We start from the raw sequence: 110,232 nt of genomic DNA, 5'->3' as shown, positions 1-110,232 counted from the left end.
CGCGAGCCCCTGAATGGAAGAACTCAACCGCAGCCTGTTCCTGGCCATCAATGCCAGCGCCGAGGCATCGCTGCCGATGCGTGAACTGGCGATTTTTCTCGCCCAGTGGGTGGTCCTTTGTGTCCCGCTGCTGCTCCTGGTGCTCTGGGTCTTTGGCGAGCGCCGGCAGAAAATGATCGTCCTGCTGGCGACCTCGAGCATCGTGGTCGCCCTGGCCTGCAACCTGGTGATCCGTGGCCTGTGGTTTCATCCGCGGCCCTTCATGCTGGAGTTGGGGCAGAATTTCCTCGCCCATGCGCCTGGAGCCTCTTTCCCCAGCGACCACGCCAGCGGCATGTTCGCCATGGCTTTTGCCCTGATCCTGGCGTCCTTGCGCAAGACCGGGCTGGTCATGTTGGCCTTGGCCGTGCTGGTGAGCTGGGCGCGGGTCTACCTGGGCGTGCATTTCCCCTTCGATATTCTTGGCGGTTGCCTGGTGGGTTTGTTCAGCGCATGGCTGGTACGCCTGGGCCTGGCCTGGCGACAGCTGGATCAGCGTCTGCTGGATGTACTGGAGTTTGTGTATCAGCGACTGCTGGCGGCGGGACGCCGGGGTTCCTGAAACCACGGCGCCCAGCCCCAGGCTCAATGCCCGTGGCTGCGGCCGACGTGGGATGGCTCGGCCTCGCTGGGGGCCACCGAGCCGCTGACTTCCAGGCGCTGGAGGATGCCGCAGTGATCCAGGTCCGGCCCTTCGCTGCAGCGCTGGCGCAGGTCCAGCAGTTGTTCCTGGAGCACCAGTAGCCCGTCGATGCGCGCCTTGACGTGATGGATGTGCTCGTCGATCAGGGCGTTGACGCTGGCGCACTGGCCTTCGGGGCTGTCCCGCAGGTTGAGCAGGCTGCGGATTTCCTCGAGGGTCATGTCCAGGCTGCGGCAGTTGCGGATAAAGGTCAGGCGCTCGGTGTGGGCCTGGGTGTAGAGGCGGTAGTTGCCTTCGCTGCGGGCCGGTTCCGGCAGCAGTCCTTCGCGCTCGTAGTAACGGATGGTCTCGACCTGACAGTCGGTGAGTTTCGCCAGTTCGCCAATCTTCATTGCCGTCGTCTCCGAATGGGTGCTTGACCCTATAGTGGCTACAGGGTGTTCACTTGGCAACAAGCACCTTTATACGGACGCGACCCCTATGAGCGACTCCATTCACAACCCGCGCAAACCCGACGCCCAGCACGCCCATGCTGATCACGATCACGATCACGATCACGATCACGATCACGATCACAGCCATGCCCCTGCCTCTGCGGGCAAGCTGCAGCCGGTCAAGGCGCATGATCACGCCACCCACGGTGCCTCCTGCTGCGGTTCTGCCGGCCCGGCGCCGTCCAAGGTCACCCTGAGCGAAACACCGACTGCCGGCGCGCGTCTGAGCAGCTTCCGCATTGAAGCCATGGATTGCCCCACCGAGCAGACCCTGATCCAGAACAAGCTGGGCAAGCTGGCGGGGGTTCAGGCGCTGGAGTTCAACCTGATGAACCGCGTGCTGGGGGTGACCCACGACCTGTCGAGCACGACGCCGATCATCGAAGCGATCAAATCCCTGGGCATGCACGCCGAGCCTCTGCAGCAGGACGGCGCCGAAGTCGCGCCTGCCGCAGCGCCGGTGAAGAAAGCCTGGTGGCCGCTGGCCCTGTCCGGTATCGGCGCGCTGGCCGCCGAAGTCATTCACTTCACCAATGCCGCCCCCGACTGGGTCGTGGCGCTGGTGGCCCTGGTGTCGATCCTCAGTGGCGGCCTGGGCACCTACAAGAAGGGCTGGATCGCCCTGAAGAACCGCAACCTGAATATCAATGCGCTGATGAGCATTGCCGTGACCGGTGCCGTGCTGATCGGCCAATGGCCGGAAGCGGCGATGGTGATGTTCCTGTTCACCGTGGCCGAGTTGATCGAGGCCCGCTCCCTGGACCGGGCGCGCAACGCCATCAGCGGCCTGATGCAGATGACCCCGGAACAGGTCACGGTGCAGCAGGCGGACGGCAGCTGGAGCGAACTGGAGGCGAAAAACGTCGAACTGGGCGCCCGCGTGCGAGTTCGCCCGGGAGAGCGCATCGGTCTGGACGGCGAGGTCGTGTCCGGCAGCTCCACCATCGACCAGGCGCCAATCACCGGTGAAAGCCTGCCGGTGGAAAAGACCGTGGGCGACAAGGTGTTCGCCGGCACCATCAACCAGGCCGGTTCCCTGGAATATCGCGTGACCGCCGCCGCCAACAACTCGACCCTGGCACGGATCATCCACGCCGTGGAGCAGGCTCAGGGCGCTCGGGCGCCGACTCAGCGCTTCGTCGATACCTTCTCGAAAATCTACACCCCGGCGGTATTCGCCTTTGCCCTGGCCGTGGCGCTGATTCCGCCGCTGTTCATGGGGGGCGTCTGGTTCGACTGGATCTACCGCGCCCTGGTGTTGCTGGTGGTGGCTTGTCCCTGTGCCCTGGTGATCTCCACCCCGGTGAGCATCGTCAGCGGCCTGGCGGCTGCGGCCCGCAAGGGCATCCTGGTCAAGGGCGGGGTCTACCTGGAGGGCGGTTACAAGCTCGACTACCTGGCCCTGGACAAGACCGGCACCATCACCCACGGCAAACCGGTACAGACCGATTTCCTGTCCCTGGACCCGTTGGCGCAGGACACGGCCCCGGCCCTGGCCGCGAGCCTGGCGGGACGTTCCGATCACCCGGTGTCCCTGGCCATTGCCCAGGCGGCTGTGGATAAACAGCTGGCCATGCACCCTGTGGATAACTTCGAAGCCCTGACCGGGCGCGGAGTGCGCGGCGAAATCAACGGTCAGCTGTATCACCTGGGCAACCACCGCCTGGTGGAAGAGCTGGGCCTGTGCTCCCCGGCCCTGGAGGAAAAACTCTTCGCCCTGGAGAAGCAGGGCAAGACCGTGGTCCTGTTGCTGGACAGCAATGGCCCCCTGGCGCTGTTCGCCGTGGCGGACACGGTCAAGGAATCCAGCCGCGAAGCCATCCAGCAGTTGCATGAGCTGGGGATCAAGACCCTGATGCTCACCGGCGACAACCCTCACACCGCCCAGGCCATTGCGGCCCAGGTGGGCATCGATCAGGCCCGGGGCGACCTGTTGCCCACCGACAAGCTGCAAGCTATCGAGGCGTTGTATGCCCAGGGGCATCGGGTGGGCATGGTGGGCGACGGCATCAACGACGCTCCGGCCCTGGCCCGGGCCGAGATAGGTTTCGCCATGGCCGCGGCGGGCACCGATACGGCCATTGAGACTGCGGATGTAGCGCTGATGGACGACGATCTGCGCAAGATTCCGGCTTTTATTCGCCTGTCGCGCCAGACCTCGGTGGTGCTCAAGCAAAATATCGCCCTGGCCCTGGTCATCAAGGCGATCTTTCTTGGGGTAACCTTTGCCGGGCTCGCCACCATGTGGATGGCGGTGTTTGCCGACATGGGCGTCAGCCTGCTGGTGGTATTCAACGGCCTGCGCCTGCTGCGCAAATAGGCCACCGTAGCGGCAAGCAACAAGCAACTGAGGGGAGAACCAGAGTGATGAACTCACACGCACCGGCTTCAGCTTGCGGCTTGCCGCTCAAAGCTTGCAGCTGCGGCAAGCCGCCATGCTGAGTGCCGAGCTGAAGGCTTTTTACATGGTCGCCCGCCTGGGCAGCATCACCCTGGCGGCGAAGAAGCTTGGCCTCAGTCAGCCGACGGTGACCACGCAGATCCGCAACCTGGAAAGCCAGTATTCGGTGGAGCTGTTCTACCGCGGCGGTCGGCGCCTGAGCCTCAGCGACGAAGGCACGCGCCTGCTGCCCATGGTCAAGGACCTGTTGCAGCAGGAGGCTGACATCGAGTTCTTCCTGCGCAACAGCGGGCAGGTGCAGGGCACATTGCGCATCGCTGCCACCGCGCCGTACTACATCCTCGATCTGGTGAAGACTTTCCGCGAGCGATTGCCCCAGGTCGAAGTGTCGGTGGAGATCGGCAACTCCCAGCAAGTCCTCGAAGCCCTGGAAGACTACCGGGTGGATGTGGCGGCCTCCTCGCAACTGCTGGAGGATGCGCGGCTGATCCGCCGGGTATTGGGCAGCGATCCGCTGGTGCTGGCGGTGCATCGCAACCACCCCCTGGCGGCGCTGGATCACGTGCCGCTCAATGCCCTGGCCGGGCACACCCTGTTGATGCGTGAGCCGGGCTCCACCACCCGCAGCCTTACTGAAACCTTGCTCAAGGATGCCCACGTCAGCTTTGGCCCGCTGCTGGAAATCGGCAGTCGCGAATCGATCCGCGAGGCGGTGCTGCGCAATATCGGCATCAGCATCATTGCCCGTCAGGAAGTGCCCCACGATCCGCAACTGCGGGTCCTGACCATCGAGCATGCCCCGCAGATCGTCGAGTACCTGTACTGCCTCAAGGAGCGCAAGAACGCGCGCCTGCCCGCGGCCTTCCTCGGCCTGGCCCAGGAAATGGCTCCCGCCTGAAAGACCTGCATCGGCGCAGCACCTGACTGACAGGTTGAACCAAAATCCCTGAATACCACTATCGGTCGTTTTTGCCTTACTGCCATATGGCCGACGCATTACAACTCTAGGATTTGCCTCATCTGCTAGATGAGGTCCGTCCATGAACCACTCCACTGCAACTGCCCTGAGCAACCCCGGCGCGCCGATGAAGGTGCGGGGTATCCAGAAGCGTTTTGGCGCCTTCACCGCCCTGGACAACGTGTCCCTGGACGTCGCGGCCGGCGAGCTGGTGTGCCTGCTGGGCCCGTCCGGCTGCGGCAAGACCACACTGCTGCGCTGCATCGCCGGCCTTGAGCGCCAGGACCAGGGCGAGTTGTACCTGGGGGATCGGGACGTTTCGCTGCTGGCGCCACAAGCCCGGGATTACGGCATCCTGTTCCAGTCCTACGCGCTGTTTCCCAATCTCACGGTGGAAGCCAACATCGCCTACGGCCTGGCCGGTAGCGGCCGTGAGGAAGTGCGCAAGCGTGTGGCACAGATGCTGGAACTGGTCGGGCTGACCGGCAGCGAGAAGAAATACCCCGGCCAGCTGTCTGGCGGCCAGCAGCAGCGCGTCGCCCTGGCCCGTGCCCTGGCGCCGTCACCGTCGCTGCTGCTGTTGGACGAACCGATGTCGGCCCTGGACGCCCGGGTCCGCGAGCACTTGTGCACCGAGCTGCGCCAGCTGCAACGGCGTCTGGGGATCACCACCCTGATGGTCACCCACAATCAGGACGAGGCCATGTTGATGGCCGACCGCATCGCCGTGATGAACAACGGCAAGGTCGAGCAGTACGCCACGCCCCAGGAAATCTACGATCGTCCGGCTACGCCCTTCGTCGCCGAGTTCGTCGGCCAGGGCAACTGGCTGCCTTTTAGCCGCAACAGCGACAGCCACGCCCAGGTCGGCGGGATGAATGTGCGCCTGGCCGACGATTCGGCCAAGGCCGCTTCGGGTCGCCTGTTCTGCCGTCCGGAAGCCATCAGCGTGAACCCGCCGGTGCATGAGGAAAACCTGTTTCCGGCCAAGGTCCGCGAGATCACCTTCCTCGGTAATCGCTGCCGCATGAGCTTCGAACTCAATGAGTTGCCGGGGCATGCACTGCTGGCCGAGCTGTCCCCGGAAGCCATGCCGCGCCTGGGCGCCCAGGACATCTGGGTGGCCTTACCGCCGCGCAGCCTCCAGGTGTTTGCCTAAGATGAGCGTGCCAATGTCCCTGCCGCTACCTGCCAAGCGGGCGCGCCAGGCTTCTCGTGCCGAGATCGGCGACCGTATCTTTGTCGTCGGCGGCAAGGTTCTGCTTCTGCTCCTGCTGGGTGTAGCGGTGCTGTTGCCCCTGTTGGCGATCTTCTGGCGCGGTTTCAGCGCCGAGGCCGGGCAGGGCGGTGGCTGGCTGGCGGCCCGTGAACTGGTGGCCAGCGACAACTTCCACTGGTTGCTGGGCAACAGCCTGAAAGTCTCCCTCAGCGTGGCCGCCATCGTGGTGCCCCTGGCTTATCTGTTCGCCTACGCGCTGCAACGCACGCTGATTCCCGGCAAGGGCTTGTGGCGTGGTCTTTCACTGTTGCCGCTGATGGCGCCGTCGATGCTGCCGGGCATTGCCCTGGTCTATCTGTTCGGCAACCAGGGGATGCTGCGTGGCCTGTTCGCCGAGAACATCTACGGCTTCTGGGGCATCGTCCTCGGCGAAGTCATCTACACCTTTCCCCATGCCCTGATGATCCTGCTCTCGGCCCTGTCCCTGGCGGATGCGCGGCTGTTCGATGCCGCATCGAGCATGGGCGCCAGTCCCGCCAAGGCCTTTCGCAGCATCACCTGGCCGGCCACCCGGCAAGCGGTGTTCGCCGCGTTCTGCCTGGTGTTCACCCTGACCATCACCGACTTCGGCGTGCCGGTGGTGGTGGGCGGCGACTATCAGGTATTGGCCCTGGAGGCCTACAAGGCGGTGGTGGGCCAGCAGCAGTTCGGCCGCGGCGCCTTGATCGGCATGGTGTTGCTGCTGCCGGCGTTGTTCAGCTTCGGCGTCGATGCCTGGTTGCGCCGTCGTCATGGCGACTCCATGAGCGGTCGTGCCCAGGTGTTCAAACCGGCGCCGTCGCGGCTGCGCGATGGTTGCTACCTGGCCATCGTGCTGCTGATCTGCGCGACCTTGCTGCTGGTGTTCGGCATGGCGGTGTATTCCTCCCTGGTGAAGTTCTGGCCCTACAACCTGTCGCTGTCGCTGAACCACTACCAGTTCAACGACACCGCCGGTGGCGGCTGGCTGGCCTACCGCAACAGCCTGACCATGGCCCTGTGCACAGCGTTGATCGGCAGTGTGGTGATCTTCACGGGGGCCTACCTGATGGAGAAAACCAGCGGCCAGCGTGGCCTGAACCTGGCGTTGCGCATGCTCAGCTTCGTGCCGATGGCGGTGCCCGGTTTGGTGCTGGGCCTGGGCTACGTGTTCTTCTTCAACCTCAACGGCAATCCGCTGCATGTGTTCTACGGCAGCATGGCCCTGCTGGTGGTGTGCACCATCGCCCACTACCTGACCACCGCGCAGATGACTGCCACCACCGCCCTGCGTCAGCTGGATGCCGAGTTTGAGGCCGCCGCGCTGTCGCTCAAGGCGCCGCTGTACCGGCACTACCTGCGGGTTACCGTACCGATCTGCCTGCCGGCGTTGCTGGACATCGTGCGCTACCTGTTCGTCTCGGCCATGACCACGGTGTCGGCAGCGATCTTTCTCTACAGCCCCGACACCATCCTCGCCGCCGTGGCCGTGCTGAACATGGACGACGCCGGCAATGTGGGCGGCGCTGCGGCGATGTCGACCCTGATCCTGTTCACCTCGGCCGGCGTCTCGCTGCTGCTGGCCGGGGCTTCCCGCGGGCTGTTGCGCCGCTCCCAGGCCTGGCGGCAAAGCGCCCCGGGCCACTGATTTCCTGCTCACTCACCCTCTGATCTGCACTCACTAAGGAACCGCACCATGTTCAAGCCCCTGGCTCTTGCCGCTGCCGTCCTCTCTGCTGTCAGCCTGAACGCCTTTGCTGCGAAAACCGAACTGACGGTCTACACGGCCCTTGAAGCCGAGCAATTGAAGTCCTACAAGCAAGCCTTCGAAAAGGCCAACCCGGACGTGGAGATCAAGTGGGTGCGTGATTCCACCGGGATCATCACCGCCAAGCTGCTGGCGGAAAAAGCCCGGCCACAAGCGGACGCGGTCTGGGGCCTGGCGGCGTCCAGCCTGGCGATCCTCGATCAGCAGGGCATGCTGCAAAGCTACGCGCCCAAGGACCTGGGCAAGATCGGCCCGAACTACCGCGACGCCGCCAACCCACCGGCCTGGGTCGGCATGGACGTGTGGGCCGCGACCATCTGTTTCAACACCGTGGAGGCCGAGAAGCAGGGCCTGACCAAGCCGGTGAGCTGGCAGGACCTGACCAAGCCCGAGTACAAGGGCAAGATCGTCATGCCCAACCCGGCGTCTTCGGGCACCGGCTTCCTTGACGTCAGCGCCTGGCTGCAGACCTTCGGCGAGAAACAGGGTTGGCAGTACATGGACAACCTGCACCAGAACATCGGCCAGTACGTCCACTCCGGTTCCAAGCCGTGCAAGCTGGCCGCCGCCGGCGAGTTCCCGATCGGCATTTCCTTCGAGTACCCGGCCGTGCAGCTCAAGCGCCAGGGCGCGCCGCTGGACATCATCCTGCCCAAGGAAGGCCTGGGCTGGGAAATCGAAGCCACGGCAGTGATCAAGGGCACCCCTCATGAAGAGGCGGCGAAGAAGCTCGCCGACTTCTCCGCCAGCCCCGAAGCCATGGAGCTGTACAAGGAAAACTTCGCTGTCCTGGCCCAGCCGGGTATCGCCAAGCCGCAGACCGAACTGCCAGCGGACTACGAGCAGCGCCTGATCAAGAATGACTTTGCCTGGGCCTCGAAGAACCGCGACCAGATCCTCGCCGAATGGCGCAAGCGCTATGACGGCAAGTCGGAAAAGGTTGCCAAGCAGTAACCGATCAATCGCTTTCGCCGGCCAGCCGCTTCTACCGGGTTTGTAGAAGCCGGCTCGCCGGCGAAGGCGCTTCCCACCAGGACACCACTCATGACCCATCACAGCGATCTACTGATCGTCGGCGCCGGCATTCTCGGCCTGTCCCACGCCTACGCGGCTGCCAAACGCGGTCTGCGGGTGCGAGTTTTCGAGCGCAGCGCCACACCCCTGGGGGCTTCGGTGCGCAACTTCGGCCAGGCCCTGGTCACCGGCCAGCCACCGGGCCGCATGCTGGAGCTGGCCCGTGCCAGCCGCGATATCTGGGCCGACTGGCAGCAACTGGCCGGCTTGCCACTCAAGCGCAACGGTTCTTACCTGTTCGCCCGCAACGAAGCCGAAGAGCAGTTGCTGGAGGCCTTCTGTGCCGGCCGCGCGCGCGAGCACGGCTACCGCGTCGAGCTGCTTCAGGGCGCGGCGCTGAATGATCTGTACGGCGGTCAATTCCGCCATCACCGGGCGGCGTTGCACGGTCTGGACGACCAGCAACTGTATTCCCGGGAAGCCATCCCGCTGTTGATCGACTACCTGCGTCGCGACCTGGGGGTGCAGTTCCACTTTTCGACCCTGGTGCGTGACATCGAGCCGGGGCAACTGCACAGCACCGCTGGCCGCTTCCACGCGCCACGCATCGTGCTGTGTTCGGGGCACGATTATCAGACCCTGCTGGCCGAGCAGATCGCCGCCTTGCAACCGCAGATCTGCCGCTTGCAGATGCTTCGCGCCCGGCCCCAGGTCAACCTGAACCTGCAACATGCGTTGCTCACCGGGCTCAGTTGCGTGCATTACGGCGCCTTTGCCGATCTGCCGGAAGCGGCCGCCGTACAGGCGCAGATCCTGCGTGAAGCGCCACACCTGCATGAGCACGGCATCCATTTGCTGATCAGCCCGACCCCTTATGGTGAGGTGATCATCGGCGATTCCCATGATTACGGCAGCGATCCGTCGCCTTTCAATGGCGAACAGGTGGATAACTGGTTGATCGAGCTGGCCGAGCAGACCCTGGGCTGCAAGGTCCAGGTGGTGGAGCGCTGGCAGGGCGTCTATGGTGCTCGCGGGCCCAGGCCGTTCTCCTTCCTGGAGGCGGCACCCGGGGTTCATGTGGCGCTGATGCACACCGGGGTCGGCATGAGCGTCGGTCCGGCCATGGCCGAGGGCAATATCGTCCGGGTACTGGAGGAGGCGTGATGAGTCGCCAGCAAGTGATTGACGAGGTTTTCGGCCTGTACGAGCGCTTTGGCGATGACGACTACATCGGCGAGCCGGTGTCGCAGATCGAGCATATGTCCCAGGCGGCGCAGTTGGCCCTGGCGGAAGGTTATGACGACGAAGTGGTGCTGGCGGCGTTCTTCCACGATATCGGGCACATCTGTCAGCAGGATGCCGAGAACATGGGCGGTTTTGGCGTGGTCAGCCATGAGCGCCTGGGGGCCGATTATCTGCGCCGGGCGGGCTTCAGCGAGCGCCTGGCACGACTGGTGGAATACCACGTCCAGGCCAAGCGTTACCTGACGTTCAAGGAGCCGGGGTACTACCAGCGGCTGAGCGAGGCCAGCCGACGCACCCTGGCGTATCAGGGTGGGGTGATGAGCGCGGCAGAGGCGGCGGCCTTTGAACTCGACCCGCTGTGTGCGTTGAGCTTGCGCATGCGTCACTGGGACGAGCAGGCTAAGGAAATGTGGGTGCCGGTGATGGACCTGCAGATCCTCAAGGACAAGGCCTTGGCGCTGCTTTGATCGTGGTTCAGGCTTGGTTTTTGTAGCCGCTGCCGCAGGCTGCGAACGGCTCCGCAGGAGGCGCCGCTTTTGGGAGTGTTGAAGGTCCTGCGGCCCTTGGCGCAGCCTCGCGGGCTCGGCAGCGGCTACAGCAGATGTTGAGCCAGGGCCTCGATCTGCTCCTGGCGCTCGGCCTGGCTCAGGCGCGCATGGGGATTGAGCGACGACCACTGCGGATGAGCCCGAGCCTTGCTCAAGGCTGGCGGCAACTTGCCCTCGCGCCAGCTCTTATCCTCCGGCGTGGCCAGGCGGATGCTGTCCATGGCCGCGTGCCCGCGCAGGTTCAGCGCCTGCACCAGCTGCCGCTGACGCAGGGCCAACAGCCGCAGCACGCTGTCGTCCACGGTCAATTCGCGCTGGCCCTTGAGCTTGCCCAGCAGGCGACTGCCATAACTGCGTGCGGTCTGCAGCGCGCCGCCGGCAATGGCCCCGGCCAACGCCGCGGCGCCCAGGGTCAAGCCGCCCACCAGCAGATCCACGCCGGCCCCGGCCGCCGCGCCCGCGGCGATCCCACCACCGACACGCACCCCCAGTTGCTTAAGGGTTTCCGGGTTGAACAGGTCGTCGCCCCAGCGCCCGCCCAGCAGCGGCAGATCGCTGGCCGAGGCGTCCTGAGGGCGAAAAGCGTAGAGCTTGAGCAGGGCTTCGACGCAGCGTTGTTCACGCTGGCGAATCGCCTGACGCAACTCGCTGATGGCTTGCTGTTCCTGCTGAGTGTCGCTGGCTACGCTGCGGCGGCAGGCGGCGCAGTCCACCAGCAGTTCGGCAATCAGCCGCGCCGCACTTTGCTGGCGCACCAGGCGTTGGGCCTGCTGGTCGTCGATCAGCCGTTGCAAGGCCGGGCGCGCATGCTCCAGCAGCAGGGACAGGCTTTCATACAGGCGCCGTTCGCCGTCTTCCGGTGGCGCCACGCTGTCGAACCGCACCAGGGCGTGCAGTCCCAGGCGGGCCAGGGCTTCGCGCCAATCGCCTTCACGCTGCTCGGCGCTGCTGACGAAGTTCAGCACCGGCAGCAGCGGCTTGCCGCAGCCGCTCAGCACTTCCAGCTCATCCCGGTACTTGGCCAGCACCGGTTCCCGGGCGTCGATCACATAGAGCCCGGCGTCCGAGGCCAGCAGCTGGCGCAGGACCTTGGCTTCCTGCTCGAAGCGTTGCCGAGCCTCGCTGCCGTCGAGAAAGCGTGCCAGCCGGGCCGGGCCGTCCAGGCGCTCGCCCGGGCGTTCCAGGCGCTCCAGATAGTCCAGTAGGGCGATGGCGTCTTCCAGGCCCGGGGTGTCGTAGAGCTCCAGCAGGGGCTGGCCATCCACCGACAGGCGGGCGCCCTCCACATGCCGGGTGGTGCTGGGGCGGTGGGAGACTTCGCCAAAGTCCACGTCCCGGGTCAGGGTGCGCAGCAGCGAGGTCTTGCCGACGTTGGTGTGGCCGACCACCGCCAGTTTCAGCGGCTTTTGGCGAGCATCAGTCATGACCGGTCTCCAGCCAGTTGAGGGGCGCGCAATCGGCGAACGGCAGCTCCAGCTGCTGCAGGGCGGTGTGCCAATCGCCCAGGCGGTCGGCATCCAGGGCCTGGCCGGGCGGAGCTTGCAGCAGCCAGACCCGGGTGGCCGTGGCGCTGCGGGCCAGTTCGGCGATCAGTCCCAGGCTGCCGCGATCCGGCGAGCGTCGCGGATCGCAGGCGATCACCAGGCGCGCCGGGGGGAAGCGGCTCATCTGTTCCAGCAGGCGGTTGCGCGACTCGCGGCTGTCGAGGATGCCGGCATTCTTGACGCTGTCCGGCAGTTGCGGTGGCCAGGGGCGCTGCTCGTCCAGCTCGATGGCCACCAGCAAGGCGCCGCTGCTGTCCTGGGCGCTGACGCCGCCTTCGACGCGATGCAGTTGCTCGGGTGCCGCATCGTTGACCCCAAGGCGTTCGCTGCTGGGCATCAGGCGTTCACGCAACTGGCTGTAGCCCGGCAGCTTGAGGTCCAGTTGCAGGCGGGCCAGACCGTGTTTCCAGCGCCAGCGGCAGAACAGCATCAGCACCAGGCGTGGCAGTACGCCGTAGATCACCACCAGCACCACCAGCCAGATGGCCCAGGATTGGCGGACCAGCTCGGTGTTGTAGACGTCCCGGGTGCTGGCCTGGATGCTCGCCAAGCTCGGCGCGCCAAAGCCCAGGCCACGGGGCAGGGCACTCAAGGTGTTGGTAATGGCCACGAAGGCATCGGCGCCCAGCAGGGTGCTTTCCCAGACAAAGCTGTAGCGGTGGGTGGTCAGCAGCAACAGCAGCATGACCACGGCGCTGAACAGGGCCAGGCACCACAGGCCGTTGACCAGGGCGCCCAGGGCCCAGCGATTGAGCTTGCGCCGCTGCAGCAACAGCAACAGGGCCGGTGGCAACTGCGCGGCTTTGGCGTCGCGGGAGAACTTTTCACTCAGCCATAGCCACAGCCGGCCCAGGCTGGCGCTGTGCTCGCCGGCGAACAGCAGACCGATCAGCCAGCTCAGCAGCAGGATCAGGTTCAGGCCCAGCAGGCTGCCCAGGGCCCAGAACACATTGACCGGTTGCTGGGTGTTGCCCAGGGCGCTGAAGGCCAGGCCGGCACCGCTGAGGACCGCCAATACTGCCAGCATCAGCAAGGCCAGGCGTGCGCCTTGCAGCCAGTGCAGCAAAGCGCTGTGCAGACCGTCGCGCTGGGCCAGCCACAGGGCACGGGTCTGGATGCGGGTCGCCAGGTCGCCGCCCTGGTTGCGGGCCAGGCGGTTGGCTTCCTGATCGTCCAGTGGCCCGGCGTGCTCCTCGCGCAGGCGCACGGTTTCGGTCAACCACAGTCGTTGCAGGGGAGTCAGTGCAGTCACGCGTCATTCCATCGCTTTAAAGTGCGCTGAGCATAACTGCTGCAGCGGCGGTCGGGTGAAGTTGCCAGGCTTGGGCCCTCTGGTATCCTCGCCGGCATGAAAAAATCTCTCCCTCTCAGCCTGATCGCGGCCCTCGGTGAAAACCGCGTGATCGGCGTCGACAACAGCATGCCCTGGCACTTGCCGGGGGATTTCAAATACTTCAAGGCCACGACCCTGGGCAAGCCGATCATCATGGGGCGCAAGACCTGGGACTCCCTGGGCCGGCCCTTGCCGGGGCGGTTGAATATCGTGGTCAGTCGTCAGACCGATCTGGTGCTCGAAGGTGCCGAGGTTTATCCGTCATTGGCGGCCGCGGTGGCCCGGGCCGAGGAGTGGGCCCTGGAGCAGGGGGCCGACGAGCTGATGCTGATAGGCGGCGCGCAGCTCTATAGCCAAGGCCTGGAGCAGGCCGATCGTCTGTATCTGACGCGGGTGGCCTTGAGCCCGGAAGGGGATGCCTGGTTTCCAGCATTCGATCTGGACCAATGGCAGTTGGTGTCGGATGTGCCGAATCCGCCGGAAGGGGACAAGCCGGCGTACCGCTTCGAGGTGTGGGAGAAGCGTTAAGCGCTTCGCCGGCAAGTCGTCCCTCGTCGGGGGTGGCTTGCCGGCGAAGAGGTCAATCAAGCCTGAGCCAGTTCCGCGTGCTCATCGGCGTCCAGCAACGCCTTGTCGGTTTGCTGCATCACTTGGCTGGTGATGGCGCCGGCGGTCATCGAACCGCTGACGTTCAACGCCGTGCGGCCCATGTCGATCAGCGGCTCCACGGAAATCAGCAACGCCACCAACGACACCGGCAAGCCCATGGCCGGTAGTACGATCAGTGCGGCGAAGGTCGCGCCGCCGCCTACGCCGGCCACGCCCGCGGAACTCAAGGTCACGATAGCCACCAGGGTGGCGATCCACAGCGGGTCCAGCGGGTTGATGCCCACGGTGGGGGCAACCATCACCGCCAGCATGGCCGGGTACAGGCCGGCGCAGCCGTTCTGGCCGATGGTGGCGCCGAACGAAGCGGCAAAGCTGGCGATGGACTGGGGAATGCCCAGGCGCCGGGTCTGGGCTTCGATGCTCAGGGGAATGCTCGCAGCGCTGGAGCGGCTAGTGAAGGCGAAGGTCAGCACCGGCCAGATCTTGCGGAAGAAGCGCAGCGGGTTGATCCCCGCCAGGGCCACCAGCAGGCCGTGGACCACGAACATCAGGCCCAGGCCGAGGTAGGACACCACCACGAAACTGCCGAGCTTGATGATGTCCTGCAGGTTGGAACCGGCCACCACCTTGGTCATCAGCGCCAGCACGCCGTACGGGGTCAGCTTCATCACCAGGCGCACCAGGCGCATCACCCAGGCTTGCAGGGTGTCGATGGCGTTGAGCACTTTCTGCCCTTTGTCGGCATCATCCTTGAGCAGCTGCAGCGCCGCGACACCGAGGAAGGCGGCGAAGATCACCACGCTGATGATCGAGGTCGGCTTGGCCCGGGCCAGGTCGGCGAAAGGGTTCTGCGGGATGAACGACAGCAGCAACTGCGGCACGTTGAGGTCGGCGACCTTGCCGGCGTAATCGCTCTGGATCACTTGCAGGCGGGCCATTTCCTGGGTGCCGGCCACCAGCCCTTCGGCCGTCAGGCCGAACAGGTTGGTCAGGCCGATGCCCACCAGCGCTGCGATGGCGGTGGTGAACAGCAGGGTGCCGATGGTCAGGAAGCTGATCTTGCCCAGGGACGAGGCGTTGTGCAGGCGGGCCACGGCGCTGAGGATCGAGGCGAACACCAGTGGGATCACGATCATCTGCAGCAACTGCACGTAGCCATTGCCCACCAGGTCGAACCAGCTGATGGAGGCCTTGAGCACCGGGTGGCCGGCGCCGTAGAGGCTGTGCAGGGCGATGCCGAAGACCACGCCCAGCACCAGGGCCAGCAGGACCTTCTTGGCCAGGCTCCAGGTGGTGTGGCGGGTTTGTGCCAGGCCCAGCAGCAGGGCCAGGAACACCAGCAGGTTGAGGATCAGCGGCAGATTCATTGGGGCTCCGATAAGACGTGTGTCAATCGCGGCTCAGGGCGATTGCGAACCGGCAAGCCTAACAGCTTGAAATCTATTGAATTAATAACGATATCGCATGGCAACTGTCGTTTTTGGAATAAGCGGCTGACGCTCAGGCGCATGTGGTTGGCGCTCTCGGGACGCAAGCGGTCGCGTAGAGACGGGAACTGTCACAGGGATTTGTTAGCGTCGAACCTTTCACTCAGGGAGAAACCGCAGATGAAGTTCGCGCCGAAATTTCTAGCCGTTGCACTCTGCCTGGGCCTTGCCGGCCAGGCCTTCGCTACCGAGTTGAAGCACTGGCCGCAGGAGCAGGCCAAGCAACTGGACGCGATGATCGCGGCCAACGCCAACAAGGGTAACTTCGCGGTGTTCGACATGGACAACACCAGTTACCGCTACGACCTGGAAGAGTCCCTGCTGCCCTTCATGGAAAACAAGGGGCTGATCACCCGCGAGAGCCTCGACCCGTCGCTGAAACTGATTCCGTTCAAGGACACCGCCGAGCACAAGGAAAGTCTGTTCAGCTACTACTACCGCCTGTGTGAAATCGACGACATGGTCTGCTACCCCTGGGTGGCGCAGGTGTTCTCCGGCTTCACCCTCAAGGAACTCAAGGGCTACGTCGACGAGCTGATGGCCTCCGGCAAGCCGGTGCCGAGCACCTATTACGACGGTGACGTGGTCAAGACCATCGAGGTCAACCCGCCCAAGGTCTTCACCGGGCAGACCGAGCTGTACAACAAACTGATGGAGAACGGCATCGAGGTCTATGTGATGACCGCCGCCTCCGAAGAGCTGGTGCGCATGGTCGCCTCCGATCCCAAGTACGGCTACAACGTCAAGCCGCAGAACGTGATTGGCGTGACCACCCTGCTCAAGGACCGCAAGACCGGCGCCCTGACCACCGCGCGCAAGCAGATCACCGACGGCAAGTACGACGAGAAAGCCAACCTTGGCCTGGAACTGACGCCTTACCTGTGGACCCCGGCCACCTGGATGGCGGGCAAGCATGCGGCGATCCTGACCTACATCGACGAGTGGAAGAAACCGGTGCTGGTAGGTGGCGACACCCCGACCAGCGACGGCTACATGCTGTTCCATGATGTGGACGTGGCCAAGGGCGGCATCCACCTGTGGATCAACCGCAAGGACAAGTACATGACCCAGCTCAACGGCATGATGGCCAAGCACGCCGCGGCCCAGGCCAAGGAAGGGCTGCCGGTGACGGCGGACAAGAACTGGGTAATCGTCAAGCCCGAAGACATCCAGTAATCCTGCCTCTACACCGCCCCTCTGTAGGAGCCGGCTTGCCGGCGAACAGGCCTTTGGGTCTGGCGCCGTCCTCGCGGACGCTTTCGCTGGCAAGCCAGCTCCTACGGTAAACCGATCCGCCAAGCCGCTTTCATCCGTAGGAGCCGGCTTGCCGGCGAAGAGGTCCTTGGATCTGGCATCGCCCTTGTGGACGCTTTCGCTGGCAAGCCAGCTCCTGCAAGGGGTGCCTGTCGTCCGGTGCGGAGCCGGCGTCCGCAATAGGCGGAGAATGTTTCAACTTGTGACTGCCAAACCCCCTCTGCCATAATCGCGCCCGTTTCCACTCCTCCTGCCTGCTCTCCCTGTGCCGGGTTTGTCCCCGTCTGCACGTAATGGACTACGTTGTGAGCTATCTCTCGATCGAATTCGGCCTCTGTTTCATCCTGTTCTTCATTCTTTATTGGGGGTTGGGCTTCAGCCTGCGCCTGCAGAACGGCCTGCTACTGGCCGCCAGCTACGCGATCCTCGCCAGCTTCAGCCTGAACTTCCTCTACATCCTGCTGGGCTATACGGCCCTGGTGTATCTGCTCGGCCTGTTGAGCCAGCGTTACCCCGGGCGGGGCTGGGTCAATGGCCTGATGTTGCTGCTGGTGCTCGGGGCCTTTTACCTGTTCAAGTACCAGGACTTCTTCACCAGTACAGTGCAGAACGCCTTCGCCCAGTTCGGTATGGAAGTGTCGTTGCCACTGCTGGAGGTGCTGTTGCCGGTGGGGCTGTCGTTCTATGCCTTCCACTCGGTCAGCTACCTGGTGTCGATCAACCGTCGAGAGCTGACGCCGGGTTCGCCCTTCGACCTGGCGCTGTACCTGGCGTTTTTCCCCAGCCTGATTGCCGGTCCGGTGAACCGGGCGATCCCCATGCTGGAACAGATCAACCCGCCGCAGTTGCGTCAGGTGCTGGAGCCGCAACGGGCCCTGGGCCTGATCGCCGTGGCGGTGGTCAAACTGTTCTTCCTCAGCTCGTGGCTGGCCAATGAATGGGTCGACCCGGTGTTCGACAGCCCGGTGGCCTTCTCGGCCGAGCAGATCCTGCGGGCGGTGTACGGCTATTCGTTCCTGATCTACTTCAACTTCAGCGGCTACACCGATCTGGTGACCGGTATCGCCCTGTTGCTGGGCTTCCGTCTGCCGTTGAACTTCAACTACCCCTATGCGGCGCGCAACCTCAAGGAGTTCTGGGGGCGCTGGCACATCAGCCTGTCGACCTTTATCCGTGACTACGTGTACATCCCGCTGGGGGGCAACCGGGGGCCGGTGTGGCGTGGCAACCTGAACATGCTGCTGGCGATGCTGATCTCTGGCCTGTGGCACGGCGCCAGCGCCAACTTCATTATCTGGGGCGCGCTGCACGGCGTTGGCCTGGCGCTGTACAAACTGTGCAGTCCGTTGCTGGCCCGGGGGCCGAGCTGGATCGGCTCGGACCTGATGGCTCGCCTGCTGACCTTCCACTACGTGGCCTTTGCCTGGATCTTCTTCCGCTGCGCGACCTTGTCCGACGCCATGGACATGCTCAGTGGCCTGGGCGGCCTGTCCTTCAGCGGGCTGGCCAGCAGCGCCTTGAGCCTGTTGGGCTGCCTGTTGTTCGTCGCCTTCTACCCACGGATCGTGGCGCTGCTGCAGCGCCTGTTCGCCGCCGCCACCGGCTTGCCATGGCTGTTGTATCCAGTGCCGCTGGGGCTGTTCATCTGCGTAGTCATCTTCGCCTCACCGTCGGGCGTGCCGGGGTTCATCTATGCCAGTTTCTAACCGTTCGCCCTTATCGGTCAGCCTCGGCAGCGCAGCCAAGGTGTTCTATGCCCTGGTGGTGACCAGCCTGTTACTGGTGTGGTTCAACCAGCAGTCGATCCGTCTCTACTGCCAGCAGAAGTACCACGATGACTGCGAGATCCCGGGGCTGTCGCAGAACCCGCAGTGGCGCTTTGGCGCACAGCTCAACCAGGCCCTGGAAAATGCCCGGGTGGCCTTTGTCGGCAGCTTTGCCGCAAGCGCCGACCTGAGCCTGGTGGCCCAGGCTGAAGCAGCCGCGGACGAAGAGCCTGCGCCGTTGCCGAAGGTCGCGGCTGCGCCGGCCCCCGAGCACCCGCCGCTGAGTGCTGCGCACGCGGCACCGACCCATACGGCCACCCAGGCTCCTGTCCCGCCCCCGGTGCATCCGCAGCCAGTGGCCGTGGCTCCCGTGGTCAGCCATCCGCCTCAGGTCGAGTCGGGACGCACGGCGCCGCTGATGGCCAGCCTGGCCACGGGGGATGAGGTGTTCTTCGTCGGTGATTCCTTGATGCAGGGCGTGGCGCCGCACATGGCCAACACCTTGCGCAAACGCTACAACGTCAAGAGCCTCAACCTCAGCAAGCAGAGCACTGGCCTTGCCTACCCGAGCTTCTTCAACTGGCCCAAGACCGTTGAGAGCACCTTGGCCAGCAACCCCAACATCCGCCTGATGGTGATCTTCCTCGGTCCCAACGATCCGTGGGACATGCCGGTGGTCAAGGGCAAACCGTTCCTGCGTTTCAAGACCCCGGACTGGGAAGCAGCCTATCGCCAGCGCATCGATTCGATCCTCGACACCGCCCAGGCCCACAATGTGCAAGTGATCTGGGTCGGTCCGCCGAACATGGAGAAGCCCAAGCTGTCTACGGCCATGGCTTACCTGAGCGACCTGTACAAGAGCCAGATCGAGCGCTATCAGCAGCATTTCGTCTCGGCCAACGAGATTCTCGGCTACCAGAACGACGAGTTTTCCTATTACCGCACCACCGGCGATGGCAAGAAGGTCAAGACCCGGGTCGACGACGGTATTCATTTCACCACCACTGGGCAGAAGCTGATCGCTGAGCGTGTGATCTCGCTGATCAACTTTCCCAGTCAACAATTGACGGAGCACTGATATGGGGCGACTGCAAGGCATTGCGCTGTTGCTGGGCATTACCTTGCTGAGCAGTTGCAGCCCGACCACCGAGGTCCAGGCCACTCCGGCCTCGGCCCTGGCCCGGTCCGGGAGCGGAACCAAGAAAGTCGTGACCACCGGCACCGACCCGAACCTGGCACTGCTGGCGCGCAAGTTCAGCACCTCCAACCGCACCCCCATCAACATCGTGCAACTGGGTGACTCCCATACCGCCGCCGACCTGTTCAGCGGCGAGATGCGCCGTCTGCTGCAAGCGCAGTACGGCGATGGCGGCATTGGTTTCGTGGCGGCCACACCGGTTCCCGGCACCCGCTATGAGCGAGTGATCCTCGGGGCTGCCAAGCGCCAGTGGTCCCTGGTATCGGCGCGCAACCAGCAGAGCAACCAGTTTCCCCTGGGCGGTTACCTGTCGCTGCCGATGACCCCGGGGGCGCGGGTGCATATCGCCGAGCGCCAGCCGAGCAACCAGCAGTACCGCATTTCCGCGCTGTACCAGGCGTCCAGCAACAGCACCCTGACTGCTCGGGACAACCTCAACAAAAGCAGCCGCATGCTGGCCGCCACCGGGGGCCAATGGCGCTTCAGCCCGCCGTTCAACAACCTGACCCTGCCGCTGGACTTTAACGTGGCCAACAACCAGGGCCTGGCCCTGGGCGGCTGGAACATCCTCGGGCAGAAGAGCGCCGGGGTGATCTACTCCTCCCTGGGCATCAATGGCGCGCGCCTGGACGTGCTGGACAAGTGGCAGCCCGGCTGGCTGGAAACCCTCAAGGCCCTGCGCCCAGACATGGTGGTGCTGGCCTATGGCACCAACGAAGCCTTCGATGACGATCTGGATCTGCAGCTGTACCGCAGCCAGTTGCAGGAAAAGGTCAGGCTGCTGCGCAAGAACCTGCCCAAGACCGTGATCCTGCTGGTGGGGCCGCCGGACTCCATCAAGCGCCGCAATGCCGGCAGCTGCGCGGCTTCCCAACCGCAACCGCTGCGGCAGATCGTGCAGATCCAGAAGGACGTGGCGAAGACCAGTCGCACGCTGTTCTGGGACTGGCAGGCGTTCATGGGCGGGGATTGCTCCATCAGCAAATGGCAGGGCAGCGACCTGGCGCGCAACGACCTGGTGCACCTGACCGCCGACGGCTATCGCAAGAGTGCCGATGGCCTGTACCGCTTCCTGCGCGGGCAGTTGGGCGAACGCATGCCCTGAGAACCCGGAACCGGCTCCTATGCTGGCGCCACCAGCACCCCGAATGCTGCTGTAGGAGCTGGCTTGCCAGCGAAGGCGCCCGCAAGGGCGATGCAAGGCCAAAAAAATGCCCCGCACTTGGCGGGGCATTTTCATTTGCGGGCGACGATCACAGGCCGTCGAGCATGGCCTTGTTGCGTACCGCGCCCTTGTCGGCGCTGGTGGCCAGCAGGGCGTAAGCCTTCAGCGCGGTGGTCACTTTACGTGGGCGAGCTTCCACTGGCTTCCAGCCTTTCTTGTCCTGTTCGACGCGGCGCGCCGCCAGTTCCTCATCGCTGACCAACAGGTTGATCGAGCGGTTGGGAATGTCGATCAGTACCTTGTCGCCGTCCTGCACCAGGCCGATGGCGCCGCCGGCTGCCGCTTCTGGCGAGGCGTGGCCGATGGACAGGCCCGAAGTGCCGCCGGAGAAGCGGCCGTCGGTGAGCAGGGCGCAGGCTTTGCCCAGACCCTTGGATTTCAGGTAGGAGGTCGGATAGAGCATTTCCTGCATGCCCGGGCCGCCTTTCGGACCTTCGTAACGAATGATCACGATGTCGCCTTCTTTCACTTCGTCGGCGAGGATGCCGCGCACGGCGCTGTCCTGGCTTTCGAAGATCTTGGCGTTGCCTTCGAACACGTGGATCGACTCGTCGACACCGGCGGTCTTCACCACGCAGCCGTCCAGGGCAATGTTGCCGTAGAGCACGGCCAGGCCACCTTCTTTGGAATAGGCGTGTTCGACGCTGCGGATGCAACCGTTTTCACGGTCGTCATCCAGGCTGTCCCAACGGGTCGACTGGCTGAAGGCGGTCTGGGTCGGGATGCCCGCCGGGCCGGCCTTGAAGAAGTGATGCACGGCTTCGTCGCTGGTCTGGGTGATGTCCCACTGGGCGATGCCCTCGGCCAGGGTCTTGCTGTGCACGGTGGGCAGGTCGGTGTGCAGCAGGCCGCCACGGGCCAGTTCGCCGAGGATGCTGAAGATGCCGCCGGCGCGGTGCACGTCTTCCATGTGGTACTTCTGGATGTTCGGCGCCACTTTGCACAGCTGCGGCACGTGGCGCGAGAGGCGATCGATGTCCCGCAGGTCGAAGTCGATCTCGGCTTCCTGCGCGGCGGCCAGCAGGTGCAGGATGGTGTTGGTGGAACCGCCCATGGCGATGTCCAGGGTCATGGCGTTCTCGAACGCCTTGAAGTTGGCGATGTTGCGCGGCAGCACCGACTCGTCGTTGTCGCCGTAGTAACGCTGGCACAGCTCGACGATGGTGCGCCCGGCCCGCAGGAACAACTCTTCGCGGTCGCTGTGGGTGGCCAGGGTCGAACCGTTGCCGGGCAGGGCCAGGCCCAGAGCTTCGGTCAGGCAGTTCATGGAGTTGGCGGTGAACATGCCGGAGCACGAACCGCAGGTCGGGCAGGCGCTGCGCTCGTACTCGGCAACCTTCTCGTCAGAAGCGCTGGAGTCGGCGGCGATGACCATGGCGTCCACCAGGTCCAGGCCGTGGCTGGCGAGCTTGGTCTTGCCGGCTTCCATCGGGCCGCCGGAGACGAAGATCACCGGGATGTTCAGGCGCAGGGCGGCCATCAGCATGCCGGGGGTGATCTTGTCGCAGTTGGAGATGCAGACGATGGCGTCGGCGCAGTGGGCGTTGACCATGTATTCCACGGAGTCGGCGATGATCTCGCGGCTCGGCAGGGAATACAGCATGCCGTCGTGGCCCATGGCGATGCCGTCGTCCACGGCGATGGTGTTGAATTCCTTGGCCACGCCACCGGCGCGTTCGATCTCACGGGCCACCAGCTGACCCAGGTCCTTCAGGTGCACGTGCCCCGGGACGAACTGGGTGAAGGAGTTGGCAATGGCGATGATCGGCTTCTTGAAGTCGTCATCTTTCATCCCCGTGGCGCGCCACAGGGCGCGAGCACCGGCCATATTGCGGCCGTGGGTGGATGTTTTCGAGCGGTAATCAGGCATGGAGCACTCCGGGCGGCTAATCAGGGAACAAATGGGGAGTGAGCTTCTATTGACCTCGGGAACACTCAGAAATGGCCGTGTGTCCGAAAGCTGCCGATGACGCCGCGGGATCGCCGCGCGCCTCAGCCTGAGCTCATAAACCCGCCGGGGGATGACTGGCGATGAATTCGCCGATTCTACACCGCTGGCGTCAGGAAGGAATGCCGTGGCCGCTCTGTGGCGTGCGATTGCCAGGATCTGAGAGGGAGGCTGCCCGCCTGGCTGCTCCTGGTTTAGACTCGCCGCCCCTCGATCACCTTCCAATGGAGCTGGAATGTCCGCGAACATGCGATCCCTGAGGTTCTACCTCGGCACGGGCCTGCTGCAAGGGCTGATGCTGATGTGGCTGGTGCTCTATAGCGACTGGCCCGGCAGCACCATGGCCGTGGTGGGCGCGGCCCTGCTGACGGGCGGCGGCTTCGTGCAACTGCTGGCCGGGCAGCGGCGCCAGTGGCGCACCTGGAAGGCCGCGCTGTTGCTGGCCTTTGCGGCGGCGGTCGTGGTGCAGGCCTGCAGTGAGTTGCCCTTTACCCGCGGGGTGATCTACAGCGTGGTGGCGTTCCTGCTGCTGATGACGCTATTCAGCGCCAGCTGGCTGCCGGGACGTGACGGTTTTAAACGACGGCTGTTGGGTGACGGAGCCTGGATGTTGGTGGCTCTTTGCGCTGCGTGGCTGGTGCAGGCGTTGTTCGATTTCTGGACCCGCGAGCACCATCTAGACCCCTTCAAGAGCGGGTTTTTGTCCTTGCGCTACTTCACTGGCCCGCCCTTGGCGTTTTCCTTCCTGCTGTACCTCAGGGATTTGTGCCGTCTGCGCGATCTTCAGACGCAAGCGCCCTGATAGCGACGATTGACCAGGCTGTTCAGGCCCAGGGCGGCAGCGCTCAGCAGCAGAATGACTACCGAGGTCTTGTTCGGGGTGGCGGGGAGTGGCCCATGGTGTGGTGCTCTCGGTCCTTGAGAAGCTGCCGAGAATCGAGTCGTGGCGGTGCAAAGTCAATCGAGGGCGATGGCCCTTCCCGCGCTGGGTGGGAAGGGCCGTCGGCCCGGGCTCAGCTGTTGGGCAGCAGGCGGCAGGTGATGCTCTTGATGTAGCGGGTTTCCGGGATGGCTGGGTGCACCGGGTGATCCGGGCCCTGGCCGCCGCGTTCCAGCAGTTGGATATTGCGGTCCAGGTGACGGGCGCTGGTCAACAGGATGTTCTGCAGGTCGTCCTCGGGCAGGTGCATCGAGCACGAGGCGCTGACCAGGATGCCGTCCTTGTTGAGCAGGCGCATGGCTTGCTCGTTCAGGCGGCGGTAGGCGCCTTCGCCGTTCTTCAGGTCTTTCTTGCGCTTGATGAAGGCGGGTGGGTCGGCAACGATCACGTCGAAGCGCTCTTCACTGGCTTTCAGTTCTTTCAGGGCTTCGAAGACGTCGCCTTCGATGCAGGTCATTTTCTCGGCGAAGCCGTTCAGCGCGGCGTTGCGCTCCACGCCATCGAGGGCGAAGGCCGAGGCATCGACGCAGAACACTTCACTGGCGCCGAACGCCGCGGCTTGCACACCCCAGCCGCCGATGTAGCTGTACAGGTCCAGCACGCGCTTGCCCTTGGCGTACGGCGCCAGGCGGGCGCGGTTCATGCGGTGGTCGTAGAACCAGCCGGTTTTCTGGCCCTGGATCACCGGGGCTTCGAACTTGACGCCGTTCTCCTCCAGGGCAACCCACTCCGGCACCAGGCCGAACACGGTTTCCACGTAGCGGTTCAGGCCTTCGGCGTCACGGGCGGCGGAATCGTTCTTGAACAGGATGCCGCTGGGCTTGAGCACCTGGGTCAGGGCGGCAATCACGTCGTCCTTGTGGGTTTCCATGGTCGCCGAGGCGATCTGTACCACCAGGATGTCACCGAAACGGTCGACCACCAGGCCCGGCAGCAGGTCGGAGTCGCCGTAGACCAGGCGGTAGAACGGCTTGTCGAACAGGCGCTCGCGCAGGGACAGGGCCACGTTCAGGCGGTGCACCAGCAGCGACTTGTCCAGGGCCAGCTTGGCGTCCCGGGACAGCAGGCGGGCGCAGATCAGGTTGTTCGGGCTCATGGCGACGACGCCCAGGGGCTTGCCGCCGGCGGCTTCCAGTACCGCCTGGTCGCCTGCCTTGAAGCCGTGCAGAGGGGTGGCGGCTACATCGATTTCGTTGCTGTAGACCCACAGGTGGCCGGCGCGCAGGCGGCGATCGGCGTTGGCTTTGAGGCGCAGGCTTGGCAGGGACATGACGTCGCTCCGGAAAAAAGGGCGCGATTATACCTTGCTGCGCAACTTCAGCGACGGCCAATGGACCTGCGGCTAAAGGCGCAGGGTAAAGTTCCTGTCCGTTCGCCCAACATTGGCTCGTTAGAGGTTAGAATCGCCGCCTCAGCCAGAGTGTGTACTTATGTCCCAAGAGCTATCAGCCGAACAGATTCAGCAGGCCCTGCAAGGCATCAGCGTGCCGCCTCAACCGCAAATCATGGTGGATTTGCAGATGGAGCAGTACATGCCCGACCCCGACCTGGAAGTGATTGCCAAGCTGATATCCCAGGACCCGGGCCTGTCCGGCGCGCTGCTGAAGATCGTCAATTCGCCGTATTACGGCTTGAGCAACAAGATTGCCTCGATCCAGCGCGCGGTGAATCTCTTGGGCAGCCGCTCGATCATCAACCTGATCAACGCGCAGTCGATCAAGGGCGAGATGAGCGATGAAACCATCGTCACCCTCAACCGCTTCTGGGACACCGCCCAGGATGTGGCCATGACCTGTCTGACCCTGGCCAAGCGCACCGGCTCTCAGGCGGTGGATGAAGCCTACGCCCTGGGGCTGTTCCACGACTGCGGCGTGCCGCTGATGCTCAAGCGTTTCCCCGACTACATGAGCGTGCTGGAAGAGGCCTATGGCAGTGCCGGGCCGGAGCAGCGGGTGGTGGATACGGAAAACCGTGCCTTCAACACCAACCACGCAGTGGTGGGGTACTACACCGCCAAGTCCTGGCGCTTGCCGGAGCATGTGACCAATGCCATCGCCAATCACCACAACGCCCTGGCGATCTTCAGCGACGAGTCCTCGCGCAACAGCCAGCTGAAGAACCTGCTGGCGATCCTGAAAATGGCCGAGCACATCTGTGCGTCCTACCGGGTGCTGGGCAACCAGGTGGAAGATCACGAGTGGAACAGCATCGGCCATCTGATTCTCGACTACGTCGGTCTGTCGGATTACGACTTCGAGAACCTCAAGGAAACCGTGCGCGAGCTGGGCGCACACTGATTGTTCATTTCGCAATGAGTGCCAGGGGCGGACATGCCTGAATTACCTGAAGTCGAAACCACCCGGCGCGGGATCGCACCGCACCTGGAAGGCCAGAAGGTCAGTCGGGTCATCGTCCGTGACCGGCGTTTGCGCTGGCCGATCCCCGAGGATCTGGATGTGCGCCTGTCCGGGCAGCGCATCGTCCAGGTGGATCGTCGGGCCAAGTACCTGCTGATCAATGCCGAGGTCGGCACCCTCATCAGTCATCTGGGCATGTCGGGCAATCTGCGCCTGGTGGAAATCGGCCTGCCGGCGGCCAAGCACGAACATGTGGATATCGAACTGGAATCGGGCCTGGCCCTGCGCTACACCGACCCGCGCCGGTTTGGCGCCATGCTCTGGAGCCTGGACCCGCTGAACCACGAGCTGCTGGCGCGCCTGGGGCCGGAGCCGCTGACCGACCTGTTCGATGGTGAGCGCCTGTTCCAGCTATCCCGGGGACGCTCCATGGCGGTCAAACCGTTCATCATGGACAACGCGGTGGTAGTGGGGGTGGGCAATATCTATGCGACCGAGGCACTGTTCGCCGCAGGCATCGATCCACGTCGTGAAGCCAAGGGCATTTCCCGGGCCCGCTATCTGCAACTGGCGATCGAGATCAAACGCATCCTGGCGGCGGCCATCGAGCGGGGCGGCACCACCTTGCGCGACTTTATCGGCGGCGACGGCCAGCCTGGGTACTTCCAGCAGGAACTGTTCGTCTACGGACGTGGCGGGGAGCACTGCAAGGTCTGCGGCACGGGGCTGCGGGAGATCAAGCTGGGCCAGCGGGCCAGCGTCTATTGCCCACGTTGCCAGCGCTGAGAAGCTGCGCCGGCAAGCCGGCTCCTACGAACGCCGTAGGAGCCGGTTTGCCGGCGAAAATGCCCTGAAGGGCCGCTGAATTCCTCAAGCCTTGCCGGTGATCTTCCGGTACTTGGCCATCAACTCTTCTTCGGTTTCCGGACGCGCCTCGTCCAGCGGAATGCAATCCACCGGGCATACCTGTTGGCATTGCGGCTCGTCGTAGTGGCCGACGCACTGGGTGCACAGGTTCGGATCAATGACGTAGATCTCCTCGCCTTGAGAGATGGCCGCGTTGGGGCACTCGGGTTCGCAGACGTCGCAGTTGATGCAATCGTCGGTGATGATCAGGGACATGGGGGACTCCGGCCTGGGCGGCAGGCCCGGGCATGTAAAAACGAATGCGCGCAATTGTGCCGTATTGACGCCCGCAGTGCACGCGGGCGCGATGGCTGACGCCTGGCAAGGGCCCCTCTGCGGGGCCGCACGGCTTATTTCTTGAAGCGCAGGGTCAGTGCATCGGCGACCGCCGGGTGCACGAACTTAGTGATATCGCCACCCAGGGCAGCAATTTCACGAACCAGCGTCGAGGAAATGAACGAGTAGCGCTCCGACGGCGTCAGGAACAGGCTTTCCACGTCCGGCGCCAGTTGACGGTTCATGTTGGCCAGCTGGAACTCGTATTCAAAGTCCGAAACCGCTCGCAGGCCCCGCAGAAAGACATTGGCGTTCTGCTCCTTGGCAAAGTGCGCCAGCAGGGTCGAGAAGCCGACGACTTCAACGTTGGGCAGGTGCTTGGTCACCTCTTGCGCCAGTTCCACGCGTTGTTCCAGGGGGAACAGCGGGTTTTTCTTGGGGCTGGCGGCAACGGCGATGATCACGTGGTCGAACAGCCGGGAGGCGCGCTCGACCAGATCGCCGTGGCCCTTGGTAATAGGGTCGAAGGTACCTGGGTACAACACTCGGTTCATCGCGTCGTCCTGGCGGGAATCCGTTGGGGAGTCGGATGGTATCGCAGCCTTCCCGGTCGGCCAAGTCGCCTTTTAGGGAAGAAAGCACTATAGACGACGAAAATACCCCGCTTTTTCACGCCGTTTTCAAGCGCTCCGCCAGGGCCGTGGCCAGTTGTGCGGTCAGGCCGTAGACCGACAGCTGTGGGTTGGCACCGATGCTGGTGGGAAACAGCGAACCGTCGTGGATCGACAGATTGCGCAATTGATGGTGACGCCCGAGGCTGTCGGCCACGGCGCTTTTCGGGTCTTCGCCCATGGCGCAGCCACCCATCACGTGGGCGCTGCCCAGGCGGGTGCGGTACAGCGCCAGGTCCAGGCCGTCGATCTGGGTGCGGACTTCATTCAGGGTCTTGGCGAAGCGGGCGTCGCTGTGCAGCGGCTTGACCGCCTTGGCGCCGCCGGCGAACTGGATCTCCGCCATGCTGTGGAAAGCCCGGCGCAGGCCGTCCCAGGCGTAGGGCGAGACCTGATAGTCGAGCACCGGGGTGCCGTCACCACGCAGCTCGACGTTGCCGCCGGTGCTATCGGGGTGGAAGCCGTCCCGCAGCAGGGCCAGCATGGCGTGGGTGTGGGGCAGTTGCTCCATGGACAACCCGCTCTGCGGCCCGAAACCGCCTAGCAGGGTACTGGCCAGGGCCGGTTGCAGGGGCGGTACTTCGAGTTTGTAGGACATTTTGCCGGTGGTGCCGTCCTGCCACTGGAAATGGTCGGAGTAGATCGATTGCGGCGCGCCGTAGAACGGGTTGATCACCTCGTCGAACTGGCCGGCGGAGAAGTTCACCAGGTGCAAGAAGGTGCGTTTGCCCAGGCGCGAATGCGGGTCCGGGGCATCGGAGCGCAGCAGCAGGGCGGGGCTGTTGATGCCGCCACCGGCCAGCACGTAATGCTTGGCCTTGACGGTGATGGTTCGTCCCGTGGGCGCCACGCAACGGGCATCCATGGCTACACATTGCAGGCTACTGACCTGGTCACCCTTGAGCAGCAGGCGATCGGCCCGGGCCAGGTACAGCAGCTCGCCGCCTTTCTCCAGGGTTGCCGGAATGGTGGTCACCAGCATCGATTGCTTGGCATTGGTGGGGCAGCCCAGGCCGCAATAGCCCAGGTTCCAGCAGCCGCGGACGTTGCGTGGAATCATGTGCCAGCTGTAGCCCAGGGCTTCGCAGCCCTTGCGGATCACGTCATTGTTGGCGTTGGGCGGCATGACCCAGGGCGCCACCCCCAGGCGCTGCTCCATTTTCTCGAACCAGGGCGCCATCTCCGCCGAGCTGTGGCCCACCACCCCGTGTTCCCTGGCCCAGTGTTCCAGGGTCGGGTCGGGAGTGCGGAAGCTCGATGTCCAGTTGATCAGGGTGGTGCCGCCCACGGCGCGGCCCTGGAGGATGGTGATGGCGCCGTCCTTGCTCATGCGCCCGATGCCTTCCTGATAGAGGCTGGTGTAGGCCTGGTCCTCCAGCATCTTGAAGTCGTCGCTGGTCTTGAGCGGGCCCTCCTCGATCAACAGCACCTTGTAGCCGGCGGCGCTGAGGATTTCGGCGGTGGTGCCGCCACCGGCGCCGCTGCCGATGATGGCGACATCGGCTTCCAGGGTCAGGTCCTGCTCCAGCTGCGAGCCGTTGTAGGTTTTCCAGCCACGGTTCAGGCCTTCGCGGAACAGATCAGGTACAGGCATATCGGACGCTCTCTTATTATTGAAGGCTCGGCGCGGATCCACTGTAGCCGCTGCTGAGCCTGCGAAGCTGCGAAAAGGCCCGCAGGGCCTTGCTTGACGATCCCCAGCCGCTGCCCCATCGCCCCACGAACCTAAGCGCTCGCGCGCAGCCTATGGCGGCGGCTACAAAAGCCGGTCAGACCTTCGGTGGCCCGGGATAACCGCAATGGGCCCAGGACTCAGGGCGGGTGTACCAGGCCATCATCACCAGTTGCAGCAACGAGGCATGGCCCATGCGCAGCAGGGCCAGGAAGCTGTTTTCCCAGCGGCTGAGGAAGTTGCGGATGGCCTCGGCGCTGGCGTTTTCCCAACTGCCCCAGATCCCCGTCAGCGGGCCGCGGGTGACCGCCATGCCCAGCACATCGAACAACTGCTGGGTGAGCTTGAACATTTCCGGCGATAGGTGATTGAGGGCGTTGTCCAGGTTGGCCAGGGTGCCGTCGATGGCGGCGGGCATCTTGTCCGCCGCCACGGCGCCTTCAAGCATCACCGGGATCAGCGCCCGCAAAAACGGCAGGTCATTGCTGCGCAGCATGGCGAAGCCGCTGGCGGGCGTGCTGGCGGAGCAACCGCTGAGGCTTGCGCCCAGTCCTGCGGTGGCCAGGAAGGCGCTGGCGCAAAGGCTGATTTTCAGCAATCCGCGCCGTGACAGCGCGGGTGTTTCAGACAGGCTAGGGGTCATTGTTGTTATTACCCGGCGATGTACTGGTTAACGAATGAACAGCTTCTGGATGAGTTTCTGGATCGATTTTCCATAAGGCGGGTAGATCAGGCGCGCCGCGTTGAAGCGCTGCTTGATGAACACTCCCTTGGCCTTGCTGAAGGTCAGGAAGCCTTCATGCCCGTGGTAGTGGCCCATGCCGGAAGGGCCGACACCACCAAACGGCAGGTCATCCTGTGCCACATGCAGCAGGGTGTCGTTGAGGCACACGCCGCCGGAGTGGGTTTCGTTGAGCACCCGCTGCTGTTCGGACTTGTCGTAGCCGAAGTAGTACAGGGCCAGGGGGCGCGGACGCTGGGTGATATAGGCGAGGGCCTGGTCCAGGGTCTTGTAGGGCACGATGGGCAGGATCGGACCGAAGATCTCGTCCTGCATCACGGTCATGTCGTCGGTGACATTCAAGAGCAGGCTATGGCCCAGGCGCCGCTCCTGGCTCTGTTCGAACAGCGGCACCAACAGCGCGCCCTTGCTGGTGGCGTCGCTCAGGTAGCCGTTGAGCCGGGTCAACTGGCGCTGGTTGATGATCGCGGTGTAGTCGGGGTTGTCCGCCAGGGTCGGGAAGAAACCACGCACCACCTGGCGATAGGCTTCGACAAAGGCTCCGATGCGCTCTTCCGGCACCAGCACGTAGTCCGGGGCGACGCAGGTCTGCCCGGCGTTCAGGGTCTTGCCGAAGGCGATACGTTCGGCGGCGTCCTTGAGGGGCACGGTGTGGGACACGATGGCCGGGGACTTGCCGCCCAGCTCCAGGGTCACCGGGGTCAGGTTTTCGGCCGCTGCGCGCATCACGTGCTTGCCGATGCTGGTGGCGCCGGTGAACAGCAGATGATCGAAACGCAGCTTGGAGAAGGCCATGCCCACTTCGGCTTCGCCCAGCACCACGCACACCAGATCCTCGGGGAACACCCGGGCCAGCAACTGTTTGAGCAACTGGCCGGTGGCCGGGGTGGATTCACTGAGCTTGAGCATCACCCGGTTGCCGGCGGCCAGGGCCCCCACCAACGGGCCCATGCACAGGTACAGCGGGTAGTTCCACGGCACGATGACGCCCACCACCCCCAGCGGCTGATAAACCACCTTGGCCGAGGCTGGCTGGAAGGCCAGGCCGACGGCGCGACGAGACGGCTTCATCCATTTTTTCAGGTGCTTGCTGGCGTAGTGAATGCCATGCAGGCTGGGCATCAGCTCGGCCAGCAGGGTTTCATCGGCGCTGCGGTTGCTGAAGTCCTGGCTGATGGCATCGATCAGCGCCTGGCGTTCGGTATCGAGCAGGTTCTGCAGTGATTTGAGCCATTGTTGGCGTTGTGCGGCCGGTGGCATGGGATTGGCGGCGAAGGCCCGGCGCTGGGCTTCGAACAGCGCATGCAGCTCGTCCTGTTGCTGAAGGGAATCCTGCAGGTAAGCGATTTCGGCAGACATGGACGGGCTCCGGTTTTTATAGGGTGGCTAGTTTTTTAGAGCTTATGCTCTAAATTGTCAAATACCATCCGGTGCCGGTCGCGATTTATCCACAGGGGGATAGAACGTAAGATGCACCCCAGCCTTCTGATTAAAGCCCACGCCCATGGCCCCACGTATAAAAACCCGCGAGCGCATCGTTCAGTTCAGTCTTGAGCTGTTTAACCAACAGGGCGAGCGCAACGTCAGTACCAACCATATTGCTGCGCACATGGAGATTTCTCCGGGCAACCTGTACTACCACTTCCCCAACAAGCAGGCGATCATCGCCGTGTTGTTCGCCGAGTACGAGAGTCTGGTGGACAGCTTCCTGCGCCCGCCCCCCGGGCGTGCGGTCACCGTTGAAGACAAGCGCTATTACCTGCAGGCGCTGCTGGCGGCCATGTGGCGCTATCGCTTCCTGCACCGCGACCTGGAACACCTGCTGGACAGCGACGCCGAACTGGCGGCTCGCTACCGGCGCTTCTCCCAGCGCTGCCTGATCCAGGGCATGGCCATCTACGGACGTTTCGTCGACGCCGGGATCGTCGCCATGGACAAGGTGCAGATCGAATCCCTGACCCTCAATGCCTGGATCATCCTCACCTCCTGGGTGCGTTTTCTGTGCACCACCCGGGAGAACTCCACCCACCTGAGCGAGGAAGCCATCAAGCGTGGCGTCTATCAGGTGCTGGTGCTGGAAGCCGGTTTTGTCACCGAGCAGGCCCGGGAAGCGGTCAACGGCCTGTTCGAAGAGTTTTACGTGCCGCTGGCCCAAGCCCTGGAAGAAGTGCAGTAGGATCAATCTCCGACTTACTCACAGGAGCCCGCTATGCCCCTCGCGCAGTTGATCAGCCCGCTTGCCCTGGACCAGAAAAAACAACAGCCCGGCCTGGTGATTCTGGATTGTCGCTTTGCTCTGGAAGACCCGGATTACGGCCAGCGCAGTTACGCCGACGGGCATATCGCCGGGGCGCATTTCGCCGATCTGAACCGGGATCTGAGCGCGCCGGTGATCAAGGGCGTGACCGGCCGGCATCCGTTGCCGGAGCCGGCGCAACTGGTGGCCCGCCTGCAGGCCTGGGGCATCGATAACGACAGCGAGATCGTGCTCTATGACGACGGCCCCGGTGCCTACGCTGCCCGCGCCTGGTGGTTGCTGGCCTGGCTGGGCAAGCGTGATGGCGTGTTCATTCTCGATGGCGGCCTCAAAGCCTGGCACGCCGCGGGCCTGCCCCTGAGCCTGGATGCACCGCAGACCGTGCCGGGCCGGTTCGCCGGCCAGCCCGACCACAGTCTGCTGCTGGATGCCGAGCACTTGCGCCAGCGCCTGGGTCAGGCGGACCTGACCCTGCTGGATGCCCGTGGCCTGCCGCGTTTTCGTGGCGAGGTGGAGCCCATCGATCCGGTGGCCGGGCATATTCCCGGTGCCCAATGCGCGGCATTCACCGACAACCTGGGCGAGGACGGGCGCTTCCTTGCGGCCGACCGACTCAAGCAGCGATTCGCGCAAAAGCTCGCAGGACGCTCCCCGGAGCAGTTGGTGGCTTACTGCGGCTCTGGCGTCACCGCTTGCCACAACCTGTTCGCCTTGTGCCTGGCCGGCTACCCGCTGGGGCGCCTGTATGCCGGTTCGTGGAGCGAATGGATCACCGATGCCCAGCGGCCTGTCGCCACCGGCGATTGACGGGCTGCCCCCGTCGGCCTCTTCGCTGGCAAGCCAGCTCCTACGGCCCGCAGGCCCCCGCGAACCTGTAGGAGCGAGCTTGCTCGCGAAAGCGTCGACAGGGACGCATTGGCGGCAGCAGGCGCGAACCTGCTCGCGAAAGCCGCGTCGCCCTACTGCAGAACGGCGCTGCGATAAGCCGCCGGCGTCACCCCATACACCTGCTTGAACTGCCGGCTCAGATGGCTTTGGTCGGCAAATCCCAACTGTGTCGCCACTGCCAGCGGCAGGCAGCCATCGCGCAACAAGGCCCGGGCTTTGGCGATGCGCTGCTGCATCAACCAGGTATGGGGCGCAATCCCGGTGGTCCGGCGAAACACCCGGGCGAAATGGAACGGCGACAGGTTTACCGCCGCCGCCAACTCTTCCAATGACGGCGGTGCGGCCAGTTGCGAGCGCAGCAGTTCCTTGGCTTGGACAATCGCCCGGTGTTCCTGCCCAGGTTCACCCAGTGCCCGGACTCCGGCGTGGCGCTGCAACAGCATCAGCAGCATTTCCCGCCACTGGGTCTGTTGTTGCAGGGCGGTGGCCGGGCTTTCCAGCAGGTGGTGCAGGCGGGCAAAACCCTGCACCAGATCCGGGTCCCGATACAGAGTGGCGCCAAAGGCCGGCAGGCTGCCGCTGGGCAGTTCCAGTTCATCCAGCAAGCCGAGAATCTGCCGGTTGTCCGGGTAAAAGGCCCGATACAGCCAGCCGTCTTCAACACCCTTGGCCCCGGTGTGCAATTCGTCCGGGTTGATCAGCACCAGGGTGCCGCTGCCCGCCAGGTGTTCGGCCCCGCGGTAGCGGTAGCGCTGAGCGCCAGCCATGATCATGCCGATCACATAACCCTCGTGCACGTGGGGCACGAAGCGCTGTTCGATGTAGCGCGCGGCCAGCAACTCGACCCCGGCCAGGGGCGCGGTCTGCCAGAAGCGGATCGACTCCCGGGCGGGCTTATCCATGGCGGTCCAGGCCGGTCAGCCATTGCGGGATGCGTTGTTCCAGGTAGTAGCTCGGGTGTTTCAGGCTGCCTCCGACAAAGCCTACGTGGCCGCCCTTGGCCTGCAGTTCGAACTGGGTACTGGCAGACAGTTCGCCGGCCTCGGGCAGGCTGTGGGGGAACACAAAGGGATCGTCCGCGGCCTGGATGATCAGGGTCGGGGTGCGGATTTCCCCAAGGTAATAGCGGCTGGAAGCGCGGCGGTAGTAGTCCTGGGCATCGGCAAAGCCATGCAGCGGCGCGGTGACCCGGCCATCGAAGTCCCAGAAGGTGCGCATCTTGGTCAGCGGGCCCAGTTGCGCCAGGGTCGCCAGGCCTTCATGGCGGCCGTCGTGCTGGAACTGGCGTTGCTTGTCCTTGATGTAGGCCAGCATCTCGCGCATGAAGTGGGCCTGATAGACCTTGGAGAACCCCTGGCCAATGCGGTCGGCGCACTGGTCCAGGCGAAACGGCACCGACACCGCCGTGGCCCCTTGCAGCGGGCTGGCGCTGCCGCTTTCCCCCAGGTACTTGAGCAGCACATTGCCCCCCAGGGAGTAGCCCACCGCGTACAGCGGTGCCTGGGGGCGCTTGGCCCGCAGATGGGCAATGGCCGAAGCCAGGTCTTCGCTGGCGCCGGAGTGGTAGCTGCGGGGCAGCAGGTTGGGTTCGCCGGAGCAGCCGCGCCAGTTCAGCGCTGCGCTGGCCCAGCCTCGGGCGGCGAGGGCCTGTTGCAGGCCGGCCACATAAGGTGAGTTGGAAGAACCGGTCAGCCCATGCAGCACCAGCACCAGCGGGGCCTCGGCGCTATGGGGGCCGTGCCAGTCAAGATCGAGAAAGTCGCCGTCATCCAGCCACAGACGTTCGCGCTGGCGCTCAAGGTGGGTGGTCGGGCGCCACAGCGGACCCCACAGCGTCTGCAGGTGCGGGTTGCCAAGGCCGAAGGCGGGGATGAAACGATCAGGCGAGTTGGGCACGGGGGGAGTCTCGATGCGGCGCTGCGCAGCCCGGGTGGGCTGCGCAGCTTGTTCCGGCCGAGCGTAAACAGGTTCTACGCGGCGCTGTCTGCCATACGTTGCCACAAGGAGTAATACACCTGCCCGGATTTTTGCTCACGGTGCAGGCGCCAGCTGCCGGGCAGGCCCAGGGTCGATGGCGCGGTTTCGCTTTCGGTGTAGATCCAGGCGTCGTCCGCCAACCAGCCGCGTTCCTCCAGCAGGGCGCAGGCGGCGGGCAGCAGGTTCTGGTTGAACGGCGGGTCCAGAAACGCCAGGTCGAACGGCGTGGCCGGCTGGGTTTCCAGGTAGCGCAGGGCGTCAGCGGTCTGCGCCTGGCCCACGGTGCAACGCAGCGTTCCCAGGTGCTCGCGCAGGCTGGAGACCGCTACGTTGCTGCTGTCCAGGGCCAGCCCCGAGGCGGCGCCGCGGGACAGGGCTTCAAGGAACACCGCCCCGCTGCCGGCGAACAGGTCGATGACCTTGGCCCCGGCCACATAGGGGGCCAACCAGTTGAACAGGGTTTCGCGCACCCGGTCCGGGGTCGGGCGCAGCCCCGGCAGATCGGGGAAGCTCAGCTTACGGCTGCGCCATTCGCCGCCGATGATGCGCAGCTGGCCCACGCCATTGTGCTGGTTGTGGACGGGCTTCTTGCTGGGACGGGCTGGACGGGCCATCAGTGCTCCGGAACCCCGAGCGGCTGCTCGGCGGGTTTGTCAGTGGGGGGCGGCAACGGCTTCTGCGCGACGGTGGGGCCGGCGCTGACGATGACCATCTTGTCGACGCCGAGGTGTTTGTTCATGGCGGCCTTGACCTGTTCCACCGTCAGTGCCTGGGATTGACGCATGAAGTCCTCCAGGTAGCTCAACGGCAGGTTGTAGAAGCCCATGGCGCCCAGCTGGCCGACGATATCGGCGTTGCTGGCGGTGGACAGCGGGAAGCTGCCGGCCAGTTCACGCTTGGCGTCATCCAGTTCCTTCTGGGTCGGGCCGTTTTTCAGGTAATCGGCGAACACGTCCTGCACCAGTTTCAGGGTGCCTTCGCTCATTTCTGCGCGGGTCTGCAGGTTGATCATGAACGGGCCGCGGGCCTGCATCGGGGTGAAGCCCGAGTACACGCCGTAGGTCAGGCCGCGTTTCTCGCGCACTTCACTCATCAGCCGGGTGCCGAAGCCGCCACCGCCCAGGATCTGGTTGCCCAAGGACACGGCGGCGTAGTCCGGATCGTCACGGTCGATCCCCAGTTGCGCCAGCAGCAGGTTGGTCTGGCTCGACGGGAATTCGATGTGGCCGATGCTGGCCTTGGGTTCAGTGGGTTGCTCGACCTTCGCCAGGGCAGGGCCTTTGGGCAGGGCGGCGGAGACTTGCGCGGCAATTGCCTCGGCGTCGCTGCGCGACAGATCGCCGACCAGGGCGATCACCACGTTGCCGGCGGTATAGGCCTTGGCGTGGAAGGCCTGCAGTTGCGCCAGGCTGATGCCCGGAACACTCTTGGCGTTACCCTCGCTGGCATGCGCATAGGGATGGCTGCCGTACAGGCGCTGCATCAGCTCCAGGCTGGCGAGCTTGCCGGGGTTCTGCTTCTGGTACTCGAAGCCGGCGAGCAACTGGTTCTTGATCCGCGCCAGGGAGTCGGCAGGGAAGGTCGGCTTGCCCACCACTTCGGCGAACAGCTCAAGCGCCGGTTCGCGTTTATCCACAGCGCTGAGGCTGCGCAGCGAGACCACGGCCATGTCCTTGTAGGCACCGTTGCCGATATCCGCGCCCAGGCTTTCAAAGCCCTGGGCGATGGCGCCCACGTCCTTGCCGGGCACGCCTTCGTTGAGCATGGCGTTGGTCAGCAGGGCCAGGCCGGAAGTGTTGCCGTCCTGGCTGCTGCCGGCGGCGAAGATCAGGCGCATGTCGAACATCGGCAGCTCGCGGGCTTCGACGAACAGTACCTTGGCGCCCTCGGCGGTGCTCCAGGTCTGCACATTGAGGTTGCGGTGGCTGGGGGCCTTGCCATCCAGCTCGGCCAGAGATTGCAGCTTCTGGCTGCTCTTGGCGTTGTCCAGGGCCTGGCTGGCACTACTCTCGCCGGAGCGCGACAGGTACAGGCCACCGGCGGTGAGCAGGGCGACCAGGGCCAGGCCCAGCAGGACCGGTGAAGCATTCTTGCGCTTACTCATGAGCGGACTCCTCAGGCAGTACATGGGCCACGCTCATACGCTCCCGGGTGAAATAGGTGCGGGCGGCTTTCTGGATGTCTTCCGGGGTCACGCTTTGCAGTTCCGCCAGCTCGGTGTCCATCAGCTTCCAGGACAGGCCGACGGTTTCCAGCTGGCCGATGGCGCTGGCCTGGCTGGTGATCGAGTCACGCTCGTAGACCAGCCCGGCAATCACTTGTGCCCGGACCCGCTCCAGCTCTGCGGCCGACGGCGGGGTGGTTTTCAGTTGGTCCAACAGGCGCCACAGCCCGGCTTCGGCCTGGGCGATGGTTTTCTTCTTCTGGCTGTTGGGGGTGGCCGAGAGCATGAACAGGCTGTCGCCTCGGGTGTAGGCGTCATAGCTGGTGGAGCCGTTGGACAGCAACTCTTCGCCGCGCTCCAGCTGGGTCGGAATGCGCGCGCTATAGCCGCCGTCCAGCAGGGCCGCGGCCAGGCGCAGGGCGTTGACCGAACGCTTGTCTTCAGCTGTGGCGATGCTTGGCACGTTGAAGGCCAGCATCAGGCTCGGCAGTTGGGTCTTCACATGCAGGGTGATCAGGCGCTCGCCGGGTTCGGCCAGTTCCAGGGGGATCTTCGCCGGTGGCACGTCGCGCTTGGGGATGGCGCCGAAATAGCGCTGGGTCAGGGCCTTGACCTCATCCGGGGTGACATCGCCCACCACCACCAGGGTGGCGTTGTTCGGCGCGTACCAGGATTGGTACCAGTGGCGCAGCTCCTCGACCTTCATCCGGTTCAGGTCGGCCATCCAGCCGATGGTCGGGGTGTGGTAACCGCTGGCGGGGTAGGCCATGGCCTTGAAGCGCTCATAGGCCTTGGACAGCGGCTTGTCGTCGGTGCGCAGGCGGCGTTCTTCCTTGATCACCTCGATCTCGCGGGCGAACTCGTCGGCCGGCAGGCGCAGGCTGGCCATGCGATCGGCTTCCAGCTCCAGGGCCACGCCCAGGCGGTCGCGGGCCAGGACCTGGTAATAAGCGGTGAAGTCGTCGCTGGTGAAGGCGTTCTCTTCGGCGCCAAGATCCCGCAGGATCAGGGACGCTTCACCCGGGCCGACCTTCTCGCTGCCCTTGAACATCATGTGTTCCAGGGCGTGGGACAAACCGGTCTGGCCCGGGGTTTCGTAGCTGGAGCCGACCTTGTACCAGACCTGCGACACCACTACCGGTGCGCGATGGTCTTCGCGGACCACCACTTTGAGGCCGTTGTCGAGGGTGAATTCGTGGGTGGGTTGCGGGTCGGCAGCCAGGGCTGCAAGGGGCAGACAAACTGTGCTGAGCAGCAGGCCTGCAGCGCGGCGGGCTAGAGCATTCATTCGTTTTTAAACCTGTTGGGCTGCCCGCTTGGTCTTAGCCTGTGCGGGCGAGGAGGTGCTAGGATACTGATCCGTTTTACTGGCGGCCACGCCTATCAGGCTTGCACGAATCAGAGTGTGCTTGAGCAGGTTGTATGAGTTACCGGCAAAAAGCCTTGATTTGTCAGCTAAACTTCGACTTTTCGCCGATTTTGCCGTTCCAGTCCTTAAGTAAAATCGATCCTTGAAGTGCTTTTGGGCATTTCGACAACATGTTGCGCGTGAACAAGCTGGATGAAACACAGTCTGTTCTGCATCGAATATTTATTTACCGAAGCGCCCACTGGCGCATCGCTACCTTGAGATAGCCGTCTCCATGTTTGGTTCCAACGACGACAAAAAGACCCCAGCCGCGGCTGGCGAGAAGAAAGGCCTGTTCGGATGGCTGCGCAAAAAGCCGCAGGAACCCGTCGTCGAACAGCCGCAAGTGCCTGTCGAGCCGGTGCCGGCTCCGGTCATTGAAACCGCTCCCAGCGTAGCCCCGACCGAGCCGGTGGTGCTGTCGACCGGCGAGCCGGTGCTGCAACCCCGGGTCGAGGCCGAGCCGGTAGCGGCCGTTGCGCCCGAGCTGCCCCTGACTCCGAGCCCGGAGCACAAGCCCTGGCTGACTCTACCGGTAGCGGAAGAGCCGGTGGCCCTGGTGGAGGACGCTCAGGCGGAGCACGTCACTCCGCCGATTCCAGCCCTGGCCCCAGCATCTGAACCGGTGGTCGAAGCGCCGGTTGTCACCCCGGCTCCGGTGCTCGAAGTACAAACGCCGGTAGCGCCGGTATTCGTCGCGCCGGAGCCTGTTGCTCCTGCTCCTGCTCCTGCTCCTGCTCCTGCTCCTGCTCCTGCTCCTGTTGCCGAGCCGGTTGCCCAGGTGGCGGAGCCCGAGCCCGTGGTCGAGCCGGTCCGTCCTGTTGAAGAGAACAAGGTCGGTTTCTTCGCCCGCTTGAAGCAGGGCCTGTCCAAGACCAGCGCCAGCATTGGCGAAGGCATGGCCAGCCTGTTCCTGGGCAAGAAGGCCATCGATGACGAGTTGCTGGAAGACCTGGAAACCCGTCTGCTGACCGCCGACGTCGGGGTCGAAGCGACTTCGGTGATCATCCAGAACCTGACCCAGAAGGTGGCGCGCAAGCAGCTCACCGACTCCGATGCGCTGTACGCCTCGTTGCAGGCCGAACTCACCAGCATGCTCAAGCCGGTGGAGCAGCCGCTGAAAATCGTCGCCCAGAACAAACCCTTCGTGATCCTGGTGGTGGGCGTCAACGGCGCCGGCAAGACCACCACCATCGGCAAGCTGGCAAAGAAACTGCAGCTGGAAGGCAAGAAAGTCATGCTGGCGGCCGGCGATACCTTCCGCGCCGCGGCGGTGGAGCAACTGCAAGTCTGGGGCGAGCGCAACAAGATCCCGGTCATCGCCCAGCACACCGGAGCCGATTCCGCTTCGGTGATCTTCGACGCCGTGCAGGCGGCCAAGGCCCGTGGTATCGATGTGCTGATCGCCGACACGGCAGGGCGCCTGCACACCAAAGACAACCTGATGGAAGAGCTGAAGAAGGTTCGCCGGGTGATCGGCAAGCTCGACGCCGATGCGCCGCACGAGGTGCTGCTGGTGCTGGACGCGGGTACCGGCCAGAACGCCATCAACCAGGCCAAACAGTTCAACCAGACCGTGGAATTGACCGGCCTGGCCCTGACCAAACTCGATGGCACTGCCAAAGGCGGGGTGATCTTCGCCCTGGCCAAGCAATTCGGTCTGCCGATCCGTTATATCGGGGTCGGTGAAGGCATCGATGACTTGCGTACTTTTGAAGCAGAACCCTTTGTCCAGGCACTGTTTGCCGAGCGGGAGCGTTCATGATTCGTTTCGAACAGGTCGGTAAGCGCTATCCCAATGGCCACGTTGGCCTGCATGAGCTGAGCTTTCGCGTCCGTCGTGGCGAATTCCTGTTTGTCACCGGCCATTCCGGCGCCGGCAAAAGCACCTTGCTGCGCCTGCTGCTGGCCATGGAACGCCCTACCTCCGGCAAATTGCTGCTGGCGGGTCAGGACCTGGGACAGATCAGCAATGCACAGATCCCTTTCCTGCGGCGGCAGATCGGCGTGGTGTTCCAGAATCACCAGTTATTGTTCGATCGCACGGTGTTCAACAACGTCGCTCTGCCGTTGCAGATCCTCGGTCTGTCCAAGGCGGAAATCGCCAAGCGCGTGGATTCGGCCCTGGAGCGCGTGGCCTTGTCGGACAAAACCGATCTTTACCCAGGTGATCTGTCCACCGGTCAGCAACAGCGCGTAGGTATTGCTCGAGCCATCGTCCACCGCCCGGCTCTACTGCTGGCGGACGAACCCACGGGTAACCTCGACCCGCGTCTTGCGGCGGAAATCATGGGCGTGTTCGAAGACATCAACCGCCTGGGCACCAGCGTACTGATCGCCAGTCACGACCTGGCGCTGATCGCGCGCATGCGTCACCGCATGCTGACCCTGCAGCGCGGCCGATTGATTGGCGACGGGGAGGCCGGCGTATGAGTGCCACACGTACCCCTAAAGTGGCGGAGCGCGTAGCGCCCAAGGCCTCCGAAGCACCGCCACCGAAGAAAAAGCGCGACGAGGACGACGGTCCGGATTTCGCCACCCTGTTGCATGCCTGGATCGAAAGCCATCGCGCCAGCTTGCTGGACAGCCTGCGGCGCCTGGGCAAGCAGCCCATCGGCAGTTTCTTTACCTGCCTGGTGATGGCTGTGGCCCTGAGCTTGCCCATGGGCCTGTCGTTGCTGCTCAGCAACGTCGAGCGCCTGGGCGGTTCCTGGCAGCGGGCAGCGCAGATTTCGCTGTACCTGGATCTGGGGGCTTCAGCCAGCGAAGGTGAGAAGCTTGGCGAAGAGATCAAGGGCCTGCCCGGTGTGGCGGATGCCGAGTTCATCAGTAAGGAAAAGGCGCTGGAAGAATTCCAGCAGCAGTCCGGCCTGGGTGAGGCTTTGCGCGAGCTGCCCCACAATCCGCTGCCGGGCGTAGTGCTGGTCACGCCGAGCGAAGTGGACAAGGCGACCCTGGAGGCCTTGCGTCAGCGGTTGTCGGAAATGCCCAAGGTGCAACTGGCGCAGTTGGACCTGGTATGGGTCGAGCGGCTGGCGGCCATCCTCAAGCTGGGGGACCGTTTTGTCTTCGGCCTGACGGTGTTGCTGGTTTCTGCATTACTTTTGGTGATAGGCAATACCATTCGTCTTCATATTGAAAACCGCCGCACAGAGATAGAAGTGATTAAACTCGTCGGCGGCACAGACAGCTATGTGCGCCGTCCCTTCCTTTATATGGGCGCGTTGTATGGCTTCGGTGCGGGGATTCTGTCCTGGGGCGTACTGGCGTTTGGCCTGAACTGGCTGAACGACGCGGTGATCGGTTTGGCCGGCTTGTACGGCAGTGATTTTGCCCTGGCGGGGGTGCCGGTTGCTGATGGTCTATCGCTCTTGCTTGGTGCGGTGCTGTTGGGTTATATCGGTGCGTGGATTGCGGTGGCCCGCCACCTGAGGGAGCTGGCACCGAAGTAATGTCATTTTGCTTGTATTGACCTTTCAGAATATTTGGGAACTTGTTTCGCGGTTTCCGGTCAATTTTCGCAGTGCTGAACTGCACGAGTTATGTGAGTCGGAGGTTTTTTCGTATGACCACTTCTTTGCAACCTGCTTACGCATTGGTTCCAGGCGCAAACCTGGAGGCCTATGTGCACACGGTGAACAGCATTCCATTGCTGACGCCCGAGCAGGAGCGTGAACTGGCCGAGAGTCTCTACTATGAGCAGGATCTTGAGGCGGCTCGGCAGATGGTGCTCGCCCACCTGCGTTTTGTCGTACATATCGCCCGTAGCTATTCAGGCTATGGGTTGGCCCAGGCTGACCTGATCCAGGAAGGCAACGTTGGCCTGATGAAAGCCGTGAAGCGCTTCAACCCGGAAATGGGTGTGCGCCTGGTGTCCTTTGCGGTGCACTGGATCAAGGCGGAAATTCACGAGTTCATCCTGCGTAACTGGCGGATTGTGAAAGTCGCGACCACCAAGGCTCAGCGCAAGCTGTTCTTCAACCTGCGCAGCCAGAAGAAGCGTCTGGCCTGGCTGAACAATGAAGAAGTGCATCGCGTGGCGGAAAGCCTGGGCGTCGAGCCCCGTGAAGTGCGCGAGATGGAAAGCCGTCTGACCGGCCAGGACATGGCCTTCGATCCGGCTGCTGAAGCGGATGATGACAGCGCCTTCCAGTCGCCGGCCAACTACCTGGAAGACCATCGCTACGACCCGGCGCTGCAACTGGAAGATGCCGATTGGAGCGACAACTCCACCCACAACCTGCACGAAGCGCTGGAAGTGCTGGACGAGCGCAGCCGTGACATCCTCTACCAGCGCTGGCTGGCCGAAGAGAAAGCCACGCTGCACGACCTGGCGCAGAAGTACAACGTTTCGGCCGAGCGTATTCGCCAGCTGGAAAAGAGCGCGATGAACAAGTTGAAGCTGTCCATCGCCGCTTAAGCCTGAAGCGTCATGTAAAACGCCCCGAGATGATCGGGGCGTTTTTGTTTGCGTGTCTTTTGTAGGAGTGGCTTGTCGGCGAATAGGCCTGGTTTACCTAACCCGCCCACGGCGCTTTACGGGCTTCATTCAACCGATTCAGGTAATCGGCCCCACCCAACTGGCTCATCTGCCGCCGAACCCAGCCCGCCCGCTGCATCACATAAGTGCTGGGCCGCGCTGCGCTCCACACCCTTGGATTGGGCAGGACAGCGGCCAGCAGGCTGGCTTGCTGGCGCGACAGGTTGGCCGCGCTGACGCCGAAGTGATGGCGCGCCGCGGCTTCTGCCCCGAACACCCCTTCATCCCATTCGACACTGTTGAGGTAGACCTCAAGAATCCGCTGCTTGGGCCAGAACACCTCGATCAGCGCGGTGAACCAGGCTTCCAGCCCCTTGCGCAAGTAGCTGCGGCCGGACCAGAGGAACAGGTTTTTCGACACTTGCTGACTCAGGGTGCTGGCGCCACGGATCGAACCGCCCCGTTCGTTGTGGATCAACGCTGCCTGGATTGCATCGATATCGAAGCCCCAGTGCTCGGGGAATTTCTGATCCTCGCCGGCGATCACCGCCACCTTGAGGTTGTCGGAGATTTCATCCCAAGGCTTCCAGGTGCGTTGCAGGTCGATGGGGTCGTTGTCGATCCAGGATTCGACCTTGCGCTCCACCATCAGGGCGGTGCCCGGCGGCGGCACAAAACGGAACAGCAGCACCAGCAGCACGCTGCCGACGACGAACCACATCAAGGCTTTTACAAGGCGACGAAACAGATAACGCAGCATAGAGATGGCTTGGCCGAACCCGTTGAGCGCGCCATTATACAGACCCTTTGCGCTGAATCTGACTGGAGTTCCTCATGTTGCGTGGCTTCCTGATGCTGGCCGCTTTCTTCGGTTTCACCGGGGTCGCCCTGGGTGCCTTTGCCGCTCACGGTCTGAAAAACCGCCTGAGCACCGAGTACCTGGCTATTTTTCATACAGGGGTCACTTACCAGCTGGTGCATACCCTGGCGCTGTTCGGCGTCGCCTTGCTGGCGGCGCATATTCCAGGGCGGCTGGTGACCTGGGCCGGCATCGCGTTCACCCTGGGCATCCTGTTGTTCTCCGGCAGCCTGTACCTGTTGACCCTGAGCGGCATCAGCAAGCTGGGCATCATCACTCCTTTCGGTGGCCTGGCCTTCCTGGTTGGCTGGTTCCTGCTGGGCCTTGCCGCCTGGCGCCTGCAAGGGGCCGGCTGACGCTTGTAGCTGACCTTTAGGTCACGATCGGGCTAGAATGCTGGCCCCTAAAAATGATGGCGGCCTCGAGCATGCGCATTCAGTTGAACGGTGAATCCTTTGAACTGCCCGACGGCTCGACCGTTGCGGCCCTGCTGACCCGTCTGGACCTGACCGGACGCCGGATCGCGGTGGAACTCAATCTGGATATCGTTCCGCGCAGCCAGCACGCCGAGACCGCCCTCAACGAGGGCGACCAGGTGGAAGTGGTCCACGCCATCGGCGGCGGCTAGCCACTGGCGTCAATCGCGCTGCTACGTATTCTGCGCAGCGCCCTGGCCCGACTCCGGGCCTCTCCCATGGAAGACGCGTTCACCGGCCCCGGAATGAGGGCTCCAGGGCCCCGGGCCTGATGAAGAATTCTGCAAGAACCTCACCCCAACAGAGGATTTCCGATGAGCAACGTTCGTAGTGACAAGCCTTTCGTCCTGGCCGGTCGGACGTACCAGTCGCGTTTGCTGGTAGGCACCGGCAAGTACCGCGACATGGAAGAAACCCGCCTGGCCATCGAGGCCTCGGGTGCCGAGATCGTCACCGTCGCCGTGCGCCGGACCAATATCGGCCAGAACCCGGGCGAACCGAACCTGCTGGATATCCTGCCGCCGGATCGCTACACCATCCTGCCCAACACCGCCGGCTGCTATGACGCGGTGGAAGCGGTACGCACTTGCCGCCTGGCTCGCGAACTGCTGGACGGCCACAACCTGGTCAAGCTGGAAGTCCTGGCCGATCAGAAGACCTTGTTCCCCAACGTGCTGGAAACCCTCAAGGCCGCCGAAGTGCTGGTCAAGGAAGGTTTCGACGTGATGGTCTACACCAGCGATGACCCGATCATCGCTCGCCAACTGGCGGAAATGGGCTGCATCGCGGTCATGCCCCTGGCGGGCCTGATTGGCACCGGGCTGGGGATCTGCAACCCGTACAACCTGCAGATCATCCTCGAAGAAGCCAAGGTTCCGGTGCTGGTGGATGCCGGTGTCGGCACCGCCTCCGACGCCACCATCGCCATGGAGCTGGGCTGTGAGGCGGTGCTGATGAACTCGGCCATCGCCCATGCGCAGCAACCGGTGCTGATGGCCGAAGCCATGAAACACGCAATTGTCGCGGGCCGCCTGGCGTACCTCGCCGGTCGCATGCCGAAGAAACTCTATGCCAGCGCCTCCTCGCCGCTGGATGGTCTGATCAAGTAAGAGCCATTGATGACTGAATCAAACGACACGCCAATCCAGCCGGAAGCCGGCGACGAGCGCCAACACCGCCGTATCAAGAGTTTCGTGATGCGCGCCGGGCGCATGACCGAAGGCCAGCAGCGCGGCCTGGACCAGGGCGCGCCGCTGTACGTGCTGCCCCTGGCCGACGCCCCGGTGGACTACGACCAGGTGTTCGGCCGTTCAGCGCCGCGCTCTTTGGAAATCGGCTTCGGCATGGGCCACTCGCTGCTGGAAATGGCCGCGGCGGCTCCGGAGCAGGACTTCATCGGCGTGGAAGTTCACCGTCCGGGTGTCGGCGCGCTGCTCAATGGCGTGCTGACTCAGGGCCTGACCAACCTGCGGGTCTACGATTGCGACGCCATTGAAGTGCTCAATCGCTGCATCGCCGACAGCAGCCTGGATCGGCTGATGCTGTTCTTCCCCGATCCTTGGCACAAGAGCCGGCACCACAAGCGCCGTATCGTCCAGGCCTCCTTCGCCGAGCTGGTGCGCAGCAAGCTCAAGGTGGGCGGCATTCTGCACATGGCCACCGACTGGGAGCCCTATGCCGAATACATGCTGGAGGTGATGAACGTCGCCCCGGGTTACCGCAACCTGGCCGAAGACGGCAAGTGCGTACCGCGCCCAGCCGAACGCCCGATCACCAAGTTCGAGCGTCGTGGCGAGCGCCTGGGCCATGGCGTGTGGGATCTGAAGTTCGAAAAAATCGACTGAGCCGGACTCGCTATTGTAGGAGCTGGCCGGGCGGCGTTCCGCTGCCAGCGAAGGTGCCCTTAAGGACGCCTTCGCCAGCAAGCTGACTCCTACAAGGCTTGGATGAAACTGACCGGCACCTGGTCGGTCAGCCACACCCCATTCTCTGCCTGATAGAAAGTGAAACCCTGGGCCTGCATGGCCTGGGCGTCGACCTGCAGGATCACCACCTTGCCGTAACGCTGGCCCACGGCCTTGGCGGTGTCGATTTCCTGGGACAGGTGCACGTGATGGCGTGAGCCCGGGATCAGCCCCTTCTCATTGATCGACTCCATGAAGCGCGTGGCAGTGCCGTGGTAGAGCACGGCGGGTGGTTGCTTTGCCTCAAGTTGCAATTGCACGGCCTTGTTGGAGTGTCCCTGAACGGCACGAATTCGCTGGCCGTCAGCGGAGAGGGCGAAGCGCTTTTTGTCGTTGCCTTCGACCACCCGCTCGATCAGTTCCCGGTTCAGTTGCCGGCCGTTCTTGGCCGCGCCGCTGATCAGCGCGTCGAGATCGCCCCAGCCTTGGCTGTCCAGCTCAAGACCGATGGCCTGTGGCTCGTGGCGCAGCACGTAGCTGAGGAACTTGCTGGTGTCTTCGATGACTTTCTTGCTCATGTTCTTCCTTGATAACGGGGGCAGCCGTTGGATTGCGTTCGCCGGCAAGCCGGCTCCTACGGGGGGGCTGTAGGAGCCGGCTTGCCGGCGAAGGGGGGCGACAGGTCAGCGACGATCAGCGACCACGCCAATCAGCACCAGCACCACCAGCAGCACCGGCGCCAGGCTGTAGTTGTTGAACTGACTCAGGCCGCGGACGATCCACGGCGTGGCATAGATCAGCGCCAGGCCGCTGCCGACCATGCACAGCAAGGCCATCAGCGGCACGCGCAGGGCGCCGGCGATGCCGCCCAGGCGTTGCTCGACCCAGCCCTTGATGTCCGCGCCGAACAGCACCAGCAGACAGCCCACCAATGCCAGGGCGATTTCCGAGAGGTTGCTGCGACTCCAGCGGGACACGGTGGCAAGCAGGTCGAGTACCAGATCCATGTGATTTCCTTAGATCAGAAAGTATTGCAGCAGGTCATTGAGGAAGAGTTGCCCGCGGGCCGTGGCCGCCAGGCGTGACGGTTCGACCTGCAACAAGCCACTTTGTTCGGCCTGGCGCCGACCTTCGGCAAGGCTGGCCAGATCCAGGCCGGTGCGTTGGGCGAACAGCGCCGCGTCCACACCGTCGGTAAGGCGCAGAGCGTTCATCAGGAACTCGAACGGCAGCTCCTCGTTGCCCAGGGCCTTCTCGCCGGCCTTGAACGGCTTGGCCGGGTTCAGGTAGTCCTTGGGCAGGCGGGTCTTCCAGGTGCGCAGAATGCGCCCGTCCGGGTGGCTGAGCTTGCCGTGGGCACCGGCACCGATGCCGATGAAGTCGCCGAAGCTCCAGTAGTTCAGGTTGTGCCGCGCCGCGCGTCCGGGCTGGGCGTAGGCCGAGACTTCGTACTGGGCGTAGCCATGCTCGGCCAGCAGGGCCTGGCCGGCTTCCTGGATATCCCACAGGGTGTCGTCTTCCGGCAGCACCGGTGGCTGGTTCCAGAACACCGTGTTGGGTTCCAGGGTCAGCTGATACCAGGACAGGTGGGTCGGCTTCATGGCGATGGCCTGACGCAGATCGCCCAGGGCATCGTCCAGGGACTGATCCGGCAAGCCGTGCATCAGGTCCAGGTTGAAGTTGTCGAATCCGGCCTGGCGCGCCATGCCGGCGGCGCGAATCGCTTCGTCACCGTTGTGGATGCGGCCCAGGGCCTTGAGCTTCTGTTCCTGGAAGCTCTGGATGCCGATGGACAGGCGGTTGATTCCCAGGGCGCGATAGGCGGTGAATTTCTCCTGCTCGAAGGTCCCGGGGTTGGCTTCCAGGGTGATTTCGATATCGCTGGCGAAGGCGATGCGTTGTTCCACGCCCTGGAGCAGCCGCCCCAGGGCCTGGGCGCTGAACAGGCTCGGAGTACCGCCGCCGAAGAAGATCGAACTCAGCTCGCGGCCATGCACCGCGTGCAGCTCCAGGTCGAGGTCGGCCAGCAGGGCGTCGACGTACTCTTCTTCCGGCAACGTTGGGCTGGCGGCGTGGGAGTTGAAATCGCAATAAGGGCATTTGCGTACACACCACGGGATGTGGATGTACAGCGCCAGGGGCGGCAACTGGGGCAGCGCCGCCCGAGGCGTTGGCGCGCCGCCGAGAATCAGCGGCGACGCGGATCGGTCCTGGCTCATTGCAGGCCCAGGCGTTGCCGCAGAATGGCCATGGCGCGGGCGCGGTGGCTGAGCTGGTTTTTCTCCACGGGGCCCAGCTCGGCGCTGGAGCAGTCACGTTCCGGCACCCAGAACAGCGGGTCGTAGCCGAAACCGTGTTCGCCACTGGCGGCGGTGAGGATGCGCCCGTGCCACAGGCCTTCGCAGAGGATCGGCAACGGATCGTCGGCGTGCCGCACCAGGGCCAGGACGCAGACGAACTGCGCGCCGCGTTGCTCCTCGGGCACATCCTTCAGGGCTTCGAGCAGCTTGGCGTTGTTCGCCGCGTCGCCCTGGCCGTCGGCATAGCGCGCCGAGTAGATGCCCGGCGCGCCGCCGAGAAAGTCCACAGCCAGGCCGGAATCGTCCGCCAGTGCCGGCAAGCCGGAAATGCGCGCGGCATTGCGCGCCTTGAGGATGGCGTTTTCGACGAACGACAGACCGGTTTCTTCCGGCTCGACGCTGCTGAACTCGCCGATCGAGCGCAGTTGCACCGAGGCGCCGAGCATGGCCTGGAGTTCTTTGAGTTTGCCGGCGTTGTGGCTGGCCAGTACGAGTTGCGTGAGGTTCATTATTCGCCCGGGAATAGCTCTTGGTTGAAGCTGAAGCTGTTGGTGTCACCGCCCGTTTGCACGGTGATGGTGAACGTACGGTTTTCTTGCTGTTCCACCGGGAACTGGGCGATGTAGTAGATCGCGCCCTGTTCGGTGATCTGGCGGAATTTCAGCGGGATGCTCTTGCTGGTCAGGTCCTTGACCGTACCGCTGACCTGGCCGACCAGCGGCTTGCCATCCTTGATCAGGGAGACGTTGATCACGCCCTGGTTCTTGCTGCGAACCAGCTCTGCCGCTCTGGCGATGTCAGGCTGCAGGTAGGTGGAGTTGAAGGTGTTGTAGTGCACGGTGATGTCACCGAACACTTCTTTGCGTTCGCCCTTGATCGGGTCCGCGGCCAGGGCGCTCAGGCTCAGGCAGGCGGCCAATAGAAATGTAACCAGACGTCCCATGGTGGTTCTCCTCGATGCAACGTGGTTTATACCGCGACTTTGTGATCCTGCAGGCCGGGACTGCTGACGCGGTAGATGCCGATCTCTCCCAACAGATTAGGCCATAGCTTACTGGCCCACCCGTGGCGGTGTTGTTGATCGACGGCAAGGCGGTTGATCACCCGGGCTTGCCGCTCGCGGCACAGCTCTTCGAAGTCCTCGAAGGTGCAGAAGTGGATGTTCGGCGTGTTGTACCAGGTGTACGGCAGGAACTCCGAGACCGGCATCCGACCCTTGCTGGCCAGGTACCAGCGGCAGCGCCAGTGGCCGAAGTTGGGGAAAGTGATGATGCACTGGCGGCCGACCCGGAGCATTTCGTCGAGGATCTTGTCCGGGTAGTGCACGGCCTGCAGGGCCTGGGTCATGACCACGATATCGAAGCTGTTGCTGGCGAAGTTGCCCAGGCCCTTGTCCAGGTCCTGCTCGATCACGTTGATGCCCTTGGCCACGCACTCGGCAATGTTGTCCGGGTCGTTTTCCAGGCCGTAGCCGGTGACTTGCTTGTGTTCCTGCAGCCAGCTCAGCAGCTCGCCGTTACCGCAGCCCAGGTCGAGGACGCGGCTGCCGGCGGGGATCCATTCCTGGATGATTTCCAGATCGGCTCTCATCGAGTCCTCACAAGGTAATGCGGTTCATGTAGTGACTAAAGGCCTGCAAGTAGCGCGGGATCGGGATCAGGAAGGCGTCGTGCCCCTGGGGTGCGTCGATCTCCAGGTAGCAGACGTCCTTGCGCGCCGCCATCAGCGCGTCCACCAGCTCCCGGGAACGGGCCGGGGAGAAGCGCCAGTCGGTGGTGAAGGACATCACGCAGAACTTGGCGCTGGCGTTGGCGAAGGTCTTGGCCAGGTCGTCGTCGAAGTTTGCCGCCGGGTCGAAATAGTCCAGGGCCTTGGTCATCAGCAGGTAGGTGTTGGCGTCGAAACGCCCGGAAAACTCTTCGCCCTGATAGCGCAGGTAGCTTTCCACCTGGAATTCGACGCTGTGGAAGTCGTAGTTGAGCTTTTCGCTCTTGAGGCCGCGGCCGAATTTCTCGCCCATGGAGTCATCGGACAGGTAGGTGATGTGCCCGACCATGCGCGCCAGCATCAGCCCGCGCTTGGGGATCACGCCTTGTTCCTGGAAGGAACCGCCGTGGAACTCCGGGTCGGTGAGAATCGCCTGGCGTGCCACTTCGTTGAAGGCAATGTTCTGCGCCGAGAGCTTGGGGGCCGAGGCGATGGCCAGGCAGTGCCGTACCCGGTCCGGGTAGGTGATGGTCCATTGCAGGGCCTGCATGCCGCCCAGGCTGCCGCCGATCACCGCCGCCCACTGGGCAATGCCCAGGCGGTCCGCCAGGCGCGCCTGGCTGTGCACCCAGTCTTCCACGGTAAGCACCGGGAAGTCGGCGCCGAACGGCTTGCCGGTTTCCGGATTGAGGCTGCTGGGGCCGGTGGAGCCGTTGCAACCGCCGAGGTTGTTGAGGCTGACCACGAAGAACTTGTTGGTGTCGATCGGCTTGCCGGGACCGATGCAGCTGTCCCACCAACCGGGTTTGCGGTCATCAACGCTGTGGTAGCCGGCGGCGTGGTGATGGCCGGACAGGGCGTGGCAGATCAGCACCGCGTTGCTGGCGCTGGCGTTGAGCTGACCATAGGTTTCGTAGATCAGGTCGTAGGCCGGTAGCGCGCGTCCGCAGGCCAGGGCCAGAGGATCGCTGAAGTGCGCTATTTCTGGCGTGACCAGACCAACAGAATCGGGGGGAAAGGCAGTTGGCATCGACCCTGCTCTCATTTAAATGAGGCGTAAGTCTAAAGACCGCTGCCCCCAGCGGCAAGCAAAGCCCGGGGCTGTATTTGGTTGGAGAAATGGCGGGGTGAGATTCGCTGGCAAGCCAGCGCCCACAGCGGACCTGGGGCGTAGGAGCCGGCTTGCCGAAGAATCAGGCAGGGCGCGCCAGCCCCGGCAGATCCGGCAGCTTCTTCGGCGCTTGCAGGCGCACGCGCTTCTGCCGGTTCAACTCGCCACTGACCAGGCTGACGTGGCTCTTGGGAATGCCGAAAGCCTTGGCCAGGAACGCCATCAAGTGAGCATTGGCCTTGCCCTCCACAGGCGGGGCGGTGAGGCGGATCTTCAGCCGCTCCCCATGCAGGCCAGAGAACTCGTCGCTGCTGGCCTTGGGTTGCAGGTGACAATCGAGAATCAGATCGTCACCGTCCCAGCGGAAGTAGCTCATCAGATCAGCCCGAACAACTCAGGGGGCATGAAGGTGTAGAGCGCCAGGCGCGGAATCAGCCACTGTTGCACCAGCTGGATCACGATGAAGGCCAGGATTGGCGAGATGTCCAGGCCGCCCAGGTTGGGCACGATGCGCCGGAATGGGGCCAGCAGCGGCTCGCTGATCTGGTAGGCCAGTTCCGCGCCCGGGCTCTGGCTGCCAGGAGCGACCCAGGACAGGATCACGCTGATGATCATGGCGAAGAACCAGATCTTCAGGAACAGCGCGAAGATGCCGATCGGCGCCCACAGCAGCAGTCCCAGGGCATTGAAGGAGATTTGGCTGAGGGTCAGGACGATGGCGAACAGCGCCATTTGGACGATCAGGGCCAGGACCAGCGAGGACATGTCGAGCCCGAACATGCTGGGGATCACCCGGCGCAGGGGTTTGAGCAGTGGCTGGGTGGCGCGCACGATGAACTGGCAGATAGGGTTGTAGAAGTTCGCCCGCACCACTTGCAGCATGAAGCGCAGCAGGACCACCAGCAGGTACAGGCTGCCCAGGGTCTGAATCACAAAAATGGCAGCGTCGTTGAGTCCGAACATTATCGATTCCTTTGTAGGGGCGAGTTAACGACCGAGTTGTTCGGCCATTTCGGCCGAGCGGTGCGCGGCGGCACCCAATGCTTTTTCCACCAGGGCTTCAAAGCCGTTGGCCTGGAACGATTTGATCGCGGCTTCCGTGGTGCCGGCTGGCGACGTTACGCGGCGACGCAGCTCGGCGGCGTCGACGTCACTGGACACTGCCATGTGGGCCGCCCCCAGGGCGGTCTGCAGGGTCAGTTGGGCGGCGGTTTCCCGAGGCAGGCCGAGCTTTTCGCCAGCGGCGGTCATGGCTTCGATCAGCAGGAAGAAATACGCCGGGCCGCTGCCGGACACCGCGGTCACAGCGTCCAGTTGCTGCTCTTGATCCAGCCACAGGGCGATGCCCACGGCGGACAGCAGTTCTTCGGCCTGATGGCGCTGTTCAGGGCTGACCTGGGCGGTGGCATACAGGCCGCTGACGCCCTGGCGCAGCAGCGCCGGGGTGTTGGGCATGCAGCGCACGATCGGTTGCTCGCCGAGCCAGTGGTTCATGCTGGCGCAGGTGATGCCGGCGGCAATGGACACCACCAGCTGCTGCGGCTGCAGGCTCGGGCGCAGGGCTTCGCACACGGCTTTCATGGCCTGGGGTTTGACCGCCAGGACGATCACATCGACGCCGGCGATGGCTTCGGCGTTGTCGGCGAACACCTGGATGCCATGTTCGGCAGCCACCTTGGCCCGGGTTTCGGCGCCGGGGTCACTGGCACGGATCTGTGCCGCCTCAAGGCCTTTGGCCCGCAGGCCACCGATGAGGCTGGCCGCCATGTTGCCGGCGCCGATAAAAGCGATACGAGTCGTGTTCATGACAGGTCCTTATGAGAGGTCAGTGTCAGTCGCATCAGGACTGACTGTAGTCGCGGGCACCAAACAGTGCGGTACCGATCCGCACCCAGGTGGCGCCCTGGGCGATGGCCGCTTCGAGGTCGTGGCTCATGCCCATGGAAAGGGTGTCCAGGGGCAGCTTGAGGTTGTCGCGCAGTTGGTTGTTCAGGGCCTGCACCGCCGCGAAGGCGGCTTCCTGGGCGGCGCGGTCCTCGGTGGGCTCGGGAATCGCCATCAGCCCGCGCAGTTGCAGGCGTGGCAAGGCGCTGATGGCCCTGGCCAGGTCTGGCAGGTCGGCCGGGGTACAGCCGGACTTGCTGGCTTCGCCACTGACATTCACCTGGATGCAGATGTTCAGCGGTGGCAGTTCGGCGGGGCGTTGCTCGGACAGGCGTTGTGCGATTTTCAAGCGATCCACGGAATGCACCCAGGCAAAATGCTCGGCAATGGCGCGAGTCTTGTTCGACTGAATGGGGCCGATGAAGTGCCAACTCAAGGGCAGGTCCGCCAGTTCCTGTTGTTTGCCCAGGGCTTCTTGCAGGTAGTTCTCGCCGAAGTCCCGCAGGCCGGCGGCATAGGCTTCGCGCAGGGCGGCGGCGGGTTTGGTCTTGCTCACGGCCAGCAGCATGACGCTGTCCGGGGCACGCTGTGCGGCCTGGCAGGCGCTGCGGATACGCTCGGCTAGCTGGGCAATGTTGTCTGCTATCGTGGACATTCGATTTCTTCTCAAAAGTACCGGCGACCGGGAGCCTGTGACCTTGGCCGCCAACCGCCGCATGAATCCACCAGACCCTGATTGTCGACCGGCCCGAGCATCGCTCAAGGGCCGCGCCGGTCATTGCCCGGCATGGCGGCTGGGTCTGAAGCTCGCGGCATTCTACTGGAATTGGGGGGCACTATGGACATCACCGAACTCCTGACTTTGAGCATCTCCCGGGGCGCTTCCGACCTGCATCTGTCTGCCGGACTGGCGCCGATGTTGCGCATTGATGGCGATATTCGTCCGCTGGACAGCCCGGCGCTGGATGCACAGCAGGTGCTGGCCTTGATGCATGGCCTGATGAGCGAGCCACAGCGGCAGGTGTTCGCCAGCCAGCAGGATCTGGACTTTGCCTACGAACTGCCGGGCGTGGCGCGGTTCCGGGTCAATGCCTTCCAGCACTCCCGGGGAGCGGCTGCAGTGCTGCGCCTGATCCCGTCACGGGTACTGAGCTTGGAGGCGTTGGGACTGGGGCAAGTGTTTCAGCAGATTGCCGAAGCGCCCCGGGGGCTGGTGCTGGTCACCGGGCCCACCGGTAGCGGCAAGTCCACCACCTTGGCGGCGATGATCGATCACCTGAACCAGCATCGGCAGCAGCACATCCTCACCCTCGAAGACCCCATCGAGTTCATTCATCCGCAGAAAAGTTGCCTGATCCACCAGCGCGAAGTGCCGCGTGATACCCGCAGTTTCGCCACCGCCTTGCGTGCGGCGCTGCGGGAGGACCCGGACGTGATCCTGCTGGGAGAGTTGCGCGATCTGGAAAGCATTCGCCTGGCCCTGACCGCCGCCGAAACCGGGCACCTGGTGTTCGCCACCTTGCACACTGCATCCGCGGCCAAGAGCATCGACCGGCTGGTGGACGTGTTCCCGGGGGAGGAAAAGGCCCTGGTGCGCTCGATGCTGGCCGAGTCGTTGCAGGCGGTCATTGCCCAGGTGTTGCTGAAGAAAGTGGGCGGTGGGCGGGTGGCGGCTCACGAAATCATGCTGGGCAATGCGGCGATCCGTAACCTGATTCGCGAGGACAAGGTGGCGCAGATGTATTCGGCGATCCAGACCGGCGGGGCCCAGGGCATGCGCACCCTGGACATGAGCCTCAAGGCATTGCTGGGGCAAGGGCTGATCAGCCGAGAACAGGCGCGGGATCAGGCCCGGATGCCGGAGAGCTTTTGACAGGGCTGGAAATGCATTCGCCGGCAAGCCGGCTCCTACAGGTGGGTGTAGGAACCGGCTTGCCGGCGAATGGGCGAATCAGCAGATCAGCGCTGCACGACCCGCAGAGGAGCCTGTTCCTTGGGCAGTACCCGCTTGGCAACCACGTAGTGGCTCTGCCAGTAGGGTTTCTTCAGGGTGTCGATGGTCACTGCCTTGCCGCGCCGTGGGGCGTGGATAAAGCGGTCTTCGCCCAGGTAGATGGCGACGTGGTTGACCTTGCGGCTCTTGATGTTGAAGAACAGCAGATCGCCCGGCTTCAGGTCCTTGCGCTCGACCTTCTGCCCGTGGCCGCTGGCCATGGCGTTGGAGGTGCGTGGCAGGTCCACGGCGGCAACGTCATTGAAGGCGTAGCGCACCAGGCCGCTGCAATCGAAGCCTTTACTTGGGCTGCTGCCGCCCCAACGATAGGGGGTGCCCAGCACATTGACCGCACGGCTGAGGACAGTGGTGCTTGGCCGGCCGGCGTTGTTGGCCACCAGCTTGCTGTCGGCCTTGCTCAGGCGGGTGGGGTGCTTGATGGTGGTCTTGTTCTTGGCGGTGACCGTCGAAACATGGGGTTTCGGGGTGTAGCCATTAACGTTGGGAAGTCGTTGCTCACGGTTGGTGGCGTGGGCGGCCAGTGGCATTAATAGGCAAATGGTTAGCCATGTCTTGAAAAATGGTCGCATTAGGCAAGGCTCTTATTTGGTTAGCGCGCAACTTTATAACAGCTTTCAGGTCACTTCCGTGGCCGTTTGTCGATTCAACCTTGGGGTCAACTTCGGCAAAGAGGTGGCAACTTGACGCAGAAAACCGTCAGAAGTCAGGCAGTACAAGGCTTTGGCGGAACAGAAGGTAACATTGTCCACACGTCGAAAGCCTGTAAAAAAGTCACAAAGATTTTAAGAATATTTATCTATCACCTAGCAAGAGGCTCTTAATGAACACCTATCGTCAGGATGCATCCGCCCATGACACCCACAGCAAGGTGATCGGTTACCTGTTGTGGATTCTCGGTTTTACCGGCGCTCACCGCTTCTATTACGGCAAGCCGGTGACCGGGACCATCTGGTTCTTCACCCTCGGTCTATTGGGCATTGGCTGGCTGATCGACTTGTTCCTGATCCCGTCCATGGATCGGGAAGCGGACTTGCGCTTTACCTCTGGTCCCGTGGAATACAGCGTGGCCTGGATTCTGCTGACCTTCCTCGGGGTATTTGGCGTACATCGCATGTACCAGGGCAAATGGTTGAGCGGTGTGCTCTACCTGTTCACCGGTGGTTTGTTCTTCCTGGGGGTGCTGTACGACTTCTGGACCCTGAACGACCAGGTCTCCCTGGAAAACGCCAAACGCCGTTGACCCAGTCAGCGGCGCAGGCAGTGATGGCGTTGCATGTAGCTGTTGCCGCAGGCCGCCATCAGGAGCGGCGGCTCCTTCGGAGCCGTTCGCAGCCTGCGGCAGCGGCTACAGGGCACCAGCCAGGCAATCAGCCTTGATAGCTGATATGCCCATCCACCAGGGTGTAGCGCACCGTGCCCGGCAGGCTATGGCCGAGGAACGGGCAGTTCTCGCCCTTGGACAGCCAGCGCTCGCCGGCCACGGTGGAACTGGCAGGGTCGAACAGCACCAGGTCCGCTGCGCCACCTTCCACCAGCTTGCCCGCTGGCAGGCGCAAGGCCTCGGCAGGACCAGCGCTGAGGCGCGCCAGCAGGGTCGGCAGGTCCAGTAAACCGTCCTGAACCAGGGTCAGGGCCAGTGGCAGCAGCAACTCGACGCTGCTGATGCCGGGCTCGGTGGCCCCGAACGGCGCCAGCTTGGCATCGCGCTCGTGGGGCTGGTGATGGCTGGAGATGGCTTGCACCACCCCGGACTTCACCGCTGCACGCAGGGCATCACGGTCGGCCCGCGAGCGCAGTGGCGGCTGCACGTGATACAGGCTGGAGAAGTCGATCAGCGCCTCATCGGTGAGGATCAGCTGATACAGCGCCACATCGGCGGTCACTGGCAGGCCGCGGGCCTGGGCCTGGGCAATCAGTTCCACGCCCCGGGCGCTGGTCAGCTGGCTGAAGTGAGCGCGCACGCCGCTTTGTTCCACCAGCAGCAGGTCCCGGGCCAGGGCCACGGTTTCCGCGCTTTCCGGGATGCCCGGCAAACCGAGGAAGCTGGCGGTAGCACCTTCATGGGCCAGGCCGCCTTCGGCCAGGTCGCGGTCCTGGGAGTGGAAGATCACTGTCAGGTCGAAGGTGGCGGCGTATTCCAGGGCACGGCACAGGGTGCGGGTGCTGCGGAAGCCTTCCAGGCCATTGCCGAAGGCCACGCAGCCGGCGTCACGCAACGCGATCAGCTCCGCCAACTGCTCGCCCTCCAGGCCCTTGCTCAGAGCCCCGATCGGGAACACCTTGCTGTTGCCGGCTTCCCGGGCGCGGTCGAGGATCAGTTCGGCCACGGCCGAGGTATCCAGTACCGGTTTGGTATGCGGCGGGCAGCACAGACTGGTGACGCCACCGGCCGCGGCGGCGCGGGTTTCGCTGGCAATGCTGCCCTTGCGGCTGTAGCCCGGCTCGCGCAGGGCCACGCTCAGGTCCACCAGGCCGGGCGCGGCCACCAGGCCCTTGGCGTCGATGATAGTGACGGCATTGAAACCATTGGGTGCGGCGCCGATGGCGACGATCTTGCCGGCTTCCAGGTGCAGATCAGTGGTTTGATCCAGGCCGCTGCTTGGATCGATGACGCGGGCGCCGAGAATGCTGAGCTTCACTGGGCGTTCTCCTGCTCGAATTGTCGCTGGGCGGTCTGCCCGCTCATGGCCATGGACAGTACCGCCATGCGCACTGCAATGCCGTAGGTCACCTGATTGAGGATCACCGAGTGCGGACCGTCGGCCACCGCCGATTCGATCTCCACACCGCGGTTGATCGGGCCTGGGTGCATGACGATGGCGTCGGGCTTGGCCCCGGCCAGGCGTGCGGTGGTCAGGCCGAACAGGCGGTAGAACTCGCCTTCGCTGGGCAGCAGGCCGCCCTGCATGCGTTCACGCTGCAGGCGCAACATGATCACCACGTCCACGTCTTTCAGGCCTTCGGTCATGTCGGTGTAGACCTTGACCCCGTACTGCTCGATGCCGATCGGCAGCAGGGTTTTCGGTGCGATCACGCGGATGTCCGGGCAGCCGAGGGTTTTGAGCGCCAGCATGTTCGAGCGCGCCACCCGCGAGTGCAGGATGTCGCCGACGATGGCCACCGAGAGGTTCTCGAAGCCGCCCTTGTGCCGGCGGATGGTCAGCATGTCGAGCATGCCCTGGGTCGGGTGGGCGTGACGGCCGTCGCCGCCGTTGATGATCGCCACTTGCGGGCACACGTGTTCGGCGATGAAGTGCGCGGCGCCGGAGTCGCCGTGGCGTACCACGAACATGTCGGCGGCCATGGCTTCCAGGTTGCGCAGGGTGTCCAGCAGGGTTTCACCCTTGCTCGCCGAGGAGGTCGAGACATTCAGGGTGATCACGTCCGCCGACAGCCGCTGGGCCGCCAGTTCGAAGGTGGTGCGGGTACGGGTGGAGTTCTCGAAGAACACGTTGCACACGGTCTTGCCGCGCAGCAGCGGGACTTTCTTGACCGCCCGGGCGCCGACTTCGAGGAAGGAGTCGGCGGTGTCGAGGATTTCTGTCAGCAGCTCGCGGTTCAGGCCGTCGAGGGACAGGAAATGGCGCAGCTGGCCCTGATCGTTGAGCTGCAGCGGGCGCTTGGCGTCTAGAGGCGTCATCGCAATGGACTCTTAAAAGGGCGAGTTAGAGGGCGAGGTCTTGGAGCTCGAGTTGAAGCGGCGCAGGACCGGACAATTTTACCCGCTCGTGGGCGGCCAGCGACAGGGTCGCGCCCACCACATTCGGACGAATCGGCAGCTCGGCGGCGTTCAGGTCCAGCAGGCAGACCAGGGTCACGCTGGCTGGACGGCCATAGTCGAACAGCTCGTTGAGGGCGGCGCGGATGGTCCGGCCGCTCATCAGCACGTCATCGATCAGCACCAGATGCTGGCCTTCGATCTCGAACGGCAGTTCCGAGGGGCGAACTTGCGGGTGCAGGCCGTTCTGGCTGAAGTCGTCGCGGTAGAAGGACACATCCAGGGTGCCCAGGGGTGCGTCGCTGCCCAGGGCTTCCAACAGGGCCTGGGCCACCCACACGCCACCGGTACGGATACCGATGAAGCGCGGCTCGCTGATGGCGCGCTGGGCCAGGTGGGCGTTGAGATCAGTGGCCATCTGGCTGATCAGGGCGGCGGGATTGGGCAGGCTCATGGTGGCTCCTTCGTGGGCTCGCGCCTGCTGCCGGGCAGCAGGGCACGGGAACTTACGGCTGGTGTTGGGCCAGGAGGCGCGCAGCCTTGGGCCGCGCATCTTCAGGATTCGGGATCTCAGGTATTCAACAGCGTGGCGTTTTCGTCGAGCCAGCCCTGCAGCAGCAGGGCCGCGGCGATGGCGTCTACCGGGTTGTCGCGGTAACTGCCTTTCTGCCCGCCCCGGGCCAGGCGTTCGCCCTTGGCCTCGAAGGTGGTCAGGCGTTCATCGTGGGTATAGAAGGGCACATTGAAGCGGCCGTTCAGGCGCCGGGCGAACTTCTCGGCGCGCACGCACATGTCGCTGGGGCTGCCGTCCATGTTCAGGGGCAGGCCCACCACCACGGCGTCGGGTTTCCATTCCTTGATCAGGGCTTCCACCTGATTCCAGTCCGGCACGCCGTTCTGCGCCTTCAGGGTGCACAGCTCACGGGCCTGGCCGGTGATGGCCTGACCCACAGCAACGCCGATCTGCTTGGTGCCGTAGTCGAAGCCCAGGATCAGTCGCAAGGCCATCAGGCGTGCCCCGCCTGGCTGGTGAGCAGGCTGAGGTTGACCCCCAGGTGCCGGGCGGCGGCTTCCAGGCGCAATTCGCTGCTGGTGTTGAACAGGATGTCGGCGTCGAAGGGGCAGGTCAGCCAGGCGTTGTCCGCCAGTTCGGCTTCCAGCTGCCCGGCTTCCCAGCCGGCATAGCCCAGGGCGATCAGGCTCTTGGCCGGGCCCACGCCGTCGGCAATGGCGAACAGCACATCCTGGGAGGTGGACAGGGACAGCCCTTCGAATTCCACCGTGGCCTGATAGATCGGGCCGTTGGGGTGCAGGACAAAACCGCGATCAGTCTGCACCGGGCCGCCGCTGAAGATCGGCACATGCTGGCACAGCAGCGACGGTTCTTCGTCGGGGCGCAATTGTTCGAGGATATCGGCCAGGCTCAGGTCCAGGGGCCGATTGATCACCAGGCCCATGGCGCCACTGGCATTGTGCTCGACGATATAGGTCAACGTCTGGGCAAAATTCGGGTCGGCCATATGGGGCATGGCGATCAGGAAGTGATGCTTGAGATAGCTGGGGCTGACATTTTTCATGAGCGCTAGTGTGGCGGTGGCGGGCCCGGCTGACAAGCGCGCCCTGTGCAGGAGCTGGCTTGCCAGCGAAGGCGTCATTGGCATTTGCGCCGCTCTGTCGGGCCTCTTCGAGGTCACAGGGGCGAAAGATCAGTTGCTGGACAGTTTGTCGCCCCGGGCGAAGCGCCAGGTGCGGATGATTTCCAGGCGGTCGATGTCCGACAGGTCGCCGGTAAAGGGGGCGAACGGCGCCGCCAGGCGCACGATGCGTTGGGCGGCCTGGTCCAGCAGCGGCTGGCCGGAGGACTCCAGCACCAGCACTTCGTACAGGGAACCGTCGCGGTTGATCGAGACCATCAGCCGCAAGTTGCCGTAGATCTGCTTGCGCCGGGCTTCCTCGGGGTAGTTGAGGTTGCCGATGCGCTCGACCTTCTTGCGCCACTCGTCCTTATACCAGGCGCCCTTGTCGCGCATGGTGGAGGCGGCGCTCAGGCGGTGGATGCGTGGGCGCTTGGCGTACAGCTGCTGTTCGTTGGCCAGTTCGGCTTCCAGGCTGGAAATCTCGCTGGACAGTTGGGCGCTGTCGAAACGCGGGGTATCGGCCTTTGGCGTCGGGTCTTTCTTGACCTCTTCACGCTGGGTCACGGTCTTTTTCGGCTTCGGCGCGGTGGTGGCCACGGCCGCTTTGGGCGCGACTTCCTTGACTTCAGGTTTGACTGACGGTGGCGGCACGACCTTTTTCACCGAGTTGTCCTGAAAGGGGGCGACTTCGGTGGTTTTCGGAATGGCCTTCTTGTCCAGGGTGCCGCTGCCTTCCTGGTTTTCCTGGGCGAGGAAGTCGGCCTTCTTCGGCTTGGTCTCGCTCTTGAAGGTGGCCAGGGTGATTTCCAGGGTCTTGCTGATCGCCTTGGGTTCGGCAAAGGAAAAGCCCAGGCCGAGGATCAGTGCCAGGTGCAGGAGCGCCGCCAGGAACAGGGTAAATCCCAGGCGATCGGCCGCGCGCACGCCGCTATGGGCCAGCTCGGGGGGCAGATCGGACGGGAGGTTCATCGACGGTTCGACATCACAGGAGGCATCACACAACCAACATCACGGTTTCACAGGCGGCGCATGATAACGCAATGTTGGTTTCAAGCCTTGAGTGCCAAGCTTCAAGCGACAAGCTGCAGCTTGATGCAGATCAAGCTTGCGGCTTGTTGCTGGCGGCTTGCAGTTTGCGTTCGATGGCATCCATCAGCCGTGCGCCGATCTGGGTGCCGAAGGCATTGTCGATTTCACGGATGCAGGTGGGGCTGGTGACGTTGATTTCCGTCAGGTGCTCGCCGATCACGTCGAGGCCGACGAACAGCAGGCCCTTGGCCCGCAGGGTCGGGCCGACCTGAGCGGCAATCCAGCGATCCTTGTCGCTCAGTGGACGGGCCTCGCCACGACCGCCGGCGGCCAGGTTGCCACGGGTTTCACCGGCGGCGGGGATGCGCGCCAGGCAGTAATCCACCGGCTCGCCATCGATCATCAGGATGCGCTTGTCGCCGTCCTTGATGGCCGGCAGGTAGGCCTGGGCCATGATCTGCTGGCTGCCGAGCACGGTCAGGGTTTCCAGGATCACCGACAGGTTCGGGTCGCCGGCGCGGTGACGGAAGATCGAGGTGCCGCCCATGCCGTCCAGGGGCTTGAGAATCACATCGCCATGCTGGGCGGCGAACTCGCGCAATACATCGGCGCGACGGCTGACCACGGTGGGCGGGGTGCACTGTGGGAACAGGGTGGCAAACAGCTTTTCATTGCAGTCGCGCAGGCTTTGGGGCTTGTTCACCACCAGCACGCCGGCGCTTTCGGCCTGTTCCAGCAGGTAGGTGGAGTAGACGAACTCCATGTCGAAGGGCGGGTCCTTGCGCATCAGGATCACGTCCAGATCGCTCAGCGGGCAGTCGATCTCGGCGTCCAGCTCGAACCATTTCTCCGGGTTGGCGAACACCTGCAGCGGCCGCATGCGCGCCCGGGCCACGCCGGCGCCCTGGTACAGGTCGCGCTGCTCCATATAGAAGAGGGTCCAGCCGCGCTCCTGGGCGGCCAGCAGCATGGCCAGCGAGCTGTCCTTCTTGTAGGAGATGCTGGCGATAGGGTCCATGACAATCCCGACGCGAACGCTCATGGGTGGATTCCTTTAAGAAAATGAGTGGATGCAAGGCAAAAAAAGTGGCGTCAGAGTGGCGCTGACAAGGGCCTGGGTCAAGGAAAAACCACTGCCTGGCGTGGTCCATAGATTGCAGGGGGGAGAGTGTGCTAAAAAGGCTCGCATGCCGGGCCGAGGCCTTGAAGTTCAAGGGTTTGGGGCGTTGGCCAGCGGTACCGGATCAAATCATTCGCTGGGGCGATGGCAGAGCAGATATGGAACAGCATTCCAACGCCTTGAAGGTGATGGTGATCGACGATTCGAAGACGATTCGCCGCACGGCCGAAATGCTGCTGAAGAACGTCGGCTGTGAAGTCATTACCGCAGTGGACGGCTTCGAAGCGCTGTCGAAGATCGTCGACCACCACCCCGGAATCATTTTCGTCGACATCATGATGCCGCGGCTCGACGGTTATCAGACCTGTGCGCTGGTGAAGAACCACAGCGCGTTCAAGTCCATTCCCGTGATCATGCTGTCCTCCAAGGACGGCCTGTTCGACAAGGCCAAGGGGCGTATCGTCGGCTCCGACCAGTTTTTGACCAAACCCTTCAGCAAGGAAGAACTGCTGAGCGCAATCAAGGCCCACGTTCCGGACTTTGTCGCGCTTGCGCCACAGTAGACACGCACAATGGTGTCCGGCCCGCGGGCCGCGCGCCTATACCGTATGGGGAAGACCATGGCTCGTATTCTGATCGTCGATGACTCGCCGACTGAAATGTACAAACTCACCGGCATGCTGGAAAAGCACGGCCATGAAGTGCTCAAGGCCGAGAACGGTGCCGACGGCGTGGCCCTGGCCCGGGAAGAAAAACCCGATGCGGTGCTGATGGACATCGTCATGCCCGGCCTCAACGGCTTCCAGGCCACCCGGCAGTTGACCAAGGACGCCGAGACCAGCCACATCCCGGTGATCATCATCACCACCAAGGATCAGGAAACCGACAAGGTCTGGGGCACCCGCCAGGGCGCCAAGGACTACCTGACCAAGCCGGTGGACGAAGAGACCCTGATCAAGACCCTGAACAACGTCCTGGCCGGCTGATCGCCCGGCCATGAGCGAATCCCAGACCGCCTTCGAGCTGCTGCTGGAGATCGACCAGCGCTGCCGCCTGCTGGCTGCCGACCTGCCGTCCCAGGAAACCCGCCAGCACAGCTGGAGCGGTATCGGTTTCCGCCTGGGAGAGCACTGGTACGTCGCGGCCATGGGCGAGATCAGCGAAGTCCTGCACGAGCCGCGCTACACCCTGCTGCCCGGGGTCAAACCCTGGGTCAAGGGCGTGGCCAACCTGCGTGGGCGCCTGCTGCCGATCATGGACCTGTGCGGTTTTTTTGGTCATGAACTGTCGCCCCTGCGCAAGCAGCGGCGAGTGCTGGTGGTGGAGTACAAAGAGCTGTTCGCCGGCCTGCTGGTGGATGAGGTGGCCGGCCTGCAGCACTTTGCCCAGGACAGCCTGGAGCCCGGCCTTGGCGGATTCTGCGACGCCGCGATCAATCCCTACCTGCAAGGGCAGTTCCGTCGTGATCAGGTCTGGCAGGTGTTCAGCCCCTTCGCCCTGGCCCGTTCTCCCGGGTTCCTGGAGGTGGCGGCATGAATGACGCCCCGACGGCTGTGCAGCCCGTTTGCAGTGCCATGGCAGGCCCGTGCCTTCCTGGATCAATCCATGCTGCCCTGGCGATGCGTGCGTCCCGGGGACCCGAACGCGGGACCGCCCGCTCGCCACAGGCCTGATCGATGACCAAAGCCAAAACCGGCAAGCCCCTGGAGGGCTCCCGCAGTCGCTCGCAGATCATCGTGCTGTTCATCGCACTGATCGTGTTCATCATGCTGCTGTTCGCCAACTTCGCTTACCTCAATACCCAGGCCACCTACGACAAGCAGTACATCGGCCATGCTGGCGAGCTGCGGGTGCTGTCCCAGCGCATCGCCAAGAACGCCACCGAAGCGGCGGCGGGCAAGGCCGCGGCGTTCAAGCTGCTGGGGGATGCACGCAACGACTTTGCCCAGCGCTGGGGCTATCTGAAGAAGGGCGACCCGGCCACCGGCCTGCCCGGGGCCCCGGTGGCCCTGCGCCAGGAAATGCGCGCCGTGCAGCTGGACTGGGAAAAACTGCTGAAGAACACCGACGCGATCCTGGCCAGCGAACAGACGGTGTTGTCGCTGCACCAGGTGGCCGCGACCCTGGCGGAAACCGTGCCGCAGTTGCAGGTGGAATACGAGAAGGTGGTGGAGATCCTGCTCCAGCGCGGCGCCCCGGCAGCCCAGGTGGCTATGGCCCAGCGCCAGTCGTTGTTGGCCGAACGGATTCTCGGTGCGGTGAATACGGTGCTGGCCGGCGACGAAAACGCCGTGCAGGCCGCCGATGCATTCGGCCGCGATGCCGCACGATTCGGCCAGGTGCTCAACGGCATGCTGCAAGGCAACCCGGGGCTGAAGATCAGCCAGGTCGAAGACCTCGACGCCCGGTCCCGCCTGACGGAGATTTCCGAACTGTTCGAGTTCGTTTCCGGTTCCGTGGACGAGATCCTCGAAACCTCGCCCGAGCTGTTCCAGGTCCGCGAATCGGCGAGCAACATCTTCAGCCTGTCCCAGACCCTGCTGGACGAAGCCTCGCTGCTGGCCACCGGCTTCGAGAACCTGGCCGGCAGTCGCAAGCTGGACACCATCGGCGGTTACGTCCTGGGCCTGCTGGCACTGGCGTCGATCATCCTCATCGGCCTGGTGATGGTCCGCGAAACCAACCGCCAGTTGCTGGAAACCGCCGAGAAGAACGAGCGCAACCAGAACGCGATCATGCGTCTGCTGGATGAGATCGAGGACCTGGCGGACGGCGACCTGACGGTGACCGCTTCGGTGACCGAAGACTTCACCGGCACCATTGCCGATTCCATCAACTATTCCGTCGACCAACTGCGCGACCTGGTGGCCACCATCAACCTCACGGCGGGTCAGGTGGCCGGCGCGGTGCAGGAAACCCAGGCCACCGCCATGCAGCTGGCGGAAGCCTCGGAGCATCAGGCGCAGCAGATTTGCGAAGCTTCCACGGCGATCAACGACATCGCCCAGTCCATCGATCAGGTCTCGGCCACCGCGGCGGAGTCCTCGGCGGTGGCCGAGCGCTCGGTGGAGATCGCCAACAAGGGCAACGAAGTGGTGCACAACACCATCCACGGCATGGACAACATTCGTGAACAGATCCAGGACACCGCCAAGCGCATCAAGCGCCTGGGTGAGTCTTCCCAGGAAATCGGCGATATCGTCAGCCTGATCGACGACATTGCCGACCAGACCAACATCCTGGCCTTGAACGCGGCGATCCAGGCCTCCATGGCCGGGGATGCCGGGCGCGGTTTTGCCGTGGTGGCCGATGAAGTGCAGCGGCTGGCGGAGCGCTCCTCGGCGGCCACGCGACAGATCGAGACCCTGGTGCGGGCGATCCAGACCGATACCAACGAAGCGGTGATCTCCATGGAGCAGACCACCACCGAAGTGGTGCGTGGTGCACGCCTGGCCCAGGACGCCGGGGTGGCCCTGGAAGAAATCGAGGGCGTATCCAGGACCCTGGCGGCGCTGATCCAGAGCATCTCCAATGCGGCCCAGCAACAGACCTCCTCGGCCGGTCAGATTTCCCTGACCATGAACGTGATCCAGCAGATTACCTCGCAAACCTCGTCCGGCTCCACTGCGACCGCCGAGAGCATCGGCAACCTGGCGAAGATGGCCAGCCAACTGCGCCGCTCTGTATCCGGCTTTACCCTGCCGGCGACCCGGGGACCGGCCCCGAATGACAACCGCTGACGCTGGGAACCCGTTTGCGATCTGGCGAGCACAGAAGGTTTTGACTGGAGTGGTTATGGTTGACCGGCATGACTATGTGGCCCTGGAATGGGTCAAGGGCGAAATTGCCGAGACCTTGAAGCAGGCCTATCAGGCACTGGAGCACCTGGCGGACGATCCCCAGGCCTTGGACGCCCTCGACCAGTGCCTGGAGGGGATTCATCAGGTCCATGGCAGCCTGCAGATGGTGGAGTTCTACGGCGCCGCGCTGTTGGCCGAGGAGATGGAGAAACTCGCCCTGGCCCTGCAGCAACAGCGGGTGGCCCAGCGTGACGAAGCCCTGCGCCTGCTGCGCCAGGCCATCAGCCAGTTGCCCCAGTACCTGGACCGGGTGCAGAGCGCCCGGCGCGACCTGCCGTTGGTGGTGTTGCCACTGCTCAACGACCTGCGCAGCGCCCGGGGTGAAAGCCTGCTTTCGGAAACCAGCCTGTTCAGCCCGCAATTGCCCAGCCTGCCGCCTCTTTCCGACAAGGCACTGGCGGCCCTGGAGCCCCTGGAATTCCCGACCCAGTTGCGCAAGCTGCGACACATGCTGCAGACCGCGCTGGTGGACCTGCTGCGTGAGCAGGACGCCGACATTTGCCTGGGCCACATGGCCAAGGTCTTCGAGCGCCTGGAGGCCCTGTGCCAGGATGCGCCGCTGGCGCCTTTGTGGCATATCGCCTCGGCCCTGGTGGAAGGCATGCGCCAGAACGAGATCGCCAACAGCCCGGCGGTGCGCAGCCTGCTCAAGGACGCCGACAAGGAACTCAAGCGGCTCCTGGAGCAAGGCATGCCCGGCATCAACCAGGCGGCGCCCGCCGAGTTGCTCAAGAGCCTGTTGTTCTACATCGCCAAGGCGCGCCACCCCACTCCATTGATGCTGACCATGAAAGAACGTTACGGACTGGACGATGCCTTGCCCGACAGCGCGGTGGTCGACGAGGAGCGGGCCCGCATGGCCGGCCCCGATCGCGATGCCATGCGTTCGGTGCTGGCGGCCGTGTGCGACGGCCTGGTGCGGGTCAAGGAGCGCCTCGACCTGTTCGTGCGCAGCGATCGCCAGCACGCCGGCGACCTGGACAGCCTGCTGTCGCCGCTGCGGCAGATCGCCGACACCCTGGCGGTGCTGGGGTTCGGCCAGCCGCGCAAGGTGATCATCGACCAGTTGGCGGTGGTGCAGAGTCTGGCTCAGGGCCAGCGGGCGCCGGACGACGCGGTGTTGATGGATGTGGCCGGTGCCCTGTTGTATGTCGAGGCGACCCTGGCCGGCATGGTCGGCACTGTGGAGCCGGAGAGTCGCGAAGAAAGCCGCCTGCCCACCACCGACCTGACCCAGATCCACCAACTGGTGATCAGGGAGGCACGGCTCTGCCTGCAGCAGGCCAAGGACCTGATCATCGAGTGCATCGAAGGTGACTGGGAGCGCGAGCTACTGGTTTCGCTGCCAGAGCTGCTGACCCAGGTGCGCGGTGCCCTGGCGATGATTCCGCTGCCCCGTGCCGCCAGTCTGATGGAGGCCTGCAACCAGTTCATCGCCGAGCATCTGCTGCTGGCGCAACCCAGGCCGGCCTGGCAGCAACTGGACCATCTGGCTGACGTGATCACCAGCCTGGAGTACTACCTGGAGCGCTTGAGCGAGGACCATGAAGCCCCGGGCGAAAAGATCCTCGACGTTGCCGAGCAAGGCCTGGCCGCCCTCGGTTATGTACCGGTGGAACAGGTGCCGTTGCTGGATCAGCCCCTGAGTCCCAACCAGGCCCAAGTGGCGCAGGACCTGCAGGCGCTGGATGATCCCCAGGTGGCACAGTCCCTGGCGGATGCGCTGGCGGTGCCAGTATCGGCCCTCAACCCGCCGGCCCTGATCACCCCGGGCAGCCTGCTGCCGCCCCCTCGGGACGAGGAGCCCGTGGACGACGAACTGCGGGAAGTGTTCCTCGAAGAAACCGAGGAAGTGCTGGAAATGCTTCGTGAGTACCTGCCGCGCTGGGCGGCCGACCCCCAGGGCACGTCCGCCCTGAGTGAGCTGCGGCGGGCCTTTCATACCCTCAAGGGCAGCGGCCGCATGGTGCGTGCGCTGGTGCTGGGGGAGTTGGCCTGGGCGGTGGAGAACCTCCTCAATCGGGTGCTGGAACACAGCGTGGCCCCCGGCCCCGAGGTCCTGCAGCTGGTGGAGGACACGCTGGAGCTGTTGCCTGAGCTGATCGCCGAGTTCGCCGTCCAGGGTCAGCGTCAGCGCGATGATGTCGATCGCCTGGCGGCGCGTGCCCATGCCCTGGCCAAGGGCGCCGAGGAGCCCGCCAGCGTGGCGCCGGACGACCACGCCCTCGACCCGCAGTTGCTGGAAATCTTCCGGGCCGAAGCCCAGACCCACCTGGACAGCATCCAGCGTTTTCTCGATCAGGCCGCCGAGCACGTGCCGTTGCAGGCCAGCGACGCACTGCAACGTGCCCTGCACACCCTCAAGGGCAGCGCCTCCATGGCCGGAGTGCTGCCCATCGCCGAGCTGGCCGGGCCCTTCGACCAACTGGCCCGGGAGTACCGGGCGCACCTGATTCCCCTGGACCTGGACGAAGTGGAACTGCTGCTGGAGGCCGAAGGCCTGCTGCGCCGTGGCTTGCGGCAGCTGGACAGTGATCCGCTGGCGCCCATCGATGGTGCGCGCTCATTGGTCGGCCGCGTCCTGGTGCTGCTGGGGGAGCGGCTGGAAGCCTTGCTCAACGCCCCGGACAGTGCCCCTCGGGCCAAGCGCGATCCGCAGCTGATCAATAACTTCCTGGCCCAGGGCATGGACATCCTGCTGGATGCCGAAAGCCTGTTGCGGCGTTGGCAGCAGCATCCCGGCGAGCGCCAGGAGCTCAGCGCCTTGCTGGACGAGTTGACCACCCTTGGCGAAGGCGCTCACCTGGCCGACCTGCATCCGGTGGATGAGCTGTGCGAGGCCCTGCTCGATCTCTATGGCGCCGTGGAGGAAAGCAGCCTGGCGGTCAGCGAGGGCTTCTTCAATGAAGCCGAAAGCGCCCATGAAGCCCTGATCAACATGCTCGACGAGCTGGCGGCGGGCCAGGAAGTCAGCCCGCGGCCGGAGCGGGTCGAGGCCCTGCGCGAACTGTTGCACCAGGGCCTCGACCCATCCGCCACCGGCTTGATCAGAAGCGATGGCAGTCGCGTCCTGAGTATCAGTGAACTGGGGGCGGCCACCGCTGGCCTGGAGCAGGTTGCAGATCCTCTGCAAGCCGATGACGAGATCGTCGAGATCTTCCTCGAAGAAGCGGTGGATATCCTCGAAAGCGCCGACCAGGCCTTGCAGCGCTGGCTGGCCGATCCTGAAAATGCTGCACCGCTGTCGTCCCTGCAGCGGGACATGCATACCCTCAAGGGCGGTGCGCGCATGGCCGAAGTGGCCCCGGTGGCGGAACTGGCCCATGAGCTGGAGTCGCTGTACGAGGGGCTGGTGGACCGGCGCTACAGCCACAGTCAGCACCTGGGCCTGCTATTGCGCAGCAGCCATGAGCAGCTGGCGCTGCTGCTGGAGCAATTGCAGGGGCAACGGCCGCTGGACGAGTCCCGGGCCCAGGTCGATGCCGTGCGGGCCTACCGGCAGCAGGCCGCAAGCCCTGCGGAGCCGGTGCCGAGCGCGGCGCAGGAAGACAGTGCCGCCCAGGACCCGGAGCTGCTGGAGATCTTCCTTGAAGAGGGCTTCGACATCATCGACAGCTCCGCCGCGGCCCTGGGGCGCTGGCAGGCTGACCCCCAGGCCCGCCAGGAAGTGGAAACCCTGCTGCGGGACCTGCACACCCTCAAGGGCGGTGCGCGGATGGTGGAAATTGCCCCCATCGGCGATCTGGCCCACGAGCTGGAGTTTCTCTTCGAAGGCCTGTCCGCCGGCCTGCTGCAACCCAGCCCGGCGCTGTTCACCCTGTTGCAGAAAAGTCACGACCGTCTGGCGCAGATGCTCGACGCAGCCCGGGCTGGCCAGCCCATCGAGGCGGCGCAGAAACTCATCGACGCCATCCACGACCTGAGCCATCCCCGTGTGCCGTCCACGTCTGGGGTGCCAACCCCGCTACCGGCGAGCAAGCCCGAGCCTGTCGCACCCGCTCCAGAAGCGGCGGCAGCCGGGGACATGGTCAAGGTATCGGCGGAGTTGCTGGACGACCTGGTGAACCTGGCCGGGGAGACATCGATCTTCCGTGGCCGCATCGAACAACAGGTCAACGATGCCCGGGTGGCCCTTGGCGAGATGGAAACCACCATCGAGCGGATGCGTGACCAGCTGCGCCGCCTGGACACCGAGACCCAGGGACGGATTCTCAGCCGCCAGCAGGTGGAGGCCGAGCGCCTGGGCTACGAAGAGTTCGACCCCCTGGAAATGGATCGACACTCGCAGTTGCAGCAGCTGTCCCGGGCCCTGTTCGAATCGGCCTCGGACTTGCTGGACCTCAAGGAAACCCTCGACCGACGCAACCATGACGCCGAGAACCTGTTGCAGCAGCAGGGGCGCATCAACACCGAGTTGCAAGAAGGCTTGATGCGCACCCGCATGGTGCCTTTCGAGCGCATGGTGCCAAGGCTCAAGCGCATCGTGCGCCAAGTGGCCGAAGAGCTGGGCAAGGACGTGGAATTCGTGGTGGGCAACGCCGAGGGGGAAATGGACCGCAACGTGCTCGAACGCATGGTGGCGCCCCTGGAGCACATGCTGCGCAACGCCGTGGACCACGGCCTGGAATCCGTCGAGGCGCGGCTGGCCGCCGGCAAGCCGCGACAGGGGCGGATCACCCTCGACCTGTCCCGCGAGGGCGGCGACATCATCTTCGACATGCGCGACGACGGTGCCGGAGTGCCCCTGGAGGCGGTGCGCAACAAGGCCATCAAGCGCGGCCTGCTGGACCCGCAGGCGCCCATCAGCGACCGCGAGGTGCTGCAGTTCATCATGCAGCCGGGCTTTTCCACCGCCGAGAAGATCACCCAGATCTCCGGGCGCGGCGTGGGCATGGACGTGGTCCATGAAGAAGTGCGCCAACTGGGCGGCAGCATGAGCATCGACTCCATTGCCGGCCAGGGGGTGCATTTCCGTATTCGCTTGCCATTCACCGTCTCGGTCAACCGGGCATTGATGGTGCAGTGCGCCGACGAGCAGTACGCCATCCCGCTGAACACCGTGGAAGGCATCGTCCGGGTGCTGCCGGGTGAACTGGACGCCTATTACCAACTCGACCCGCCGCGCTATGAATACGCCGGCCAGCGCTATGACCTGTGCTACCTGGGGGAGCTGCTGCACACCGTGCCGCGGCCCAAGCTCCTGGGCCAGGTGCTGCCGTTGCCGGTGCTGCTGGTGCACTGCAACGAGCAGCGTATCGCGGTGCAGGTGGATACCACGGCCGGCACCCGGGAGATCGTGGTCAAGAGCCTGGGCCCGCAGTTCGCGGCGGTGCAGGGCCTGTCCGGCGCGACCATTCTCGGCGATGGCCGGGTGGTGCTGATTCTCGACCTGCTGGCGCATATCCGCGCACAGCAGTTGCAAGCGCCCCTGCCGCGTCCGGCCGGGGAGGAAGCGGTCAGCGAGGTGGAGCCGCCACGGCCGATGCTGGTGCTGGTGGTGGATGACTCGGTCACCGTGCGCAAGGTCACCAGCCGCTTGCTGGAGCGCCACGGCATGAACGTGCTCACCGCCAAGGACGGAGTCGATGCCATGGCCGTGCTGGCCGAGCACACCCCGGACCTGATGCTGCTGGATATCGAGATGCCGCGCATGGACGGCTTCGAAGTGGCGATCCAGGTGCGCAACGATCCACGTCTGCAGCACTTGCCGATCATCATGATCACCTCCCGTACCGGCCAGAAACACCGCGATCGGGCCATGGCCATTGGCGTCAACGACTATCTCGGCAAGCCTTATCAAGAGTCGGTGTTACTGGAAAGCATCGCCCTGTGGAGCAAGAACCATGCTTGATCACCGCTCCAGCACCCTCACCGGGCTGTTGTTGCCCCTGGCCGACCGCACCCTGATCTTGCCGAACGTGGCGGTGGCCGAGTTGATCGACTACCAGCAGGGCGCCTTCGACCTGGACTCGCCACCCTGGTACCTGGGCCAGGTGCTCTGGCGCGAACGGCGGATTCCGTTGATCAGTTTCGAATCGGCCTGTGGCAACAAGACGGTGATCGGCGAGCGGGCTCGCATCGTGGTGCTCAATGCCCTGGGCGGGCGCCCGGAACTGAAGTTCATCGCCTTGCTGGTGCAGGGCATTCCCCGTTCCTGCAAGCTCGACAGCCAACTGAGCTATGTCGACGTGCCCCTGGCGCCCCTGGAAAAAGCCGCGGTGCAGGTGGCCGAGCTGGTGGCCAAAGTGCCGGATCTGCTGGCGCTGGAAGAGTTGCTGGTGGGGGGGCTTTAGGGCCGCTTCGCCGGCCAGCCGGCTCCTGCACAAAACCGCCTGTAGGCGCGGGCTTGCCAGCGAAAGCAGCGCCTCAGGCAGTACGCAACCTGTCCCGCACTTCCATCAGCGCATAGCCCAGCAGGTTCAGGCCGCGCCATTGCTCCGGCCGGCTGGCCTTGGCGTCCTCGGCGGCCAGGCCAATGCCCCAGATCCGGTCCACCGGGCTGGCTTCCACCAGCACCTGGTCCCGGGTGGACAGCAAGTACTCGCCCAGGGCCGAGTGCTGGCTGAACTTGGCCAGGTTGCCCTGGACCACGATGTCGAAGCGCGCCGCTTGCCATTGCGTGTCATCGAAACCACGAACCTCACGGCCCAGTTGCTTCACATCGGCGGGCGTCACGGCCTTGAGGATGCGCCCGTGGGTTTCCCGGTCGTCGAACAGCAGGGCCTTGCCGGCCATCATGAAGTGCTCGGCGCTGGGATAGTGGATGCCCTCGATCTCGAAACCGGCGGCAAACCACTGGCTGAAGCAACTCGGGGAAGGGCGCCCGTCCCGGGTCGGCTGGTGCCCCCAGAACATCAGGTAGTCGGGCTTCAGGCCGTGCTTGATCTGTTCCAGCAACGCCTGGTTCGAGCGAATCGGTGTGTCCATGCTGACTCTCATTGTTGTCTGCTCAGGCCATTGGCTGGCCGGTCCGGTGGGCATTGTGTACCGAGAGCGAGAAACGGCGCCATTGGCTTGGCAATCGTTACGCTCAGCGTAACTATCCAACGCCGGGCTTGATTGATGACCCCAGGTTTCACTCCTATGGTGACTGCCACGACAGCGAACCCGTGGAGTGAGCATGACAACAATAATTTCCCCCGACGCGCGCTGGTCGCGGCGGCGCAGCGAAAAGCAGCGGCGCCTCGAACAGGTGCGGGCCATCGCCGATGGCGTGGTGTTGCCGAGCGACAAGATCGTCGCCGCCCTGGAAGCCCTGATCCTGCCCGGCGACCGGGTAGTGCTGGAGGGCAATAACCAGAAGCAGGCGGACTTTCTCTCCCGCTCCCTGGCCAAGGTCGACCCGGCCAAGCTGCATGACTTGCACATGATCATGCCCAGTGTCGGCCGTTCCGAGCACCTAGACCTGTTCGAGCGCGGCATCGCCCGCAAGCTGGACTTCTCCTTCGCCGGCACCCAGAGCCTGCGCATCAGCCAGTTGCTGGAAGACGGGCTGCTGGAAATCGGCGCCATTCATACCTACATCGAACTCTATGCACGGCTGGTGGTGGACCTGATCCCCAATGTGGTGCTGTCCGCCGGGTTCATGGCCGACCGTGCCGGCAACATCTACACCGGCCCCAGCACCGAGGACACCCCGGCACTGATCGAGCCGGCGGCCTTCAGCGACGGCATTGTCATCGTCCAGGTCAACCAGTTGGTGGACGATGTCAGCGAGCTGCCCCGGGTCGACATTCCCGCGTCCTGGGTCGACTTCGTGGTGGTGGCCGACAAGCCGTTCTATATCGAACCGCTGTTCACCCGCGATCCACGGCATATCAAGCCGGTGCATGTGTTGATGGCGATGATGGCGATCCGCGGCATCTACGAAAAACACAAGGTGCAGTCGCTGAACCACGGCATCGGTTTCAACACCGCGGCCATCGAGCTGATCCTGCCGACCTACGGCGAGTCCCTGGGGCTCAAGGGCAAGATCTGCCGCAACTGGACCCTCAATCCCCACCCAACCCTGATCCCGGCCATCGAAAGCGGCTGGGTGGAAAGCGTGCATTGCTTCGGCACCGAACTGGGCATGGAGAACTACATCGCTGCACGCCCGGACGTGTTCTTCACCGGTCGTGACGGTTCCCTGCGTTCCAACCGGATGTTCTGCCAGCTGGCCGGGCAATACGCGGTGGACCTGTTTATCGGCGCCACCTTGCAGGTGGACGGCGACGGCCACTCTTCCACCGTGACCCGCGGCCGTCTGGCCGGTTTCGGCGGGGCACCGAACATGGGCCACGACCCGCGCGGGCGGCGCCACGGCACTCCGGCCTGGCTCGATATGCGCCAGGATCAAAGCGATGCACCCCAGGCCATGCTCGAACGCGGCAAGAAGCTGGTGGTGCAGATGGTGGAAACCTTCCAGGAAGGCGGCAAACCGACCTTTGTCGAGACCCTGGATGCCGTGGAAGTGGCGCGCAAGAGCGGCATGCCCCTGGCGCCGATCATGATCTACGGCGACGACGTTACTCACCTGCTCACCGAGGAAGGCATCGCCTACCTGTACAAGGCCCGCTCCCTGGAAGAACGCCAGGCGATGATCGCCGCGGTGGCTGGGGTGACCGCCATCGGCTTGCGCCACAACCCCAAGGACACCGCGCGCATGCGCCGTGAAGGGCTGATCGCCTTGCCGGAAGACCTGGGCATTCGCCGGACCGACGCCAGCCGCGAGCTGCTGGCGGCGAAAAGCGTCGCCGATCTGGTGCAGTGGTCCGGTGGCTTGTACAACCCGCCCGCCAAGTTCAGGAGCTGGTAATGCACGCACTCAACCTGCAATCAAACAGCCTGAGTCTGGCCGAACGCTTGGCGGACCTGGCGGTGGACGCGCTGATCGACGAGGCCGACCTGTCGCCCAAGCCGGCCCTGGTGGACCGCCGTGGCAATGGCGCCCATACCGATCTGCACCTGGGCTTGATGCACGCTTCGGCCCTGGCCCTGTGGCCGGCCTTCAAGGAAATGGCCGAAGCGGCGCTGGCGTTCGGCGCCGTCGGCCTGCCTCTGCGCGAAGCCCTGGGCCGCATCGGCCGCGAAGGCGAACAGGCCATGCTTGCCACCACGGCGGGGGTGAATACCCATCGTGGGGCGATCTGGGCCCTGGGCCTGCTGGTGGCCGCCGCCGCGCTGGAGCCTCAAGCCACAGGCGCCGGCAGTGTTGCACTGCGGGCCGCGCGTCTGGCCCTGCTGGAGGATCGTTACGCGCCACGGCCCTTGAGTCATGGCGCCCAGGTGGCGCTGCGCTACGGTGTGCGCGGTGCTCGGGAAGAAGCCCAGCAAGGCTTCCCCGCGGTGCTGCAATGGGGGCTGCCACAGCTCAAGCGCAGCCGCGCCCAGGGCCATGGCGAACAGAACGCCCGGCTTGATGCCTTGCTGGCGATCATGAGCCGTCTGGCGGACACCTGCGTGCTGTACCGCGCCGGTGAGCAAGGCTTGCAGGCCATGCAGCAGGGCGCCCAGGCGGTGCTCGATGCCGGTGGCAGCGCCAGCCTCGCCGGTCGTCGTCGCTTGCATGAGCTGGACCTGCAACTGTTGACCTTGAATGCCTCGCCCGGCGGCGCCGCTGATTTGCTGGCGGCCAGCCTGCTGTTGGACCGGATCGAATCCGCCGACGCCTTTATCCAGGGAGCGCTCTAATGGAAACCTTGTCTTTTCAATTCCCCGCCGGCCAGCCCGGCCGTGGCCGCGCCCTGGTGGGCTGTGTCGGCTCCGGCGACCTGGAAGTGCTGCTGGAGCCGGGTCAGCCCGGCACATTGACCATCCAGGTGCAGACTTCGGTAAACGGCAGCGCCGCCCGCTGGCAGCACCTGTTCGAGCGCATGTTCGACGGCCAGTTGCCGCCGGCGCTGCTGATCGACATCCATGATTTCGGCGCCACCCCGGGGGTGGTGCGCCTGCGCCTGGAACAGGGCTTCGAGGAGATCGGTCATGACTGACAGCGCACGTTTATTGAACAAGCACAGCTTCGTCGAACTGGGCGCCCGGCAGCGAGCCCGCGCCTTGCTGGATGCCGGCAGTTTTCGCGAGCTGCTGGACCCTTTCCAGCGGGTCATGTCGCCCTGGCTGGCGCGTCAGGGCGTGGTGCCCCAGGCCGACGACGGCGTGGTGATCGCCAAGGGCAGCATCGCCGGTTTGCCGGTGGTGATTGCCGCCATCGAAGGCGCGTTCCAGGGCGGCAGCCTGGGTGAAGTGGGCGGGGCGAAGATCGCCGGAGCCCTGGAACTGGCTGCCGAGGACAACCGCAACGGCATCCCGACCTGTGCCGTGCTGCTGCTGGAAACCGGTGGCGTGCGCCTGCAGGAAGCCAACCTCGGGCTGGCAGCGATTGCCGACATCCATGCGGCGATTGTCGACCTGCGCCAGTACCAGCCGGTGGTCGGCGTGGTGGCCGGCAGTGTCGGCTGTTTTGGCGGCATGTCGATTGCCGCCGGGCTGTGCAGTTATCTCGTGGTCACCCAGGAAGCGCGCCTGGGGCTCAACGGCCCGCAAGTGATCGAGCAGGAAGCCGGGCTTGAGGAGTACGACTCCCGGGATCGGCCGTTCATCTGGAGCCTGACCGGCGGCGAGCAGCGTTTCGCCAGCGGTTTGGTGGACCGTTATGTGGCCGACGACGTGGCGCAGATCCAGGCCCAGGTCCGCGAGTTGCTGGCCCTGGGCTTGCCCGAGCGGCAACGCAGCCGCGAGGCCGATCTGTACCTGCAACGCCTGGCCCGTTTGGACACCACGCCGCAAATCGATGCGGCGACGGTTCGCGATATGTATCAAGGAGACCGCTCATGAGTGCTTGTTCTTTGCGGGGTTTGAACTGGTTCAACGCCTTGAGTGGCGGCGCCGCGCTGGTGGCCGGCCTGCCGCCGTCGCTGCGGGTGGCCGATGGTCAATTGGCGGGGCAGGCGGTGCGTTTTATCGCCGTGGTGGCCGACCCGGAAAATCGCTTTCCCCGTGCCCGTCAGGGCGAGGTCGGCCTGCTGGAAGGCTGGGGCCTGGCCAAGGCCGTGGATGAGTTGATCGATGCCGACTGCGACCAGCCTCACAAGCGGGCGCTGCTCGCCATCGTCGATGTGCCGAGCCAGGCTTATGGCCGTCGCGAAGAGGCCCTGGGCATCCATCAGGCCTTGGCGGCGGCGGCCGACAGCTACGCCCGGGCGCGGCTGGCGGGGCACCCGGTGATTGCCTTGTTGGTGGGCAAGGCCATGTCCGGAGCCTTTCTGGCCCACGGTTATCAGGCCAACCGCTTGATCGCCCTGCGCGACCCAGGGGTGATGGTGCATGCCATGGGCAAGGCGTCGGCGGCGCGGGTCACTCTGCGCAGTGTCGAGGAACTGGAAGCCCTGGCCGCCAGCGTGCCGCCCATGGCCTATGACATCGACAGCTACGCCAGTCTCGGGCTGCTCTGGGAAAGCGTATCGGTGCGGCAGATTGAACAGCCGGCAGTGGAGGATCTGGCGGTCGTCGAGGAATGCCTGTTGGCGGCGATTGCCGATGTGCGGGCCAAAGGCGTCGACCTGAGCTGCCGTCTGGGGGCGTCGAACCGGGCGGCGTCGAGCCGGGTTCGCCAATTGCTGCGGGAACAATGGTGAACGGGCTCGGCCCCTGGCTGCCCCACGACTTGCTGTGGGGCATGACCCCGGCGCAGTTGGCCGCCGATGCGCCGGATTGGGCCTTTGCCGTGCTGGAGGCCGGGCAGCCGGTGGTGGTGCGGCGGGCGCTGACGGCGCCGGGGCAGATTGCTGTCGGCTTGCGCGGTGGCACCCGTGAGCAGCGCTACCCGGCTGTGCTGGCGTTGGAGTCGGTGCAGCGTGGGGTACATCCCGAGGCGCTGTGCCGGATGTCCGGCTCGCGCTCATTGCCGGCGCTTCGGGCGTTGCAGCAGTTACGCGGCGAGCTGGATGCCCTGGGCCTGGTCTGGGGCGTCAGCGGCAGCGCCGGTTTTGAGTTGGCCTGCGGGATTGCCGCGCTGCATCAGCACAGCGACCTGGACCTGATCCTGCGTACGCCGGAACCTTTTTCCCGGACTCAGGCCCGCGAGTTGCTGGCCCTGCTGGAGTGCGCCGAGTGCCCGGTGGATCTGCAACTGCAGGTGCCGGCCGGCGCTCTGGCCCTGCGGGAATGGGCGGGAACGGCGCCTCGGGTGCTGCTTAAAAGTGCCGAGGGCGCGCGCTTGGTCAGCGACCCCTGGTGCGCGCTGGAGCAGCCGGCATGAGCAGCTTGCTGGTGTTTCCGGGCCAGGGCGCGCAGCAGCCGGGGATGCTCCAGCGTTTGCCGCCAAGCCCTGAAATCCGCGCCTGCCTGGACGAGGCCAGCGAAGTGCTGGGCGAGGATGTGCTGACCCTGGATTCGCCCCAGGCCCTGGCCAGCACACGGGCCGTGCAGTTGTGCCTGTTGATCGCTGGCGTGGCCTGTGCCCGTACCCTGCTGCAAGCGCCGGTCAAGGCGGACTATGTGGCGGGCTTGTCCATCGGTGCCTACCCGGCGGCGGTGGTGGCCGGGGCCTTGGGGTTTGCCGATGCGTTGCGACTGGTGAGCCTGCGTGGCCAGTTGATGCAGCAAGCCTATCCGCAGGGCTATGGCATGACCGCATTGATCGGCCTGGATCTGGCGCTGGTGGAGGGGTTGCTGGCCCAGGTCCACAGCCCGCAAACGCCGGTGTACCTGGCCAACATCAACGCCGACAGCCAAGTGGTGATCGCCGGCAGCGATGCGGCGATGCATGCCGTGGCCGAGCTGGCCCGGGGTTGTGGAGTCGGCGTGGCCAAGCGTCTGGCGGTCAGCGTGCCGTCCCATTGCCCGTTGCTGGAACAACCGGCCCAGATCCTGGCCGCCGCTTTTGCCGAAGTGCCCTTGCAGGTGCCCGCCCTGGGTTATCTGAGCGGCAGCCGGGCCCGACCGTTGCGCACGGTGGAACAGGTGCGCGATGACCTGGCGTTCAACATGTGCCGGGTGGTGGACTGGCGCGGCACCGTGCAAAGCGCCTACGAGCGCGGGGTGCGCCTGCAGATCGAACTGCCACCCGGCGCGGTACTCACCGGGTTGGCCCGCCGGGTGTTTGCCCAGGGGACGGTGATCGCCTTCGACGGCGCGCGCCTGGACACCTTGCAGGCGCTGATGCGTGAGGAGGGAAGCCGCGACCGATAGAGCACCGACTCAGGCTGACGAAGCACAAGAACAACAACTTCGACGATGCACTTTGAGGACAACAACAATGATTATCTACGGTGTGGCCTTCCTGGCCTTTTGTACCCTGGTGGGTATTTTCATCGGTGAGCTGCTGGGCAAATTGATCGGCGTACCGGCCAATGTCGGTGGCGTCGGTATTGCCATGCTGCTGTTGATCGGCCTGGGCAGCTACCTGCACAAGCGCGGGTTGTTCGCCGGCAAGTCCGAGCAGGGCGTGGAGTTCTGGGGCGCGGTGTACATCCCCATCGTGGTGGCCATGGCCGCCCAGCAAAACGTGTATGGCGCCCTCAAGGGCGGGCCGATGGCGATCCTGGCGGGCACCCTGGCGGTGGTGATCGCCTTTGCCCTGGTGCCGGTGCTGGTGCGCATCGGCAACAAGGCGCCGGATGTGGCCGCTCCTCAGAAAACGGTGGGGTAAGGGCCATGTACGAATCGATGATGAAGGTCATTAGTGGCTACGGGCTGATCAGCGGTTTTGCAGTGATCGGGATCACCATGTGGGTCTCCTACTGGATCTCCAACACCTTTACCAAGGGCCGCCTGCATGGCTCGGCCATCGCCATTCTGCTGGGGCTGGTGCTGTCCTACGTGGGCGGCGCCTTCACCGGCGGGCAGAAGGGCGTGGTGGATATCCCGCTGCTTTCGGGCATCGGCTTGTTGGGCGGGGCCATGCTGCGGGACTTCGCGATTGTCGCCACCGCCTTCGGTGTCAGTGTCGAGGAGCTCAAGCGCGCCGGATTCGTGGGGGTGCTGGCGCTGTTCGTCGGGGTTGGCTCGTCCTTTGTGGCGGGAGTGGGGGTGGCCATGGCGTTTGGTTACACCGATGCGGTGAGCCTGACCACCATTGGCGCCGGGGCGGTGACTTACATCGTCGGGCCGGTGACTGGCGCCGCCATCGGCGCCAGCTCCGAGGTCATGGCGCTGTCGATTGCCGCGGGGTTGATCAAGGCGATTCTGGTGATGGTGATGACACCCTTCGTGGCACCGCTGATCGGCCTCAACAACCCGCGCAGCGCGGTGATCTTCGGCGGCTTGATGGGCACTTCCAGCGGCGTCGCCGGGGGCTTGGCGGCCACCGATCCGAAGCTGGTGCCCTATGGTTGCCTGACGGCGGCGTTCTATACGGCCCTGGGCTGCCTGCTGGGGCCGTCGCTGCTGTTCCTGCTGATGCGTGGCCTGCTGGGCGCGTAGGCGCCGGCTTGCCGGCGAAGGGGCCTTTGAGACGTGCGCAGGTCTTATGGACGCCTTCGCTTACGGCGGGTTGCGGTGTTGCGAATGACGCGTTTTGGCAGGAACCGGCTTCCTACGTGATTTGCCGATTGGCGTACATCCGGCATTCGGCCAACAGTGCCAACAGGTTCGGGTCGCGCTCCTTGGCCTTGAGAAACACCACGCCGATATGTTGCTGCAGGCGGTAGCGCGCCTGCAGCGGTATCAGTTTCACGCGGTTTTCGTAGACGGCCGCGATTCTCCCCGGCAGCAACGCGTAACCCACCCCTGAGCTGACCATGCTCAGCAAGGTGAAGATGTCGTTGACCTGCATCGCTACCTTGGGTTCGAACCCCGCCTGCTTGAACACCCGCACCCCGTCCTGATGAGTGGCAAAGCCTTGGGTCAGGGTGATGAAGGTGGCATCGCGCACGTCGGCCAGGTCCACTTCACGCTGCTGGGCGAAGGGCGAGTCGGCGGGAGTGGCAAGGAAAATGTCGTCGGAAAACAGCGGCAGTTGTTCACAGTCCGGGTCGTTGACGCTGTCGTCCAGGGAAATCAGGATGGCGTCCACTTCCATGTTCTTGAGCTTGTACAGCAGGTCGATGTTGGAGCCCAGGATCAGGTCGATGTTCAGTTCACTGCGGCGCAGCTTCAGGCCCATGATCAGCTGCGGCACGGTTTTCACCGTCAGCGAGTAAAGCGCGCCGAGCTTGAAACGTTCTGCGGAAAAGCCCGCCGCTTCACGGGTCAGGCGCACGCTCTCGACCACGTCCTGGACCAGTTTCTGGGCGCGCTCTTCGAGGACGAAGGCGCTTTCCAGCGGCGTCAGGTTGCGCCCTTCGTGCTTGAACAGCGGGCAGCGCAGGGCGTTTTCCAGGGAGTGGATGGCCCGGTGCACGCTGACATTGCTGGTCTGCAACTCGGCGGCAGCGCGGGCCAGATTGCCGGTGCGCATGAAGGCCAGAAACACTTCGAGCTTTTTCAGGGTCAACTCTTCGTCGATGAGCATGGACTGGCCTCGGCTGATGAGGGGCTGATGATGCCCGATGAGTCAGGGCGTGGCCGCTGGTTTTTTATTGGCCGTGCCCCAATAGACATGTTGCGCTTTCAAGCTGCAGGCCTGAGCCTTGCGTGTTTTTTCAATGTTTCAAGGGTGAGCGACAGATGTATCACGGAGAAAGATTCAACGCCTGGACCCACTTGCTGGGAGCGATCGCCGCGTTTGTCGGCGGGATCTGGCTGGTGGTGCTGGCCAGCCTCGATGGCGACCCGTGGAAGATCGTCGGTGTGGCGATCTATTCCTTCACCTTGCTGGTGCTCTACAGCGTGTCCACGGTCTACCACAGCGTGCGTGGGCGGGCCAAAGGCATCATGCAGAAGGTCGATCACTTTTCCATCTATCTGCTGATTGCCGGCAGCTACACCCCCTTCTGCCTGGTGACCCTGCGCGGGCCCTGGGGCTGGACCCTGTTCGGGATTGTCTGGGGGTTGGCGCTGATTGGCATCCTGCAGGAGATCAAGCCGCGTTCCGAGGCGCGAATTCTCTCCATCGTGATCTACGCGGTCATGGGCTGGATCGTGCTGGTGGCGGTCAAGCCGCTGCTGGCGGCCTTGGGCCCCACCGGTTTTGCCTGGCTGGCCTCGGGTGGCGTGCTGTACACCGTGGGCATCATCTTCTTTGCCCTGGATAGCCGCCTGCGTCATGCCCATGGCATCTGGCACCTGTTCGTGATCGCCGGCAGCCTGCTGCACTTCATCGCCATCCTGTTCTACGTCCTATAAGGGGTGGTCCAGCTGGGCTTGGGCCTGACGAGAGAAAATCTGCAGCAGGCTGGCCAGGGTGTGGGGCGGCGGTTCGGCGGTGCGGGTCACGGCGTACAGGGTGATGGGCAGGGGCGGACTCAGGGGGCGGATGGCGGTGCTGGCGGGTGAAGCGCCCAGGGCAGTGAAGGGGTCGATCAAGGCTAGCCCGGCACCGGACTCCACCATGGCCCGGGCCAGGGAGTAGGTCTGCACGGCAATGCTCACCCGAGGCGGCGGTTCCACGGTCTTGAGGTAGCTGTCGAGCCGGGCTGACAGCGGATCGGTGCTGCTCAGGCCAATCAGCGGTGCATCCGCCAGTTCCATCAGGGCCAGTGGCTGGCCCCGGGTTGGCTCCGGCCAGTAGTCCAGCGGTGCCAGGGCCACCAGCACGCCCTCGGCCAGGGGCTGTGCACAGAGCCCGGGGTGGTCCGGCCGCTGCAGGGTCAGGGCCACATCGATTTCCCGCATCAGCAGGTTCTGCACCAGTTCGCGGCTATGGGCGCTGGACAGTTCGCACAGGCTGTCCGGGTAGCGGCGGGTCCATTCGCTGATGGCCGGTGGCAGCAGGGCCAGGGCCAGGGCCGGGGTGGCGCCGATGCGCAGGCTCTGGCCCGGCGCCCGGCGCAGGTTCTGCGCCAGCCGCCTGACCCCTTGCAGGCTTTCGCTGACCTTGTCCACTTCCCGCTCCAGCTCCAGGGCTTCGGGCGTGGGCTGCAACTTGCCCCGTACCCGCAGGAACAACGGAAAACCCAGTTGCAGTTCGGCGTGCTGCAGGACCTTGCTCACTGCCGGCTGGGAGACGTGCAGCAGCTGCGCGGCGCCGCTGATGGAGCCGGTCTGGCGAATGGCCTGGAAGATTTCGATGTGACGCAGTCGCATGGGCAGTCCATAACCTTTGTTTATGGGTGGTCCATCTTTATTCATTGTTCGGCGCCTGTCACCTGCCCCTAACCTTGCGCCATTCAACAAGCGGTCGGGGACAGTCATGAGTCAGCGGGTTTGCATCATCGGCGGTGGCGTCATTGGCCTGGCCAGCGCCTATGCCCTGGTTCGCCAGGGCCTGGAAGTGACGCTGGTGGAAGCCCAGGGTGCCCTAGGCAGCCAGACCAGCTTCGCCAATGGCGGACAGTTGTCCTATCGCTATGTAGCGCCCCTGGCCGATGCCGGTGTGCCTTGGCAGGCCCTGGGCTGGATGCTCAAGGGCGACTCGCCGCTCAAGCTGCGCCCGCGCCTGGACCCGGCGCAATGGCGTTGGTTGGCGGGGTTTCTCGGTGCCTGCCGGCATTCGGTGAACCAGCGCAATGGCGCCCACCTGCTGCGTTTGGCATTGCTCAGCCAGAGCACCCTGCAACGCTGGCGCGAAGAGGATGGCCTGCAGGGCTTCGACTGGCGGCGCAATGGCAAGCTGGTGACCTTTCGTGAGCGTGGCAGCTTCGACCACGCCCGGCACAACCTCGCGGACCGCCGCCAGCAGCAGGTGTTGTCGGCCGCCGAGTGCGCGGCGCTGGAACCGACCCTGGGCGACGCGCCCTTTGTCGGCGGCATCCACACCCCCGACGAGGAAGTGGCCGACTGTCATGGCTTTTGCCAGCAGTTGGCGGCGCGGCTGCGGGCTTCCGGGCGTTGCGAGATTCTCCTGGGCCAGCGGGTTCGGGGCATTCATCACCAGGGCGGCCGGGTGCAGGCCATCGATCTGGGCGACCGGCTCTTAGCGGTGGAGCACCTGGTGCTGGCGGCCGGTCACCGCAGCGCCGAGCTGCGCCTGCCCGGGCTCAAGCTGCCCCTGTATCCGCTCAAGGGCTATAGCCTCAGCGTGCCCATCGGTCCTGAGCATCGCGCGCCGGATATCAGCATCACCGACTACAACCGCAAGATCGTCTACGCCCGGATCGGCCAGCAGTTGCGGGTGGCAGCCATGGTCGACATCGTCGGCTTCGATCCGTCCCCGGACCCGGCTCGGTTGGCCTTGATGCGGCGTCAGGCCGAGCAGACCTTCGCCGCCGCCGGTGATTATGCGGCGGCCAGCGAATGGGCCGGGATGCGTCCCGCCACTCCCAGCGGCGTGCCGCTGATCGGCGCCACCGCCTATCGCAATCTGTGGCTCAACCTTGGTCACGGCGCGCTGGGATTCACCCTGGCCTGCGGCAGTGGCCAACTGCTGGGCGAACTGATTGGCCAGCGTTCCACCAGCATCGACATGCAGGGCCTGGCGCCCCGCGTCGCCTGAACGTTCAACAGGAGTCTTCAGATGAGTATCCAGCGTATCCACAGCAACCATCGCCTCAGCGGCGCCGTTACCTTTGCCGGACTGGTGTTCCTTTCCGGCCAGGTGCCGGGCTCTAGCAGCGACATCGGCGGCCAGACCCGGGAGGTCCTGGAGAAGATCGACGCCTTGCTGGCCGAGGCGGGCAGCGACAAGGATCATCTCTTGAGCGCGACGATCTACCTCAAGGACATCCAGGCCGATTTCGCGGTGATGAACGAAGTCTGGTCGGCCTGGCTGTCCCCCGGGCAGGCGCCGGCGCGCACGACCTTGCAGGCGGCCCTGGCGCGCCCGCAGATCCTCGTCGAAATCAGCGTCATCGCTGCTCGCCGCTGAATCACCTCTACCCACAACGGAGAATAACAATGCATAAGATCACGTTGCTCGGCTGCACCCTGGGGCTGTTGTTCAGCGCCGTTTCCCAGGCCAACGAGGCGCCTCTGGACGGCACCCTGGCCAAGATCGCCAATAGCTCCAGTATTACCTTGGGTTATCGCGATGCCTCGGTGCCCTTTTCCTACGTCGGCGACAACAGCGGCCAGCCCATGGGCTATTCGGTGGAGCTGGCGGGCAAGGTGGTGGAGCGCATCCAGCAGCAGTTGCACCTGCCCAAGCTGAAGGTGAAGTACAACCTGGTGACCTCGCAGACGCGCATTCCCCTGGTGCAGAACGGCACCGTGGACCTGGAGTGCGGTTCCACCGGCGTGACGGCCGAGCGGCAGAAGCAGGTGGCGTTTTCCTACGGTTTTATCTACGTCAAAGGGCAACTCTTGACCGCCAAGGACAGTGGGATCAAAAGCTTCGCCGACCTGCGGGGCAAGAACGTGGTGACCACCGCGGGGACCACCAACGAGCGGTTTCTCAAGAGTTACAACGTCGAGCACAAGATCGACATGTTCGTGATCAGCGCCAAGGACCACGGCGAGGCGTTCCAGATGCTGCAGTCGGGGCGTGCGGCGGCGTTCTACATGGATGATGCGCTGCTCTACGGCGAACGGGCCAAGGCGCGGGACCCGCACAACTGGGTGGTGGTGGGGGAGGAGCAGTCGCGGGAGATCTACAGCTGCATGGTGCGCAAGGATGACCCGCAGTTCCTGGCCCTGGTGAATGGGGTCCTGGCGGATCTGTATCGCAGTGGCGAGATCAACGGCATCTACCAGCGCTGGTTTCAGCAGCCGATTCCGCCCAAGGGCCTGAACCTGGAGTTCCCCATGACTGCCGAGCTGAAGGCGATCATCGCCCAGCCCACCAGCGACCCGGTGCAATAACCGGCTGTTGCGCCGCCACCTACGGTGGGTGTTTGAACGGGGACTGTTTTAGAAGTCGCCCCACAGTTGCTGGGCCACGGCCAGGGCGACCACGGGGGCGGTTTCGGTGCGCAGCACGCGAGGGCCAAGACGGGCAGGCAGAAAGCCTGCACCGTGGGCCTGCTCCACTTCGGCATCGGACAGGCCGCCTTCCGGGCCAATCAGGAAGGCCAGGGTCTGGGGTTTGGCGTGGCTTTCCAGGGGCTGGGCCACGGGATGCAGGACCAGTTTCAGGTCCGCCTGGGTCTGCTTGATCCAGTCCGCCAGCAATACCGGTGCATGAATCAGCGGAACGCGGGAACGACCGCATTGCTCACAGGCGCTGATGGCTACCTGGCGCCAGTGCAGCAGGCGTTTGTCGGCACGTTCGTCCTTGAGCCGCACTTCGCAGCGCTCGCTGAAGATCGGGGTGATTTCGCTGACCCCAAGTTCGGTGGCTTTCTGGATCGCCCAGTCCATGCGTTCACCGCGGGACAGGCCCTGGCCCAGGTGAATCTGCAGCGGTGATTCGTCCTGGCCGGCAAAGCTTTCATCCAGCTGGACCCGTACCCGCTTCTTGCCCACTTCCACCAGCGTGCCGCGAAACTCCATCCCTGAGCCGTCGAACACCTGTAAGGCATCACCTTCGGCCATGCGCAGCACGCGTCCGATGTAATGGGCCTGGGCTTCCGGCAGTTCGTGTTCGCCAAGGCTCAAGGGGGCGTCGATAAAGAAGCGGGACAATCTCATCTGGTTTCTCTGTGCTGTAGGAGCCGGCTTGCCGGCGATGAACGATGGTGCGGTGCGTGTCGAAGCAGCTTCGCTGACAAGCCCGCTCCTGCGCCAGAGGGTGCAGGAGCGGGGCGAGGGACTCAGCCCGGATCGCGGAAGCCCGGGTGGAAGTCCTTGGGCACGGCCACGCTGACGCTGTCGCGGGTGGCGATGTCGATGCCTTCGCTGGCGACTTCGGCGAGGAAGTCGATCTGCTCCGGGGTGATCACGTAGGGCGGCAGGAAATACACCACGTTGCCCAGGGGACGCAACAGGGCGCCGCGCTCTAGGGCGTGCTGGAAAACCTTCAGGCCGCGACGTTCCTGCCACGGGTAGGCGCTCTTGCTGGCCTTGTCCTGGACCATTTCGATGGCCAGGACCATGCCGGTCTGGCGCACTTCGGCCACGTGGGGGTGATCCACCAGGTGCGCAGTGGCGCTGGCCATGCGCTGGGACAGGGCGCGGTTGTTCTCGATGACGTTGTCCTGTTCGAAGATGTCCAGGGTCGCCAGCGCCGCCGCACAGGCCAGCGGGTTGCCGGTGTAGCTGTGGGAGTGGAGGAAGGCGCGCAGGGTGGGGTAGTCATCGTAGAAGGCGCTGTAGACCTCGTCGGTGGTCATGCACGCGGCCAGAGGCAGGTAGCCGCCGGTCAGGGCCTTGGACAGGCACAGGAAATCCGGACGGATGCCGGCCTGCTCGCAGGCGAACATGCTGCCGGTGCGGCCGAAGCCCACGGCGATCTCATCATGGATCAGGTGCACGCCGTAGCGGTCGCAGGCTTCGCGCAGCAGCTTGAGGTACACCGGGTGGTACATGCGCATGCCGCCGGCGCCCTGGATCAATGGCTCGACGATGACTGCGGCTAGCGTGTCGTGGTGTTCGGCCAGGGTCTGTTCCATGGCGGCGAACATGTTTCGCGAATGCTCTTCCCAGCTCATGCCGTCGGGACGCAGGTAGCAGTCCGGGCTAGGCACCTTGAGGGTGTCCAGCAGCAGGGCCTTGTAGGTCTCGGTGAACAGCGGTACGTCGCCCACCGACATGGCGGCGATGGTTTCGCCGTGGTAGCTGTTGCTCAGGGTGACGAAGCGCTTCTTGGCCGGCTGGCCGCGGTTGAGCCAGTAATGGAAGCTCATCTTCATCGCCACTTCGATGCACGACGAACCGTTGTCGGCGTAGAAGCAGCGGGTCAGGCCTTCGGGGGTGATCTGCACCAGGCGCTCGGACAGCTCGATCACCGGCTGGTGGCTGAAACCGGCGAGGATCACATGCTCCAGCTGGTCCACTTGATCCTTGATGCGTTGGTTGATGCGCGGATTGGCGTGGCCGAATACATTGACCCACCAGGAACTGACCGCGTCCAGGTAGCGTTTGCCTTCGAAGTCTTCCAGCCAGACGCCTTCACCGCGCTTGATGGGGATCAAAGGCAGTTGTTCGTGGTCTTTCATCTGGGTGCAGGGATGCCACAGTACCGCGAGATCGCGTTGCATCCACTGGTTATTCAGGCCCATGTAGAGTCTCCTGGAGGCGGAATCGGGCAAGCCTATGCAATGCATGGCCGCGGGACAACCTATTGTGTGGGGCGGCGGTCAGACAAATGCGCCCTGTACGCAAAGACGTGTCTGAGAGCTGCCAGGGCACCCGCCCTTGGTTATCCCTGAGTCTTCTGAAACGGTCCTTAATCTTTTCTTAACGAGCCCGGCCCAGACTATCGATCGTATTTCTCGATATTTCAAAGCAAAATTTTTCGCTTTAATTCGATAGGTAAATCGCTAGTCTTGGTCAGCGTTTCTTACAGGATGCAACTCGATGCAGTTACGTAATTCTTCTTCGCGCTACGGCTGGGTAAGCATTGTTCTGCACTGGGGCGTGGCCCTGGCCGTCTTCGGATTGTTCGCTCTGGGCCTGTGGATGGTCGGTCTCGACTACTACAGCACCTGGCGCAAAGACGCCCCGGACCTGCACAAGAGTATTGGCCTGACGCTGTTTGCGATCATGCTGCTGCGGGTGCTGTGGCGTTTTGTCAGCCCACCACCACCGGCACCGGCCAATCATGGACGTCTGACCCGCCTGGGGGCCAAGTTGGGACATGGGTTCCTGTACCTGGGTCTGTTCGCGGTCATGATTGCCGGTTACCTGATCTCCACCGCAGACGGCGTCGGTATCCCGGTGTTTGGCTTGTTTGAAGTTCCTGCCCTGGTTTCCGGACTGCCGGACCAGGCAGATGTAGCAGGCGTGGTGCATTTGTACCTGGCCTGGGCGCTGGTGATCTTTGCCGGCATCCATGGTCTGGCGGCCTTGAAGCACCACTTTATCGATCGTGATGCGACCCTCAGCCGAATGCTGGGTCGCAAAGCCTGATGTTCAACCTCGACTCAAAAGGAATAGAAAGCATGTTGAAAAAGACTCTCGCCGCTCTGGCAATCGGATCGGCTGTATTGGCGGCCGGTCAAGTGATGGCAGCGGACTACGTGATCGACAAGGAAGGCCAGCACGCCTTCATCGACTTCAAGATCAGCCACCTGGGCTACAGCTTCATCACCGGTACCTTCAAGGACCTGGACGGCAAGTTCAGCTTCGACGCGGCCAAGCCTGAAGACGCCAAGATCGAAGTCAACGTGCGCACCGCCAGCGTGTTCACCAACCACGCCGAACGTGACAAGCACATCACCAGCAAGGACTTCCTCGACGCTGGCAAGTTTGCCGATGCCAAGTTCGTCTCCACCAGCGTCAAGCCTACCGGCAAGAATGCCGACGGCAAGCTGACCGCTGACGTGGCCGGCGACCTGACCCTGCACGGAGTGACCAAGCCGGTTGTGGTCAAGGCCACCTTCCTGGGTGAAGGCAAGGACCCATGGGGCGGCTACCGTGCCGGTTTCGAAGGCACCACCAGCATCAATCGCCAGGATTTCGGCAAGATGATGGACCTGGGCCCGGCGTCCAACAACGTCGACCTGTACATCACCTTCGAAGGTGTGAAAGCGAAGTAATGCTTCGTCTGTAGCCGCTGCCGCAGGCTGCGATAAGGCCCGCAGGGCCTTCGCGATTCAATTCGCACAGCCCTTATTGGACTGATCGCAACCTGCGCCAAGGCAAAAAAGCGCCCCCGACCACAAATCGGGGGCGTTTTTTATTGCCCGTCATGCAACCCGGTGAGCCTGGCAGGCCCTTGCGCCGGGCTCCCCGTCGTTCGCAGCCTGCGGCAGCGGCTACAGAAAGCGGCCTCGACCAGCCGCCACAAAAAACGCCCCGGGTCTTGCGACCAGGGGCGTTTTTCATTGCAGCCTGCGGACTCAGCGATTGCGGGTCAGCAGTGCCGGCTTCTCGCCCCGTGGGCGGCTCGGCAACTGGTCCAGTTGCTCAGGCGTCGGGAAGCGATCGGCCTTGGACTCCTTGTGCATGATCTTCGGCTGGTTGCCCCGAGGATTCTGCACTGCCGGCTCCTGGCGTGGCTGTTCGTCACGGTTCGGGCGACGATTGCGCGACTCGTCGCGACGCCCCTGGCTGTCACGAGGGGCGCCGTTGCGTGGGCCGCCGCTGCGCTTGGCCGGTGCGGTGCCGGTGGTGCTGCCGTTGCTGTTGCGTGGGTTGCCGGAGCGACCCTGGCCACCACCACCAGCGCCGCCGCGTGGCGGATTGCCGGCACCGGCGCCCTGGGCCGGAGCCCCTGGACGGCGACCACGGCCCTGGTTGTTCTTGTTCTGGTATGGGCTGACGTAGTCAGCGCGGTTACCGAAGTTGTCCACGTCGTCGTCGAGGAACTCATCCGGTGCCCGGTCGGCACGTGGCGTCGGCTGGCGCTGTTCGCGGGCCGGAGTGCCTTCACGCGGTTTCTGCTCGCGGGCCGGGCGCTCGCCACGGGCCGGCTTGTCTTTGCCGCCCTTGTCCTTGCCCTTGTCCTTGCGACCACCGCCGCCACCGCCGCCGTTCGGGCCGTCGCCACGTGGGCCACGAGGATTGCGCGGGTTGCGTACGTCCGGACGCTCGCGCACTTCCGGCTTCTCGGCTTCCACGGCGCTGGCATCGAAGCCCATCAGGTCGCCATCGGCGATCTTCTGCTTGGTCATGCGCTCGATGCTTTTCAGCAGTTTCTCTTCGTCCGGAGCCACCAGGGAGATGGCCTCGCCCGAGCGACCGGCACGGCCGGTACGACCGATACGGTGCACGTAGTCTTCGTCGACGTTAGGCAGCTCGAAGTTGACCACGTGGGGCAGTTGGTCGATATCCAGGCCGCGGGCGGCGATATCGGTGGCTACCAGAATGCGTACGTCGCCGGCCTTGAAATCGGCCAGGGCCTTGGTGCGGGCGTTCTGGCTCTTGTTACCGTGGATCGCCACAGCGCTCAGGCCGTGCTTGTCCAGGTACTCGGCCAGGCGGTTGGCGCCGTGCTTGGTACGCGTGAACACCAGCACCTGTTCCCAGGCGCCAGCGGTGATCAGGTGCGCCAGCAGCGAGCGTTTGTGGCTGGCGGGCAGGCGGAACACCCGCTGCTCGATACGCTCAACCGTGGTGTTCGGCGGGGTGACTTCGATGCGCTCGGGGTTGTGCAGCAACTTGCCGGCCAGGTCCGTGATGTCCTTGGAAAAGGTCGCGGAGAACAGCAGGTTCTGACGCTTGGCAGGCAGGCGGGCGAGGACCTTCTTGACGTCATGGACGAAGCCCATGTCGAGCATGCGGTCGGCTTCGTCGAGCACGAGGATTTCCACGTGAGACAGATCGACGCTGCCTTGGCCGGCCAGGTCCAGTAGGCGGCCGGGGCACGCCACCAGCACATCGACGCCACGGGCCATGGCCTGGACCTGCGGGTTCATGCCGACGCCGCCGAAGATGCAGGCGCTGACGAACTTCAGATCGCGGGCATACAGCTTGAAGCTGTCATGCACTTGCGCGGCCAGTTCGCGAGTCGGGGTCAGGACCAGTACGCGCGGTTGGCGCGGGCCGTGACGCTGGGATTTGTCCGGGTGACCGTTGGGAAACAACCGCTCCAGGATCGGGAGGGCGAAACCGCCGGTTTTACCAGTACCTGTCTGTGCCGCGACCATCAGATCGCGACCTTGCAACACGGCGGGAATGGCCCGCTGTTGCACCGGAGTAGGCTGGGTGTAGCCGGCGGCTTCGATGGCACCGACTAAAGCCTCGGAGAGACCGAGGGAAGCAAAGGACATGAGTAATCCTGTTTTAGTGAGGGCTTGGCCCAAAGGGATAATCTTGCCGGGCGTGAATGGCGTTTAAGAGGACGCAATCCCGTCCGGTCCTGCTGGCCTGAAGACTCATCCAACACAGGCTCGCGCGGGCCGGTTGGCTGCGCCGTAGCGGGGTGGAGAGGCCTTGAACAGGTTCCAGCGTCCGGGCGTGAGCCTGGCGGGAGGCCGGAGTATAACAGAGCAATCAGTATGCGCTGCTTTCCTGCTGCTCAACGGTTTTTTCTGACCCCCGGGTAGAGGATGACCTGACAGGGGGCAGAACAGGTTCCGCCCCGTACTTGGCGCTCAACTCGGCGTAGGCCGGCTCGCGCTTGAAGCGCTTGAGTTCGGCGCCGAAGCGTTGCACCAAAAGGTCCATCCCGGCGTTGCGGCGCAGCGCCAGGTACTGGCTCTGGCGGCTGATGACCGTAGGGTTCTGGCTGACCTGATCGCGAATGCCCAGGCTGTCCAGCAGATGCTGGCCCACTCGCTTGTCGGTGATCAACAGGTCGATGCGTCCCAGTAGCAGCTTGCCGAAGTTGGCTTCATGGGTCGGTGCCGGCTCGCGGTTGAACAGGGTCGAATTGCTGAAGTCATCGCTATACAGGTAGCCGGGAGAGGTGCCGATGGTCAGGCCCTTGAGTTCATCCAGGTGCTTGAACGGATGTGGGCGCTGCTTGGCGTAGAACATCACGAACTCCACATCCGAGAGAGGCTCGCTGGGATAGAGCAAGGTGCGGTCGCGCTGGTCGCTATGGAAGATATCCAGGGCTCCGTCGGCCTGGCCGGTTTCCAGCATGGCCAGGCAGCGTTTCCACGGTAGGAACTGCCACTCTACTTCTATCCCCAGACGCTGAAAGACAATGGCCGTGGTTTCGTAGTCCAGCCCCAGGGCCTTGCCGTTTTCCTCATAGACATAAGGCGCCCAGGGTTCGGTGACAATGCGCAGCTTCTCGCCATGGGCGGCGACGCTCAGGCAAGTGCAGAGGAGGGCTATCAGCAGCTGGGCAATGACGGACATTGCTGGAGATTACGACGAGAGATCATGCAATTGCTAGGGGGAGTTCCAGCCGCTCTGGCTCAAGGCTTGGGCAAATAAAAAGGCCCCGGTTTACGCCGGGGCCTGGTGAAGGGTTGCCGATCAGCGCGGCAGCTTCAGGTTGTTCCAGATGGCCAGGCTCGGGTCGGCCTGGTTCAGGGTGTAGAAATGTAGGCCCGGTGCTCCACCTTGAAGCAGGCGCTCGCACATCTGGCTGATGACCTGCTCACCGAAAGCCTGGATGCTGGCGCTGTCGTCACCGTAGGCCTCCAGCTGCTTGCGGATCCAGCGAGGGATCTCCGCGCCGCAGGCGTCGGAAAAACGCGCCAGCTTGCTGTAGTTGGTGATCGGCATGATGCCCGGCACGATCGGGATGTTTACGCCCATCTTCTGCACGCGCTCGACGAAGTAGAAGTAGCTGTCGGCATTGAAGAAGTACTGGGTGATCGCACTGTCGGCACCGGCATTGGCCTTGCGTACGAAATGGGTGAGATCGTCTTCGAAGTTGCGCGCTTGCGGGTGCATCTCCGGATAGGCGGCGACTTCTATATGGAAGTGGCTGCCGGTTTCTTCACGAATGAAGCTCACCAGATCGTTGGCGTGGCGCAACTCGCCGCTGGCCATGCCCATGCCCGAAGGCAGGTCGCCGCGCAGGGCAACGATGCGCTTGATGCCAGCTGCCTGATACTGCTGCAGCAGACCGCGCAGGTCGTCCTTGCTGTCGCCGACGCAAGACAGGTGCGGTGCGGCAGGGACTTTTACTTCGCTCTCCAGTTGCAGCACGGTGTTGACCGTACGATCACGAGTCGAGCCGCCGGCACCGTAGGTGCAGGAGAAGAAGTCGGGGTTGTAGCTGGCCAGCTGACGGGCAGTGGCAAGCAGTTTTTCATGCCCAGCATCGGTCTTGGTCGGAAAGAACTCGAAGCTGTAGCGACGATCTTGGGACATGGAAGCAACCTCCAGCTACAAGCCGCAAGCTGAAAGCGCCAAGAGAAGCGTGGGTGCGCTCATCTCCTGATTCTGGAGCCTGTTGCCTGACACTGTTTAAGCAAATAGGGGCAAAGCGTGAGGCTTTGTGCGGCAAGCCCGGCTTGTGGCCCTGGCTTGCCGCTTGAAGCTCAACGCTTGCAGCTGCTCTTAGTAGCGATAAGCGTCTGGCTTGAACGGACCTTCGACGGTCACGCCGATGTAGTCAGCCTGTTGCTTGGTCAGTTGAGTGACCACGCCGCCGAAGCCGCGAACCATTTCCAGGGCCACTTCTTCGTCGAGTTTCTTCGGCAGGACTTCAACGGTCAGGCGCTCGGCTTTCTGGGCTGGCGACAGGTCGGCGTACTTCTGGCCGAACAGGAAGATCTGCGCCAGAACCTGGTTGGCGAACGAACCGTCCATGATGCGGCTTGGGTGACCAGTGGCGTTGCCCAGGTTCACCAGGCGGCCTTCGGCCAGCAGGATCAGGTAGTCGTCGTTCTGTGGGTCGAAATCGCCATGGCCGGTACGGTGGATCTTGTGTACCTGTGGCTTCACTTCTTCCCATGCCCAGTGCTTGCGCATGAAAGCGGTGTCGATTTCGTTGTCGAAGTGGCCGATGTTGCAGACCACGGCGCGCTTTTTCAGGGCCTTGAGCATGTTTGCGTCGCAAACATTGACGTTACCGGTGGTGGTAACGATCAGGTCGATCTTGCCCAGCAGGGCCTTGTCGATGCAGGCTTCGGTGCCGTTGTTGATACCGTCGATGAACGGCGAAACCAGTTCGAAACCGTCCATGCAGGCTTGCATGGCGCAGATCGGGTCGACTTCGGAAACCTTGACGATCATGCCTTCCTGACGCAGGGACTGGGCCGAGCCCTTGCCCACGTCACCGTAGCCGATGACCAGCGCTTGCTTGCCGGACAGCAGGTGGTCGGTGCCGCGCTTGATGGCGTCGTTCAGGCTGTGACGGCAGCCGTACTTGTTGTCGTTCTTGCTCTTGGTCACCGAGTCGTTGACGTTGATCGCAGGAATCTTCAGCTCGCCCTTGGCCAGCATGTCCAGCAGGCGGTGTACGCCGGTGGTGGTTTCTTCGGTCACGCCGTGAACGCGATCCAGTACCTGTGGGTATTTGTCGTGCAGCAGCTGGGTCAGGTCGCCGCCGTCGTCGAGGATCATGTTGGCGTCCCAAGGCTGGCCATCCTTGAGGATGGTCTGCTCCAGGCACCACTCGTACTCTTGTTCGGTTTCGCCTTTCCAGGCGAACACAGGAATGCCGGCGGCGGCGATGGAGGCAGCGGCCTGGTCTTGAGTCGAGAAGATGTTGCAGGACGACCAGCGTACTTCGGCACCCAGGGCAACCAGGGTTTCGATCAGCACGGCGGTCTGAATGGTCATGTGGATGCAGCCGAGGATTTTCGCGCCCTTGAGAGGCTGTTCAGCCAGGTACTTACGGCGCAGACCCATCAGAGCGGGCATTTCCGACTCGGCGATGATGGTTTCGCGACGGCCCCAGGCGGCCAGGGAAATGTCGGCGACTTTGTAGTCGGTAAAATCTGCAGGCGTGTTTACAGCGCTCATGAAGAGCCTCCATTCGTAGTGTGCGAATGGGCGCCGTTGTGCGTTTAGTGTCCGTACAGGGAAGCCTGTACCGACAACGCCCCATCCGAGCCTGACAGGTCATGCCTGCTGCAGCGCCCCTCGGACAGGTGGCGGGAAAACGGTATCAAGTGCAGATGACCGTTTTGAAACGGTGGCGATTATAGCCGCCAGAGCCAGACTTCCAAAAGTGTTTCTGTCGCCTGGATGAAGATCGTTAATCGCGACCATAGTCGATGTTGCGTAGAGCATGACCGTCCGGTCTGCCATTATGCCGGGCATCAATTGGCAGGACGGTCAGGAGTGAATATGAATTTCCACACCCGCAAGTGGGTAAAGCCCGAAGATCTCAACCCCAACGGCACGCTGTTCGGCGGCAGCCTGTTGCGCTGGATCGACGAAGAAGCGGCGATCTACGCCATTGTCCAGTTGGGCAACCAGCGAGTGGTCACCAAGTACATCTCGGAAATCAACTTCGTCAGTGCCTCACGCCAGGGCGACATCATTGAGCTGGGCATCACCGCCACCGAGTTCGGTCGCACCTCCATTACCCTGACCTGCGAAGTACGCAACAAGATCACCCGCAAATCCATTCTCACCGTAGAGAAGATGGTCTTCGTCAACCTGGGTGAAGACGGCCTGCCGGCGCCTCACGGGCGCACCGAAATCAAATACGTCAAGGACCAGTTCAAGGACGAGGCCTGAACCCAGGCGCCGGCGAGGGCCTTGACCCCATTCGCCAGCCTGAGGTCTCCAATCCGAACGGAACAGCCCTGAACCTCGCATGTCGTAACTCATACGACCCACCTGGTTCAGGACTCCCATGGACACTCGACACGACGGTAAAACCCCCGGTCTTTCGGCCGCGGAGCAGCAGGACGTCGACCGTAACCAGCCGCCCCGCGCGGCGGTCCTGCATGAAATCATCCGCACCCAGGGCGATCAGGAGCTGGAGCGCAGCGTCGCTGCCCTGTGGTGGTCGGCCTTGGCTGCCGGCCTGACCATGGGCCTGTCCCTGATGGGCATGGGCCTGCTCAACTCCCGCCTGCCGGATGGCGAAGCCTTCAAAGTGATCGCCAGCTTCGGCTACTGTGCGGGCTTTCTGGCGGTGATTCTCGCGCGCCAGCAACTGTTTACGGAAAATACTCTGACCGCGGTATTGCCGGTGATGAGCAAGCCGAGCCTGCAGAACTTCGGGCGGTTGTTGCGCTTATGGGGCGTGGTGCTGGTGGGTAACCTGTGCGGCACCTTGCTGGTGGCCTACGTGATGCTGCACCTGCCGATCTTCGACAGCCGAACCGACCAGGCCTTTCTGGAAATCGGCCGCAAGGTGATGGAGAACGACAGCTCGCAGATGTTCGCCAAGGGCATTATCTCCGGCTGGATGATCGCCACCATGGTGTGGATGATTCCGTCCATGGAGAGCGCCAAGATGTGGATCATCATCCTCATCACCTACCTGATGGCGCTGGGGGACTTCACCCACATCGTGGTGGGCTCGGCCGAAGTCTCTTACCTGGTGTTTGCCGGCGAGTTGGGGTGGCGGGATTTCTGGCAGGTGTTCGCCGGGCCGACCCTGGCGGGGAACATCATCGGCGGCAGTTTCATCTTCGCTCTGATCAGCCATGCCCAGGTGCGCAGCGAGAGCGGCACGCCGAACAAAAACGCGGATCGGGCAGGGGCACCCGATCCGCGACAGATCAAGAAGTGATCAGTGGGCCTCGGTCTTGGCTGCCGGGGTTTCCTGGGTGACATGGCGCACCAGCTTGCCGATGCTCAGACCCTGCAGCAGGATCGAGGACAGCACCACGATGTAGGTGATGCTCAGCACCAGGTCGCGTTCCGGCCCCAGGGGCAGGGCCAGCGCCAGCGCCACTGAGACGCCACCGCGCAGGCCACCCCAGGTCAGCACGCGAATGGTGCCCCGGGGCACGCTGCGCCAGCGGCGCAGCAGGAGGATTGCCGGGGCCACGGTCAACAGGCGCGACAGTACGATAGCCACTGCCAGCAGGCTCGCGGCCGCCAGGTGCAGCCAGTTGAACGGCAGCAGCAACAGTTCCAGGCCGATCAGGGCGAACAGCAGGGCGTTGAGCATGTCGTCCAGCAGTTCCCAGAAACCATCCAGGTAACGCCGGGTCATGTCGTTCATCGCCAGGTTGCGCCCCAGATTGCCGATGATCAGGCCGGCTACCACCATGGCGATCGGTGCTGATACGTGGATCTCACTGGCCATGGCCGAACCACCGATCACTAGAGCCAGGGTCAGCATCACTTCGATCTGGTGCTGCTCGATGCTCTTGATCATCAGGTACACCAGGTAGCCGATCAGCCCGCCGAACACCACGCCGCCGATGGCTTCATGCACGAACAGCCAGGCAGTGGCGCTCACCGTCGGGGTTTCACCCAGTTGGGCGATGCCCAGCAGCACGGTGAACACCACGACCGCCGTGCCGTCGTTGAACAGCGACTCGCCGACGATAGTGGTCTTCAGCGGCTTGGAGGCGTTGGCGGTCCGCAGTACGCCCAGCACCGCGATGGGGTCGGTGGGGGAGATCAGTGCGCCGAACAGCAGGCAATAGAGGAAACTCACGTGCCAGCCGAACAGGCCGAAGATCCAGTAGGCCAGGCTGCCGATGACGAAGGTGGCGATCAGCACGCCGACGGTGGCCAACAGGCCGATGGGCCAGCGATAGCTGCGCAGATCGTTGAGGTTGACGTGCAGGGCGCCGGCGAACAGCAGGAACGACAGCATCCAGTTCATCAGCAGGTCGCCGAAGTCGATCTTGCCGATCAGTTCCTCGACATGCTCTTCCAGGCCGGGGAAGCCGAGGTAGCTCAGTCCTTGCAGCAACAAGGAAAAGAGCAGGGCGGTGACCATCACGCCGATGGTCGGCGGCAGGCCGATAAAACGGAAGTTGACGTAGGTGAGCAGGGTGGTCAGGCAGATAAAAGCAGCGACAAGTTCAAGCATCCGGACTCCTTTGGATGATCGCAGGAAAAGCAGCCTGAACTCTTTCAGGCCAAAGGTTTGATGTGCCGGCGACGGGACGGGACACAGTTCGTTATGGCGCGGGAGTCCGCTCCCTTGCCACGGCAATGCTGTTGAGCCGCACCCATTGACCGCAGCGAGGGGGCGACGTTGCAGGCCTGGCGGTAAAAATGCCCCGGGCACGCCCATGCTGCCGAATTCGCTGTCGCCACTGCCAAAAAAGCGGGCAACCAGTGCAAGCCGGGCAGCCGGCATGCGAGGATCCCGCTCTGTGGTCGGGCACTCTGCCCAAGCATGACCGTGCCGCACGAGATCCGATGACCTTCAGGCAAACAGGGAGTGTGAGGTGCTGGCGACAAGTCTGGTTCTGGTGGCGGCGCTGCTGCATGCGGCATGGAACACCCTGATCAAGTTCAGCGGTGAACGATTGCTGGTGGTGGCCTGCATGGACAGCGTGGCGTTGCTGTTCGTGGCAATCATGCTGTTTTTCCTGCAATGGCCGCCGCCGCAGATCTGGCCCTGGATCATCGCCTCGGCGGCCTTCGAACTCTTGTACCGCTATCTGCTGATCCAGGCGTATCGGGTAGGTGACCTGGGGCTGGTCTATCCGTTGATGCGCGGCTTGTCGCCCCTGGTGGTGCTGGCCCTGACCCTGATCTTTGCCGGCGAGGTCCTGAGCACCCAGCAGATCCTCGGCATCCTGCTGATTCCTTTCGGCATGCTGTGTCTGCTCTGGCAAGGCGGAGGCGGCGCGCGTCTGCCCTGGAGCATGCTGCCGGTGGTGGCGCTGATCGGCCTGTGCATCGGTTGCTATACCTTTATCGACGGCCAGGCCCTGCGCCGCTGGTCGCACCCGCTGGACTACCTGACCTGGGTCACGCTGCTCAGCGCCTGGCCTTTTCCCCTGGTGGCTGTGGTGTGGAAGCGGCCCGCGTTCGCGCAGTTCTGGCGTGAGCAGTGGCGCTTGGGGCTGAGCGTCGGCTTCTGTGTACTGTTCAGCTACGCTCTGGTGCTTTGGGCCATGCAGTTGGGCTCGATTGCAGAAGCGGCGGCGCTGCGTGAAATCAGTGTGATTCTGGTGGTGCTGTTCGGTATGCGCTACCTGAAAGAACCTTTCGGCCGGCCACGGCTCTTAGCCTGTGGATTGGTGCTGATTGGCATGTTGGTGATGAAGTTCTGAACACTCCCTAAAACTCTAAAAAAGGATTTGCTCCATGACTGTCGCTTTCTGGTGTGTGTTGATCGCAATTGTTCTGCCCTACCTGTGTACCGCCATCGCCAAGGGCGCAGGCAAATACGGGCTTCGCTACAACCATGACCCACGGGCGTTCCTGAGTACCCTGGAGGGGCTGCCCAAGCGTGCCCACAACGCGCAGCTCAATGGTTTCGAGGTGACTCCGGCATTTGCTGCGGCAGTGATCATTGCCCATGTGGCGGGTAACGCCGAACTGGTGACCATCAACGTCCTGGCGGTGCTGTTTGTCACCAGCCGCCTGCTGTACATGATCTGCTACCTGGCGGACTGGGCGATCCTGCGGTCCCTGGTGTGGTTCGTGGGCATGGGCCTGATCGCCAGTTTCTTCTTCGTTTCAGTCTGAAACACCCTCTTGCCGGCGAAAGCGTCTTCATGGTCGCCTCCGCCGGCAAGCCGGCGGCTACTGGGGTCAAGGGGTATCGGGCACTTCCGGTACTTTGGGCAGCGCCGCGCCCTTGGGCCAGAGCATCCAGATCTGTCCCTGCTGCTTCATGTCGCCGGCCAGTTGTCCGGCCGCCTCGCCGGTGCCCCAGAACAAATCGGCACGGACTTCTCCGGTAATCGCGCCGCCTGTGTCCTGAGCGGCTACGGGACGTACCAGGCTGCTGCCGTCGGGACGAGTGGTGGACAGCCACAACAGGCTGCCCAGGGGAATGATCTTGCGATCCACTGCGACGCTGTAGCCGGAAGTCAGCGGCACGTTCAATGAGCCGCGGGGGCCTTCGTTGCTGTCCGGGTTGCGATTGAAGAACACGTAGCTCGGGTTGCTGCCCAGCAGTTCGGGAATCCGCGTCGGATGGGCCTTGGCCCAGGCGGCGATGGTGCCCATGGTCACGTCCTCTTTTTTCAGTTCCCCCTGCTCCACCAGCCAGCGGCCGATGGGCCGGTACGGGTGGCCGTTCTGGTCGGCGTAGCCGATCCGCAGTTGGCGACCGTCATCCAGCTGGATCCTTCCCGACCCCTGGATCTGCAGGAATTGCAGGTCCATCGGATCGGTCAGCCAGGCCAGCACCGGAGCCTTCACCCCCTTGGCTTCGATGGTCGCGGCATCGTCATAGGGCTTGAGCACCCGACCTTCGAGGCGGCCCCTCAGGCGCTTGCCCTTGAGTTCCGGATAGAGGCTGTCCAGAGCGACGATGATCATGTCGTCCGGCACGCCGTACACCGGTACATTGGCCGTTCGGGTCTGGGTCAGGCTGCCGGGATACACCGGTTCGTAATAGCCGGTGATCAAGCCGGTGCTGCTGCCGCTGCCCGAGCGCAGCCCATAGACATCCAGGTGTTCCTTGAGAAAGTCGCGGATGGCGGCCGGAGTCTGTGGCACGTTGGCCGCTGCAGCACAGGTGGCGCCCCACACCGGGTCGGCTTTCAGGCGGTTGCAGGCACTGCGCCAGGAGCCGAAGCCGGCCAGCAGGTCGTTATCGGTTACGCTGGGCAACGACTCCCAGGGCGCACTGTTGTAGGTGGCCAAAGCGTGGGTTGGCGCAGGCTTGCCGTTATCGCCGCCGTTGCAGCCGGCAAGCAGCGCCAGGGCTGGCAGGGTCCAGAGCAGGTGGCGACGCCAGCGGAGGAAGCTCGGGTTCATGCTGTATTTCCTTGAAGGGTTATCCACAGACTGGGTGGCAGTGGGCAACCTCTATTGTTAATAGGGCTATTGGTGTTTGCCGGGGAGGCGAGGATACTGGCCGCCGTTTCCGTGACCTGACCTGAAGCCACCATGACGCTAAAAAGACTTTCTGTTGTATTGCTGGCCTGCCTGACGCTTTCCGCCTGTGGCGGTGTCGATCCCAACTCTCCCCTGGGTCAGCGCAAGGCGATCTTCAAACAGATGCTCAAGACCGGCGAGGACCTGGGGGGCATGCTGCGTGGGCGGATTCCTTTCGACGGTGCGCGTTTTGCCGAAGGTGCGGTCAAGCTCGACAGCCTGTCCCATGAACCCTGGAAGCACTTCCCCGAGGTCAAGGAAGAAGATCACACCAGCGCCACCGATGACGTCTGGCGCAAGCAGGCGCGATTCCAGGAGCTGGCACGCAACCTGGAGGCGGCCACCGGCGAACTGGTGACCATCAGCCAGGTCCAGCCTTACAAGGCCAGTAACCTGGGGCCGGCAGTGCAGAAGGTCGAGGATGTCTGCAGTGCTTGTCACAAAGAATTCCGCAATCACTGAGTGGCGGTTCTGACAAGGTGTTTTGCGCTGGCGAGGGAGCAGTCCCCCTCGCCACGACAAGCGCCGCTTACTTGTCCAGCTCGTCCAGGGCTTGCTGCAGTTCCTTGCGGGATTCGGCGAGTTTGTCCTTGCGCTTGTTGATCTTCTCCGAGTCGCCTTTCTTCATGGCTTTTTCCAGATCGGCCTGGCGCCGGCTGACTTCGTGCTTGGCTTCCAGCACCTTGTTTTCCCGATCCTTCTTCAGCGAGGCATCGGTGCAGTGGGCGCTGACTTCACTCAGGGCGCGCTCCAGGCCGGCTTGCTGATTGCTATTGCCATGAGCCTTGGCTTGTTCAATCTGGGTCATGATCGCTTGGCGCTTGGCGGCACAACCGGTCAGTTGCGGAGCTTGTTCGGCGGCCAGCAGGGGCGCGCTCATCAGGCTGCACAGGGTCAAGGCAGCGAGGGATGGAAACAGTTTCATGGAAGGCTCCAGGTGGAAAAAAAGATCAAAAAATAACCAATTAAAATATTGACGCTGGCATCGGGAGTGGGGTGTTGGAACCCAATCCCGCCTGGGTGGTTCAACCTGCGCCCCAGGATGATGGATTAAAAACCTTCGATACCTGCTTCGCTCAAGGTGGCACGCAGGGCCAGTACCTGTGGATCACGAAAGAATGCCGTCAGTTGCGCAGCACGTTCCGCTCCTATTCCTGCCTCGTCCTGCCAGTCCTGGCTGCTTTTCAGCGCCAGGGTTTGCCATGGCCCGCTCAGGTCAGCTGAGCCACTGGGTGGCAGCCCCAGGGATTTCAGCCAGCGAGGGAAGGGTTGCTGTCTTGCCCGGTGCAGGCTCTCGAGTAAACGAGAGCTGCTGCGCTTGCCGAAGCCGGCAATGTTAGCAAGCTCCGCCTGATCCAGGGTCAGCCAATCCAACAGGCCTTTGATACGCCCTGTTTCAATCAGCCTGCTCCAGGTTCGCTCGCCGATATTCTGCAGGTCCAGGCCCTGTTTGCTGCTGAGCCAGGTCAGCCGCGCGAGAAACTGACTCTCGCAACCGGGAGATGGCTGCCAGCAGCTCAAGCCATGAAAGTCCTCCTGGGCCGGAGCCTGGATGGCCTGGCGTTGCGGGCTCCTGAGTACCACGCTCTCCAGGCGCGGAATGGTCAGTCCGGCAAGGCTGATGGCCACCTGATCGCCGGGCGCTATATCCAGTGCCCGCCAGCGTTGTAGCGAGCCGACGCTGACGCGACGGATCTGTCGGTCGTCGAGGGTGACAGGCTCGATATCCAGCAAAGGGGTGATGCGTCCGGTGCGGCCGATGCGGAATCGCACCTGACGCACATGGGCCAGGGCCTGGGCGTAGGGATATTTCCACGCGGCGATCCAGTGCGGCGCTTTGGCCTGCCAGCGCTCGGCGGCCGGGCGCTGGCTCTGCCGCAGGATGATGCCGTCGCTGGCGAAGGGCAGGGGTGAGCGGTACCAGTGCTCCCGCCATAGTCGAGCTTCGCTGAACCCGGTGATGGGCCGGCTGTATTCACCGCCCTCGGGAAAACCCAGTTGCGCCAGTTGCTCCAGGCGTTCACTCAAGATGGCGGGGCCTTGGGGCCAGTCCCAGACAAACAGGCCGATCTGCTGTGCTTCTGCCCTCGACAGGTGTTTGCGTGCCAGCCATCCGGCGACCCGGCTGCGAGCATTGAGGCTGCCCGCGCGGGACTGGATGTGTTGCTCCAGTCGTTGATACAGCTCCCCTTGCAGCAGCAGGTCCACGGGCTGTGGCAATTGTTTGGGGATGGCCGGGATCTGACGGGCGCTGGCGCTCCAGTCATGGCCCAGCAGGCCGTCACCCCGACTTAACGCCTGGTGGAAGCGACCCTGGCGGTAGATCAGGGTCACGGCCACGCCGTCGATCTTGGGTTGCGCCCAAACACCTTCGCGACCTTTTAGCCAGAGCTGGACGGCATTGTCATCGGGGAGTTTTTCCACTCCGGTGTGAGCAATAGGGTGGGGGATGCTGCCCCGGGCGTCGAGCAACGGCCGGTCCGCAGTCACGGGAATCTGTGGAAAGCAGTGCCGCAGGTTGGCCAGGCGCTGACGGGACTGGTCGTAGAGCTCGTCGGCTACAGGCGATTGGCCGTGCCGGTGGTAGCGGGTATCCCAGTTCTTGAGCTGTTGTTGCAGGGCGGTGATTTCCAGGTTGGCCTGGGACGTTGGCCAGTCAGGACATTGGGCCTGAGCGGGTAGAGCGGCGAGGGCCAGAAGCAGCAGGAAGAGTCTTGGCAGCATGGGGAGCATCCTTGCTCTGATGGGCATGCGCTAAAGGCTAGAGGGGATTGGCTGTGGGCTTGGACGAAGGTGTTTGCCGGGTGTTTCATCGGGCGCCAAAACTCGTCGTCAATGGCGCAGGGCCCTGTATCGACGGTTGTCGGCTGGCTTTGCAAGGAAACCTTCAGCCACAAAAAAGCCCCGCCGGGCGAGCCGGGCGGGGCTTTGGATGTTGCCAGGTGAAGCTTACAGGCCGGCAGCAGCGCGCAAGGCGTCGGCGCGGTCGGTTTTTTCCCAAGTGAAGGTGGTGAAGGTGTCCTCACCCACGGTCTTGGTTTGTGGGGCACGGCCGAAGTGACCGTAGGCCGCGGTTTCCTGGTACATCGGGTGCAGCAGGTCAAGCATGGTGGTGATCGCGTAAGGACGCAGGTCGAAGTGCTCGCGTACCAGCTTGACGATCTTGTCGTCGCTGATCTTGCCGGTGCCGAAGGTGTTCAGCGAGATCGAAGTCGGTTGCGCCACGCCGATGGCGTAGGACACCTGGATCTCGCAACGCTCGGCCAGGCCGGCGGCAACGATGTTCTTGGCCACGTAGCGACCGGCATAAGCGGCGGAACGGTCAACCTTGGATGGGTCCTTGCCGGAGAACGCGCCACCGCCGTGACGGGCCATGCCGCCGTAGCTGTCGACGATGATCTTGCGGCCGGTCAGGCCGCAGTCGCCCACCGGGCCACCGATGATGAACTGGCCGGTCGGGTTGATGTGGAACTGGGTGTCCTTGTGCAGCAGCTCGGCTGGCAGCACGTGCTTGACGATCAGTTCCATCACGCCTTCACGCAGGTCGTTGTAGGACACTTCCGGGTTGTGCTGGGTCGACAGCACCACGGCGTCGATACCGACCACGATGCCGTTTTCATAGCGGCAGGTGACCTGGGACTTGGCGTCCGGGCGCAGCCATGGCAGCAGACCCGATTTGCGGGCTTCAGCCTGGCGATGGACCAGTTGGTGGGAGAAGGCAATCGGCGCCGGCATCAGCGCAGCGGTTTCGTTGCTGGCGTAGCCGAACATCAGGCCCTGGTCGCCGGCGCCCTGATCTTCAGGCTTGGCGCGGTCAACGCCCTGGTTGATGTCGGGGGACTGCTTGCCAATGATGTTCATCACGCCGCAGGTGGCGCCGTCGAAGCCGACGTCCGAGCTGGTATAGCCGATGTCGCAGATCACGTCACGGACGATCTGTTCCAGGTCGACCCAGGCAGTGGTAGTGACTTCGCCAGCGACGATGGCCACGCCAGTCTTGACCAGGGTTTCCACCGCGACGCGGGCATGCTTGTCCTGGGCAATGATGGCGTCCAGCACCGCATCGGAAATCTGGTCGGCGATTTTATCCGGATGCCCTTCAGACACGGACTCGGAGGTGAAAAGGGAGTATTCGCTCATCTCGAGAGTTTCCTAAATTTACCGATGGTGAGTGTCGCCAGCCGGTCGCTGAAAGTGGCGGACCTGGATCTGGAAACCATTACGTAAGCCTACATAGAGACTTTCCCCGGGAGTCAGTCCCGCAGCGCTGGCCCAGCGGGCCAAATCATCTTGTTCGAACCCTAGCCAGAGATCGCCGCAAGCCTCTTTGGCCCAACTCTGGTTGTGGCTGCACAAGTCTGTTACCAACAGGCTGCCGCCTGGTTGCAGCAATCGGGCCATCTGCTTGATGGCTTCGGCCGGTGCGGCGAAATGGTGCAGGACCATATTCAGCACTACGCAATCGGCCGTCAGTGGCACGCCATCCAATGCATCGGCCAATTGCAGGCTGACGTTAGCCAATGTTTCGCGCTCACACAGCTGGCGCGCCAGTTCAAGCATTGCCGGACTGTTGTCCAGAGCAGTTACCTGGGCAAAGCGTCGGGCCAGTTCAGGGAGAAATCCACCGTCACCGGGACCCACTTCAATGGCCGTGGCCATTGGCTTGAAACTCAGCTGGTCCAGCAGCGCGAGAACACTGTCGCGGTACTGGGGCAGTCCTGCGATCAGGTCCTGCTGGGCGCGGAATTTCTCCGCCACCCGGGAAAAAAAGTCTTGGCTGGCCGCGGCCCGTTGCCGGTGCACCAGGCCGATCCGGCCCTGGACATCCGCCGGCAGCCGCACCTGGTCCACTTCGTCCAGCAGTGCTGCGTGAAGCTTGCCCCCCAGGAGTTCGGTATGGGGCAGGGCGCGGCGATAGAAAATCGCATTGCCTTCACGGCGAGTCGCCACCAGGTTGGCCTGGGCCAGGACCTTCAAATGGTGACTCATGCCGGACTGGCCGATGGCGAAGATCTGAGCCAGTTCCAGTACACCGAACGAGTCGTTGCTCAGTGCGCGCAATACATTGAGCCGCAGAGGATCGCCGCCGGCCTTGCACAGGGCGGCCAGTTCGTCGCAATCGTCATGCTCAATGGAGGGTGCGTGCAGGTTCATAGGGGCGCAGTCTAGAGGTGCCTGCAAAGCCCTGCAACAGCAATATCAAAACTTTTTGATATTGCTGTTGCAGGGGCCTTTGCCAGAGCCGTTCGTTGCCTTGTCAACGAACGGCGAGCGGGTTTCTCCAGTGGATTGAGTGCTTATCCTTGGGAAAAACATGCCTGAGTGACTATCTGTCATTGCCCCCGCCAGACGCCTGAGGGAAAATGCAGGCCTTTTTTCCGTTTCGTTTTATTCAATCCTCAGGAGATCAGCGATGCCCAGCCGTCGTGAGCGTGCCAACGCCATTCGTGCCCTCAGCATGGATGCCGTGCAAAAAGCCAACAGCGGCCATCCAGGTGCCCCCATGGGTATGGCGGATATCGCCGAAGTACTTTGGCGTGACTACCTCAAGCACAACCCGAGCAATCCATCCTTCGCCGACCGTGACCGCTTCGTGCTGTCCAACGGTCACGGCTCGATGCTGATCTACTCGCTGCTGCACCTGACCGGCTACGACCTGTCGATCGATGACCTGAAGAACTTCCGCCAACTGCACAGCCGCACTCCGGGCCACCCGGAATTCGGCTATACCCCGGGTGTGGAAACCACCACTGGCCCACTGGGTCAGGGCCTGGCCAATGCCGTGGGCTTCGCCCTGGCGGAAAAGGTCCTGGCGGCGCAGTTCAACCGTCCAGGTCACGACATCGTTGATCACCACACCTACGTATTCCTGGGTGATGGCTGCATGATGGAAGGCATTTCCCACGAAGTAGCCTCCCTGGCCGGTACCCTGGGCCTGGGCAAGCTGATCGCCTTCTACGATGACAACGGCATCTCCATCGACGGTGAAGTCGAAGGCTGGTTCACCGACGACACGCCCAAGCGTTTCGAAGCCTACAACTGGCAAGTGATCCGCAACGTCGACGGCCACGATCCGGAAGAGATCAAGACCGCCATCGACACCGCGCGCAAGAGCCCGTTGCCGACCCTGATCTGCTGCAAGACCACCATCGGTTTCGGTTCGCCGAACAAGCAGGGCAAGGAAGACTGCCACGGCGCACCACTGGGTGCCGAGGAAATCGCCCTGACCCGCGCTGCACTGAAGTGGAACCATGGCCCGTTCGAAATCCCGGCCGACATCTACGCCGAGTGGGACGCCAAGGAAGCCGGTCGCGCCGTGGAAGCCGAGTGGGATCAGCGTTTCGCTGCCTACTCCGCTGCGTTCCCTGCCGAAGCCAATGAACTGGTACGTCGCCTTGCGGGCGATCTGCCCGCGGACTTTGCCGAGAAGGCCAATGCCTATATCGCTGAAGTCGCGGCCAAGGGCGAAACCATCGCCAGCCGTAAAGCCAGCCAGAACACCCTGAACGCCTTCGGCCCGCTGCTGCCTGAATTCCTCGGCGGCTCGGCTGACCTGGCCGGCTCCAACCTGACCCTGTGGAAAGGCTGCAAGGGCGTCAGCGCTGAAGACGCCAGCGGCAACTACATGTATTACGGCGTGCGTGAGTTCGGCATGACCGCCATCATGAACGGCGTTGCCTTGCACGGTGGCCTGGTGCCTTACGGCGCGACCTTCCTGATGTTCATGGAATACGCACGCAACGCCGTGCGCATGTCGGCGCTGATGAAGCAGCGGGTGATCCATGTCTACACCCACGACTCCATCGGTCTGGGCGAAGACGGCCCGACTCACCAGCCGATCGAGCAACTGACCAGCCTGCGCAGTACCCCGAACCTCGACACCTGGCGCCCAGCCGATGCCGTGGAATCGGCGGTGTCCTGGAAGTACGCCCTGGAGCGCAAGGACGGCCCATCGGCGCTGATCTTCTCCCGCCAGAACCTGCAGCACCAAACCCGTGATGCCGGGCAGATCGCCGACATCAGCCGCGGTGGCTACGTGTTGAAAGACTGCGCAGGCGAGCCTGAGCTGATCCTGATCGCCACCGGTTCGGAAGTGGGCCTGGCGGTCCAGGCTTTCGACAAGCTGACTGAGCAGGGCCGCAAGGTGCGTGTGGTTTCCATGCCGTGCACCAGCGTGTTCGACGCTCAGGACGCGGGCTACAAGCAATCGGTTCTGCCGTTGCAGGTCAGCGCGCGGATCGCCATCGAAGCTGCTCACGCTGACTTCTGGTACAAGTACGTGGGTCTGGAAGGCCGGGTGATCGGCATGACCACCTACGGCGAGTCGGCGCCTGCGCCGGCCTTGTTCGAAGAGTTCGGTTTCACCCTGGACAACATCCTGGGCCAGGCCGAAGAGCTGCTGGAAGACTAAAAAAGCACGCGGTGGCCCAGCCACCGCGATCCCTTTGTAGGAGCTGGCTTGCCAGCGATTCGCGGCCTGCCTGACACGCCGCTGATCGTTGGCAAGCCAGCTCCTGCGATGGGGTGCGTATAACAAGTTCGTCTGCCTGTGCCTGATCGAGAACCCCATGCCTCAATCGCGTCCCTATAAAGTTGCACTCAACGGCTACGGCCGGGTTGGTCGTTGCGTCTTGCGTGCTCTGTTCGAGCGGGGGGCTGCGGCTGGATTCGAGATCGTCGCCATCAACGATCTGGCCGACATGGCCAGTGTTGAATACCTGACACGCTTCGACTCGACCCACGGCCGGTTTCCCGGCGAGGTGAAGGTCGATGGCGACTGTCTGCATATCAATGGCAACTGCGTGAAAGTGCTGCGCAGTGCCACCCCCGAAGGCATCGATTGGGCGTCCCTGGGCGTCGATCTGGTGCTGGAATGCTCCGGTG

107 protein-coding genes and 1 riboswitch (1 of these 108 only partly in view) are annotated in these 110,232 nt (G+C 63.8%); of the genes, 56 read left to right on the top strand and 51 right to left on the bottom strand.

The features are described 5' to 3' along the window. Positions 1–13: 13 nt before the first annotated feature. Complete coding sequence (locus tag PFZ56_RS03915; protein ID WP_110594299.1) at positions 14–601, top strand: undecaprenyl-diphosphatase; 588 nt, start codon at positions 14–16, stop codon at positions 599–601. A gap of 23 nt (positions 602–624) precedes the next feature. Here the strand turns inward: PFZ56_RS03915 and cadR are convergent, their stop codons facing one another. After that, positions 625–1,074 (bottom strand): Cd(II)/Pb(II)-responsive transcriptional regulator, encoded by a 450-nt coding sequence (cadR, locus tag PFZ56_RS03910; RefSeq protein ID WP_092308673.1) that lies wholly within the window; start codon positions 1,072–1,074, stop codon positions 625–627. Between the two features lie 88 nt (positions 1,075–1,162). Between cadR and PFZ56_RS03905 the strand changes: the two genes are divergently transcribed. The 7 genes from PFZ56_RS03905 to PFZ56_RS03875 all read left to right on the top strand — a co-directional run bounded on the left by PFZ56_RS03905 (position 1,163) and on the right by PFZ56_RS03875 (position 10,266). After that, positions 1,163–3,496, top strand: a complete 2,334-nt coding sequence (locus PFZ56_RS03905; protein ID WP_394304587.1) for a heavy metal translocating P-type ATPase — start codon at positions 1,163–1,165, stop codon at positions 3,494–3,496. A 115-nt stretch (positions 3,497–3,611) separates the two neighbouring features. Continuing rightward, a complete protein-coding gene (locus PFZ56_RS03900; RefSeq protein WP_102881471.1) occupies positions 3,612–4,475 on the top strand; it encodes a LysR family transcriptional regulator in 864 nt (287 codons plus the stop codon). 142 nt (positions 4,476–4,617) lie between these two features. Beyond that, positions 4,618–5,694 carry a putative 2-aminoethylphosphonate ABC transporter ATP-binding protein gene (locus tag PFZ56_RS03895; protein ID WP_110652441.1) on the top strand — a complete coding sequence of 359 codons (1,077 nt, stop codon included), beginning with the start codon at positions 4,618–4,620 and terminating at the stop codon, positions 5,692–5,694. 1 nt (position 5,695) lies between these two features. Next, positions 5,696–7,420: a putative 2-aminoethylphosphonate ABC transporter permease subunit gene (locus PFZ56_RS03890; RefSeq protein WP_102881195.1), complete on the top strand. Its 1,725-nt coding sequence runs from the start codon at positions 5,696–5,698 to the stop codon at positions 7,418–7,420. Positions 7,421–7,468: 48 nt separating this feature from the next. After that, a complete protein-coding gene (locus PFZ56_RS03885) occupies positions 7,469–8,494 on the top strand; it encodes a putative 2-aminoethylphosphonate ABC transporter substrate-binding protein (RefSeq protein ID WP_170001783.1) in 1,026 nt (341 codons plus the stop codon). A 90-nt stretch (positions 8,495–8,584) separates the two neighbouring features. Then, entirely contained in the window at positions 8,585–9,718 is a 1,134-nt protein-coding gene (locus tag PFZ56_RS03880; RefSeq protein WP_170001785.1) for a TIGR03364 family FAD-dependent oxidoreductase, read from the top strand. Beyond that, positions 9,718–10,266, top strand: a complete 549-nt coding sequence (locus tag PFZ56_RS03875; protein WP_102881192.1) for a phosphonate degradation HD-domain oxygenase — start codon at positions 9,718–9,720, stop codon at positions 10,264–10,266. Before PFZ56_RS03880 ends, PFZ56_RS03875 begins: the two co-directional genes overlap by 1 nt. 125 nt (positions 10,267–10,391) lie before the next feature. Here the strand turns inward: PFZ56_RS03875 and PFZ56_RS03870 are convergent, their stop codons facing one another. Together PFZ56_RS03870 and PFZ56_RS03865 are read right to left on the bottom strand one after the other, a co-directional pair. After that, complete coding sequence (locus tag PFZ56_RS03870) at positions 10,392–11,771, bottom strand: GTPase/DUF3482 domain-containing protein (protein ID WP_170001787.1); 1,380 nt, start codon at positions 11,769–11,771, stop codon at positions 10,392–10,394. Further along, entirely contained in the window at positions 11,764–13,143 is a 1,380-nt protein-coding gene (locus tag PFZ56_RS03865) for a DUF2868 domain-containing protein (protein ID WP_170001789.1), read from the bottom strand. The genes PFZ56_RS03870 and PFZ56_RS03865 overlap by 8 nt, the downstream gene beginning before the upstream one ends. Positions 13,144–13,239: 96 nt before the next feature. Between PFZ56_RS03865 and PFZ56_RS03860 the strand changes: the two genes are divergently transcribed. Further along, entirely contained in the window at positions 13,240–13,752 is a 513-nt protein-coding gene (locus tag PFZ56_RS03860) for a dihydrofolate reductase (RefSeq protein WP_110594308.1), read from the top strand. A 56-nt stretch (positions 13,753–13,808) separates the two neighbouring features. On the opposite strand, the gene PFZ56_RS03855 is transcribed toward PFZ56_RS03860, so the two are convergent. Beyond that, on the bottom strand, positions 13,809–15,200 hold the full coding sequence (locus PFZ56_RS03855) for an L-cystine transporter (protein WP_102881188.1): 1,392 nt from the start codon (positions 15,198–15,200) through the stop codon (positions 13,809–13,811). Positions 15,201–15,440: 240 nt separating this feature from the next. Between PFZ56_RS03855 and PFZ56_RS03850 the strand changes: the two genes are divergently transcribed. The 4 genes from PFZ56_RS03850 (at position 15,441) to PFZ56_RS03835 (ending at position 20,643) form a co-directional block, all read left to right on the top strand. Next, complete coding sequence (locus PFZ56_RS03850) at positions 15,441–16,496, top strand: haloacid dehalogenase-like hydrolase (RefSeq protein WP_110594309.1); 1,056 nt, start codon at positions 15,441–15,443, stop codon at positions 16,494–16,496. 383 nt (positions 16,497–16,879) lie between these two features. Continuing rightward, complete coding sequence (locus PFZ56_RS03845) at positions 16,880–18,280, top strand: MBOAT family protein (RefSeq protein WP_240322051.1); 1,401 nt, start codon at positions 16,880–16,882, stop codon at positions 18,278–18,280. Next, positions 18,267–19,418 (top strand): SGNH family hydrolase, encoded by a 1,152-nt coding sequence (locus PFZ56_RS03840; protein ID WP_170001791.1) that lies wholly within the window; start codon positions 18,267–18,269, stop codon positions 19,416–19,418. The genes PFZ56_RS03845 and PFZ56_RS03840 overlap by 14 nt, the downstream gene beginning before the upstream one ends. Before the next feature lies 1 nt (position 19,419). Then, positions 19,420–20,643: an SGNH/GDSL hydrolase family protein gene (locus tag PFZ56_RS03835; protein WP_170001793.1), complete on the top strand. Its 1,224-nt coding sequence runs from the start codon at positions 19,420–19,422 to the stop codon at positions 20,641–20,643. Positions 20,644–20,791: 148 nt separating this feature from the next. Here the strand turns inward: PFZ56_RS03835 and ilvD are convergent, their stop codons facing one another. Then, positions 20,792–22,633, bottom strand: coding sequence for a dihydroxy-acid dehydratase (gene ilvD, locus PFZ56_RS03830; RefSeq protein ID WP_102881185.1), 1,842 nt, complete (start codon positions 22,631–22,633; stop codon positions 20,792–20,794). A gap of 313 nt (positions 22,634–22,946) precedes the next feature. Here ilvD and PFZ56_RS03825 point away from each other — a divergent pair, with 313 nt between their 5' ends. After that, positions 22,947–23,513, top strand: coding sequence for a hypothetical protein (locus tag PFZ56_RS03825; RefSeq protein ID WP_102881184.1), 567 nt, complete (start codon positions 22,947–22,949; stop codon positions 23,511–23,513). Between the two features lie 211 nt (positions 23,514–23,724). Here the strand turns inward: PFZ56_RS03825 and PFZ56_RS03820 are convergent, their stop codons facing one another. Beyond that, the gene (locus PFZ56_RS03820) at positions 23,725–24,921 is read right to left on the bottom strand and encodes a class I SAM-dependent rRNA methyltransferase (protein ID WP_102862104.1); all 1,197 of its coding nucleotides are present in this window, start codon (positions 24,919–24,921) and stop codon (positions 23,725–23,727) included. Positions 24,922–25,135: 214 nt separating this feature from the next. Here PFZ56_RS03820 and PFZ56_RS03815 point away from each other — a divergent pair, with 214 nt between their 5' ends. Both PFZ56_RS03815 and mutM read left to right on the top strand, forming a co-directional pair. Further along, a complete protein-coding gene (locus tag PFZ56_RS03815; protein WP_162884160.1) occupies positions 25,136–25,948 on the top strand; it encodes an HDOD domain-containing protein in 813 nt (270 codons plus the stop codon). A gap of 33 nt (positions 25,949–25,981) precedes the next feature. Next, positions 25,982–26,794, top strand: coding sequence for a bifunctional DNA-formamidopyrimidine glycosylase/DNA-(apurinic or apyrimidinic site) lyase (gene mutM / locus PFZ56_RS03810; protein WP_102862102.1), 813 nt, complete (start codon positions 25,982–25,984; stop codon positions 26,792–26,794). Positions 26,795–26,878: 84 nt separating this feature from the next. Here mutM and PFZ56_RS03805 read toward each other — a convergent pair whose 3' ends face one another. From PFZ56_RS03805 to PFZ56_RS03785, 5 genes are all read right to left on the bottom strand, one after another. Next, positions 26,879–27,130 carry a YfhL family 4Fe-4S dicluster ferredoxin gene (locus tag PFZ56_RS03805; RefSeq protein ID WP_011064042.1) on the bottom strand — a complete coding sequence of 84 codons (252 nt, stop codon included), beginning with the start codon at positions 27,128–27,130 and terminating at the stop codon, positions 26,879–26,881. A gap of 134 nt (positions 27,131–27,264) precedes the next feature. Further along, entirely contained in the window at positions 27,265–27,744 is a 480-nt protein-coding gene (coaD, locus tag PFZ56_RS03800) for a pantetheine-phosphate adenylyltransferase (protein WP_003195136.1), read from the bottom strand. Positions 27,745–27,859: 115 nt separating this feature from the next. Further along, positions 27,860–29,455, bottom strand: coding sequence for a GMC family oxidoreductase (locus tag PFZ56_RS03795; RefSeq protein ID WP_170001795.1), 1,596 nt, complete (start codon positions 29,453–29,455; stop codon positions 27,860–27,862). Positions 29,456–29,630: 175 nt separating this feature from the next. Further along, complete coding sequence (locus PFZ56_RS03790; protein WP_102862100.1) at positions 29,631–30,176, bottom strand: twin-arginine translocation pathway signal protein; 546 nt, start codon at positions 30,174–30,176, stop codon at positions 29,631–29,633. A gap of 27 nt (positions 30,177–30,203) precedes the next feature. Further along, a complete protein-coding gene (locus PFZ56_RS03785; protein ID WP_102862099.1) occupies positions 30,204–31,634 on the bottom strand; it encodes a coniferyl aldehyde dehydrogenase in 1,431 nt (476 codons plus the stop codon). Positions 31,635–31,779: 145 nt separating this feature from the next. Between PFZ56_RS03785 and PFZ56_RS03780 the strand changes: the two genes are divergently transcribed. Then, on the top strand, positions 31,780–32,451 hold the full coding sequence (locus PFZ56_RS03780; protein WP_102881181.1) for a TetR/AcrR family transcriptional regulator: 672 nt from the start codon (positions 31,780–31,782) through the stop codon (positions 32,449–32,451). 33 nt (positions 32,452–32,484) lie between these two features. Then, positions 32,485–33,339 carry a sulfurtransferase gene (locus PFZ56_RS03775; protein WP_102862097.1) on the top strand — a complete coding sequence of 285 codons (855 nt, stop codon included), beginning with the start codon at positions 32,485–32,487 and terminating at the stop codon, positions 33,337–33,339. 152 nt (positions 33,340–33,491) lie between these two features. Here the strand turns inward: PFZ56_RS03775 and PFZ56_RS03770 are convergent, their stop codons facing one another. From PFZ56_RS03770 to PFZ56_RS03750, 5 genes are all read right to left on the bottom strand, one after another. Next, complete coding sequence (locus PFZ56_RS03770) at positions 33,492–34,322, bottom strand: AraC family transcriptional regulator (RefSeq protein ID WP_110652432.1); 831 nt, start codon at positions 34,320–34,322, stop codon at positions 33,492–33,494. Continuing rightward, positions 34,315–35,316, bottom strand: a complete 1,002-nt coding sequence (locus PFZ56_RS03765; RefSeq protein WP_102862095.1) for a hydrolase — start codon at positions 35,314–35,316, stop codon at positions 34,315–34,317. Before PFZ56_RS03765 ends, PFZ56_RS03770 begins: the two co-directional genes overlap by 8 nt. A 74-nt stretch (positions 35,317–35,390) precedes the next feature. Beyond that, the gene (rsmD, locus tag PFZ56_RS03760) at positions 35,391–36,011 is read right to left on the bottom strand and encodes a 16S rRNA (guanine(966)-N(2))-methyltransferase RsmD (protein WP_102862094.1); all 621 of its coding nucleotides are present in this window, start codon (positions 36,009–36,011) and stop codon (positions 35,391–35,393) included. Continuing rightward, a complete protein-coding gene (locus tag PFZ56_RS03755; protein WP_170001797.1) occupies positions 36,011–37,501 on the bottom strand; it encodes a pitrilysin family protein in 1,491 nt (496 codons plus the stop codon). Before PFZ56_RS03755 ends, rsmD begins: the two co-directional genes overlap by 1 nt. Further along, positions 37,494–38,849, bottom strand: a complete 1,356-nt coding sequence (locus PFZ56_RS03750) for a pitrilysin family protein (RefSeq protein ID WP_170001799.1) — start codon at positions 38,847–38,849, stop codon at positions 37,494–37,496. The genes PFZ56_RS03755 and PFZ56_RS03750 overlap by 8 nt, the downstream gene beginning before the upstream one ends. 355 nt (positions 38,850–39,204) lie before the next feature. Here PFZ56_RS03750 and ftsY point away from each other — a divergent pair, with 355 nt between their 5' ends. The 4 genes from ftsY (at position 39,205) to rpoH (ending at position 43,389) form a co-directional block, all read left to right on the top strand. Further along, entirely contained in the window at positions 39,205–40,734 is a 1,530-nt protein-coding gene (gene ftsY, locus PFZ56_RS03745) for a signal recognition particle-docking protein FtsY (protein WP_394304586.1), read from the top strand. Continuing rightward, entirely contained in the window at positions 40,731–41,402 is a 672-nt protein-coding gene (gene ftsE / locus PFZ56_RS03740) for a cell division ATP-binding protein FtsE (RefSeq protein ID WP_016967614.1), read from the top strand. The genes ftsY and ftsE overlap by 4 nt, the downstream gene beginning before the upstream one ends. After that, entirely contained in the window at positions 41,399–42,421 is a 1,023-nt protein-coding gene (gene ftsX / locus PFZ56_RS03735) for a permease-like cell division protein FtsX (RefSeq protein ID WP_102862090.1), read from the top strand. The genes ftsE and ftsX overlap by 4 nt, the downstream gene beginning before the upstream one ends. Positions 42,422–42,534: 113 nt before the next feature. Next, positions 42,535–43,389 (top strand): RNA polymerase sigma factor RpoH, encoded by an 855-nt coding sequence (gene rpoH / locus PFZ56_RS03730; RefSeq protein ID WP_016967616.1) that lies wholly within the window; start codon positions 42,535–42,537, stop codon positions 43,387–43,389. 97 nt (positions 43,390–43,486) lie between these two features. On the opposite strand, the gene mtgA is transcribed toward rpoH, so the two are convergent. Then, on the bottom strand, positions 43,487–44,209 hold the full coding sequence (gene mtgA / locus PFZ56_RS03725) for a monofunctional biosynthetic peptidoglycan transglycosylase (protein ID WP_102862089.1): 723 nt from the start codon (positions 44,207–44,209) through the stop codon (positions 43,487–43,489). Positions 44,210–44,283: 74 nt separating this feature from the next. Between mtgA and PFZ56_RS03720 the strand changes: the two genes are divergently transcribed. The 4 genes from PFZ56_RS03720 (at position 44,284) to trmB (ending at position 46,628) form a co-directional block, all read left to right on the top strand. Then, the gene (locus PFZ56_RS03720) at positions 44,284–44,664 is read left to right on the top strand and encodes a DUF423 domain-containing protein (protein ID WP_102862088.1); all 381 of its coding nucleotides are present in this window, start codon (positions 44,284–44,286) and stop codon (positions 44,662–44,664) included. A gap of 71 nt (positions 44,665–44,735) precedes the next feature. Then, positions 44,736–44,936, top strand: coding sequence for a sulfur carrier protein ThiS (gene thiS / locus PFZ56_RS03715; RefSeq protein ID WP_162884096.1), 201 nt, complete (start codon positions 44,736–44,738; stop codon positions 44,934–44,936). Positions 44,937–45,098: 162 nt separating this feature from the next. Continuing rightward, positions 45,099–45,893, top strand: coding sequence for a thiazole synthase (locus PFZ56_RS03710; protein ID WP_007921204.1), 795 nt, complete (start codon positions 45,099–45,101; stop codon positions 45,891–45,893). 9 nt (positions 45,894–45,902) lie between these two features. Continuing rightward, a complete protein-coding gene (trmB, locus tag PFZ56_RS03705; protein ID WP_170001803.1) occupies positions 45,903–46,628 on the top strand; it encodes a tRNA (guanosine(46)-N7)-methyltransferase TrmB in 726 nt (241 codons plus the stop codon). 89 nt (positions 46,629–46,717) lie between these two features. On the opposite strand, the gene PFZ56_RS03700 is transcribed toward trmB, so the two are convergent. From PFZ56_RS03700 to PFZ56_RS03650, 11 genes are all read right to left on the bottom strand, one after another. Then, the gene (locus PFZ56_RS03700; protein WP_170001805.1) at positions 46,718–47,266 is read right to left on the bottom strand and encodes an RNA 2'-phosphotransferase; all 549 of its coding nucleotides are present in this window, start codon (positions 47,264–47,266) and stop codon (positions 46,718–46,720) included. A 105-nt stretch (positions 47,267–47,371) separates the two neighbouring features. Continuing rightward, on the bottom strand, positions 47,372–47,695 hold the full coding sequence (locus tag PFZ56_RS03695) for a DUF3392 domain-containing protein (RefSeq protein WP_011064021.1): 324 nt from the start codon (positions 47,693–47,695) through the stop codon (positions 47,372–47,374). A gap of 9 nt (positions 47,696–47,704) precedes the next feature. Then, complete coding sequence (hemW, locus tag PFZ56_RS03690; protein WP_110652428.1) at positions 47,705–48,907, bottom strand: radical SAM family heme chaperone HemW; 1,203 nt, start codon at positions 48,905–48,907, stop codon at positions 47,705–47,707. Next, entirely contained in the window at positions 48,904–49,500 is a 597-nt protein-coding gene (gene rdgB / locus PFZ56_RS03685) for an RdgB/HAM1 family non-canonical purine NTP pyrophosphatase (RefSeq protein WP_170001860.1), read from the bottom strand. The genes hemW and rdgB overlap by 4 nt, the downstream gene beginning before the upstream one ends. Continuing rightward, positions 49,497–49,931 carry a DUF4426 domain-containing protein gene (locus PFZ56_RS03680; protein WP_102881169.1) on the bottom strand — a complete coding sequence of 145 codons (435 nt, stop codon included), beginning with the start codon at positions 49,929–49,931 and terminating at the stop codon, positions 49,497–49,499. The genes rdgB and PFZ56_RS03680 overlap by 4 nt, the downstream gene beginning before the upstream one ends. Before the next feature lie 26 nt (positions 49,932–49,957). After that, positions 49,958–50,578 carry a methionine biosynthesis protein MetW gene (gene metW, locus PFZ56_RS03675; RefSeq protein ID WP_011064017.1) on the bottom strand — a complete coding sequence of 207 codons (621 nt, stop codon included), beginning with the start codon at positions 50,576–50,578 and terminating at the stop codon, positions 49,958–49,960. 7 nt (positions 50,579–50,585) lie between these two features. Beyond that, positions 50,586–51,725: a homoserine O-acetyltransferase gene (locus PFZ56_RS03670; RefSeq protein ID WP_102862082.1), complete on the bottom strand. Its 1,140-nt coding sequence runs from the start codon at positions 51,723–51,725 to the stop codon at positions 50,586–50,588. A 163-nt stretch (positions 51,726–51,888) separates the two neighbouring features. Then, positions 51,889–52,182 carry a DUF167 domain-containing protein gene (locus tag PFZ56_RS03665; protein ID WP_170001807.1) on the bottom strand — a complete coding sequence of 98 codons (294 nt, stop codon included), beginning with the start codon at positions 52,180–52,182 and terminating at the stop codon, positions 51,889–51,891. Then, a complete protein-coding gene (locus PFZ56_RS03660) occupies positions 52,182–52,769 on the bottom strand; it encodes a YggT family protein (protein WP_102862080.1) in 588 nt (195 codons plus the stop codon). The genes PFZ56_RS03665 and PFZ56_RS03660 overlap by 1 nt, the downstream gene beginning before the upstream one ends. A 24-nt stretch (positions 52,770–52,793) precedes the next feature. Beyond that, positions 52,794–53,612, bottom strand: a complete 819-nt coding sequence (gene proC / locus PFZ56_RS03655) for a pyrroline-5-carboxylate reductase (RefSeq protein ID WP_102862079.1) — start codon at positions 53,610–53,612, stop codon at positions 52,794–52,796. A gap of 34 nt (positions 53,613–53,646) precedes the next feature. Next, a complete protein-coding gene (locus tag PFZ56_RS03650; RefSeq protein WP_170001809.1) occupies positions 53,647–54,345 on the bottom strand; it encodes a YggS family pyridoxal phosphate-dependent enzyme in 699 nt (232 codons plus the stop codon). A 183-nt stretch (positions 54,346–54,528) separates the two neighbouring features. Between PFZ56_RS03650 and PFZ56_RS03645 the strand changes: the two genes are divergently transcribed. Continuing rightward, positions 54,529–55,563: a type IV pilus twitching motility protein PilT gene (locus PFZ56_RS03645; protein ID WP_170001811.1), complete on the top strand. Its 1,035-nt coding sequence runs from the start codon at positions 54,529–54,531 to the stop codon at positions 55,561–55,563. Positions 55,564–55,649: 86 nt separating this feature from the next. Here the strand turns inward: PFZ56_RS03645 and PFZ56_RS03640 are convergent, their stop codons facing one another. Next, on the bottom strand, positions 55,650–56,273 hold the full coding sequence (locus PFZ56_RS03640; protein WP_102862076.1) for a C40 family peptidase: 624 nt from the start codon (positions 56,271–56,273) through the stop codon (positions 55,650–55,652). Positions 56,274–56,524: 251 nt separating this feature from the next. Between PFZ56_RS03640 and PFZ56_RS03635 the strand changes: the two genes are divergently transcribed. After that, a complete protein-coding gene (locus tag PFZ56_RS03635) occupies positions 56,525–56,944 on the top strand; it encodes a TM2 domain-containing protein (RefSeq protein ID WP_102862075.1) in 420 nt (139 codons plus the stop codon). 127 nt (positions 56,945–57,071) lie between these two features. On the opposite strand, the gene PFZ56_RS03630 is transcribed toward PFZ56_RS03635, so the two are convergent. The 7 genes from PFZ56_RS03630 to gshB all read right to left on the bottom strand — a co-directional run bounded on the left by PFZ56_RS03630 (position 57,072) and on the right by gshB (position 63,130). Further along, positions 57,072–58,343, bottom strand: coding sequence for a dihydroorotase (locus PFZ56_RS03630; RefSeq protein ID WP_170001813.1), 1,272 nt, complete (start codon positions 58,341–58,343; stop codon positions 57,072–57,074). Next, positions 58,340–59,344 carry an aspartate carbamoyltransferase catalytic subunit gene (locus PFZ56_RS03625; protein ID WP_011064007.1) on the bottom strand — a complete coding sequence of 335 codons (1,005 nt, stop codon included), beginning with the start codon at positions 59,342–59,344 and terminating at the stop codon, positions 58,340–58,342. Before PFZ56_RS03625 ends, PFZ56_RS03630 begins: the two co-directional genes overlap by 4 nt. Positions 59,345–59,369: 25 nt before the next feature. After that, complete coding sequence (gene pyrR / locus PFZ56_RS03620) at positions 59,370–59,876, bottom strand: bifunctional pyr operon transcriptional regulator/uracil phosphoribosyltransferase PyrR (RefSeq protein ID WP_060841533.1); 507 nt, start codon at positions 59,874–59,876, stop codon at positions 59,370–59,372. Positions 59,877–59,992: 116 nt separating this feature from the next. Further along, a complete protein-coding gene (gene ruvX / locus PFZ56_RS03615; protein WP_016964942.1) occupies positions 59,993–60,430 on the bottom strand; it encodes a Holliday junction resolvase RuvX in 438 nt (145 codons plus the stop codon). Beyond that, positions 60,430–60,999: a YqgE/AlgH family protein gene (locus PFZ56_RS03610; protein WP_102862072.1), complete on the bottom strand. Its 570-nt coding sequence runs from the start codon at positions 60,997–60,999 to the stop codon at positions 60,430–60,432. The genes ruvX and PFZ56_RS03610 overlap by 1 nt, the downstream gene beginning before the upstream one ends. A 129-nt stretch (positions 61,000–61,128) precedes the next feature. Further along, the gene (locus PFZ56_RS03605; protein WP_102881163.1) at positions 61,129–62,028 is read right to left on the bottom strand and encodes an energy transducer TonB; all 900 of its coding nucleotides are present in this window, start codon (positions 62,026–62,028) and stop codon (positions 61,129–61,131) included. 130 nt (positions 62,029–62,158) lie between these two features. Further along, on the bottom strand, positions 62,159–63,130 hold the full coding sequence (gene gshB, locus PFZ56_RS03600) for a glutathione synthase (RefSeq protein ID WP_102881162.1): 972 nt from the start codon (positions 63,128–63,130) through the stop codon (positions 62,159–62,161). A gap of 236 nt (positions 63,131–63,366) precedes the next feature. Here gshB and pilG point away from each other — a divergent pair, with 236 nt between their 5' ends. From pilG to PFZ56_RS03570, 6 genes are all read left to right on the top strand, one after another. Further along, positions 63,367–63,771: a twitching motility response regulator PilG gene (gene pilG / locus PFZ56_RS03595; RefSeq protein ID WP_025131048.1), complete on the top strand. Its 405-nt coding sequence runs from the start codon at positions 63,367–63,369 to the stop codon at positions 63,769–63,771. 57 nt (positions 63,772–63,828) lie between these two features. Next, positions 63,829–64,194, top strand: a complete 366-nt coding sequence (gene pilH, locus PFZ56_RS03590; protein WP_011064000.1) for a twitching motility response regulator PilH — start codon at positions 63,829–63,831, stop codon at positions 64,192–64,194. Positions 64,195–64,204: 10 nt separating this feature from the next. Beyond that, complete coding sequence (locus PFZ56_RS03585; RefSeq protein WP_102881161.1) at positions 64,205–64,744, top strand: chemotaxis protein CheW; 540 nt, start codon at positions 64,205–64,207, stop codon at positions 64,742–64,744. A 140-nt stretch (positions 64,745–64,884) separates the two neighbouring features. Beyond that, complete coding sequence (locus tag PFZ56_RS03580; RefSeq protein WP_102881160.1) at positions 64,885–66,948, top strand: methyl-accepting chemotaxis protein; 2,064 nt, start codon at positions 64,885–64,887, stop codon at positions 66,946–66,948. A gap of 55 nt (positions 66,949–67,003) precedes the next feature. Continuing rightward, on the top strand, positions 67,004–72,919 hold the full coding sequence (locus PFZ56_RS03575; RefSeq protein ID WP_123389927.1) for an Hpt domain-containing protein: 5,916 nt from the start codon (positions 67,004–67,006) through the stop codon (positions 72,917–72,919). Further along, positions 72,912–73,361 carry a chemotaxis protein CheW gene (locus PFZ56_RS03570; RefSeq protein WP_102862066.1) on the top strand — a complete coding sequence of 150 codons (450 nt, stop codon included), beginning with the start codon at positions 72,912–72,914 and terminating at the stop codon, positions 73,359–73,361. The genes PFZ56_RS03575 and PFZ56_RS03570 overlap by 8 nt, the downstream gene beginning before the upstream one ends. Before the next feature lie 73 nt (positions 73,362–73,434). On the opposite strand, the gene PFZ56_RS03565 is transcribed toward PFZ56_RS03570, so the two are convergent. After that, on the bottom strand, positions 73,435–73,995 hold the full coding sequence (locus PFZ56_RS03565; protein ID WP_110594344.1) for an NADAR family protein: 561 nt from the start codon (positions 73,993–73,995) through the stop codon (positions 73,435–73,437). A gap of 193 nt (positions 73,996–74,188) precedes the next feature. Between PFZ56_RS03565 and mdcA the strand changes: the two genes are divergently transcribed. From mdcA to madM, 9 genes are all read left to right on the top strand, one after another. Beyond that, entirely contained in the window at positions 74,189–75,865 is a 1,677-nt protein-coding gene (gene mdcA / locus PFZ56_RS03560; protein ID WP_170001815.1) for a malonate decarboxylase subunit alpha, read from the top strand. After that, positions 75,865–76,740 carry a triphosphoribosyl-dephospho-CoA synthase gene (locus PFZ56_RS03555; protein WP_170001817.1) on the top strand — a complete coding sequence of 292 codons (876 nt, stop codon included), beginning with the start codon at positions 75,865–75,867 and terminating at the stop codon, positions 76,738–76,740. The genes mdcA and PFZ56_RS03555 overlap by 1 nt, the downstream gene beginning before the upstream one ends. Further along, positions 76,740–77,039 (top strand): malonate decarboxylase subunit delta, encoded by a 300-nt coding sequence (locus PFZ56_RS03550; RefSeq protein WP_102862062.1) that lies wholly within the window; start codon positions 76,740–76,742, stop codon positions 77,037–77,039. The genes PFZ56_RS03555 and PFZ56_RS03550 overlap by 1 nt, the downstream gene beginning before the upstream one ends. Then, positions 77,032–77,883, top strand: coding sequence for a biotin-independent malonate decarboxylase subunit beta (locus tag PFZ56_RS03545; protein ID WP_170001819.1), 852 nt, complete (start codon positions 77,032–77,034; stop codon positions 77,881–77,883). Before PFZ56_RS03550 ends, PFZ56_RS03545 begins: the two co-directional genes overlap by 8 nt. Further along, positions 77,880–78,683: a biotin-independent malonate decarboxylase subunit gamma gene (gene mdcE, locus PFZ56_RS03540; RefSeq protein ID WP_170001821.1), complete on the top strand. Its 804-nt coding sequence runs from the start codon at positions 77,880–77,882 to the stop codon at positions 78,681–78,683. Before PFZ56_RS03545 ends, mdcE begins: the two co-directional genes overlap by 4 nt. Further along, positions 78,680–79,306, top strand: coding sequence for a malonate decarboxylase holo-ACP synthase (locus PFZ56_RS03535; protein WP_170001823.1), 627 nt, complete (start codon positions 78,680–78,682; stop codon positions 79,304–79,306). The genes mdcE and PFZ56_RS03535 overlap by 4 nt, the downstream gene beginning before the upstream one ends. Further along, the gene (gene mdcH / locus PFZ56_RS03530) at positions 79,303–80,238 is read left to right on the top strand and encodes a malonate decarboxylase subunit epsilon (protein ID WP_170001825.1); all 936 of its coding nucleotides are present in this window, start codon (positions 79,303–79,305) and stop codon (positions 80,236–80,238) included. Before PFZ56_RS03535 ends, mdcH begins: the two co-directional genes overlap by 4 nt. Before the next feature lie 67 nt (positions 80,239–80,305). Then, positions 80,306–80,698, top strand: coding sequence for a malonate transporter subunit MadL (madL, locus tag PFZ56_RS03525; protein ID WP_102881152.1), 393 nt, complete (start codon positions 80,306–80,308; stop codon positions 80,696–80,698). Between the two features lie 5 nt (positions 80,699–80,703). After that, on the top strand, positions 80,704–81,471 hold the full coding sequence (gene madM / locus PFZ56_RS03520; protein WP_102881151.1) for a malonate transporter subunit MadM: 768 nt from the start codon (positions 80,704–80,706) through the stop codon (positions 81,469–81,471). A gap of 112 nt (positions 81,472–81,583) precedes the next feature. On the opposite strand, the gene PFZ56_RS03515 is transcribed toward madM, so the two are convergent. Continuing rightward, complete coding sequence (locus PFZ56_RS03515) at positions 81,584–82,501, bottom strand: LysR substrate-binding domain-containing protein (RefSeq protein ID WP_047306474.1); 918 nt, start codon at positions 82,499–82,501, stop codon at positions 81,584–81,586. 155 nt (positions 82,502–82,656) lie between these two features. Here PFZ56_RS03515 and PFZ56_RS03510 point away from each other — a divergent pair, with 155 nt between their 5' ends. Further along, positions 82,657–83,274 carry a hemolysin III family protein gene (locus tag PFZ56_RS03510; protein ID WP_102881150.1) on the top strand — a complete coding sequence of 206 codons (618 nt, stop codon included), beginning with the start codon at positions 82,657–82,659 and terminating at the stop codon, positions 83,272–83,274. On the opposite strand, the gene PFZ56_RS03505 is transcribed toward PFZ56_RS03510, so the two are convergent. Next, positions 83,269–84,174: a LysR family transcriptional regulator gene (locus PFZ56_RS03505; RefSeq protein ID WP_110594354.1), complete on the bottom strand. Its 906-nt coding sequence runs from the start codon at positions 84,172–84,174 to the stop codon at positions 83,269–83,271. The two genes, PFZ56_RS03510 and PFZ56_RS03505, sit on opposite strands and share 6 nt — an antisense overlap. A gap of 106 nt (positions 84,175–84,280) precedes the next feature. Between PFZ56_RS03505 and PFZ56_RS03500 the strand changes: the two genes are divergently transcribed. Genes PFZ56_RS03500 through PFZ56_RS03490 form a run of 3 tightly spaced genes read left to right on the top strand, consistent with a single transcriptional unit; the run spans position 84,281 to position 86,826 of the window. After that, positions 84,281–85,522: a D-amino acid dehydrogenase gene (locus PFZ56_RS03500; protein ID WP_170001827.1), complete on the top strand. Its 1,242-nt coding sequence runs from the start codon at positions 84,281–84,283 to the stop codon at positions 85,520–85,522. Positions 85,523–85,543: 21 nt separating this feature from the next. After that, a complete protein-coding gene (locus PFZ56_RS03495; protein WP_110594358.1) occupies positions 85,544–85,894 on the top strand; it encodes a RidA family protein in 351 nt (116 codons plus the stop codon). Positions 85,895–85,923: 29 nt separating this feature from the next. Beyond that, positions 85,924–86,826: a transporter substrate-binding domain-containing protein gene (locus PFZ56_RS03490; RefSeq protein WP_102862053.1), complete on the top strand. Its 903-nt coding sequence runs from the start codon at positions 85,924–85,926 to the stop codon at positions 86,824–86,826. A 48-nt stretch (positions 86,827–86,874) separates the two neighbouring features. On the opposite strand, the gene PFZ56_RS03485 is transcribed toward PFZ56_RS03490, so the two are convergent. Both PFZ56_RS03485 and PFZ56_RS03480 read right to left on the bottom strand, forming a co-directional pair. Next, on the bottom strand, positions 86,875–87,594 hold the full coding sequence (locus PFZ56_RS03485; RefSeq protein WP_110594362.1) for a 16S rRNA (uracil(1498)-N(3))-methyltransferase: 720 nt from the start codon (positions 87,592–87,594) through the stop codon (positions 86,875–86,877). Positions 87,595–87,716: 122 nt separating this feature from the next. Further along, positions 87,717–89,123: an adenosylmethionine--8-amino-7-oxononanoate transaminase gene (locus tag PFZ56_RS03480; protein ID WP_110652416.1), complete on the bottom strand. Its 1,407-nt coding sequence runs from the start codon at positions 89,121–89,123 to the stop codon at positions 87,717–87,719. Positions 89,124–89,421: 298 nt separating this feature from the next. Between PFZ56_RS03480 and PFZ56_RS03475 the strand changes: the two genes are divergently transcribed. Beyond that, positions 89,422–89,973: a cytochrome b gene (locus PFZ56_RS03475; protein WP_102881143.1), complete on the top strand. Its 552-nt coding sequence runs from the start codon at positions 89,422–89,424 to the stop codon at positions 89,971–89,973. Between the two features lie 32 nt (positions 89,974–90,005). Beyond that, complete coding sequence (locus tag PFZ56_RS03470) at positions 90,006–90,602, top strand: YceI family protein (RefSeq protein WP_102881142.1); 597 nt, start codon at positions 90,006–90,008, stop codon at positions 90,600–90,602. 303 nt (positions 90,603–90,905) lie between these two features. Here the strand turns inward: PFZ56_RS03470 and PFZ56_RS03465 are convergent, their stop codons facing one another. The 4 genes from PFZ56_RS03465 to ahcY form a co-directional block, all read right to left on the bottom strand. Then, on the bottom strand, positions 90,906–92,777 hold the full coding sequence (locus PFZ56_RS03465) for a DEAD/DEAH box helicase (protein ID WP_110594365.1): 1,872 nt from the start codon (positions 92,775–92,777) through the stop codon (positions 90,906–90,908). Positions 92,778–93,000: 223 nt separating this feature from the next. Next, a complete protein-coding gene (locus tag PFZ56_RS03460; protein ID WP_110594367.1) occupies positions 93,001–93,816 on the bottom strand; it encodes an ABC transporter substrate-binding protein in 816 nt (271 codons plus the stop codon). Positions 93,817–93,936: 120 nt separating this feature from the next. After that, on the bottom strand, positions 93,937–94,782 hold the full coding sequence (metF, locus tag PFZ56_RS03455; protein ID WP_170001829.1) for a methylenetetrahydrofolate reductase [NAD(P)H]: 846 nt from the start codon (positions 94,780–94,782) through the stop codon (positions 93,937–93,939). Positions 94,783–94,971: 189 nt separating this feature from the next. Beyond that, a complete protein-coding gene (ahcY, locus tag PFZ56_RS03450) occupies positions 94,972–96,381 on the bottom strand; it encodes an adenosylhomocysteinase (protein ID WP_102862047.1) in 1,410 nt (469 codons plus the stop codon). A 21-nt stretch (positions 96,382–96,402) separates the two neighbouring features. Beyond that, a riboswitch (S-adenosyl-L-homocysteine riboswitch) is annotated at positions 96,403–96,509 on the bottom strand. Positions 96,510–96,708: 199 nt separating this feature from the next. Here ahcY and PFZ56_RS03445 point away from each other — a divergent pair. Together PFZ56_RS03445 and PFZ56_RS03440 are read left to right on the top strand one after the other, a co-directional pair. Beyond that, complete coding sequence (locus tag PFZ56_RS03445; protein WP_060841501.1) at positions 96,709–97,104, top strand: acyl-CoA thioesterase; 396 nt, start codon at positions 96,709–96,711, stop codon at positions 97,102–97,104. A gap of 118 nt (positions 97,105–97,222) precedes the next feature. Next, positions 97,223–98,110: a formate/nitrite transporter family protein gene (locus PFZ56_RS03440; protein WP_102862046.1), complete on the top strand. Its 888-nt coding sequence runs from the start codon at positions 97,223–97,225 to the stop codon at positions 98,108–98,110. On the opposite strand, the gene PFZ56_RS03435 is transcribed toward PFZ56_RS03440, so the two are convergent. After that, positions 98,111–99,370 carry a sodium:proton antiporter gene (locus PFZ56_RS03435; protein WP_123389898.1) on the bottom strand — a complete coding sequence of 420 codons (1,260 nt, stop codon included), beginning with the start codon at positions 99,368–99,370 and terminating at the stop codon, positions 98,111–98,113. A gap of 364 nt (positions 99,371–99,734) precedes the next feature. Here PFZ56_RS03435 and PFZ56_RS03430 point away from each other — a divergent pair, with 364 nt between their 5' ends. Together PFZ56_RS03430 and PFZ56_RS03425 are read left to right on the top strand one after the other, a co-directional pair. Further along, positions 99,735–100,568, top strand: coding sequence for an EamA family transporter (locus tag PFZ56_RS03430; protein ID WP_170001831.1), 834 nt, complete (start codon positions 99,735–99,737; stop codon positions 100,566–100,568). Between the two features lie 34 nt (positions 100,569–100,602). Beyond that, on the top strand, positions 100,603–100,986 hold the full coding sequence (locus PFZ56_RS03425) for an MAPEG family protein (protein WP_102862043.1): 384 nt from the start codon (positions 100,603–100,605) through the stop codon (positions 100,984–100,986). 66 nt (positions 100,987–101,052) lie between these two features. Here the strand turns inward: PFZ56_RS03425 and PFZ56_RS03420 are convergent, their stop codons facing one another. Beyond that, complete coding sequence (locus tag PFZ56_RS03420; protein ID WP_170001833.1) at positions 101,053–102,228, bottom strand: murein transglycosylase A; 1,176 nt, start codon at positions 102,226–102,228, stop codon at positions 101,053–101,055. A 132-nt stretch (positions 102,229–102,360) separates the two neighbouring features. On the opposite strand from PFZ56_RS03420, the gene PFZ56_RS03415 reads away from it, so the two are divergent. After that, positions 102,361–102,810 (top strand): cytochrome c, encoded by a 450-nt coding sequence (locus PFZ56_RS03415; RefSeq protein ID WP_025131121.1) that lies wholly within the window; start codon positions 102,361–102,363, stop codon positions 102,808–102,810. A gap of 67 nt (positions 102,811–102,877) precedes the next feature. On the opposite strand, the gene PFZ56_RS03410 is transcribed toward PFZ56_RS03415, so the two are convergent. From PFZ56_RS03410 to PFZ56_RS03395, 4 genes are all read right to left on the bottom strand, one after another. Continuing rightward, positions 102,878–103,273 carry a DUF1090 domain-containing protein gene (locus PFZ56_RS03410; protein WP_110652414.1) on the bottom strand — a complete coding sequence of 132 codons (396 nt, stop codon included), beginning with the start codon at positions 103,271–103,273 and terminating at the stop codon, positions 102,878–102,880. Between the two features lie 125 nt (positions 103,274–103,398). Then, positions 103,399–105,081 (bottom strand): NAD-dependent DNA ligase LigB, encoded by a 1,683-nt coding sequence (ligB, locus tag PFZ56_RS03405; protein WP_170001835.1) that lies wholly within the window; start codon positions 105,079–105,081, stop codon positions 103,399–103,401. A gap of 216 nt (positions 105,082–105,297) precedes the next feature. Then, a complete protein-coding gene (metK, locus tag PFZ56_RS03400) occupies positions 105,298–106,488 on the bottom strand; it encodes a methionine adenosyltransferase (protein ID WP_102862039.1) in 1,191 nt (396 codons plus the stop codon). Between the two features lie 18 nt (positions 106,489–106,506). Beyond that, positions 106,507–107,502: a metalloregulator ArsR/SmtB family transcription factor gene (locus PFZ56_RS03395; protein WP_102881134.1), complete on the bottom strand. Its 996-nt coding sequence runs from the start codon at positions 107,500–107,502 to the stop codon at positions 106,507–106,509. A 259-nt stretch (positions 107,503–107,761) separates the two neighbouring features. Here PFZ56_RS03395 and tkt point away from each other — a divergent pair, with 259 nt between their 5' ends. Both tkt and epd read left to right on the top strand, forming a co-directional pair. Then, on the top strand, positions 107,762–109,759 hold the full coding sequence (gene tkt / locus PFZ56_RS03390) for a transketolase (RefSeq protein ID WP_102862037.1): 1,998 nt from the start codon (positions 107,762–107,764) through the stop codon (positions 109,757–109,759). Positions 109,760–109,916: 157 nt separating this feature from the next. After that, on the top strand, positions 109,917–110,232 hold the beginning of the coding sequence (epd, locus tag PFZ56_RS03385) for an erythrose-4-phosphate dehydrogenase (RefSeq protein ID WP_110652412.1). 764 nt of this gene lie beyond the right edge of the window; 316 of the gene's 1,080 nt are visible here — the first part of the coding sequence; its start codon is at positions 109,917–109,919; its stop codon lies beyond the right edge, outside the window.

The organism is Pseudomonas danubii, assembly GCF_042980055.1.
In the GTDB taxonomy this organism is placed as follows: domain Bacteria; phylum Pseudomonadota; class Gammaproteobacteria; order Pseudomonadales; family Pseudomonadaceae; genus Aquipseudomonas; species Aquipseudomonas danubii.
This window is presented reverse-complemented; position numbering and strand designations above follow the sequence as displayed.

Excerpts from the sequence above, each read along its gene's own strand:
- PFZ56_RS03860 (WP_110594308.1), top strand. The coding sequence starts at position 13,240 with ATGAAAAAATCTCTCCCTCTCAGCCTGATCGCGGCCCTCGGTGAAAAC.
- PFZ56_RS03555 (WP_170001817.1), top strand. The coding sequence starts at position 75,865 with ATGCACGCACTCAACCTGCAATCAAACAGCCTGAGTCTGGCCGAACGC.
- mtgA (WP_102862089.1), bottom strand. The coding sequence starts at position 44,209 with ATGCTGCGTTATCTGTTTCGTCGCCTTGTAAAAGCCTTGATGTGGTTC.
- PFZ56_RS03775 (WP_102862097.1), top strand. The coding sequence starts at position 32,485 with ATGCCCCTCGCGCAGTTGATCAGCCCGCTTGCCCTGGACCAGAAAAAA.
- PFZ56_RS03610 (WP_102862072.1), bottom strand. The coding sequence starts at position 60,999 with ATGAAAAATGTCAGCCCCAGCTATCTCAAGCATCACTTCCTGATCGCC.
- PFZ56_RS03885 (WP_170001783.1), top strand. The coding sequence starts at position 7,469 with ATGTTCAAGCCCCTGGCTCTTGCCGCTGCCGTCCTCTCTGCTGTCAGC.
- PFZ56_RS03680 (WP_102881169.1), bottom strand. The coding sequence starts at position 49,931 with ATGGGACGTCTGGTTACATTTCTATTGGCCGCCTGCCTGAGCCTGAGC.
- mdcH (WP_170001825.1), top strand. The coding sequence starts at position 79,303 with ATGAGCAGCTTGCTGGTGTTTCCGGGCCAGGGCGCGCAGCAGCCGGGG.
- PFZ56_RS03500 (WP_170001827.1), top strand. The coding sequence starts at position 84,281 with ATGAGTCAGCGGGTTTGCATCATCGGCGGTGGCGTCATTGGCCTGGCC.
- PFZ56_RS03625 (WP_011064007.1), bottom strand. The coding sequence starts at position 59,344 with ATGACGCCTCTAGACGCCAAGCGCCCGCTGCAGCTCAACGATCAGGGC.
- PFZ56_RS03645 (WP_170001811.1), top strand. The coding sequence starts at position 54,529 with ATGGACATCACCGAACTCCTGACTTTGAGCATCTCCCGGGGCGCTTCC.
- tkt (WP_102862037.1), top strand. The coding sequence starts at position 107,762 with ATGCCCAGCCGTCGTGAGCGTGCCAACGCCATTCGTGCCCTCAGCATG.
- PFZ56_RS03660 (WP_102862080.1), bottom strand. The coding sequence starts at position 52,769 with ATGTTCGGACTCAACGACGCTGCCATTTTTGTGATTCAGACCCTGGGC.
- PFZ56_RS03460 (WP_110594367.1), bottom strand. The coding sequence starts at position 93,816 with ATGTCCGTCATTGCCCAGCTGCTGATAGCCCTCCTCTGCACTTGCCTG.
- gshB (WP_102881162.1), bottom strand. The coding sequence starts at position 63,130 with ATGAGCGTTCGCGTCGGGATTGTCATGGACCCTATCGCCAGCATCTCC.
- madL (WP_102881152.1), top strand. The coding sequence starts at position 80,306 with ATGATTATCTACGGTGTGGCCTTCCTGGCCTTTTGTACCCTGGTGGGT.
- mdcE (WP_170001821.1), top strand. The coding sequence starts at position 77,880 with ATGAGTGCTTGTTCTTTGCGGGGTTTGAACTGGTTCAACGCCTTGAGT.
- PFZ56_RS03785 (WP_102862099.1), bottom strand. The coding sequence starts at position 31,634 with ATGTCTGCCGAAATCGCTTACCTGCAGGATTCCCTTCAGCAACAGGAC.
- PFZ56_RS03805 (WP_011064042.1), bottom strand. The coding sequence starts at position 27,130 with ATGTCCCTGATCATCACCGACGATTGCATCAACTGCGACGTCTGCGAA.
- madM (WP_102881151.1), top strand. The coding sequence starts at position 80,704 with ATGTACGAATCGATGATGAAGGTCATTAGTGGCTACGGGCTGATCAGC.
- PFZ56_RS03640 (WP_102862076.1), bottom strand. The coding sequence starts at position 56,273 with ATGCGACCATTTTTCAAGACATGGCTAACCATTTGCCTATTAATGCCA.
- PFZ56_RS03440 (WP_102862046.1), top strand. The coding sequence starts at position 97,223 with ATGGACACTCGACACGACGGTAAAACCCCCGGTCTTTCGGCCGCGGAG.
- PFZ56_RS03895 (WP_110652441.1), top strand. The coding sequence starts at position 4,618 with ATGAACCACTCCACTGCAACTGCCCTGAGCAACCCCGGCGCGCCGATG.
- PFZ56_RS03890 (WP_102881195.1), top strand. The coding sequence starts at position 5,696 with ATGAGCGTGCCAATGTCCCTGCCGCTACCTGCCAAGCGGGCGCGCCAG.
- ligB (WP_170001835.1), bottom strand. The coding sequence starts at position 105,081 with ATGCTCCCCATGCTGCCAAGACTCTTCCTGCTGCTTCTGGCCCTCGCC.
- PFZ56_RS03720 (WP_102862088.1), top strand. The coding sequence starts at position 44,284 with ATGTTGCGTGGCTTCCTGATGCTGGCCGCTTTCTTCGGTTTCACCGGG.
- PFZ56_RS03480 (WP_110652416.1), bottom strand. The coding sequence starts at position 89,123 with ATGGGCCTGAATAACCAGTGGATGCAACGCGATCTCGCGGTACTGTGG.
- ftsX (WP_102862090.1), top strand. The coding sequence starts at position 41,399 with ATGAGTGCCACACGTACCCCTAAAGTGGCGGAGCGCGTAGCGCCCAAG.
- PFZ56_RS03420 (WP_170001833.1), bottom strand. The coding sequence starts at position 102,228 with ATGAACCCGAGCTTCCTCCGCTGGCGTCGCCACCTGCTCTGGACCCTG.
- PFZ56_RS03905 (WP_394304587.1), top strand. The coding sequence starts at position 1,163 with ATGAGCGACTCCATTCACAACCCGCGCAAACCCGACGCCCAGCACGCC.
- PFZ56_RS03515 (WP_047306474.1), bottom strand. The coding sequence starts at position 82,501 with ATGCTCATCGACGAAGAGTTGACCCTGAAAAAGCTCGAAGTGTTTCTG.
- PFZ56_RS03820 (WP_102862104.1), bottom strand. The coding sequence starts at position 24,921 with ATGTCCCTGCCAAGCCTGCGCCTCAAAGCCAACGCCGATCGCCGCCTG.
- PFZ56_RS03570 (WP_102862066.1), top strand. The coding sequence starts at position 72,912 with ATGCTTGATCACCGCTCCAGCACCCTCACCGGGCTGTTGTTGCCCCTG.
- PFZ56_RS03695 (WP_011064021.1), bottom strand. The coding sequence starts at position 47,695 with ATGGATCTGGTACTCGACCTGCTTGCCACCGTGTCCCGCTGGAGTCGC.
- trmB (WP_170001803.1), top strand. The coding sequence starts at position 45,903 with ATGACTGAATCAAACGACACGCCAATCCAGCCGGAAGCCGGCGACGAG.
- coaD (WP_003195136.1), bottom strand. The coding sequence starts at position 27,744 with ATGAACCGAGTGTTGTACCCAGGTACCTTCGACCCTATTACCAAGGGC.
- proC (WP_102862079.1), bottom strand. The coding sequence starts at position 53,612 with ATGAACACGACTCGTATCGCTTTTATCGGCGCCGGCAACATGGCGGCC.
- PFZ56_RS03505 (WP_110594354.1), bottom strand. The coding sequence starts at position 84,174 with ATGCGACTGCGTCACATCGAAATCTTCCAGGCCATTCGCCAGACCGGC.
- PFZ56_RS03825 (WP_102881184.1), top strand. The coding sequence starts at position 22,947 with ATGTCCGCGAACATGCGATCCCTGAGGTTCTACCTCGGCACGGGCCTG.
- PFZ56_RS03915 (WP_110594299.1), top strand. The coding sequence starts at position 14 with ATGGAAGAACTCAACCGCAGCCTGTTCCTGGCCATCAATGCCAGCGCC.
- PFZ56_RS03850 (WP_110594309.1), top strand. The coding sequence starts at position 15,441 with ATGAAGTTCGCGCCGAAATTTCTAGCCGTTGCACTCTGCCTGGGCCTT.
- PFZ56_RS03495 (WP_110594358.1), top strand. The coding sequence starts at position 85,544 with ATGAGTATCCAGCGTATCCACAGCAACCATCGCCTCAGCGGCGCCGTT.
- mdcA (WP_170001815.1), top strand. The coding sequence starts at position 74,189 with ATGACAACAATAATTTCCCCCGACGCGCGCTGGTCGCGGCGGCGCAGC.
- PFZ56_RS03545 (WP_170001819.1), top strand. The coding sequence starts at position 77,032 with ATGACTGACAGCGCACGTTTATTGAACAAGCACAGCTTCGTCGAACTG.
- PFZ56_RS03470 (WP_102881142.1), top strand. The coding sequence starts at position 90,006 with ATGTTGAAAAAGACTCTCGCCGCTCTGGCAATCGGATCGGCTGTATTG.
- PFZ56_RS03700 (WP_170001805.1), bottom strand. The coding sequence starts at position 47,266 with ATGAGCAAGAAAGTCATCGAAGACACCAGCAAGTTCCTCAGCTACGTG.
- PFZ56_RS03565 (WP_110594344.1), bottom strand. The coding sequence starts at position 73,995 with ATGGACACACCGATTCGCTCGAACCAGGCGTTGCTGGAACAGATCAAG.
- PFZ56_RS03550 (WP_102862062.1), top strand. The coding sequence starts at position 76,740 with ATGGAAACCTTGTCTTTTCAATTCCCCGCCGGCCAGCCCGGCCGTGGC.
- PFZ56_RS03790 (WP_102862100.1), bottom strand. The coding sequence starts at position 30,176 with ATGACCCCTAGCCTGTCTGAAACACCCGCGCTGTCACGGCGCGGATTG.
- PFZ56_RS03510 (WP_102881150.1), top strand. The coding sequence starts at position 82,657 with ATGTATCACGGAGAAAGATTCAACGCCTGGACCCACTTGCTGGGAGCG.
- PFZ56_RS03900 (WP_102881471.1), top strand. The coding sequence starts at position 3,612 with ATGCTGAGTGCCGAGCTGAAGGCTTTTTACATGGTCGCCCGCCTGGGC.
- PFZ56_RS03485 (WP_110594362.1), bottom strand. The coding sequence starts at position 87,594 with ATGAGATTGTCCCGCTTCTTTATCGACGCCCCCTTGAGCCTTGGCGAA.
- hemW (WP_110652428.1), bottom strand. The coding sequence starts at position 48,907 with ATGAGCCAGGACCGATCCGCGTCGCCGCTGATTCTCGGCGGCGCGCCA.
- mutM (WP_102862102.1), top strand. The coding sequence starts at position 25,982 with ATGCCTGAATTACCTGAAGTCGAAACCACCCGGCGCGGGATCGCACCG.
- pilH (WP_011064000.1), top strand. The coding sequence starts at position 63,829 with ATGGCTCGTATTCTGATCGTCGATGACTCGCCGACTGAAATGTACAAA.
- PFZ56_RS03465 (WP_110594365.1), bottom strand. The coding sequence starts at position 92,777 with ATGTCCTTTGCTTCCCTCGGTCTCTCCGAGGCTTTAGTCGGTGCCATC.
- PFZ56_RS03435 (WP_123389898.1), bottom strand. The coding sequence starts at position 99,370 with ATGCTTGAACTTGTCGCTGCTTTTATCTGCCTGACCACCCTGCTCACC.
- PFZ56_RS03710 (WP_007921204.1), top strand. The coding sequence starts at position 45,099 with ATGAGCAACGTTCGTAGTGACAAGCCTTTCGTCCTGGCCGGTCGGACG.
- PFZ56_RS03585 (WP_102881161.1), top strand. The coding sequence starts at position 64,205 with ATGAGCGAATCCCAGACCGCCTTCGAGCTGCTGCTGGAGATCGACCAG.
- PFZ56_RS03750 (WP_170001799.1), bottom strand. The coding sequence starts at position 38,849 with ATGAATGCTCTAGCCCGCCGCGCTGCAGGCCTGCTGCTCAGCACAGTT.
- PFZ56_RS03410 (WP_110652414.1), bottom strand. The coding sequence starts at position 103,273 with ATGAAACTGTTTCCATCCCTCGCTGCCTTGACCCTGTGCAGCCTGATG.
- metF (WP_170001829.1), bottom strand. The coding sequence starts at position 94,782 with ATGTCCCAAGATCGTCGCTACAGCTTCGAGTTCTTTCCGACCAAGACC.
- PFZ56_RS03445 (WP_060841501.1), top strand. The coding sequence starts at position 96,709 with ATGAATTTCCACACCCGCAAGTGGGTAAAGCCCGAAGATCTCAACCCC.
- ahcY (WP_102862047.1), bottom strand. The coding sequence starts at position 96,381 with ATGAGCGCTGTAAACACGCCTGCAGATTTTACCGACTACAAAGTCGCC.
- PFZ56_RS03665 (WP_170001807.1), bottom strand. The coding sequence starts at position 52,182 with ATGAGCTACTTCCGCTGGGACGGTGACGATCTGATTCTCGATTGTCAC.
- PFZ56_RS03650 (WP_170001809.1), bottom strand. The coding sequence starts at position 54,345 with ATGTCCACGATAGCAGACAACATTGCCCAGCTAGCCGAGCGTATCCGC.
- PFZ56_RS03875 (WP_102881192.1), top strand. The coding sequence starts at position 9,718 with ATGAGTCGCCAGCAAGTGATTGACGAGGTTTTCGGCCTGTACGAGCGC.
- PFZ56_RS03575 (WP_123389927.1), top strand. The coding sequence starts at position 67,004 with ATGGTTGACCGGCATGACTATGTGGCCCTGGAATGGGTCAAGGGCGAA.
- cadR (WP_092308673.1), bottom strand. The coding sequence starts at position 1,074 with ATGAAGATTGGCGAACTGGCGAAACTCACCGACTGTCAGGTCGAGACC.
- PFZ56_RS03670 (WP_102862082.1), bottom strand. The coding sequence starts at position 51,725 with ATGCCAACTGCCTTTCCCCCCGATTCTGTTGGTCTGGTCACGCCAGAA.
- PFZ56_RS03425 (WP_102862043.1), top strand. The coding sequence starts at position 100,603 with ATGACTGTCGCTTTCTGGTGTGTGTTGATCGCAATTGTTCTGCCCTAC.
- PFZ56_RS03880 (WP_170001785.1), top strand. The coding sequence starts at position 8,585 with ATGACCCATCACAGCGATCTACTGATCGTCGGCGCCGGCATTCTCGGC.
- PFZ56_RS03635 (WP_102862075.1), top strand. The coding sequence starts at position 56,525 with ATGAACACCTATCGTCAGGATGCATCCGCCCATGACACCCACAGCAAG.
- pyrR (WP_060841533.1), bottom strand. The coding sequence starts at position 59,876 with ATGAGCCTGCCCAATCCCGCCGCCCTGATCAGCCAGATGGCCACTGAT.
- PFZ56_RS03870 (WP_170001787.1), bottom strand. The coding sequence starts at position 11,771 with ATGACTGATGCTCGCCAAAAGCCGCTGAAACTGGCGGTGGTCGGCCAC.
- PFZ56_RS03840 (WP_170001791.1), top strand. The coding sequence starts at position 18,267 with ATGCCAGTTTCTAACCGTTCGCCCTTATCGGTCAGCCTCGGCAGCGCA.
- ilvD (WP_102881185.1), bottom strand. The coding sequence starts at position 22,633 with ATGCCTGATTACCGCTCGAAAACATCCACCCACGGCCGCAATATGGCC.
- PFZ56_RS03395 (WP_102881134.1), bottom strand. The coding sequence starts at position 107,502 with ATGAACCTGCACGCACCCTCCATTGAGCATGACGATTGCGACGAACTG.
- metW (WP_011064017.1), bottom strand. The coding sequence starts at position 50,578 with ATGAGAGCCGATCTGGAAATCATCCAGGAATGGATCCCCGCCGGCAGC.
- PFZ56_RS03415 (WP_025131121.1), top strand. The coding sequence starts at position 102,361 with ATGACGCTAAAAAGACTTTCTGTTGTATTGCTGGCCTGCCTGACGCTT.
- PFZ56_RS03490 (WP_102862053.1), top strand. The coding sequence starts at position 85,924 with ATGCATAAGATCACGTTGCTCGGCTGCACCCTGGGGCTGTTGTTCAGC.
- metK (WP_102862039.1), bottom strand. The coding sequence starts at position 106,488 with ATGAGCGAATACTCCCTTTTCACCTCCGAGTCCGTGTCTGAAGGGCAT.
- pilG (WP_025131048.1), top strand. The coding sequence starts at position 63,367 with ATGGAACAGCATTCCAACGCCTTGAAGGTGATGGTGATCGACGATTCG.
- PFZ56_RS03475 (WP_102881143.1), top strand. The coding sequence starts at position 89,422 with ATGCAGTTACGTAATTCTTCTTCGCGCTACGGCTGGGTAAGCATTGTT.
- PFZ56_RS03795 (WP_170001795.1), bottom strand. The coding sequence starts at position 29,455 with ATGCCTGTACCTGATCTGTTCCGCGAAGGCCTGAACCGTGGCTGGAAA.
- rsmD (WP_102862094.1), bottom strand. The coding sequence starts at position 36,011 with ATGGCCCGTCCAGCCCGTCCCAGCAAGAAGCCCGTCCACAACCAGCAC.
- ruvX (WP_016964942.1), bottom strand. The coding sequence starts at position 60,430 with ATGGCCTTGCGACTGATCCTGGGCTTCGACTACGGCACCAAGCAGATC.
- ftsE (WP_016967614.1), top strand. The coding sequence starts at position 40,731 with ATGATTCGTTTCGAACAGGTCGGTAAGCGCTATCCCAATGGCCACGTT.
- PFZ56_RS03755 (WP_170001797.1), bottom strand. The coding sequence starts at position 37,501 with ATGAGTAAGCGCAAGAATGCTTCACCGGTCCTGCTGGGCCTGGCCCTG.
- PFZ56_RS03770 (WP_110652432.1), bottom strand. The coding sequence starts at position 34,322 with ATGGATAAGCCCGCCCGGGAGTCGATCCGCTTCTGGCAGACCGCGCCC.
- PFZ56_RS03580 (WP_102881160.1), top strand. The coding sequence starts at position 64,885 with ATGACCAAAGCCAAAACCGGCAAGCCCCTGGAGGGCTCCCGCAGTCGC.
- rpoH (WP_016967616.1), top strand. The coding sequence starts at position 42,535 with ATGACCACTTCTTTGCAACCTGCTTACGCATTGGTTCCAGGCGCAAAC.
- PFZ56_RS03855 (WP_102881188.1), bottom strand. The coding sequence starts at position 15,200 with ATGAATCTGCCGCTGATCCTCAACCTGCTGGTGTTCCTGGCCCTGCTG.
- ftsY (WP_394304586.1), top strand. The coding sequence starts at position 39,205 with ATGTTTGGTTCCAACGACGACAAAAAGACCCCAGCCGCGGCTGGCGAG.
- thiS (WP_162884096.1), top strand. The coding sequence starts at position 44,736 with ATGCGCATTCAGTTGAACGGTGAATCCTTTGAACTGCCCGACGGCTCG.
- PFZ56_RS03605 (WP_102881163.1), bottom strand. The coding sequence starts at position 62,028 with ATGAACCTCCCGTCCGATCTGCCCCCCGAGCTGGCCCATAGCGGCGTG.
- PFZ56_RS03835 (WP_170001793.1), top strand. The coding sequence starts at position 19,420 with ATGGGGCGACTGCAAGGCATTGCGCTGTTGCTGGGCATTACCTTGCTG.
- PFZ56_RS03780 (WP_102881181.1), top strand. The coding sequence starts at position 31,780 with ATGGCCCCACGTATAAAAACCCGCGAGCGCATCGTTCAGTTCAGTCTT.